We start from the raw sequence: 88,064 nt of genomic DNA, 5'->3' as shown, positions 1-88,064 counted from the left end.
GAGCGGGTTCTGCGGCTGGGGCGGTGGCTCGGCGTGGGACGGGTTCTGGTGTTGGGGTCGGGGCGGGGGCGCGGCGTGCACGTGGAGCGGGTTCTGCGGCTGGGCCGGTGGCTCGGCGTGGGGCGGGTTCCGGTGCAGGGGGCAGGGCTGTTGACGGCGCCTCGGATCGGCGTGGGGGCGGGGCTGTCGCCGGTGTGGCAGGGCGGCGTGGGGTCCGTTCCGGAGTTGCCGTCGAGCCGAGGGCGGGGCGTGGGGCCGGAGGCGGCGCCTCGCCGGGAGTGCGGGGTCGGGGCGGGCCCGGGGCGGTGCGGTATCGGCGGGTGCGTCGGCCCTGGTACCGGAGGCGGGCCTATCGGCTGGCGCGGACGATCGTGGTGGGCTGCCTGCTGCTGGTGGGCGGCCTGTGCTGGGACCGGGGCGAACAGCCCGGCCGCCACGCCGTGGTCGCGCTGTCGGACGACTCCCGTACCGACGCGGCTGCCGTGCCCGAACCGGACGTCACCCGGCCCCGTCGGCCCGGCCCCACCCCGAAGCCCGCGGCGTCCATCCCGACCCGGGCGCCCGCACCCCGGCCCCGCACGGCAGCGCCCCTCACCCCTGGCAGCGACAAGCCCGGGGCACAGCCCAAGGGCCCCGCAGCCGCCGGCCCCGGGCCGAAGCCCACCCGTGCACGGCCCCGCCCCGCAGCCGCCCTCCACCCCCTGCCCCCCTCCCGGGCCACCCGCCTGCTCATCCCCTACCTCCGCCTCGACGCCCCGGTCATGGGCCTGGGCCTCGACCGTGACCACCGCCTCACCGCACCCCCGGAGGACGACCCCGAGCTGGTCGGCTGGTACAAGGACGGCGCCTCGCCCGGCGGGCAGGGCACGGCCGTGGCGGTCGGGCACCTCGACACGGACAGCGGCCCGGCCGTCTTCGCGGGGCTGACCGAGCTGGAACCCGGCCGCGTCGTCAAGGTCCGCCGGGCCGACGGACGGACCGCCGTCTACACCGTCGACGCCATCAAGTCCTACGAGAAGGCGCACTTCCCCAGCCAGGAGGTGTACGGCGCACGGGGCCGCCCCGAGCTGCGCCTGATCACCTGCGGCGGCAACTACGACCGCAGGAAGGGCTACTCCGGGAACCTCGTGGTCTTCGCCCACCTCACCGGCACCCGCTGACCCCGGCCGGACCGGCCGTCCGTGTTCTCACCAGATGGACCGAAGCCCCCGATCCCGCCCGGTGTCTTCCCCCGGGCGCGCACATTCCGTTAACTTCCGTGACCGACAGCCCCGTGCGACCCGTACGGGGCTTCCGGCCCGCGGAGCACCAGCGCCCTGAAGACCCCTCGGGGGCACCTCATGACACGCGACATCTCCCTGCACGACGTGAGCAAGGCCTACACACGAGGCGCCCGTGTGGTGGACCGGCTGTCGCTGGACATCACACCGGGCGAGTTCCTCGTCCTGCTCGGCCCCTCCGGCTGCGGCAAGTCGACCGTTCTCAGGATGATCGCCGGCCTGGAGGAGATCGACGAGGGCGAGCTGCTGCTCGACGGCGAGTACGCCAACGACCTGCCGCCGTCCGGACGGGACATGGCGATGGTCTTCCAGAACTTCGCCCTCTACCCGAACATGACCAGCCGCGCCAACATCGGCTTCCCGCTGCGCATCGAGGCCCCGGACACGGACCCGCGGCCGCGCGTGGACGCCACCGCCCGCCTGCTGGGCATCGAGGACCTCCTGGACCGCCTGCCCGGCCAGCTCTCCGGCGGCGAGCGCCAGCGTGTCGCGATGGGCCGGGCCATCGCCCGCCATCCCTCCGCCTTCCTCATGGACGAGCCGCTGTCCAATCTCGACGCCAAGCTCCGCACCCATCTGCGGGCCGAGATATCCCAGCTCACCCAGGAACTCGGCGTCACCACGGTGTACGTCACCCACGACCAGGCCGAGGCCATGTCGCTCGGCGACCGGGTCGCCGTCCTGCGCGGCGGCGTGCTCCAGCAGGTCGACAGCCCGCGTGCCGTCTACGCCCTGCCCGCCAACGTGTTCGTCGCCGCCTTCGTCGGCACCCCGCGCATCAACCTGCTGCGCGGCCTGGTGCGCGCCCCGCTGGACGGGGCGATGACCATCAGCCTGGGCAAGCAGTTCCTGCGGCTGCCCGAGCCGCTCTCCCTGGACCACCAGCTGCTGCGGGTCCAGCAGGGCCGCGAGGTCATCGTGGGGCTGCGTTCGGAGGCCGTCCGGATTGCCAAGCACTCCGCCGCCCGCCCCGGCGAGGTGCCGCTCACCGGCCTGGTCGAGCACGTGGAGTTCCAGGGGCACGAGATCCTCGTCCACTTCGACACCGGCTCCAGCCCCGCCGTCGTACCCGAGTTGGAGGCCCCGCGGCCCCGCCCCGGCCGCCCGGCCCGGCGCCGCCGCAGCGACGGCTCGGTCCTCACCCGGCTCCGGGAGCGGACCGCGGCCGGGCGGGCCGGACCCGTGGTGGCCCTGGACCATCCCGAGGCCACCGTCCCCGCGACCGCCGAAGTCCGCCTGCCCGGCGACCTCATCGTCCGCACCATCCCGGACCTGGCCCTCCGCCACGGCATGCAGGTACCGCTCCTCGTGGACCTCGCCCACCTCTTCGTCTTCGACCAGCACGGCGACCGCATCTGTCCGCACCCGGACCGTCTGCCCGACCTGGGGGAGTGAGGAGCGGCACATCCGGACGTGGCCGCCCGCGTGCTGTGATGACCGGGGACGACCGGGACGTCTGGCGCCAGAAAACTATCGCCGCTAGTTTATGTTCCGGACGACGATGCCCCGCCCCCGGAGGAAGCGCGATGAAGGCACACGACGGCATGTACATCGGGGGCGCCTGGCGCCCCGCCGCCGGCCAGGACGTGATCGAGGTCGTGAACCCGGTCGACGAGCAGGTCATCGGCACGGTCCCGGCCGGCACCGCGGAGGACGTCGACACCGCCGTACGGGCCGCCCGCGCCGCCCTCCCCGGCTGGGCGGCGACCCCGCCGGCCGAGCGGGCCGCGCACCTCTCCGCGCTCCGGGACGTGCTCGTGGCCCGCGCGGACGAGATCGCCGAGACCGTGACGGCCGAACTCGGCTCGCCCCTGAAGTTCTCGCAGTCCGTCCACGCGGCCGTGCCGATCGCGGTCGCGGGTTCCTACGCCGAGCTCGCGGCGACGTACGCCTTCGAGGAGAAGACCGGCAACTCGGTCGTCCACCACGAACCGGTCGGTGTGGTGGCCGCGATCACGCCCTGGAACTACCCCCTGCACCAGATCGTCGCCAAGGTCGCCCCGGCCCTCGCGGCCGGCTGCACGATCGTGGTGAAGCCCGCCGAGGACACCCCACTGGTCGCCCGCCTCTTCGCGGACGCCGTGCACGAGGCGGGCCTCCCCGCGGGCGTGTTCAACCTGGTCACCGGCCTCGGCCCGGTCGCCGGACAAGCCCTCGCCGAGCACCCGGACGTCGACCTGGTCTCCTTCACCGGCTCCACCGCCGTCGGCCGGCACATCGCCGCGATCGCCGCCGGCGCCGTCAAGAAGGTCGCCCTCGAACTCGGCGGCAAGTCCGCCAACGTCATCCTCCCGAGCGCCGACCTGGCCAAGGCCGTCAACGTCGGGGTCGCCAACGTGATGTCCAACTCCGGGCAGACGTGCAGCGCCTGGACACGGATGCTCGTCCACCGCGACCAGTACGACGAGGCGGTCGGGCTCGCGGCCACGGCCGCCGCCAAGTACGGCGAGCGCATCGGCCCGGTGGTCAACGCCAAGCAGCGGGACAGGGTGCGCGGCTACATCGAGAAGGGCGTCGCGGAAGGCGCCCGACTGGTCGCCGGCGGCCCCGGATCCCCGCGCGAGACGGGGTACTTCGTCAGCCCGACCGTCTTCGCCGACGTCACGCCGGACATGACCATCGCGCAGGAGGAGATCTTCGGCCCCGTCCTGTCGATCCTGCGCTACGAGGACGAGGAGGACGCCCTGCGGATCGCCAACGGCACGGTCTACGGCCTGGCCGGCGCCGTCTGGGCCGGCGACGAGACCGAGGCCGTGGCGTTCGCGCGCCGGATGGAGACCGGCCAGGTCGACATCAACGGCGGCCGCTTCAACCCTCTCGCGCCCTTCGGCGGCTACAAGCAGTCGGGTGTGGGCCGCGAGCTCGGGGTGCACGGCCTGGCCGAGTACCTCCAGACCAAGTCCCTCCAGTTCTAGTCAGGGAGCTCCTTCCGTCATGGCTGTCCGCGCCGCCGTCCTGCCCGCCGTCGGCTCTCCGCTGGAGATCACCGGCATCGACCTGCCGGACCCCGGGCCCGGCCAGGTCCGTGTCCGGCTCGCCGCTGCCGGGGTCTGCCACTCCGACCTGTCCCTGTCCGACGGCACCATGCGCGTGCCCGTCCCCGCCGTCCTCGGCCACGAGGGCGCCGGCACGGTGCTCGCCGTCGGCGAGGGCGTCACCCACGTCGGGCCCGGCGACGGCGTCGTCCTCAACTGGGCCCCGTCCTGCGGCAGTTGTCACGCCTGCTCGCTCGGCGAGGTCTGGCTGTGCGCCAGCGCCCTCGATGGCGCCGCAGACGTCTACGCCCGCACCACCGACGGGACCGACCTCCACCCCGGGCTGAACGTCGCCGCGTTCGCCGAGGAGACCGTCGTCTCCGCGGCCTGCGTCCTGCCCGTGCCGGACGGGGTCCCGCTCACCGACGCGGCCCTGCTCGGCTGCGCCGTCCTCACCGGCTACGGAGCCGTCCACCACTCGGCCCGGGTCCGTCCCGGCGAGACGGTCGCGGTGTTCGGTGTCGGGGGAGTGGGCCTCGCGGCCCTCCAGGCCGCCCGGATCGCGGGCGCCTCGAAGATCGTCGCGGTGGACGTCTCCCCCGACAAGGAGGAACTGGCCCGCACCGCCGGTGCCACCGACTACGTCGTCGCCTCGGACACCACCGCCCGCGAGATCCGCGGCCTCACCGGCAGGCAGGGCGTCGACGTCGCCGTCGAGTGCGTGGGGCGCGCGGTCACCATCCGCACGGCCTGGGACTCCACCCGCCGCGGCGGCCGCACCACGGTCGTCGGCATCGGCGGCAAGGACCAGCAGGTCACCTTCAACGCCCTGGAGATCTTCCACTGGGGCCGCACCCTCTCCGGCTGCGTCTACGGCAACTGCGACCCCGCCGCGGACCTCCCGGTCCTGGCCGAACACGTCCGGGCGGGCCGCCTCGACCTGAGCGCGATGGTGACGGAACGGATCTCCCTGGAGGGCATCCCGGCGGCGTTCGAGAACATGCTGGCGGGCAAGGGCGGCCGGGCACTGGTCGTCTTCTAGCCCGTTTCCCACCGCGCCCCGCGCCCCGGCCTCCACGTGAGGCCCGGGCCTCAGGCATGCCCGCCCGCACACTCGGTGCCAAGTACAGGTAAAAGTCCTGGTGCGCGACCCGTTGACGTCCATACCGTCCGGTCAGTACGTTCCCCGGGCATCCGAGCCACCCCCCGTTCCGTCCCCGCACTCACCGGAGCGTGCACCGCATGGACACGGCACCTTCCGCTCAGCCCGCCACCACCACCGCGCCCGCCGCGGCCAACCGCCGCCGGGTAGCCACCGCGGCGGCGCTCGCCTCGGCCGTCGAGTGGTACGACTACTTCGTCTTCGGCATCGCCGCGGCCCTGGTCCTCGGCGACCTCTACTTCCCCGCGGGCAGTTCCACCGCCGGCGTCCTGGCCTCGTTCGCCACCTTCGCCGTCGGCTTCCTCGCCCGCCCCCTCGGCGGCATCGTCGCCGGCCACCTCGGCGACAAGCGCGGCCGCAAGCCGATGCTGGTGCTCGCGCTCACCCTCATGGGCGTCTCCACCACCGCCATCGGCCTGCTCCCGACGTACGACACGATCGGCGTCGCCGCCCCGATCCTGCTGGTCCTGCTCCGCGTCGCCCAGGGCGTCGCCGTCGGCGCCCAGTGGGGCGGCGCGATGCTCCTGGCCACCGAGTACGCCCCGGAGGGCAAGCGCGGTGTCTACGGCAGCGTCGTCCAGCTCGGCGTCCCCATCGGCGTGGTCACCGCCAACACCGTCTTCCTGCTCGCCGGCGCGCTCACCACCGACTCGGCGTTCGCCGCCTGGGGCTGGCGCGTGCCGTTCCTGGTCGGCCTGCTCGTGCTCGCCCTCGCCTGGTACATCCACACCCGCGTCGAGGAGACCCCGGCGTTCCGGGAGGCCGAACGCGCGCTCGCCGAGAAGGAGAAGTCCGAGCAGAGCTCGCCGCTGCGCACGATCCTGCGCGGACACCTCGGCACCGTGCTCCTCGCGGGCGGTTCCTTCGCCGTGAACACCGCGACCTTCTACATCCTCATCACCGGCGTCCTCGACTACACGACCCGTGAGCTGGACATGAAGAAGGGCCCGGTGCTCCTCGTCTCGCTCTGCGTCAGCCTCACCCAGCTCGTGCTGATCCCGGCCGCCGCCGCACTCTCCGACCGCGTCGGCCGCATCCGGATCTACGCCCTCGGCGCCGTCGGCATCGCGCTGTGGGCCGTACCGCTCTTCCTGCTGATCGACACCGGCTCGCTGCTGTGGCTCGCGGTCGGCACGTTCGTCGCCAGCTGCTTCCTGAGCATCATGTACGGCCCCCAGGCCGCCCTGTTCGCCGAGTTGTTCACGCCCGAGATGCGCTACACCGGCGCCTCCCTCGGCTACCAGATCGCGGCCGTCGCCGGCGGCGGTCTCGCGCCCTTCGTCATGGTGCTGCTGCTGGAGGCGACGGGCACCTCGATGGCCGTGTCCGGCTACATCATCGCGCTCTCCGTGATCGCACTGGCCTCGATCAAGGTTCTCGCGAGCCGGGCGAATGCGGCGGAGTCCGAGGCTGCGTCGCCGGAGCCCGCCCCGGAGTCCGAGTCCGCCGCCGGGTCAGCGGGCTGAGTCCGCGGCCCCTTCGGGCCGTGGTTCCGGAGCCGCTCCCGGAACCGCGGCCCGAGCCGCCGCCCGCGACCGCGACCGGGACACCGCCACGCCCGCGAGGCACAGCACACCGCCGACCAGGGTGAGAAGCCCCGGCACCTCGCCGAGGAACAGCCAGGACATCAGGACGACCAGTGCGGGCGCCGCGTACGTCGTCGCGCCCATCTTGCTCGCGGTCGTCCGGGACAGGGCGTAGGCCCATGTCGTGAACGCGAGGGCGGTCGGGAAGACGCCCAGGTACACCATGTTGAGCGTCGCGGAGGCCGGGGCTTCGGCGGCCTGCCGGACGAGCTGCCCGGCGAACGGCAGGCACACCACGGCGCCGACCAGGCAGCCGAACGTCGTCACTTGCAGGGGGCTCGCCGTGCCGAGCGCCGGCTTCTGCGCCACGACACCACCGGCGTACGTGACCGCCGCCAGCAGACAGAGCACCACCCCGAGCACCGAGGAACCGCCTTCGCCGGACATCGAGAGACCCACGGTCACCGCGCCGGCGAACGACACCGCCATCCCCGCCAGCAACCGCGGCGGCATCGGATCACCGAGCAGCCGGGCACCGAGCAGCGCGATCAGGATCGGGCCGATGTTCACGATCAGGGCCGCCGTACCCGCGTCCACCTGCTGCTCGCCCCAGTTGAGGACGACCATGTACAGGCCGAACCACAGCAGCCCCGATATCGCGATCCCGCGCCAGGCCGAACGCGGCGGCCACCCCTCTCGCCGCAGCAGGCAGATCAACCCCAGCGTCAGGGCCCCGGCCAGCAGCCGCCCGAGCGCCAGCGCGCCGGGAGAGTACGCGTCACCCGCGCTGCGGATCGAGACGAAGGCGGACGCCCACAGCACCACGGTGACCGAGGCGGCACCGGCGGCCAGCAGCTCCGCCCGGCGGGCCGGACGGGACGGGGAGTTGTTCATCATGCTCCAGAGGCTAGGAGGGAGGCAGGGGCGGAAGCTCGCGGATTTCGGACGGGGCGCTGCACCGCGCGGCGGGCTCAGCGCAGCGCCGTCGCCGGCACGCCCAGGAGGTCGAAGAGGGCCCGTTCACCGGCCGGCGTCACCTTCACGGCCCGCTCGGAGCCGATACGCACGCACCACCCCGCGTCCAGCGCGTGCCGGCACAGGGCCGCGCCCGCCACGCCCGCGAGATGGGGGCGGCGCTCGGTCCAGTCCAGACAGGCCCGGGCCAACGGCCGTCGCCCCCGCCGTTCGAGGCCGATCCCGGCCGACTCGAACCACGCGAGACCCGTGTCGGTGAGCGCGAACCCGGTCTCCTGCTGGAGCAGCCCGCGCACGGTCAGCGCGTCGGTGACCGCGATGCCGAGCCGCCCGGCGAGATGGTCGTAACAGGTGCGGCCCCGGGCCATCGCCGAGCCGGCGTTCGACTCCCGCAGGGTGCGCGGCCGTACGGGCCTGCCCGGCGCGACCTGTGCCGCCAGGTCCTCCACCAGCTGCGCGACACGCGCGTCGGCCAGCCGGACGTACCGGTGCCGGCCCTGTCGCTCCTCGGCGAGCAGCCCGCCCGCGACGAGCCTGCCCAGGTGCTCGCTCAGCGTCGACGCGGCGACGCCCGCGTGCCGGGCCAGCTCGCTCGCGGTCCACGCACGCCCGTCGAGCAGTGCCAGCAGGCACACCGCCCTGGTCTCGTCCGCGAACAGCGCCGCGAGCCGTGCCAGGCCCGTGGCCTTCGGGTCCCTCGTCGTCATGCCCCCAGCATGGAACACCGATCCTTCGGCCGGCGCCGAAGTGTCGCTACGCCGTGCGCCGCACCTGCTCGTACTGCCTCGCCAGCCCGTCCAGCAGAGCCGTCAGCCCCGTCTCGAAGGCCCGCTCGTCGATCTTCTCCTGCTGCTCCGCGAGGAGGTGGGCCTGCTGGAGGTGCGGGTAGTCGGCGGGGTCGTAGGCGCTCGCGTCGTCCACGAATCCCCCGGCGAACGAGCCGAGCGCGGAGCCCATGACGAAGTAGCGCATCAGGGCGCCGATGGACGTGGCCTGCGCCGGTGGCCAGCCCGCCGCGACCATCGCGCCGTAGACGGCGTCCGCGAGGCGCAGCCCCGCCGGGCGGCGGCCGGGGCCCCGGGCCAGCACGGGAACGATGTTCGGGTGGTCCCGCAGCGCGGCCCGGTAGGAGACGGCCCAGTCGTGCAGCGCGGTCCGCCAGTCCCGGCCGTCCTGGAACATCGTGAGGTCCACCTGCCCGCTCACCGAGTCGGCGACCGCCTCCAGGATCTCGTCCTTCGTGCGGAAGTGGTTGTAGAGCGAGGGCCCGCTGACCCCCAGTTCGGCGGCGAGCCGGCGCGTCGAGACGGCCGCGAGGCCCTCCGCGTCCACGAGCGCGCGGGCGGTCTCGACGATCCGGTCGGTGCTGAGCAAGGGCTTGCGCGGTCGGGCCATGGCGCACATAGTAGGGCTGCGAGAAGAAACTAGCAGTGCTAATTTAAATGTACGGGTTTCACATGTATGCCTTCCGATGGGGTGACGTCTGGTGAATCTGGAGCTCAGCGAGGAGCAGACCGCGGTCCGGCGGCTCGCGCGGGACTTCGTGGAGCGTGAGATCACTCCGAACGTCGTCGCCTGGGACCGGGCCGAGGAGGTCGACCGGTCGATCGTGAAGAAGCTCGGCGAGGTCGGCTTCCTGGGCCTGACGATCGACGAGGAGTACGGCGGCTCCGGCGGTGACCACCTCGCGTACTGCCTGGTCACCGAGGAGCTGGGTCGGGGTGACTCGTCCGTGCGCGGCATCGTCTCCGTCTCTCTCGGGCTCGTCGCCAAGACCCTCGCCGCCTGGGGGAGCGGGGAGCAGAAGCGGCGGTGGCTGCCCGGGCTCACGTCCGGCGAGGCGGTCGGCTGCTTCGGCCTGACCGAGCCGGGCACGGGCTCCGACGCGGGCAACCTCGCGACACGGGCGGTGCGCGACGGCGACGACTACGTCATCAACGGCACCAAGATGTTCATCACCAACGGCACCTGGGCCGACGTCGTCCTGCTCTTCGCCCGCTCCACGGACGCCCCCGGCCACAAGGGCGTCTCCGCCTTCCTCGTCCCCACCGGCACGCCCGGCCTGACGCGCCGCACGATCCACGGGAAGCTGGGGCTGCGCGGCCAGGCCACGGCCGAGCTGGTGCTGGAGGACGTACGAGTGCCCGCCTCGGCGCTGCTCGGGGAGGAGGGCAAGGGCTTCTCGATCGCCATGTCCGCTCTCGCCAAGGGCCGGATGTCGGTCGCCGCGGGGTGTGTCGGCATAGCCCAGGCGGCGCTGGACGCGGCCGTGCGGTACGCGGGCGAGCGCGAGCAGTTCGGGAAGCCCATCGCCGGACACCAGCTGGTCCAGGAGCTGATCAGCGACATCGCCGTGGACGTCGACGCCGCCCGGCTGCTGACCTGGCGGGTCGCGGACCTGATCGACCGGGGGCGGCCGTTCGCCGTCGAGTCGTCGAAGGCGAAGCTGTTCGCCTCGGAGGCGGCCGTCCGCGCCGCGAACAACGCCCTCCAGGTCTTCGGCGGCTACGGCTACATCGACGAGTACCCGGCCGGCAAACTGCTGCGGGACGCCCGCGTGATGACCCTCTACGAGGGCACCAGCCAGATCCAGAAGCTGGTCATCGGGCGTGCGCTGACCGGGGTTTCGGCATTCTGACGGCCGTTTCGGCTTTCTGAGTACGCGTCTGAGTACTTCGGCGGATGTGGCGCGGGCCACGTCCGCCGAAGCTTGCCCCCATGAGTGAGACACCGGGCAAGCAGCAGAACACGGCCGCCTTCTACGGCCAGGCCGTCGCCTCCTTCGCCGTCGCGATGGCGGCCACCGCCGTCGGCATCTACCAGCTGAGCGCCGACGCCTGGGTGCGGGGATTCCTCGCCATCGCCGTCCTGTACCTGGTCACCTCCTCCTTCACCCTGGCCAAGGTGATCCGGGACCGCCAGGAGGGGCCGGCGGCTCCCTCGTACACTCCGTTCGAGAAGCGCTGAGCAGTCCTCAGTGGCGTGCCGAGCGGCCTGACTAAGCGCCCGCTCACCTTCGGCGGTATGGTGGTGCCCCTGCCAGTGGAGAGGGGCGAGCGGATGGGTACGGCGGAGGAGACGGCCGGCGGCGAGGCGCAGGCGTGGGGCGAGGTCACGCCCGACGCGGCGCGGCGGCTGCTGATCGCCGCGGTGGAGGCCTTCGCCGAGCGTGGCTACCACGCCACGACGACCCGGGACATCGCGGGGCGCGCCGGGATGAGTCCGGCCGCGCTCTACATCCACTACAAGACCAAGGAAGAGCTGCTGCACCGCATCAGCAGGATCGGGCACCAGAAGGCCCTGGAGATCCTGCAGACCGCGTCCCGGCGCGAGGGCACCGCCCGTGAGCGTCTGGCCGACGCGGTCGGCTCCTTCGTCCGCTGGCACGCCGGCGGACGCACCACCGCGCGGGTCGTCCAGTACGAGCTGGACTCGCTCGGCCCCGACGCCCGCGCCGAGATCCTCGCGCTGCGCCGGCAGTGCGACGCCGAGGTGCAGAGAATCATCGAGGACGGTGTGGCGGCCGGTGAGTTCGACGTGCTGGACGTGAAGGGCACGACCCTGGCCGTTCTCTCGCTCTGCATCGACGTGGCCCGCTGGTTCAACGTCGACGGGCCGTGGACGCCGGACGAGGTCGGCGCGCTCTATGCCGACCTCGTGCTGCGCATGGTGGGGGAGAAGTAGGGCCGGTCGGGGCGGCCTGGGCCTCCACGCCTACAGCCCTCCAGGCCTACAGCCCTCCAGTCCTAGAGGTAGTACCGCGCGACGGACTCGGCGACGCACACCGGCTTGTCCCCGCCGTCGCGCTCCACCGTGAAGGCGACGGTGACCTGGACGCCGCCGGTCACGTCCTCGACGCCGGTGATGGTGGCGGTGGCGCGGAGCCGGGAGCCGACGGGGACGGGCGCGGGGAAACGCACCTTGTTCGTGCCGTAGTTCACGCCCATCTTCACGCCCTCGACGGCGATCAGCTGCGGTCCGAAGAGGGGGAGCAGCGACAGGGTCAGATAGCCGTGCGCGATGGTGGTGCCGAACGGGCCCGCGGCGGCCTTCTCAGGGTCGACGTGGATCCACTGGTGGTCGCCGGTGGCCTCGGCGAAGAGGTCGATCCGCTTCTGGTCGACGTCGAGCCAGTCGGTGTACCCCAGTTGCTCGCCCACCGCCGACTTCAGTTCGTCGACGGACGTGAAGATCCTCGGCTCTGCCATGACCCGGCCTCTCGGTTCAGAAGGTCTGCGTGCTCGTGTTTTCCTAAGCGACTGCTTAGCATGGTCGGCCGCGGGTGCCGTGTCAACGGTCGACTGTAGGGTTCGGGGAGTGCCGCAGATTCCAGAGAAGATCCATGAGCTCACGGTCGGCCAGCTGGCGGCGCGCAGCGGGGCCGCCGTCTCGGCGCTGCACTTCTACGAGTCGAAGGGGCTGATCAGCAGCCGCCGCACCTCGGGGAACCAGCGCCGCTACTCACGTGACGCGCTGCGCAGGGTCGCTTTCATCCGGGCGGCGCAACGGGTCGGCATCCCGCTGGCGACGATCCGCGAGGCGCTGGCCGAACTCCCCGAGGAGCGGACGCCGACGCGGGAGGACTGGGCGCACCTCTCCGAGGCCTGGCGCTCGGAGCTGGACGAACGCATCAAGCAGATGGAACGCCTCCGCGATCACCTCACCGACTGCATCGGCTGCGGCTGTCTCTCCCTGGACGCCTGCGTCCTCTCCAACCCGGACGACGTGTTCGGTGAACGCCGGGCGGGTTCGCGCCTGATGGTCGAGGGGCGGCGCGGGTAGCGCCTGACGCGGGGTGCCTGCGGCGGCCTGGGGCGGCCTGTGGCTGCTTCGGTGTCGTGGGTCGGGGCCGCGCCGGGGGGTGTCCGTCCTCGGAACGGCGCGACGCGGTTGCCTACCGGCTAACTGGCGTTCTACGCGCCGCCCACTGCGGGCGAACACCCCCCGACACGGCCCCTTACGTGAGTCCCTAGCTGCGGGCAGTCGTGCCGCTGGGGCGATGGGGGTCCCCCCTGCTCGAGCGAAGTCGAGAGCTTGGGGGAGGGTGGGCGCAGCGGTACCCCGCTACGCCGGGCTGCGCAACGCCCCGCCCCGGGCGCCGTAGCTGCGGGCAGTCGTGCCGCTGGGGCGGCACGGGTGGGCGCAGCGGTACCCCGTCGCGCCGGGCTGCGCAACGCCCTGCCCCGGGCGCCAACGCCCAGCACCTCACAACGCACCCTGCGCGTACTCCGCCAACCCCGCCGAAACCAACTCCGCGTTGGACCCGGCCCGCCGCCCGTCCGGCAGCACCAGGACATCCTCCAGCCCGACCCGGGTAGCCACACCCAACCGCCCCGCGAGCCGCAGCACCGGCCACGCACCCCCGTCTTCCCCGTGCAGCAACACAGGGCGGCCGTGGGCGGCACCGATGTCGGACAACAATGCCCGCGCAGAAGCCACGGCGGTCGACGGGTCCGGGTCCGTCACCTCCGCCAGCACCCGCAACACCCTCGGCCCCGACGGAGACCCGGCAAACCGCTCCGCCCCGTCCGTCCCCGACCAGACGCCGGCCTCCACCCCGACCCCCAGTTCGAGAAGCACGGCGGCGATCTCCTCAGCGCCCTCCTCGTGCCAGTTGACCGACGCATGGTCGGGCAGCACCGGCAGCGTCGCCCAGCTCCGTACGCGCTCCAGCCGTCCGGCGGGGTCCGGCTCGGCCCACGCCCCCGTGGTCACCCCCACGGGAACCCGCACCCGCGCCCGAATCGCCTCCAGCGTCACCGCGAGCACCCGCGGCGACAACGAATCACGCCCGCACGGCGTCTTGGGATGGACATGGATGTCCGTGGCCCCGGCGGCGACCGCCTCGGCCGCGGCGGCGGCCATCGTTTCCGGCGTCAGCGGCACGGCGGCACCGTCGGTGACACCCCGCGCTCCGTTCAGACACACCTGCACCATCCCCCGATGGTGCCAGTCACCACTGACAGTCGGCTCGACCCACGACAGTGGGGGTGCGGCATCCCCGGCGCACCCCCCGCGCACCCGCATTCGTCAAGCCGACACCAACAGCCTCGCCCGCCTGGCGTACGCCAGAGCCTCGGGCGTGAGCACGGGACGCGGCACCAGGATCCCGCAGTCCGTGCAGACCGGACCTGTCGAGGGTTCGTGGTCCAGGTCGTACTTCCAGGCGAGCCGCTCCCCGCCGCACACCGGGCATTCCGCGCCCGGTTCGCGCTCCAGTGCGGCGATCAGCCGGCGCAGCACCTCGGCCAGCGGTTCACGGGGATGGACCGTCGGATCGTCGCACCACGCCACGCCGAACCCGCCCCAGGTCAGCCGGTGCCAGTCGTCCACGCTGCCCGGCCTGCGCAGTCCGTCGTGCTTCTCCTTCTTGCGGCGCTCGGCGAACTCGACCTCGTAGGCCAGCCAGACCGCCCGCGCCTCCTCCAGTTCGTCCAGTGCGGCCACGAGCCGCGCTGGATCGGGGGACCGGTCCTCCGGTCCGAACCCCGCCCGGGAGCACAAGTGGTCCCAGGTCGCCCTGTGTCCGTAAGGGGCGAACCTCTCAAGGCACTTGCGCAGCGAATAGCGCCGCAATGCCAGATCGCACCGCGGATCGCGGACCTGTCTCGCCAGACTCCGGAAACCGGCCATCGTCCTGCACCTCCGTCACACCTGCACCTGTAATCCGGTCACTTCGGCGTCGTCGTAAGGACGTCGCCGAATAGACGTATCGACAAGCGAATCGGCTCCATCTGATTTCAAATGGCCTCCATAAGCCGTCCGAAGAGGCTCGCTGGTCGACTGCCGTGGTCCGTGTGCCTGTTGTGCTGACTCCAAAAAGTGACGCCTGTTCATCTTTAATCCAGGTGATACCGGCGGTAACATCCCGGCCACCCCCACGGGAGGAGCCCTCCATGCCACGGCGTCACCCACGCACCGCTCTCGACAGAATGAGAACTCCCCGCGGAATCCCCGGGTTCCTGAAGACCGCATCGGTATGCGCGCTGATCGCCGGCCTTTTGTCGCCACTCTCGCAGGCGGCCGCCTCCGAGACGGCGAACGCGCAGGCCACGGCGGTGGCGAACGATTACTGCGGCAACCAGTGTTCGGACATCCTTCCGCCCGGCCAGAACGGCAACGCCACTCTGGCTCAAATCCTCCTGAACCAGGCATTCGGGACTCAGCCCGAACACGCCGAGGATCAGCTCGGGCCGTACGCCGACCTCGCCAAGGGGTACACCGGCCTCACCAATGACAAGATCAACACCTTCTTCAACGACGCCTCCTTCGGGGTCCCCGCCGACCAGGTCGCCTCCACCCTCAAGCCCGCCGGGCGCAGTGACGTGACGATCGTCCGGGACAAGAAGGCCGGTGTGCCGCACATCACCGGCACCACCAGGTACGGCACGGAGTTCGGAGCCGGCTATGCGGCGGCCCAGGACCGGCTGTGGCTCATGGACGTCTTCCGGCACGTCGGACGCGGTCAGCTGACCTCGTTCGCCGGCGGCGCGCCCGCCAACCAGGGGCTGGAACAGCAGTTCTGGCGCCATGCCCCGTACTCCGAGGCCGACCTCCAGGCGCAGATCGACAACGCCGTCGCCACCAACGGCGAACGCGGCAAGCAGGCCATCGCCGACGCCAAGGCCTACCTCGACGGCATCAACGCCTACATCGACGCCTCCGACAGCGGCCGTCACTTCCCCGGCGAGTACGTCCTCACCGGACACAAGGACTCGGTCACCAACGCCGGCACCATCGAGCACTTCAAGATCACCGACATGGTCGCGCTGGGCTCCGTCATCGGCGCGCTGTTCGGCTCCGGCGGCGGCGGCGAGGTCAACAACGCCCTCTCCCTGCTCGCCGCCCAGGAGAAGTACGGCGCTGCCGAGGGCACCAAGGTCTGGGAGTCCTTCCGGATGCGCAACGACCCGGAGGCCGTCCTCACGGTCCAGGACGGCAGCTTCCCGTACGCCACCAAGCCGGACGACCCGCAGGGCACCGCCGTCCCCGACGCCGGCTCGGTCGAGCCCGAGCCGCTCGTCCACGACCGCACGGGCAGCGCCGCCTCCGCCGGCGCCACCGGCGCGTCCGGTGAGGCGGCCAGAACGGCCGTGTCGTCCGCCAGGCGCGGCATGTCCAACGCCCTCGTGGTCAGCGGCGAGCACACCGCCAGTGGCCACCCGGTCGCCGTGTTCGGCCCGCAGACCGGCTACTTCGCCCCGCAGCTGCTGCTGCTCCAGGAGCTCCAGGGCCCGGGCATCAGCGCCCGCGGCGCCTCCTTCGCGGGCCTGAGCATGTACGTCGAACTCGGCCGCGGCCAGGACTACGCGTGGAGCGCCACGACCTCCGGCCAGGACATCATCGACACCTACGCCGTCGAACTCTGCCAGGACGACCACCACTACCTGTACCGCGGCACCTGTACGCCGATGGAGAAGATCGAGCAGAAGAACGCCTGGAAGCCGACCACCGCCGACGGCACCGCGGCCGGCTCGTACACGATGCGCGTCTGGCGCACGAAGTACGGACCCGTCGAGTCCCGCGCGACGGTCGGCGGCAAGAAGGTCGCCTACACCTCCCTGCGCTCGTCCTTCATGCACGAGGCCGACTCCATCATCGGCTTCCAGATGCTGAACGACCCCGGCTACGTCAAGGGCCCGGAGTCCTTCCAGCAGGCGGTGCAGCACATCAACTACACCTTCAACTGGTTCTACGCCGACTCCGAACACACCGCGTACTACAACAGCGGCGACAACCCCGTGCGCGCGAACGGCGTCGACGCCGAGTTCCCGGTGTGGGCGCGGCCGGCCTACGAGTGGCGGGGCTGGAACCCCGCGACCAACACGGCCGACTACACACCGCCCTCCGCCCACCCCCACTCCATCGACCAGGACTACTACGTCTCCTGGAACAACAAGCAGGCCAAGGACTACACGACCGCCCCCTGGGGCAACGGCTCCGTGCACCGCGGCAACCTCCTGGAGGACCGGGTGAAGAAGCTGGTGCAGCAGGGCGGGGTGACCCGGGCCTCGCTGGTGCGGGCCATGGCGGACGCGGCCCTCGCCGACCTGCGCGCCGAGAACGTCCTGCCCAAGCTGCTGAAGGTGATCAACAGCGCGCCGGTCACCGACTCCGCAGCGGCGGCGGCCGTGAGCAAGCTCCAGGCCTGGGTGGCGGCCGGCGGCAAGCGCACGGAGACCTCCGCCGGCTCCAAGAAGTACGCCGACGCCGACGCGATCCGCATCCTCGACGCCTGGTGGCCGATGCTGGTCAAGGCCGAGTTCGAACCGGGCCTCGGCAGCGAGCTCTACGAGGCCATGACCGCCAACCTCCCCGTCGACGAGTCCCCGTCGGCCGCACACGGCCCCACCGGCTCGCACGCCGGAAGCTCCTTCCAGTACGGCTGGTGGAGCTACGTCGACAAGGACCTGCGGGCCGTGCTCGGTGAGCAGGTGCGGGGGCCGCTGGCCCGCGCGTACTGCGGCGACGGCGACCTCGGCGCCTGCCGGGACAGCCTCATCAGCACCCTGAAGCAGGCGGCCGGCAGGACCGCGGCCCAGGTCTACCCCGGCGACGACGTGTGCTCGGCGGGCGACCAGTGGTGCGCCGACTCGATCAACCACCGCACCCTCGGCGGCATCAAGCACGGCAAGATCAGCTGGCAGAACCGGCCGACCTACCAGCAGGTCGTGGAGTTCATCTCGCACCGGTGACACACGGGCCGGCGGCGGGTCAGCGGATGCGGCCCGCCGCCAGCACCAGCCGGGCCAGCTCCTCGTGCAGGATGTCGCTGTGCGCGCCGGCCGGCGGCCCGCCGCGTCTGACCACGGCCGCCGCGTCGACGTTCACACACCCCGAGGCGGGCAGCTCCGCCCGCAGCGCCTCGGCGAGGGTGTACGCGCGCGTGCCCGGTACGGCCCGGATCCCGCCGTGACCCAGCGCTCCCCACTTGGCACCCAGGGCCCGGCCGAGGTCCAGTCCGGAGGCCGACCGGCTGTCCCCCGCCATGCGTGAGGCCAGCGGGTACATCGTGCCGAGGGCCGAGTCGTGCCGGGAGTGGCAGCACACCAGGGGACCGTCGACGCGGTTCTGCTGTCCCTGGAGCACGCCTCCCGCGCGGGCGTCGTGCGGCAGCCGGGCCGCGAACGCGTAGTGCGAGAACGCCCCTTGGAGCAGCGTCACCGACTTCACCGTGCGCACGCCCTCGGGCAGGCCGCGCAGCGCGAACGACACCAGCCGCGCGCCGAAGCTGTGCCCGACGAGGTGCACACGTACCCCCGGCGCCGCCTTCGCGAGCTGCCCGACCACCCGGCCGAGACCGCGCTCACCGACGGTTCCCGCCCGCCGTTTCATCGCGTAGTACGTGGCCTGCCGCAGCAGTTCGTGCGCACCGTCCCAGGGGTTCGGGAGGCGGAACCCGCGCTGCGCCCCGGGCGCCTCCAGTCCCGCGAGCGCACCCGCGAACCCCTCGCAGGCGGCCGCCGCGGACCCGGCGACCATGTCCGGCTCGCTCTGCGGCACTCCCTCCGCCACCGTGTCGGCGGCGAACAGCGCCTGCGGCCCCGGCGCCACCACCTCCACCAGCAGCCGCACCAGCCGCCCGAACTCCTCCAGTTCGGCCTCCTCCGGGGGCTGCTGCTCCAGCAGCCGCGCGATCTGGTCGACCAGGACCGCCCGGCCCGGGAAGGTCTCCAGCAGCGCGTGCCGGGTGTCCTTGTCGAGCGCCGGGCGCGGGGGTGCGTCGGCCGCCACGGCCCGGGGCAGGTCCGGGATCGGCTCGTCGGAGAACCGCATCGCCGGCCACAGCACCCCGACGTACCCGATCCGGGCCGCCGGGGCCAGCCGCGGAACGGGCGCGAAGAAGCGGTCGTAGAGGCGGGTCGCGCTCGAACGGTCGTTGTTCCAGCCGTGCGCGAAGACGATCAGGTCGCGCACCTTCCGTTCGGGCACCCCGGCGAGCAGCCGGTCGCGCGGGCGGCGCGCCGGGTCCCCGTCCGCGTCGAAGGTCAGCTCCCAGTAGGGAGTCGCACTCATCGCCGGATCCGCCATGACAGGCCCCCTCGTCCCCCGGGTGACGCCGCGATGTGGGCGTATCGTCCTGCCAACGGACGTGAATGGCCAGACGTCACGGACGTATTGGGCGGGCGGGAGCGCGCTCAGCGGTAGAGCAGGTACGTCCGCCGCGTCCTGCGGAACGCGGCCAGCTCGCGCTGCCAGTCCGCCACGACCTCGTCGGTGCCCGCGCCCGCGTCGATCATCGTGCGCACGCGCGCGGAACCGGTGAGCTTGTCGATCCAGTTGTCGGGGCGCCAGGCGAAACCGCTCCACACCTTCTTCGCGGTCACCAGCAGGGCGATTCCCGTGCGTACGGCGTCGAACGCCTCGGGGTCGTGCACATGGAGCTGCACCCCGCCGATCGTCCTGCCCTGGAACTTCGAGAAGGTGGGCGCGAAGTACGCCTCCCTGAACCGCACGCCGGGCAGACCGAGTTCGTTCGCCGCGGCGGCCCAGCGCCCGTCGATCCCCTCCGCGCCCAGCAGCTCGAACGGCCGGGTCGTACCGCGCCCCTCCGACAGGTTCGTGCCCTCGAACAGACATGTCCCCGCGTACACCAGCGCCGTCTGAGGCGTCGGCATGTTCGGGCTCGGCGGCACCCAGGGCAGCCCGGAGGCGTCGTAGAACTCCGACCGCTTCCAGCCGGACATCGTCACCGTCTCCAGCGGTACGGGCTCGGTGAGGAACTCGCCGTTGAACAGCCGCGCCAGCTCGGCGACGGTCATCCCGTGCGCCTGGGAAACGGGCTGCCGCCCGACGAACGTGGCGAACTCCCTGTGCAGCACCGGCCCCGACGCCGCGCGGCCGGTCACCGGGTTGGGCCGGTCCAGGACCACGAACCGCTTGCCGGCGAGCTGCGCGGCCTCCATGCAGTCGTACAGCGTCCAGATGTAGGTGTAGAAGCGCGCGCCGACGTCCTGGATGTCGAAGACGACCGTGTCCACGCCGGACGCGGTGAAGACGTCGGCGAGCGCCCGGCCGCTCTTCAGGTACGTGTCGTAGACGGGCAGGCCGGTCGCCGGGTCGTCGTAGCGGCCCTCGGAGCCGCCGGCCTGGGCGGTGCCGCGGAAGCCGTGCTCGGGGCCGAAGACGGCGGTCAGGTCGACGCGGGGATCGGGGTGCATGACGTCCACGATGTGGCGGGCGTCGCGCGTGATGCCGGTGGGGTTGGTGACGATGCCGACCTTCTGGCCGTCGAGCAGGGCGTAGCCGGTGTCCGCCAGTCGTTCGAAGCCGGTGCGCGGTCGCCTGCCGCGCTGAGCGGCGGATGCGGTGGATGTGGCTGATACGGCTGCCGCCGTGGCGGTGGTGAGTACGGCTCGTCTGGAAGGGCGCATGCGGTGACCTCCTTGAGCGGGGACGGTCGGCATGGGCACGGTATGCGCTTTCGCGGGTTGTGGGGAGGCCGCGGGCCGGCTGTGGCTCGTCGCGCCCACGCGGCGGAGGCGCGTATGGGTACAGCCCCGCGCCCCTTCAGGAGCGTTGTCAACAGACCCTTCCCTGGCACATACCGACCGGTTAGTCTGTCGCCATTGCTGAGCCGCGACTGAGGAGACCGATGGTGGGAGCCTTTCAAGGGGCCGGGGTTGTTGTCACGGGGGCCGGTGGCGGGATCGGGGCCGCGCTCGCCCGGCGCTTCGCCGCCGAAGGGGCCCGGGTCGTGGTCAACGATCTGGACGCCGAGCGGGCCAAGCACATCGCTGAGGAGGTCGGGGGCGTCGCCGTGCCCGGTGACGCCTCGGCGATCGTGGGTGACGCCCGGGACGCCCTCGGCGGGACCGTCGACGTGTACTGCGCCAACGCCGGTGTCGCCGCCGACGGCATCCAGCCCGGGCAGCCCCTGGACGAGAAGGCGTGGGCCCTCTCCTGGGACGTGAACGTCATGGCTCATGTGCGGGCCGCGCAGGAACTGCTGCCCGCCTGGCTGGAGCGCGGCAGCGGCCGGTTCGTCTCCACCGTGTCCGCCGCCGGGCTGCTCACCATGATCGGCGCCGCGCCCTACGCCGTCACCAAGCACGGCGCCCTCGCCTTCGCCGAGTGGCTGTCGCTGACGTACCGGCACCGGGGCGTGAAGGTCCACGCCATCTGCCCGCAGGGCGTGCGCACCGACATGCTCGCCGCCACCGGCAGCGCGGGCGACCTGGTGCTCCAGCCGACCGCGATCGAACCGGAGGCAGTGGCGGACGCCCTGCTGAAGGGCATCGAGGAGGACCGCTTCCTGATCCTGCCGCACCCGGAGGTCGCCGCGTACCACCAGGCCCGGGCCGGTGACCCCGACCGGTGGCTGACCGGCATGAACCGTATCCAGCAGCAGTGGGAGGAGAACCGGTGACCGAGTCCCGTTACGCGGCCAAGCCCTGGCTGAGCCTGCTGAACGACGCCCAGAAGGCCGCGATCAGCCCCGCCGCCTCCCTGGTGCACGCCCTGCGCCGGGTCGTGGCCGAGACGCCGGACAGCGACTTGCTGGCCTACTTCGACGGCCGGCTCACCTACCGGGAGGTCGACGAGCTCAGCGACTCCGTCGCCGGGCACCTGGCGGCCCGCGGTCTGGAGCGCGGCGACCGGGTCGCGGTCCTGCTGCAGAACTCCCCGCACTTCGTGCTCGCCGTGCTCGGGGCCTGGAAGGCGGGCGCGATCGTCGTGCCCGTCAACCCGATGTACAAGTCGGGCGAGGTCGCCCACGTCCTGCGGGACGGCGAGGTGGCCGCGCTGATCTGCTCGGACCGGGCCTGGGAGTCGTATCTGCGCGAGACGGCGGCCGACTCGCCCGTGCGGATCGTGCTCACCGCGTGCGAGCTGGACTTCCAGACCCGGGGCGACGCGCGCGTACTGACCTTCGAGCGGCTGCCGCAGGCCCAGGACGCCGACGACCTGGTGGCCGTGGCGGGCGCCGGGAACAAGGCACCCGAGGTCCGCGAGCCCGGCCCCTCGGACATCGCGCTGATCAGCTACACCTCCGGCACGAGCGGCACGCCCAAGGGCGCCACCAACACGCACGGCAACATCATGTACAACGCCGTGCGGCAGCGGACCGGTCTGGGGCTGCCCGAGCGGCCCGTCTACTTCGCGATGGCGCCGCTGTTCCACATCACCGGCATGGTCTGCCAGTTCGGCGCGTGCCTGGACAGCGGGGGCACGCTGGTGCTGGCCTACCGCTTCGAGGCGGGCGCGGTGCTCGACGCGTTCGCCGAACACCGGCCGCACTACACGGTCGGCCCGTCCACGGCCTTCATGGCGCTGGCCGCCCACCCCTCCGTCACACCCGACCACTTCTCCTCCTTCCGGGTGATCTCCTCCGGCGGCGCCCCGCTGCCGCCCGCGCTGGTGGAGAAGTTCCGGGCGGGCTTCGGGCCGTACATCCGCAACGGCTACGGGCTGACCGAGTGCACCGCGCCCTGCGCCTCCGTGCCGCCCGGTCTGGAGGCGCCCGTCGACCCGGCCTCCGGGACCCTCGCCGTGGGCCTGCCCGGCCCCGACACGGTCGTACGGATCGTCGACGACAACGGCGCCGAAGTGCCGTTCGGCGAGCAGGGCGAGATCGTCGTGCGCGGGCCGCAGGTCGTGCCCGGCTACTGGCGCCGCCCCGACGCCACCGCCGAGACCTTCGCCGACGCCGAACTGCGCACCGGCGACATCGGCTTCATGGACGAGCAGGGCTGGCTGTACGTCGTCGACCGCAAGAAGGACATGATCAACGCGTCCGGCTTCAAGGTGTGGCCGCGCGAGGTCGAGGACGTCCTCTACTCGCACCCGGCGGTGCGCGAGGCCGCCGTCGTCGGCGTGCCCGACGGCTATCGCGGGGAGACCGTCAAGGCGTACATCAGCCTGCGTCCGGACGCCGATACGGACCCGGATGCGCTCGCCGGCTACTGCAAGGAGAGACTGGCCGCCTACAAGTACCCGCGCCAAGTGGAGATCCTGCCGGACTTGCCGAAGACGGCCAGTGGGAAGATCCTCCGTCGGGAACTGCGTTCCCGTACGCAAGGCAACTGACAGCAGAACGGAAAGGCAGGTGGCGGCAGTGCCCAGGACCACGGACTCGGACGGCACGCCCGTGCCTCAGCGGCTCCTGGCCGCCGCCACCCGGCTCTTCGCCGAGCAGGGCTACGACCGCACCTCGGTGCAGGAGATCGTGGAGGCGGCCGGCGTCACCAAGGGGGCGCTGTACCACTACTTCGGCTCGAAGGACGACCTCCTGCACGAGGTGTACGCGCGCGTGCTGCGCATCCAGCAGGAGCGGCTGGACGCGGTGGCGGGCGCCGACGAGCCGGTGGAGAAGCGGCTGCGGGCCGCGGCCGCGGACGTCGTGGTGACGACCATCGACAACCTCGACGACGCGATGATCTTCTGGCGGTCCATGCACCACCTCAGCCCCGAGAAGAACAAGCAGGTGCGCGCCGAGCGCCGTCGCTACCACGAGCGCTTCCGCGCGCTGGTCGAGGAGGGGCAGGGGCTGGGGGTCTTCTCCAAGGCGACCCCGGCGGACCTGGTCGTGGACTACCACTTCGGCTCGGTCCACCACCTGTCCACCTGGTACCGCCCCGACGGTCCCCTCACCCCCCAGCAGGTCGCCGACCACCTGGCCGACCTGCTGCTGCGCGCCCTGCGGCCGTGATCAGGTGACTCCGTCCCCGGTGCCGGTCAGGTACTCGTAGGTGCCGGTGATCTCCAGCAGGCGCCGCAGGACCGGGCCGACGCCGTCCAGGTGGAAGCCGACGCCGTCCTCGCAGGCGGAGCGATGGATCCGCAGCAGGGACCGCCGGCGAGCCGACCCGCCGAACCCCGCCGGAATCAGCCAGTCCGGAGCCGTCGCGGGGTCTGTCCACCGTGAGGGCACGGCGGGAAGCCCCGGAGAGCCTCGGCGAGTCCCGGCACGGAGTCCGGCGCCTCGGACACGGAGCCGCGGGTGAGCTCGCCCTGCTGGTCGCAGACGACCATCGGCAGCTTCTTGGCGGCGGTGAGCGCGATGACCAGCGCGGCATCACCCAGGTGCTCAGCGGCTAGGCGCGCCGTGACCTCCATGCACCGTTCGAGCTTCAGCGAGGCCGGCAGGGCCGTGGGGGCCTCGGTGAGCAAGCGTGTGCGTCCGTGCTCAGCTTCCCGCCCCCCACCACGGAGCGGTAGGCGGTCTCCTCCACCAGCCACCAGGCCGTGCGGCCGCCCGCCAGGGTGGGTGCGCCGAGAACGACCGCTCGCCCACCGCCCCGCTGACGGGGACCGGGCGGGAGCCGCCGACGGTCGCGAGCCAGGCGGGAGAGGACAGTCGTCGCCCTATACGCGCGGCAGGCAGCGGATCGCCGGCCCTGTCGTTGAGTTCCGCGATGTGCCCGTCCGCGGCGCAGCCCCCACGGGGGAAGCGGCGGTGGGGGCACCCCCCCACCGCCGCCGGACGTCACAGGTACCGCTTCAGCTCCCGTCGGGCCAGCGACCGCTGGTGCACCTCGTCCGGTCCGTCCGCGATCATCAGCGTCCGCGCCCCGGCGTAGAGCTCCGCCAGCGGGAAGTCCTGGCTCACCCCACCCGCGCCGTGCAGCTGGATCGCCCGGTCGAGGATGTCGACCACCGCCCGAGGCGTCGCGATCTTGATGGACTGGATCTCGGTGTGGGCCCCCCTGTTGCCCACCGTGTCCATCAGCCACGCCGTCTTCAGCACCAGCAGCCGCAACTGCTCGACGGTCACCCGCGCGTCCGCGATCCAGTTGTGCACCACACCCTGCTGGGCCAGTGCCTTGCCGAACGCGGTGCGCGACACGGCCCGCCGGCACATCAGCTCGATCGCCCGCTCCGCCATGCCGATCAGCCGCATGCAGTGGTGGATCCGCCCGGGACCCAGCCGGGCCTGCGCGATGGCGAAACCGCCGCCCTCCTCGCCGATCAGGTTCGACGCCGGCACGCGCGCGTGGTCGAAGATCACCTCGGCGTGACCGCCGTGGTAGTGGTCCTCGTAACCGAAGACCTGCATCGCCCGCTCGATGGTGACGCCCGGGGTGTCCCGGGGGACCAGCACCATCGACTGCTGACGGCGGATGTCGTCCCCGTCCGGGTCCGTCTTGCCCATCACGATGAAGATCTTGCAGTCCGGGTGCATCGCCCCGGAGATGTACCACTTGCGGCCGGTGATGACGTACTCGTCGCCGTCCCGCTCGATGTGGGTGGTGATGTTGGTGGCGTCCGAGGAGGCCACCTCCGGCTCGGTCATCGCGAACGCCGAGCGGATCTCACCGGCCAGCAGCGGCTCCAGCCACTGCTTGCGCTGCTGCTCGTCACCGAACTGCGTCAGCACCTCCATGTTGCCGGTGTCGGGCGCCGCGCAGTTCGTCACCGTGGGCGCGAGCTGCGGCGAGCGGCCCATGATCTCGGCGAGCGGCGCGTACTGGAGGTTGGTGAGCCCGGCCCCGTACTCGGAGTCCGGCAGGAAGAGGTTCCACAGGCCCTGCCGGCGGGCCTCGGCCTTCAGCTCCTCCACCACGGGCACCGTCTCCCACGGCGAGGCGAGCCCGGCGCGCTGCTCGTGCGCCACCGCCTCGGCCGGGTAGACGTACTCGTCCATGAAGGCGAGGAGCTTGGCGCGCAGCTCTTCGGTGCGCGCGTCGAAAGCGAAGTCCATCTGGATCAGCCCTCCTGGAGGCCTTCGTGGAGCGTGGTCAGTCCGTGCCGGACGAAGACGGGCACGAGGTCGCCGATGCGGTCGAAGCCGCGCCCGACCGTCTGGCCCAGCGTGTAGCGGTAGTGGATGCCCTCGAGGATCACGGCGAGCTTGAACCAGGCGAACGCCGTGTACCAGGCGACCGCGGAGACGTCGCGGCCCGAGCGCGCGGCGTACCGCTCGATCAGTTCGGACGGCGCCGGGTGCCCGGGGGCCTCGGCGGTCGTGGAGACGGGGGAGTCGGGCATGCCGAGCGGCATGCTGTACATCACCAGCAGGCCGAGGTCGGTGAGCGGATCGCCGAGCGTCGACATCTCCCAGTCGAGGATCGCCTTGATCGCGTCGTCGTCGCCGATGAGGACGTTGTCGAGCCGGTAGTCGCCGTGCACGACGGCCGGGGCGGGGGAGCGGGGCAGGTCCCGGCCGAGGGCGGCGTGCAGCTCGTCGATGCCGTCCAGGTCGCGGTTGCGGGAGGCGTCCAGTTGCTTGCCCCAGCGCCGCAGCTGCCGGTCCAGGAAGCCCTCGGGCCGGCCGAAGTCCGCGAGCCCCACCTCGCCCGGGTCGACCGCGTGCAGCTCCACCAGCGTGTCCACCAGGTTCAGCACCGCGCCCCGGGTCCGCTCCGGGCCGAGCGGGGCGAGCTGGTCGGCGGTGCGATAGGGGGTGCCCTCGACGAACTCCATGATGTAGAACGGCGCTCCGAGCACCTCCTCGTCCTCGCACAGCAGCACCGGCTCGGGAACCGGCACGGCCGTCGGGTGCAGTGCGCTGATCACCCGGTGCTCGCGCCTCATGTCGTGCGCGGTGGCCAGGACATGGCCGAGCGGGGGTCGCCGTACGACCCACCGGGACGTACCGTCGGAGAGCGCGTAGGTGAGGTTCGACCGTCCGCCCTCGATCAGCCGGCCGGACAGCGGACCGGTCACCAGGCCGGGCCGCTCCCGTTCGAGCAGGCTGCGCAGCCGGTCGAGATCGAGTCCGGGCGGATGGTCGGGGCTCATGCGTCGCTCCTACGGGCAGGTGGACGGTTCTCGACTCATGATGCCGACCGGTCGGTATGTAGTCCAGAGCGGGGCCGAAACGTGATCGGGGCCACGATAGGCCGACGACCCCTCCCGCCGGGCGCCGGGGCGTGCCCGGCGGCTTCGTTCAGGCCATCCGGCTTGCGTCCCGAACGGGCAACCCGGAAGGTCGGACCCATGAAGGCCATCAGCTACTCACGGTACGGCGGACCCGACGCGCTGGCGTTCGGGGAGGTCCGCGACCCCAAAGTCGGCCCGGACTCGGTGCTGGTGAAGGTGCGGGCCGCGGCCGTGAACCCCGTCGACTGGAAGGCCCGCGAGGGCTACCTCGACGGCGTCCTCGAAGCCGCCTTCCCCGTGGTGCCCGGCTGGGACGTCTCGGGCGTCGTCGTACGGCCCGGCGTGGCCGTCCCGGAGTTCGACGTCGGGGACGAGGTCATCGGGTACGTACGCGAGGACTTCCTCTCCCGCGGCACCTTCGCCGAGTACGTGGCCGCGCCCGTGCGCACCCTCGCCCGCAAGCCGCGCAACCTCTCCTTCGAGGAGGCGGCGGGGCTGCCGCTGGCCGGGCTCACCGCTTACCAGGTGCTGACCAAGGTGCTGGACGTGAAGCGGGGCGAGACGGTCCTGGTGCACGCCGCGGCCGGTGGTGTCGGCTCGCTGGCGGTGCAACTGGGTGTGCACCTCGGCGCCCGCGTGATCGGCACGGCGAGCGAGCACAACCACGACTTCGTGCGGAGCCTGGGCGGGGAGCCGGTGACCTACGGCGAGGGGCTGGGCGAACGCGTCCGGGGGCTGGTGCCCGGGGGTGTGGACGCGCTGTTCGACACGGTCGGCGGCGACACGCTGAAGGTCTCGGCCAACCTGCTGGCCCCCGAGGGGCGCCTGGTGTCGATCGCCGACGGAGACGTCGTGAACTACGGCGGCCGCTACCACTTCGTCCGCCCCGACGCGCAGGACCTCCAGCGGCTGTCCGAACTGGCGGAACAGGGCGTGGTGAGCGTGCACGTCTCCGAGACGTTCCCGCTGGAACGGGCGGCGGACGCACACCGGCTGAGCCAGGAGGGCCGGACGCGCGGCAAGATCGTCGTGACGGTGGACTGGGAGACCGAGAGCGCGGAGTCGACCTAAAGGGCCTAGAGGACCAGCGCGGCCCCGCACACCGCCATCGCCGTGGTGTACAGCACCGCGGCGGTGGCGTGCCGGGGTGCGAACGCCGCGGGGCCGGGGGAGGACGCGAGGGCGCGGATCCGGCGGTGGGCCACGCCCAGGAACCCCAGCCACAGGACACAGCACAGCGCGCACGCGATGATCCCGGGCGCCGACACTCCGCCGTGCAGGGCGGTCTTCACGGCGAGCACGGCGGCGACCGTGCCCGAGAGTGTCGTACGCCGCCACGCGAGGCGGGTCCGCTCGGGTTGCAGCCCGGGGTCGCGGTCGGGATCCCGGGGCACGCTGCCCGACGCGCTCACCCCTCCCACCCCACGAGCACCACGACGACCATGACGAGGGCCACGGCGGCGACGACGAGGCTCAGCACCGCGGGGAACCGGGACACCGGCAGGTCCTCGCCCCGGCGCATGGCCCGCTCGCAGCGCACCCAGTGGTTGACCGCCCGCAGCGAGCACAGCACGCCCGCGGCCAGCAGCGCGAGCGCCAGGCCCACCCGCCAGCCCCAGCGCAGGTCCGGCAGGAACTGGTCCACGGCGAAACCGCCGCCGATCAGCGCGAGCGCGGTGCGCAGCCAGGCCAGGAAGGTGCGCTCGTTCGCCAGCGAGAACCGGTAGTCGGGCGTCTCGCCGTCCCGCCGGACCTCCGCGGGCACGAACCACAAGCGGACGTTCCGTACGAACTCGATCACGTGTGCGACCCTACCCGTGACGCCGAGGCCTCCTGCTCACGCGTCCGGACCGTCCCCGTCGGGCCTTGCCCGTTCACGAGCCCGGCCGGCCCGTCGACCGGAACGCCGTGAGCCGCTCGTGCGCCGCCAGCCCGTCCGGCACGAACTCCCAGTCCCGCAGCCGCCGCCGCACCTCGTCCTCGGGCAGGAAGTCGTGCCAGGCGACCTCCTCGACCTGCGGGCGGACCGGGATGTCGCAGGTGACCTCGTACACCGCCGACCACCAGGTCCGGCCGACGCCGTCGTCGTAGAGGAACTTGAAGAGGTACCGCGGGACCGGCAGGCCGGTCACGCCCAGCTCCTCCTCGGCCTCGCGCAGAGCGGCCGCGTCATAGGTCTCGCCCGCGCCGACCACACCGCCGACGAACATGTCGTACAGGGAGGGGAAGACCAGCTTGGTCGGCGTCCGCCGGTGCACGAAGATCCGGCCCTCGGCGTCCCGGGCCTCGATGAAGACGCAGCGGTGCCGCAGGCCCCCGGCGTACGCCTCGCCCCGGGGGGACTGGCCGATGACCTGGTCGTTCTCGTCGACGATGTCGAGGATCTCGTCTGTGGCGCTCATGCCCTCATCCAAGCAGGGCGCGCCTCAAGGGTGGGGCCGGGTGTCACTGCGTCTGCGGCTGCAACTGCCCGGCGCGGGCCGGCTGGACCGCCCCGGTGGGCATGCACGGGTGCAGGCCCAGCAGGATGATCCCGGCCACCACGGCCAGGAGGCCGCCCGCCTCCCAGGACAGGGCCACCGCGTCGGTCCGCAGCCGGTCGCCCAGGAAGCCGACGCCGCAGATGATCCCGGCGAGCGGCTGTGCGGCGGTGAGGGCGGGCAGGGACTTGCGCAGGGACGCGGTCTCGAAGGCGCTCTGCACGAGGAGCAGCCCCGTGACGCCCAGGGCGAGCACCGCGTACGGCTGCCAGCCGGTCATCAGCTCGGCGAAGCCGCCCTGGGAGAACTTCTCCCCGCTCACCCGCGTGAGCGCGTCCTGCACGCCGTACAGCAGCCCGGCGGCCAGCGCCAGCAGCACCGGTCCGGAGCTGAGCCGGGAGCGCTTGGCGTGCGTCGTGAGCAGCAGGGCGAGCCCGGTCATGGCCCCGATGATCAGCCACTGCCGGGTCGGATCGGCCGTCGCGGCGCCGCCCTGCGGCTCACCGGCCACGATGAACGCGGTCACCCCACCTGCCAGCAGCAGAAGGCCCGCCCACCCCTGGCGGCCCAGCGACTGCCGGGTCTGCCTGCGGGACAGCGCGAGCGCGAAGAGCAGGTTGGTCGCCAGCAGCGGCTCCACCAGCGACAGCTCACCCTGCCCCAGCGCGGCCGCGCCCAGCCCCATGCCGGCCACCATCAGGGCGATACCGCCCAGCCAGCGCGGCACCTTCATCAGGTCGACCAGCAGGCGGAAGGAGAGGAAGTCGTTGAGGGGGGCGCGCTGGGCCGCGTTCTGCTGGAGGACGAAGCCGAAGCCCAGACAGCAGGCGGCGCTCACGGCGAGCACCAGAACTAGAACCGACACGCGGTGTACCTCGATCGTCAGGCCGGGTCACGATTGCGTAGGGGCCGACTCTACCGGCCGACTCCGCCCGGCGCGCCCGTACGTCATGCCATCGTGCGGGGTGCTGACCGCCCAGCACTATGACGTACGTCACAAAGGGCGAAACGGAAAAATCGGATAGCCGTCTCGGGCCCCTCCTGCTCCCCGTTGATCACAAAACCCTCACGAGTAACGGCACTTGACGCGTGTAACGCCCTTGCGCCCCTTGACGTCAACCGTTGGCGGGGGGTTGGCTGTCTGTGATCAGTTCATGGCAATGCGCACATCCGCGCTCCTTCGACCGCCGTGAGCCGAAACACAAGAAGAGTGCGTGAGGAAGTTCGCGGTGTCCCCACCCCCGCCTCCCCTCGGCCGTGGCCGCAGACGTGCGTCTCAGGCCTTCGACGAGGCCCTCGACGACACCGACCTCGTCGCCGCGCGCGCCGCACTGGCGCAGGGCCGCTGGCAGAACACCCGCTCCCTGCTGGTGCACACCGGAGACGACTGGGACCGGCGCGGCCACCGCCTCACGGTTCTCGCCCGGGAGTCCTACTGCGCCGCATGGGCCCGCGAGTGGCTGCTCGCCGAGCCCGAGTCCGCCGACGCCTTGGTGCTGCTCGCCCTCGCCCAGGTCAGGCGCGTGCTCACGGGCAAGGGAAAGCCGGCCCGGGCCCGCGAGGACTGCCTGACCGCCGCCGACCGCGTCCCCGCCGACCCCACGCCCTGGCTCGGACTGCTCATGCTGGAGTGCGCCGTCGGCACCGACCAGGACGTGGTCCGCGCCTTCGAGCAGGTCCGCGGCCGGTACGCCGACCACCATCACGCCCACCACCTGATGGTCACGAGGCTCGCCGGACGCCGCCCCGAGGCCGGCCCGGACCCGCTGCACGAGGTCTACGACTTCGCCAACTGGGCCGCCGAACAGGCACCGGCCGACTCCCCGCTCGCGATGCTGCCGGTCATCGCGCACGCCGAGCGCTACCGCGTGCTGGCCGCCGCCGGGTACGAACCCGCGGACCCGGCCGCCTCGGGCCACTGGACCGGCCGCCGCGCCCGGCAGGTGATGAAGTCCGCCTTCGACTGGTGGCTGGAGTGGGAGCTCGAAGGCCACCCGCGCCGGCTGATCGATCTGAACTTCCTCGCCCACGCCAAGTTCTGCGAGGGGCGGGGCGCCGAGGCCGCCGCCCTGTTCCACCGGATCGGCCGGCACGCGACGCCCGCGCCCTGGTCGTACCCGGACCGCGACCCGCACACCGCTTTCGCCGCCGCCCGCGCCGGCGCACTCGGCACCGCCTGACCCCCGGAAACCCAGAAGTGAGGACGCTCTCCCGATGACCACGGACAGTTCGAGCACGAGCACGTCCGCCGCCGGTGGCGGCATCAGTACGTTCAAGGGACAGGAACGGGCCCTGCGCGCCGACCGCCTCGGCACCGGGGGGCTGCTGCTCTCCGTCCTCGCGGCGACCGCCCCGCTCATGGTGGTCGCCGGTGTCATGCCCACCACATTCGCGGTGATGGGCATCGTCGGCCAGCCGCTGCTCTTCGTCCTCCTCGGCGTCGTCCTGATCCTCTTCAGCGTCGGATACGCCGAGATGAGCCGCCACGTCCACAACGCGGGCGCCTTCTACGCCTACATCTCCCGCGGTCTCGGCGGCACCGCCGGCGCGGGCGCCGCCCTGGTCGCCCTCGTCGCCTACAACGCGCTCCAGGTCGGCATCTACGGCATCTTCGGCTTCGAGGTGTCCGGGCTCTTCGCCACCTACGCCGAGGTCGAGGTCGCCTGGTGGATACCGGCGCTCGCCGCCGCGCTCGCCGTCGGGCTGCTGGGCTGGCTGAAGATCGACGTCAATGCGCGCGTACTCGGCGTGCTGCTGGTCATCGAGGTGCTCCTCGTCGTGATCTTCGACGTCGCCGCCCTCGCCGACCCCGCGAAGGAAGGCCTGTCGCTGCACGCCTTCAACCCCGACACCCTCACCGGCGCGGGCGTCGGCACCGCGCTGTGCTTCTGCATCGCCGCGTTCCTCGGCTTCGAGCAGGCCCCCGTCTACGCCGAGGAGACCAGCCGGCCGCACGTGCTGGTACCGCGCGTGATGTTCCTCGCCGTCGGCGGGGTCGCCGTCTTCTTCGCGCTCAGCAGCTGGGCCCTCACCGTCGCCACCGGCCCCTCCGCGATCGTCGGCACATCCCAGAAGCAGAGCGCCGGACTGCTGTTCTTCCTCACCGAGTCCCGCCTCGGCGGCACCTTCACGGACGTCCTGCACGTCCTGTTCGTCACCGGCATGTTCGCCGCCCTGCTCAGCTTCCACAACGTCGTCGCCCGGTACGCCTTCGCCATGGGCCGCGAGGGACTGCTGCCCGCCGCCTTCGGCCGCACCAGCGGCAGCAGCGGCGCCCCCGGCACCGGCTCGCTGCTCCAGACCGTCGTGTCCGTGGTCGTCGTGATCGCCTTCGCGATCGCCGACGACAAGCCGGTCGGCGACCCCACCGAGCCCGTCCTGCACCTGTTCACCTGGTTCGGCAACATCGGTGCTCTCGGCGTGATCGTGCTGATGGCGGCGGCCTCGCTGTCGGTCGTCGTGTTCTTCGTGCGCCGCGGCGCCGCGGGCGCCCAGGCCTGGCGGCTGGTCACCTCCGGCCTGGCGTGCGTCGCCCTGCTCGTCATCGCCGGCTACACGGTGAAGGACTTCGAGGTGCTGGTCGGCGCCGGCCCCGGCTCCTCACTGAGCTGGGTGCTGCCCGGCATCATCGGCCTCGCCCTGGCCGGGGGCCTGGTCCTCGGTCTGGTGCTGCGCGCCCGCGCCCCCGAGAAGCACGCCCGGATCGGCCTCGGCAACGAGGCGTTCCAGCTGGACAAGGCGGCGTCGTCCTGAGACGGCGCGCCTCACAGGTCGTTCGCGCGTAAGAAGTCGTTACGGAAGTCTGACGAGCACCCGCGATCCCTGTCCCGCAGGGGCCGCGGGTGTTCGAATGAGAACGTGGACAAGAACGCGGACGACGACGTGAATGGGGGCGTGCCCGAGGACGTACAGGACGGCGTGAACGACGGACACCCCGAGGAGCGGGGCACCCCGATCGGCCGCCGCGTCTTCCTCGGCACCCTCGGCCTGGGCGCACTCGGCGTGGTCGCCGCGCCCAAGCTGCAGCGCGGCCTGGAGGGCTTCCTCGGCGGTACCGCCGGCAAGGACCCCACCGGCCTGACCGGACTGCTCCCGAACGGCGGCGGCTTCCGCTACTACTCGGTCGCCTCGTCCGTCCCGCGCAAGAACGCCGACACCTACCGCCTGAAGGTGGACGGCCTGGTCGACCACCCCGCGACCTACACCCTGGCCGATCTCAGAGCCCTTCCGCAGACCCGCATGGTCCGCGACGTCCAGTGCGTCACCGGCTGGCGCGTCCCGCACACCGCCTTCGAGGGCGTACGCCTCGCCCGCCTGCTGGACGAGGCCGGAGTCCGCCCCGGCGCCAAGGCGATCCGCTTCACCTGCTTCGACGGCACCTACAGCGAGAGCCTCACCCTCGGCCAGGCCCGCCGCGCGGACGTCCTGGTCGCGCTGCGCATGCAGGACAAGGACCTCGGCCACTCCCACGGCGGCCCGGTCCGCCTCTACGTGGCGCCCATGTACTTCTACAAGTCGGCCAAGTGGCTCTCCGGCATCACCGTCACCGACGACGTCGAGCCCGGCTACTGGGAGGAACGCGGCTACGACGTCGACGCCTGGGTCGGCCGCTCGAACGGACGGGACGATGACCCCACGAGCTGACGCCCCCGCCGGGGTCAGGCGCTTCAGCCGGACGGAGCGCTGGGTGCACCGCACGACCGCCGCCCTGATGGGTGTCTGCGTCCTGACCGCGGCCTGCCTCTACATACCCCAGCTCGCCGAACTCGTCGGCCGCCGCGCCCTGGTCGTCACCCTGCACGAGTGGGCCGGCCTGGCCCTGCCCGTCCCCGTCCTGGCAGGCCTCGCCTCCCGTGCCTTCCGCGCCGACCTCCGCCGCCTCAACCGCTTCGGCCCGCACGACCGCACCTGGCTGCGTGCCGCCCTGCACCGCGACAAACGGCACGCGTCCCGCCCGGCAGGCAAGTTCAACGCCGGCCAGAAGCTCTACGCGGCCTGGATCGCCGGCACCACACTCGTCATGCTGGGCACCGGCCTGATCATGTGGTTCACCCACCTCACCCCACTCGTGTGGCGCACCAGCGCGACCTTCGTCCACGACTGGCTGGCCCTCACCATCGGCATCGTCCTGGCCGGTCACATCGGCATGGCCCTGGCGGACCCGGAATCCCGCCGTGGCATGCGCACCGGGTCGGTGAGCCGGGAGTGGGCGGACCGGGAGCACGCGCTGTGGCGGCCGTGAGTCAGCCGGGCCCGGTCGGCGGGACACCACGCCTGCGCCGCACGGAGGCGACCGTGACGGCCCCGAGCAACGGCCCCCACAGCAACAGCGGGGCGTAGCAGACGGAGAACACGGCGGCCTCCCAGCCGCCCGCCGCTGTCGGGCAGTCGGACGGGAGCGGCTCTCCCCGCAGGGTGACTCCGGCAGCCTCCGCGACCGACGCGGCGGTCCACAGGGCCGTCAGCACCACCGCGCCGAGGGCGGCCGGCACGACCGCGCCCCAGGTCGGCACCCTGCGCCCCCGCAACAGCGGGACCCAGCGCGGGAACACCTCACCCCAGGCGGCCACCAGCCCCACCGCGGTGAACGCAACCAGCTCGGAGAGCACCGAGAGCAGGGCACGACGAGCGGAACGGTGTAGGCGGCGCTCCGCGCCCACCGAGGCACCCCGGCCACCGGCGCGTGAGCGGCGGCCCAGGCCCTGCGCAGCCGCCCGGGCGGGCGCGGGACCCCGGGTGGTGGGACGGACGAGACGGTGCTGGTCATGAGCCCAAGGTCGCAGTCGCTCGACGAGCGTGGATCACCCCGGGGAAGGAACCGACTCCACCACTCGCGGGAGACGCGCAGGGCCACCGGCGCCCTAAGGGGCGCGGGGCTGTATCGATCTGCGGCTCCGCCGCGCGGGCGCGACCAGCCACAACGCACCCGCACCCGCACCCGCACCCGCCCGACAGCAACAACCCCTACGGCGCTGCCGTGAAATCCAACAGCACCTTGCAGGACCGACTCCGATCAGCAGCCAGGGCAAAAGCGGACTCGGCGTCCCGCACCGGAACCACCGCACTGACCAGCCCGTCGAACGCCGGCTCCACCGCGAGCAGGGCCAACGCCTCGTCGAACTCGGTGTCGAACCGGAACGCCCCCCGCAGCTCGATCTCCCGGCTCACCACGAGATTCCCCGCGAACGGACTCTGCCCCGGCGGCAACATCCCCAACTGCACCACGACCCCACCGCGCCGCACCCGCCGCAGACACGCGTCGAGCCCGGCCGCGACCCCGGACGCCTCGATCGCCACGTCCACTTCATCAGGCCACCCGGCGTCGTCCGGGTCATCGGCCCGTACGACCGTCCCGGCACCGGCGATCCGCGCGTACTCCAGCGCCTCGGGCAGCAGATCCGTCACCGTGACATGCGCCGCCCCCGCCGCCTTCGCCGCCGCGACCACCAGACACCCGATGGGCCCGGCACCGGTCACCAGCACATGCCTGCCGGCCACCTCCCCGGCCCGCCGCACCGCGTGCACGGCGACGGACAGGGGCTCGGCGAGCGCGGCCCGGCGCAGTTCGAGACCGTCCGGCAAGGCCCGCACCTGCTCGGCGGGCACGACCACCTGCGCCGCGAAACCACCCTGCACGTGCGGGAAGCGCGCCGCACTGCCCAGATAGGCGGTGTCGCGGCACACGTTCCGCCGCTTGTCCCCGCACTCGGGGCACACCCCGCACGGGGTCGCCGGATGCACGGCGACGGCCGTACCCGGAGCCGGCCCCGACGCGCCCGCCCCGTACTCCAGGACGGACCCGACGACCTCGTGGCCGAGCACCATCGGCTCCCTGAGCCGGAAGTCACCGACCCCGCCGTGCCGCCAGTAGTGCAGATCGGACCCGCACACCCCGCCGTACCGCACGGCCACCAGCGCCTGCCCCGGCCCGGGGACCGGCACCGGCAACTCCGCCACCCTCAGGTCGTCCTGACCGTGGATCACACAACCCAGCATCGCAGCCTCCCGGATGGTCACAGCACGCTCGTCATGCCGCCGTCGACGTACAGCACCTGTCCGCTGACGAAGTCCGCGGCGGGGGAGGCGAGGAACAGCACCCCGCCCACCAGGTCCTGGGTCCGGCCCCAGCGGCCGGCCGGGGTGCGCCGACGCACCCAGGCGCTGAACTCCTCGTCATCGACGAGGGGCTGGGTCAGCTCGGTCTCGATGTAGCCCGGGCCGAGCCCGTTGACCTGCACACCGCTCGGACCCCAGTCCGCGCACATGCCCTTGGTGAGCATCTTCAGCGCGCCCTTGGTGGCCGCGTACGGCGCGATCCCGGGCCGTACCACCTCGCTCTGCAGCGAGCAGATGTTGACGATCTTGCCGTGGCCGCGTTCCGTCATCCGGCGCGCCGCCTCACGGCCGACCAGGAAGGCACTGGTCAGGTTGGTGTCCAGGATCCGGTGCCAGTCGGAGTCGGTGAACTCCAGCAGCGGGGCGCGCAGTTGCATGCCCGCGTTGTTGACGAGGATGTCGAGCGGGCCCACCCGCTCCTCGACGTCCGCGATCCCGTCCGCCACGGACGGCCCGTCGGTCACGTCGAACGCCGCCGTGTGCACCTTGTCCCCGGGCAGCCCGGCGGCCGCTTCGGCGAGCCGGTCCTTGTCGCGTCCGTTCAGGACGACCGTGCAGCCGGCCTCCGCGAGACCACGGGCCAGGGCCAGCCCGATGCCCCGGCTGGAGCCGGTCACCAGGGCCGTACGGCCGCTGATGTCGAAGAGAGGGTGAGCCGTCATAGCAGTTCCTACTCCTAAATCACCAGGGACAACAGCAGAACGATGCCGCCGGCGACCACCGAGATGATCGTCTCCATGACGGACCAGGTCTTGATGTTCTGGCCGACGCTCAGCCCGAAGTACTCCTTCACCATCCAGAACCCGGCGTCGTTGACATGGCTGAAGAAGAGCGAGCCGGCGCCGATGGCCAGGACGAGGAGCGCCGCGTGCGTGGTCGACATGTCGGCCGCGAGCGGGGCGACCAGACCGGCCGCCGAGACCGTCGCCACCGTCGCCGAACCGGTCGCGAGCCGGATCGCCACCGCGATCAGCCAGGCCAGCAGCAGCGCGGGGATCGACCAGTCCTTCGAGATGTCCAGGACCATCTGGCCCACCCCGGTGTCGATCAGCGTCTGCTTGAAACCACCGCCGGCGCCGACGATCAGCAGGATGCCCGCGATCGGCGCGAGGCTCTTCTCGACGAGCGGCGAGATCCGCTCCTTGGAGAACCCGGCGGGCCGCAGCAGGGTGAAGATGCCGACCAGCACCGAGGCGAGCAGCGCGATCATCGGGGCGCCGATCACGTCGAAGACGCGCTGGACCGGGTTCTCCACATCGTCGATGACGATGTCGACGAGCGCCTTGGCCAGCATGAGGATCACCGGCAGCAGGACCGTGAACAGCGTGGCGCCGAAGCCGGGGCGCTTCTCCAGGTCCTCCGAAGCGCGCTGCGGGATCATGTTCTCGGGCGCGGGGACGTCCACCCAGCGGGCCGCGTACTTCGAGAACACCGGGCCGGCGATGATCACCGTGGGTATCGCGACGAGGACACCGAGGGCCAGCGTCACACCGAGGTCGGCCTTGACCGCGTCGATCGCGACCAGCGGACCGGGATGCGGCGGCACCAGACCGTGCATCACGGACAGGCCCGCGAGCGCCGGGATGCCGATCCGCATCAGCGAGTAGTTGCCGCGCTTGGCGACCATCAGCACCACCGGGATCAGCAGCACGATGCCGACCTCGAAGAACAGCGGCAGCCCGATCACGGAGGCGATCAGCACCATCGCCCACGGCATCGACCGGCCGCCGGCCTTGGCGAGGATGGTGTCGACGATCTGGTCGGCGCCGCCGGAGTCGGCGAGCATCTTGCCGAGGATCGCGCCGAGGGCGATCAGCACACCGACACCGGCGACCGTGGTGCCGAGTCCGGTGCTGAAGCTGAGGAGGACCTTGTCCAGCGGTGCCCCGGCGATCGCGCCGAGCGCCAGTGACCCGATGGTCAGCGCCAGGAACGCGTGCAGCTTGAACTTGGTGATGAGCAGGACGATGACGGCGATGCCCGCCAGGACGGCGATGCCCAGCTGAGCGTGTCCGGCCGAGGTGATCGGCTCGGGTGCGTCCGCTGCCAGCATCTCGACGCTGAGTCTGGTCACGGGAGGGGGCCCTTGTCTTCGGGGGAGTGGGAGAGGGGAGGGAGAGACCGTCAGGGGCTACTGGACGGCTTCGGGGAGGCCCGCCAGGGCGAGCGCGGCGCGCTCGGTGATCTCCTGCGGACTGCCCGACACGTCCACGCCGACCCCCGCCTCGTCCGTCTCCAGGGGCTGGAGCGTGGCGAACTGGGAGTCGAGCAGTGCCGTGGGCATGAAGTGCCCCTGCCGGTGCGACATCCGGTCCTCGATCAGCGCGCGGTCGCCCGTGAGGTGCACGAAGACCACGCCCGGCGCGGCGGCGCGCAGCCGGTCGCGGTACGACCGCTTCAGTGCCGAGCAGCTGACCACCCCGCCGAGCCCGGCCCGCCCGTGCGCCCACTCGCCGATGGCGTCGAGCCAGGGCCCGCGGTCCTCGTCGGTGAGCGGCGTACCGGCCGACATCTTGGCGATGTTGGCCTGCGGGTGGAAGTCGTCGCCCTCGGCGTACGGAACGCCGAGCCGGGCCGCGAGCAGGGGACCGATGGTGGTCTTGCCGGTGCCGGCGACGCCCATGACCACGACGACGTGGGGGGTGTTCATCGCTGCCTCACTGTCTGCTGTCTTCGTCGACACGTGATGTCGACGCAACTGAAACCCATTAGGTACGACGAATTCAAGAGTCCGTGACGAATAAGTCTGACTTTTTGTCTGCGTGATCCACCCCGTACGCTGAGTGCATGAGCACACCGGGCCGGGGGCTGCACGGCCATGTACTGGACACCCTCGGCCCCGAGATCACGGCGGGCGAGTACCCGCCCGGCAGCGTGCTGCGCACGGACGAGCTCGCCCAGCGTTTCGACGTGTCGCGCTCCGTGATGCGTGAGGCGGTCCGTGTCCTCGAGTCCATGCACCTGGTCGAGTCGCGCCGCCGCGTCGGCGTCACGGTCCGTCCGACGGCCGAGTGGAACGTCTACGACCCCCAGGTCATCCGCTGGCGCCTGGCCGGCAAGGACCGCCCTCGGCAACTGCGCTCCCTCACGCTGCTGCGCTCCGCGATCGAACCGGTCGCGGCCGGCCTCGCCGCCCGGCACGCCACGGCCGAACAGTGCGCCGAACTCACCGAGTGCGCCCTCGGCATGGTCGCCAACTCACGCGGTCACAAGCTCGAGGAGTACCTCGTCCACGACATGGCCTTCCACCGTGCCATCCTGGACGCCTCCGGCAACGAGATGTTCGCCCGCCTCGGCGACGTCGTCGCCGAGGTGCTGGCCGGCCGCACCCATCACGACGTGATGTTCGAGGACCCCGACCCGGCCGCCGTCACCCTGCACGTCCAGGTCGCCGAGGCGGTCCGCGCGGGCGACGCGGTACGGGCGGAGGAACTGACCCGCGAGATCACGGTCGGCGCCCTCCAGGAACTCGACATCCTGGCGCCGTAGCTCCGGCTACGCCGGGAAATCCCCGTCGACGTACACCCAGGCCCCGTCCACCCGCTCGAACCGGCTCCGCTCATGCAGCGAGCCACCCCGGTACGACGCCCGGAACTCCACCGTCCCGGTGGAGTGGAACGCGGTCCCGTCACGCGTGTCCAGGATCTCCAGCCCGGTCCACCGCATCCCCGGATCGAGCTCCAGCCGCCCGGGCCGCGTCCGCGGATGCCACGTCCGCAGCAGATACGCGGTGTCCCCCTTCACGAAGGCGCAGTACCGCGACCGCATCAACGCCTCGGCGGTCGGCGCCGCAGCGGCACCGGAGTGATACCGGCCGCAGCACACCTCGTAGGTCCCGGGCAGCCCGCACGGGCAGGAACGGCTGGTCATGGTCACCCTTCGACAACGCCTGAGGGCCGTGACCTCGCGGTCACGGCCCTCAGCTTCATGTGTCCGAGGGGGGACTTGAACCCCCACGCCCGATAAAGGGCACTAGCACCTCAAGCTAGCGCGTCTGCCATTCCGCCACCCGGACAAGGTGTCTGTCGCGTGGGTTCTCCCCGCGGCGACGACGTAAACATTACCAGGCTTTCCGGGGTGGCCGATCACCCCCCATGCGTGCCCCGGACGGGCGTGAACGGCGTGTGACGGGCCGGGAGCGGTCTTGGGGTGCGCGCCCGCGGGGAGGGAGGATGAGGGGGACCCACCAGCAGTGACAGCGGGAGGAAGCACGTGAGCGAGACGGACACGGCCAGGAGCGTCACCGGCGAGGACGAGGTCGTGGACCTCTGCCGCGAGCTGATCCAGATCGACACCAGCAACTACGGCGACCACTCGGGTCCGGGCGAGCGGAAGGCGGCCGAGTACGTCGCCGAGAAGCTCGCCGAGGTCGGGCTCGAACCGCAGATCTTCGAGTCCCACCCGGGCCGCGCCTCCACGGTGGCCCGGATCGAGGGGGAGGACCCCTCGCGGCCCGCGCTCCTCATCCACGGCCACACCGACGTCGTACCGGCCAACGCGGACGACTGGACCCACCACCCCTTCTCCGGCGAGGTCGCCGACGGCTGCGTGTGGGGCCGCGGGGCCGTCGACATGAAGGACATGGACGCGATGACCCTCGCGGTCGTGCGCGACCGGCTGCGCAGCGGCCGCAAGCCCCCGCGCGACATCGTCCTCGCCTTCCTCGCGGACGAGGAGGCCGGTGGCACCTACGGCGCCAAGCACCTCGTGCGCAACCACCCCGAGCTGTTCGAGGGCGTCACCGAGGCGATCAGCGAGGTGGGTGGATTCTCGTTCACGGTGAGCGAGCAGCGGCGGCTCTACCTGATCCAGACGGCCGAGAAGGGCATGCACTGGATGAAGCTCACCGTGGCCGGCACGGCAGGGCACGGGTCGATGATCCACCGGGACAACGCGATCACCGAGCTGTCGGAGGCCGTCGCCCGGGTGGGGCGGCACAAGTTCCCGGTGCGGGTCACGAAGACCACCCGCGCCTTCCTCGACGAGCTCGGTGACGCGCTCGGCACCGAACTCGACCCGGAGGACATGGAGTCGACCCTCGCGAAGCTGGGTGGCATCGCCAAGCTCATCGGCGCGACCCTGAGCAACACGGCGAACCCCACCCAGCTCGGTGCCGGCTACAAGGTCAACGTCATCCCGGGCGAGGCGACCGCCCATGTGGACGGACGGTTCCTGCCCGGGTTCGAGGAGGAGTTCCTCGCCGACCTCGACCAGCTCCTCGGCCCGAACGTGCGGCGCGAGGACGTCCACGCCGACAAGGCCGTCGAGACCACCTTCGACGGGGCGCTCGTGGCGGCGATGCAGTCCGCGCTGCTGGCCGAGGACCCGACCGCCAAGGCGATTCCCTACATGCTCTCCGGCGGGACGGACGCCAAGTCCTTCGACGACCTGGGCATCCGGGGCTTCGGCTTCGTGCCGCTGAAGCTGCCGCCGGAGCTGGACTTCGCCGGCATGTTCCACGGCGTGGACGAGCGGGTGCCGGTGGAGGGCCTCCAGTTCGGTGTGCGGGTGCTCGACCGGTTCATCGACGCGTCCTGAACCGGCCGGAGCGGAATGCCCGCGGCCGGAACGCCCGTATTCGGTCGGGCGTGCGAGATCGACTGGGAAGGGTGAATGCGACCATAAGCTCGTAGCCTCATTACTCCCTCCTCGTTACAGGTAATGCGATCGCAAGATGGGTCGCTTTGCCAACTAGGAGGAATAATGATCAAGAAGGTCGTCGCTGCTGCGGCTGCCACCGGTGGGCTGGTTCTCGCGGGCGCGGGCCTCGCCGTCGCCGACTCGGGTGCCCAGGGTGCCGCGGTGCACTCCCCGGGCGTCCTGTCCGGCAACGTTGTTCAGGTGCCCGTTCACGTCCCGGTGAACGTCTGCGGCAACACGGTCTCCGTGATCGGGCTGCTGAACCCCACCTTCGGCAACACCTGCATCAACAAGTGATGCTTTCCCCTCGCTGAGGGGAGTTTCAAAGCCATCGGTCCCGGAGTGCGTGCCATGCGCTCCGGGACCGAACGCTTCTTTCGAGGAATTCGAGAAGAACTCGAAAAGAATTCGAGACACGGTCGAAGGCAGGTATTCAGTAATGCGACAGGTCACCCGCAAGGGTCTGATGACCGTGGCGGCCGCGACCGGCGTGATCGCCGCCGCGGGCGGCGCGGCGCACGCCGACTCGGGCGCCCATGGCGCCAGTTCGGGCTCGCCCGGCGTGCTGTCCGGAAACACGGTCCAGGCGCCGGTGCACGCCCCGGTCAACGTCTGCGGCAACACCGTCAACGTCGTCGGGGTGCTCAACCCGTCGGTGGGCAACTCCTGCGCCAACAAGGGGGGCGGATCGTCGTCCGGCGGACACGGCGAGCACCGTGGCCACGGGGGCGCGCACGCCGGCGGACACGCCACCGACTCGCCCGGTGTCGGCTCGGGCAATCACGTCCAGGCGCCGATCCACGTGCCGGTGAACGTCTGCGGCAACAGCGTCGACATCATCGGCGTCGGCAACCCCAGCGCGGGCAACGACTGCCGGAACGGCGGCTCCGGCGGACACCACGGCAACCCGCCCGGCGGCGGCCACGAGAACCCCGGGCAGCCGGGCAACCCCGGTAACCCTGGAAACCCTGGTAACCCGGGCAACCCTGGAAACCCTGGGAACCCCGGTAACCCTGGAAACCCTGGTAACCCGGGCAACCCTGGAAACCCTGGGAACCCCGGTAACCCCGGTAACCCCGGTAACCCTGGTAACCCCGGCAACCCTGAGGGGCCCGGTCGCCCCGGCACCCCGGGCACGCCGCCCAGCACCGGCGACGGGACGCCGGGCGGTTCCTCGCACGGCAACCAGCCGGGCGGCCGGCTCGTCACGCGGCCCGGCGGCGACGCCCAGCTCGCGAGCACCGGCAGCGACCTGCCGCTGGGGCTCGTCCTGCCGGCCGGTGCGGGCGCGCTGCTGGCGGGCGCGGTCCTCTACCGCAAGGCACGCGCCTCGGCCTGACGCCACCGCGAACGGAGCGGGCCCCGCCACACGGCGGGGCCCGCTCCGTCACATGCCTTCTCCCAGTGCGCCGCCCCAGCTCACCACGTGGCCCGCACCTGGCGGATGATCCGCCGGCGCAACCGCACCTTGCGGCTGCCGTCCCGCAGCAGGCTCAGACGGTACAACTCCCAGTGACCGTACTCGGCATGGTCCGTCAGCAGACGTGCCGTTTCCTTGCGGGAGACCCCGCGAGGTACGTACACGTCGACAAATTCGTATTCCGGCATCGCATCTATTGTGCGGGCTGGGGCCTGGTACGGATAGCGTCTGCACTATGTCTGATGCTGCGCAGCCCACCGCTGCCGAGGTACGCGCCGCCGCCGAGGCGGTCAAGACCGCGCTCGACCGCCACCTGGCCGCGGTCGAACGCAGGTCGGGGGAGGACGACCCGGCCGTCTACGAGGCGTTCAACCAGCTGGCCGCGGCCGCAGAGGTGTACGACGAACTGCTCTACGACCGCTACGACGAGGTCACCCCCTTCGAGATCCCCGGTGCGGAGGACGCGCTGCCGCCGTACAACGGGCCCGAGGAACCGAACGCGCTGAGCGTACTCATCCGCCGCGACTACGCGGTGGCCGAGCCGCAGCGGCTGCTGGCGCAGGCCGAGCGGATCGAGGCCGCGGAGGGCGAGGACGGCCCGGCCGCCTCCGGGACGGTCCACGGCGCGCTCGGCCTCCTCTTCGGAGAGTTCGAGCCCGACGAGATCGCCTCCCGGCACAAGGAGTTCGGACTGGAGGAGGGCGACTCCACGCTTTGGGTGACGGCCGCCGACGAACCGGCCGAACCCGGCGAGTGGCTGGAGGCGCCGTTCGAGCAGGTCGATCCGCAGCAGGTGGTCTGCCGCTTCGACGTCAGCGCCGTCTTCGACGAAGAACCCGACGACGTCGACGACGATGACGCCGCCGACGGCGACGGCGAGGCCGAGGACCTGGACGACCTCGACACGGACCTCGACGAGGACGAGGACCTGGAACCACTGGACGCGGACCGCCGCTGAGCGCAGGCGTCGCCACCACGATCAGCCACCGCGAGGGGGGTGGTCACGGGACCGGTCCCGTGACCACCCCCCTCGTCAGCTGCCCCCGACCTGCGGGGCGAGCAGCACGGGAAGCCGGGTCGTCCGGGGCTTGGCCGGAACCTCGGCCACGGCCTTCGGCAACGCCTGTTCCACGCCGTGCACCACGGAGAGATGGCGGTCGGCCCGCCCGAACGCCGTGTACACCCACGGCCGGCTGAGGGCCTGCGCGGCATCGCCGGGCAGGACCACGACCACCGCGGGCCACCGGCTCCCCACGGCCTGGTGCGCGGTGAGCGCCCACCCGTGACGCACGGACTGCTCCACCCGCTCCCTGGGCACGACGACGGCCTCGCCCTCGCACGACAGGTGCAGCCCCTCGGCGTCCGCCTTCACCACCGTGCCCGGCAGCACCCGCCCGGGGGTGGGGGAGTGGACGACCCGGTCGCCGGGGTCGAAGCCGCCGAAGCGGCCCGGGCCCGGATTGAGCCGCTCCTTCAACGCCGCGTTGAGCGCACGCGTGCCGACGGCACCGCCGTGCCCCGGTGTGATCACCTGTGTCTGCTCGGCCGGTACGCCGATCGCCCGCGGCACCGAGTCCGCGACGAGCTGCACCGTCCGGTGCACGGCCTCACCGGCGTCCCGCACCGGCACGATCACGACCTCCTTGCCCGGGGCCTCGACCTGGTTCAGCTCGCCGATGCCGATACCGGAGACCAGCTCGCCCAGCGGCCCCGGATCCGGCTGCCGTGAGGCGACCTGGGGGCAGATCCGCGCCGCGAGCAGATCGGCGAACACCCGGCCCGGACCCACGGACCAGAGCACCGCCGGATCCCCGGCCAGCACCAGCCGCGCCCCGTCCGGCAGCGACTCGGTCAGCAGCGCCGCCGTCTCGACGTCCAGCTGCGGTGCGTCGAGCACGACGAGCAGATCCAGATCCAGCGCCCCGTCGGCGTCCCGCCCCGGCCCCTCGGACCCGGCGAGCAGCCCGGCGACGGTGCAGACGGGGGCGGCGGGGGAGTCGTCGTCGGCGGACGGGGAGCCCGGCGCGGCTTCGGCCGTGCCCGAGCGGGGCACCAGGGCGGCGAAGCGGCTGCGGCCGACGGGGCCGTGCGCGGCGGCCCAGGCGCGCAGGCCCAGGGAGTGTGCGGCGGTCAGCAGGGCCGCGGGCTCGGCCAGGGAGGCCGCGCCACCGGTGTGCAGGACCAGACCATGAGCGGCGACCGCGCGGATCAGCTCACCCGCCGCCCCCTGGGCCGAGGCGGCGGCCCGCTCCCACTCCCCGGCCGAACCGCCCTGCTCGGGCGCCGAGTTGGCCAGCCGGGCCAGACCGTCGGCGAGGCTCTCCTCCGCGAGCGCGTACCGCTCGAGGCCGACCAGGAGGCGGACCGGGCGTGCCTCGTCCCCTTCGTCCTCCTCAGCGTCCTCGGCGTCCTCCGCCCTGGCCGGGGCCGGAGCACCGGTCTCCTCCAGGGCGTCCTGGAAGACCAGCGCCTCACCCTCCGCGATGGTGTCCTGCACCGCACGGTCGGGGTCCGGCACGCCCCGCTGGGCCAGGGCCGCCACAAGGGCCGGCATCTCCAGGGCGGTGTGCCCGGCCAGCGCGGCCTGCTCCAGGAGCCAGACGGTGACGGCCCGGCCCCGCCGCTCGTCGTCGGGGCCGCACTCGGCGCCGAGCAGCGCCCGCGCGAACCCGTCGGCCTGCTCGGGCCGCACGCCGGCGATCCGCAGCAACTGCCAGGGGTCCGCCCGCAGCCGTTCCTCCGCGCCCTCGCCGAGAGCCTCGGCCGCCTGCGGCGCGAGCACCTCCGGGGCGCCGCCCTCGCCGAGCACCGCCCGCACGGCCTGCACCGCCTCCGGCGCGGGCGCCGCCACGCCGGTGACGGCCCCGTCCGCCACCGGCTGCGGTCGCCGCACCGGCTCCGGGGCGGAGCGCCGGGGAGCGGGTTCGGGCTCCGCGAACACCGCGGCCGCCGGCTTCTCGCCGCTCTCCACCGCCCGCACGGCCGCGAGCAGATCGGCGGCCTTGCCGCTCAGCTTGCCGCCGCTCTCGATCGGCGCGCTCTTCTCGGCCTTCCGCTGTGCGATGCGCTCCCGCTCGGCCTGCTGCGCCCGCAGCTCGGCCTCGGCCTCGGACACCTGACCGGCGTCGGCCGCGTCCCCCTGGGCCTCCTCGGTCTGCGCACCACTGGTCGGCGTCCCCGGCTCGGCGTCCTCCGTGGTCTCCGGCTCCGTGCTCACAGCGTGCTCCAGTCGTGATCGGGATAGCGGTGCACAGGCGCCGACACATCGTCGAGCGCCCGGCAGATCTCGTCAGGAAGACTAAGGGTCTCCACTGACAATGCCGCCGTGAGCTGCTGCGCGTTGCGCGCGCCGACGACGGGCGCGGCCACGCCGGGCCGGTCGCGGACCCATGCCAGGGCCACCTGGAGCGGGGTCACCGCGAGACCGTCGGCCGCGGTGGTCACGGCGTCCACGATGCGGCTCGCCGTCTCGTCGAGGTACGGCGCGACGAACGGTGCGAGGTGCTCCGAGGCAGCGCGCGAGTCCGGCGGCGTCGCGTCGCCCCGGTACTTGCCGGTCAGCACGCCGCGCCCGAGGGGCGAGGACGGCAGCAGCCCGATGCCGAGGTCCAGCGCCGCCGGCAGCACCTCGCGTTCGACGCCGCGCTGGAGCAGGGAGTACTCGAGCTGCGTCCCGGCCAGCCGGGTCCGGGTGCCCGGAGCCGCCAGCTGCCAGGTCGCGGCCTTGGCCAGTTGCCAGCCGCAGAAGTTGGAGACGGCGGCGTAGCGGGCACGGCCGCTGGCGACCGCGAGGTCGAGGGCCTGGAGGGTCTCCTCCAGCGGGGTGTCCGGGTCGAAGGCGTGCACGTGCCAGAGGTCGACGTAGTCGGTGCCGAGCCGGGAGAGCGAGGCGTCCAGCGCGGAGAGCAGATGGCCTCGGGAGGCGTCGAAGCGGCGGTCGGGGTCCGGCACGCTGCCGGCCTTGGTCGAGATGACCAGGTCCCGGCGGGGCACCAGGCCGTCCATGAGCCTGCCGATCAGGTACTCGGCCTCTCCGTCGCCGTACACGTCCGCGGTGTCGACGAGGGTCCCGCCCGCTTCCCAGAACGTCTTCATCAGGTCCGCGGCGTCGTGCTCGTCGGTGTCCCGTCCCCAGGTCAGGGTGCCGAGCCCGATCCGGGACACACGCAGGCCGGTGCGGCCGAGATGCCTCTGCTCCATGAACGCCGAGATTACTGGCCAGAGCCTTCCCTGTGAGGGGCCGTGCGCAACGACTCTGCGTCAGCCCCCGGGCCCGCGCTATGGTCTCCGCACAAGGCACGTTACTGATCGGTAAGGGGATTCGGCATGCAGCTCGGCATCAACCTCGGCTACTGGGGTGCCGGAATGGACGCGGACAATCTGGCCGTCGCCCAGGAGGCCGACCGGCTCGGATACGCCGTCTGCTGGGCCGCCGAGGCCTACGGCTCCGACGCCGCCACCGTCCTCAGCTGGGTCGCGGCCCAGACGGAACGGATCGACGTCGGCTCCGCCATCTTCCAGATCCCGGCCCGCCAGCCGGCCATGACCGCGATGACGGCCGCCACCCTCGACTCCCTCTCCGGCGGCCGCTTCCGCCTCGGCCTCGGCGTCTCCGGCCCGCAGGTCTCCGAGGGCTGGTACGGCGTCAAATTCGACAAGCCGCTCGCCCGCACCCGCGAGTACGTCGAGATCGTCCGCAAGGCCATGACCCGCGAGCGCCTGTCCTACGAGGGCGAGCACTGGACCCTGCCCCTTCCCGGCGGCCCGGGCAAGCCCATCAAGCTGACCGTGCACCCGCAGCGCGAGCACATCCCGCTCTACATCGCCGCGATCGGCCCGAAGAACCTCGAGCAGACCGGTGAGATCGCCGACGGCGCCCTGCTGATCTTCCCCTCCGCCGACCACCTCGAGGACACCGCGATCTCGTACCTGCGCGCCGGGCGCGAGAAGGCCGGCAAGACCCTCGACGGGTTCGACGTCTGCCCGACCCTGCCGCTCGCCGTGGGTGACGACAAGGACGTGGCCACGCTGGCCGACACCTTCCGTCCCTACACCGCGCTGTACGTCGGCGGCATGGGCAGCCCCAAGCAGAACTTCTACAACCAGCTCGCCCGGCGCATGGGCTACGAGCAGGAAGCCGCCGAGATCCAGACCAAGTACCTCTCCGGCGACAAGCAGGGCGCCGCTGCCGCCGTACCGCACGACCTCATCGACAAGACGACGCTGCTCGGTTCCGTGGACCGCATCGCGGACCGGATGAAGGCCTACGCCGCGGCCGGGGTCACCACCCTGTCCCTCGCGCCGGCGGGCTTCACCCTGGAGGAGCGGCTCGCCTCCCTGCGCGCCGGCACGGAGGCGCTGGAGCGCGCCGGACTCGCCTGAGGTTTCAGCGGCCGTGGTGGGGGCTCGGGGGTCTTCCCCGCCACGGCCGTCACGCGGAACAACGCGTCGGACCCCCGGCGGTTACGCCGTGCCGCCCCCGGTGCGCCCGGCGCAGTTCCCCTCACGTCCGCCATTTGGCGGAGTTGTCCGGCACACCTGTTGCAGCACCCCTCGCCCCGCACTTGACTCGTTCTTCGCGGAACCTGCGGAAATCCGCGGAATCCTGGCGGTACGCGCACGCGTGCGGGAAGAGGTGCCCACGATGCTTTCGGCCAAGAGTCTGTTCCAGGAGATCCTCGCCGACGACGAGTCCTTCGCCCTGTTCTGCTCCATCGCCGCGAGCGGCGAGTCCCAGGGCGGCTGGGAGAACGCGCGTATTGCCGCGCTCGTCCCCGAGAGCGAACGCGAACTCGCCCCCAAGATCACCCGGCACGGTGCCGACGAGGACAAGCACGGCCGGATCTTCAACGCCCTGCTGAAGAAGCGCGGCCTGGACCCCGTCCCGGTCCCGCCGGAGACCGACTACACCATGCTGCTGGAGAAGAACGGCATCGGCCTCGCCCACGAGCAGCTGAGGCGCGACGAGCGGCTCACGGTTCAGGACATCGTCACCTACCTCTCGCACAGCAGGGTCACCGAACAGCGTGCCTCGGAGCAGATGGACCTGCTCCGCAAGCACTTCGCGGATCACCCCGACATCGGCCGCGCGGTCAAGCAGATCTCCAACGACGAGGACAACCACCTCGCCTACTGTCACGAGGAGCTGCTGCGCTTCGCGTACGCGGGCCACGGCCGGTTCATCCAGCGGACCCTGCGCGCATGCGCGCAGGCCGAGATCCGGATCTACCGGGACGTCAGCCTCGCGGTCATGGCGAACATGGGGCGCATCCTCGGCTGGTCCAGGGCCAAGTCGGCGGTGCTGGCGGCGGGCATCCACGCGATGTACGCCTACGAACGGCTGGGCGGCTGGCGCCGGATGGTGTCGCTGAAGACACCCGAGCGCCGCAACGCCCTCGGCGGACCCGCGTCCGCGGAACCCGAGTTCGCCTGAGCCGGCCCGCCTACAGCCACCCCCGGCGCTTGAACAGCCGGAAGACCATCATCTCCAGGACGGCCATCAGAACGATCAGCGCCGGATAGGACCAGACCCAGTGCAGCTCGGGCATGTGCTCGAAGTTCATGCCGTAGATCCCCGCGAACATCGTGGGGATCGCGGCCATGGCCGCCCACGCGGAGATCTTCCGCATGTCGTCGTTCTGCCGGACGCTCATCTGCGCCAGATGCGCCGAGAGGATGTCGGACACCAGCCGGTCCAGGTTCTCCACGGACTCGTTCACGCGCGTGAGGTGGTCGCTGACGTCGCGGAAGAACGGCCGGGCCCGGTCGTCCGCGAACGGCACCGCGACACCGTACGGGGCCGTTCCCGCCAGCCGGCTCATCGGCAGGGCCAGCGGCCCGGTCGCCCGGCGGAACTCCAGGACCTGCCGCTTGAAAGTGTAGATCCGGGACGCGGTGTTCCGCGATCCGCCGCCGTCCGGTGAGAAGACCTCCGCCTCCAGCTCCTCCAGGTCGGTCTGCAACTCGGTCGCCACCTCCAGGTAGTGGTCGACGGTCGCGTCGGCGACCGCGTACAGAACGGAGGTCGGCCCGTTGCCCAGCAGCTCCGGTTCCTGCTCCAGCCGACTCCGTACGGCCTTGAGCGGGGCGCCCTCGCCGTGCCGGACGGTCACCACGAACGAGTCGCCCAGGAAGATCATGATCTCGCCGGTGGAGACGGCGTCGCTCTGCGGCTCGTACGCCACCGGCTTCAGCACCACGAACAGCGAGTCGTCGTACACCTCCAGCTTGGGCCGCTGGTGGGCCTTGAGGGCGTCCTCGACGGCCAGCGGATGCAACCCGAACTCCCGGGCGACATGCCCGAATTCACGTTCCGTGGGCTCGTGCAGCCCGATCCACACGAAACCGCCCGCCGCGCGGGCCTCTCCCAGGGCTTCGGAGAAGTCCTCGGGCCCCTCCGACCGGTGTCCGTCGCGGTAGATGGCACAGTCGACGATCACGAAACGAGTCTCCCGTCACTCGAACGACACCGCACGCGTGCGTGCGCCTACGCTGGACCGCATGCCCACGTTGATCCTGGTCCGGCACGGACGTTCCACCGCCAACACCGAGGGACTGCTCGCCGGCTGGACACCCGGCGTCGCCCTCGACGGGCGCGGCGCCGAGCAGGCCGCCGCACTGCCCGGGCGACTGGCCGAACTGCCCCTCGCCGAGATCGTCACCAGCCCGCTCCAGCGCTGCCAGGAGACGATCCGGCCCCTGCTCCGGGCCCGGCCGGAACTGACCCACCACACCGACGAGCGCATCGGCGAGTGCCACTACGGCGACTGGTCCGGACGCAAGCTCGCCGAGCTCAAGGACGAGCCCCTGATGGAGGTGGTGCAGGCGCACCCGTCCGCCGCGGCGTTCCCCGGCGGGGAGTCCATGCGGGCGATGCAGACGCGCGCCGCCGAGGCCGTACGCGAGTGGAACGCGCGCGTGGAGCGCGACCACGGCGCCGACGCCGTCTACCTCATGTGCTCGCACGGCGACATCATCAAGTCTCTCGTCGCCGACGCACTCGGACTTCATCTGGACCTCTTCCAGCGGATTTCTGTTGAACCGTGTTCCATCACCGCGATCCGCTACACACGACTGCGGCCGTTTCTCGTCCGCCTCGGTGACACCGGGAACTTCACGTCCCTCGTGCCGCGCGAGGAACCGCCGGGCGACGAAGCCCAAGTCGGGGGTGGTGCGGGCGCACCGTGATCGTCCGCCGCAGTAGGGTGAAGCGGTCGCAGCAGTGCCGTGGTCACACGGTTCCCACGATTCCAATGGAGACAGGACGTGTCCCGTCAGGTGTTCCTCTACGACCATCCGGAGCGTTTCGTGGCCGGCACGGTCGGACTGCCCGGGCGCCGTTCGTTCTTCCTCCAGGCTTCCGCCGGCACCCGGGTGACCAGCGTGGCCCTGGAGAAGACCCAGGTCGCAGCGCTCGCCGAACGCATGGAAGAACTGCTCGACGAGGTGGTGCGCCGCAGTGGCGGCAGCGCTTCCGTCCCCGCCGTCGTACCGTCGGAAGTCCATGACACCGCCCCGCTGGACACCCCCATCGAGGAGGAGTTCCGGGTCGGCACCATGGCGCTCGCCTGGGACGGCGACGAGCAGCTCATGATCGTCGAGGCGCAGGCGCTCGTCGAACTCGACGCCGAGTCCGAGGAGGACCTCGCCGAGGCCGAGGAACGACTGCTCCAGGACGAGGAGAACGGGCCCCCGATGCTGCGGGTCCGGCTCACCGGCGCGCAGGCGAGGGCCTTCGCCAAGCGCGCCCTCGACGTCGTCAACGCGGGGCGGCCGCCGTGCCCGCTGTGCAGTCTCCCGCTCGACCCGGAAGGACACGTATGTCCGCGCCAGAACGGATACCGCCGCGGAGCGTGACGCCTCCTCCGGACCCCGCCGAGCTGCTCGCCCGGGGCGAACTCACCGTGCGCGGACGCATCCGCGAGGCGTCCAACGCGGCCCTGTACTGCACGGTGTCGTACGACGGCGGGGAAGCGGCCTGCATCTACAAGCCGGTCGCCGGTGAGAGACCCCTGTGGGACTTCCCCGACGGGACGCTCGCCCAGCGCGAGGTCGCCGCGTACGAGGTCTCCGAGGCGACCGGCTGGGGCCTGGTCCCCGTCACCGTGCTGCGGGACGGCCCCTACGGCCAGGGCATGTGCCAGCTGTGGGTCGAGGCGGTGCCCGACCAGGAGCTGCTCGCCCTGGTCGACGGGGAGGAGCCGGAGCCGGGCTGGAAGGCGATCGGCTTCGCCGAGGTCGGCGAGGGACGCACCGCGCTGCTCGTGCACGCCGACGACGTGCGGCTGCGGCGGCTCGCGGTGCTCGACGCCGTGCTCAACAACGCCGACCGCAAGGGCGGGCACCTGCTGCCCACCGGCGAGGGCCGGCTGTACGGCATCGACCACGGGGTGACCTTCAACGTCGAGAACAAGCTGCGGACCCTGCTGTGGGGGTGGGCGGGGGAGCCCCTCACCCCGGAGGCGGCCGGCGTCCTCGAAGACCTCAGGACGGACCTGGCCGAGGGCGGGGCCCTCGCCGCGCGGCTCGAACCGCTGATCACCGGTGCCGAGATCGAGGCCACACGCGAGCGGGTCGGCGCTCTGCTCGCCTCGGGGAGGCATCCGGAGCCGAGCGGGGAATGGCCGGCGATTCCCTGGCCACCCGTGTAGCAGCACATACGTCGCGCTCCCGCAAGAGCGCCTTCTCGGCCGTCCGGCCCGCTCCCATTCGTATATGGAACTTCAGTCCGGTTAGGCTCAAGGCATGCATGCCTGGCCCGCTTCCGAGGTCCCCGCCCTGCCTGGTCAGGGCCGCGACCTGAGGATCCACGACACCGCGACCGGCGGCCTCGTCACCCTCGACCCCGGTCCCGTCGCCCGTATCTACGTCTGCGGCATCACCCCGTACGACGCCACCCATCTGGGACACGCGGCGACCTACAACGCGTTCGACCTCGTGCAGCGCGTGTGGCTCGACACCAAGCGGCAGGTTCACTACGTCCAGAACGTCACCGACGTCGACGACCCGCTCCTTGAGCGGGCGCAGCGTGACGGCCTCGACTGGGCCGCGCTCGCCGAACGGGAGACGGCCCTCTTCCGCGAGGACATGACGGCCCTGCGCATGCTGCCGCCGCGGCAGTACATAGGCGCCGTCGAGGCGATACCGGGGATCGTCCCGCTCGTCGAGCGGCTGCGGGACCTGGGCGCGGCCTACGAACTCGAAGGCGACGTCTACTTCTCCGTCGAGTCCGACCCGCACTTCGGCAAGGTCTCGGGGCTGGACTCCGCGGCGATGCGGCTGCTGTCCGCGGAGCGCGGCGGCGACCCGGACCGGCCGGGCAAGAAGAACCCCCTCGACCCGATGCTGTGGATGGCGGCCCGCGAGGGCGAGCCCAGCTGGGACGGCGGATCGCTCGGGCGCGGACGGCCGGGCTGGCACATCGAGTGCGTGGCCATCGCCCTCGATCACCTCGGCATGGGCTTCGACATCCAGGGCGGCGGCTCCGACCTCGCCTTCCCGCACCACGAGATGGGCGCCTCGCACGCCCAGGCACTCACCGGCGAGTTCCCCATGGCCAAGGCGTACGTGCACGCCGGCATGGTCGCCCTCGACGGCGAGAAGATGTCCAAGTCCAAGGGCAACCTGGTCTTCGTCTCCAAGCTGCGGCACGACGGCGTCGACCCGGCCGCCATCCGGCTCGCGCTGCTCGCCCACCACTACCGCGCCGACTGGGAGTGGACCGACCAGGTCCTCCAGGACGCCGTGGACCGGCTCGGCCGCTGGCGGGCCGCCGTGTCCCGGCCCGACGGGCCGCCGGCCGAGGCGCTCGTGGAGGAGATCCGCGAGGCCCTCGCGAACGACCTGGACGCCCCGGCCGCGCTCGCCGCGGTCGACCGCTGGGCCGCGCTCCAGGAGGAGAGCGGCGGCACGGACCCGGGCGCGCCGGGCGTCGTCTCGCGCGCGGTGGACGCGCTGCTGGGCGTGGCTCTGTAGCCGAGAACAGTCAGAGGGGCGTCTCCTGCTCGGGAGACGCCCCTCTGGCGTACCGGTGGTGCGGCGCGGCGGTTGCGGGAGGCCGCGCGGCCTCCGTCGACCGACCTGCGCCGGCCACCCCACGGACGCGTGGCGTCGCCGCCCGGGCGGCCGACTCCCTCTCGCCCCGCCCGCCGTCCGCGGACGCCGCCGACGGCTTGAATGTCCCGGGGCGGTTGGGGTTGCGGGTCGGCTCTGGGCGTCGCGGTGGGGTGCTCGTGTCTGGGTCCGGTGGGTGCGGACCCGGAGGTCGTCGACGCCTTGCGTGTCCCCCGGGGTGGTGGGGGGGGCGCGGGTCGGCTCCGGGCGTCGCGGTGGCGTGCTTGTCTCTCGGTCCGGTCGGCGTCCGCCCGCCGGACGCGTCGACGGCCCGGGCGGCGGGGGCGGGCTGGGGCCCCCGCGCCCCGGGCTCAGTCCTCCGACGACTCGTCGTCGTCCGTGCCGCTCGGCTTGGGCGGCTTCGGCGGGCGGGTGCGGCCGCTGGGGTTGTCCCGCAGGTAGGACGTGCTGTCGCTGCCGTCCGCCGTGGCGTGTCCGCCGGAGGCGGTCGGTCCGCCGCCGTCCCGGCGCCGCAGGTAGCGCTCGAACTCGCGGGCGATCGCCTCGCCGGACGCCTCCGGCAGCTCGGCGGTGTCCCGGGCCTCCTCCAGCGACTGGACGTACTCGGCGACCTCGCTGTCCTCCGCGGCCAGCTGGTCCACGCCGACCTGCCAGGCCCGCGCGTCCTCGGGCAGCTCGCCCAGCGGGATGCGCACGTCGATCAGGTCCTCCAGCCGGTTCAGGAGGGCCAGCGTGGCCTTCGGGTTCGGCGGCTGGGACACGTAGTGCGGCACCGCCGCCCACAGCGAGACGGCCGGCACACCCGCGTGGGTGCACGCCTCCTGGAGGACCCCGACGATGCCCGTGGGGCCCTCGTACTTGGTCTCCTCCAGATCCATGCGGCGGGCCAGGTCCGGGTCGGACGTCGTCCCGCTGATCGGCACCGGGCGGGTGTGCGGGGTGTCGCCCAGCAGGGCGCCCAGGACGACCACCAGCTCCACACCCAGTTCGTGCGCGAAGCCGAGCAGTTCGTTGCAGAACGAACGCCACCGCATGGACGGTTCGATACCCCGGACGAGCACCAGGTCGCGCGGCTTCTCACCGCCGACCCGGACCACCGACAACCTTGTCGTCGGCCAGGTGATCTTGCGGACGCCCGCTTCCATGAACACCGTGGGGCGGTTCACCTGGAAGTCGTAGTAGTCCTCGGCGTCCAGCGCCGCGAACACTTCGCCCTTCCACTCCCTGTCCAGATGCGCGACCGCGGTGGAGGCGGCGTCGCCGGCATCGTTCCAGCCCTCGAACGCGGCCACCATGACCGGGTCGACCAGCTCGGGAACCCCCTCGAGCTCGATCACCCAGCGCCTCCTTCCGACGTACCCTCGCGTACGCCCCAACCTTACGGCGTGCCAAGGGGGCGTCCGCAGCCCCCTCGCAGGGGGAGTGACCCCATCACTGCCCCGCGAACCACCCCTGAACACCCCGGATCCATCCGAGCGGTGAGTGAGGCCCGGGTCACAGCGTGGAGCGGAGCCACTGCTCGACGCTCGCGATGTGCACCGTCGCCCACGAGCGCGCCGCCTCGGCGTCCCGGTCGCGCAGCGCGGCGAGGATCGCCCGGTGCTCGCGCAGGGTGCGGACGACGGCGTCCTCCTGGGTGAGGCCGCGCCAGATCCTGGCCCGGGTGGTCGGCCCCGAGAGCCCGTCGAGCAGCGAGCACAGCACGGAGTTGCCCGAGCTCTGCACGATGCCCCGGTGGAACTCCAGGTCGCAGGCGACGAGGTCCTCGACGGACGGGGCGTCGCCGAGCTTGTCCAGCTGGGACGTGAGCGCGTCCAGTTGCTGCTCGCTGATCCGCAGGGCCGCCATGGCCGTCGCGGCCGGCTCCAGGATGCGGCGTACGGCCAGGAACTCCAGGACCGTGTCGTCGCGGTGGAAGTCCACGACGAAACTCATGGCTTCCAGCAGGAGTTGAGGGTCGAGACTGGTCACGTACGTGCCGTCGCCCTGCCGCACGTCCAGGATCCGGATGAGGGACAACGCGCGTACGGCCTCCCGCAGGGAGTTGCGGGACAGGCCGAGGTCGGCGGCGAGTTCGCTCTCCTTGGGCAGCCGGTCGCCCGGCCGCAGCGCGCCGGAGACGATCATGCCCTTGATCTTCTCGATCGCCTCGTCGGTGACTGCCATGGCCGGCCTCCTGTCGCTTAAGACCTCCGACGTATCACGTCATTATGCGGGGAGGAACACGCGGAGGGGGCGGCTCCGTCGGCGTGGAACCGCCCCCTCGTACGGGCCCGCGGGCCCCGCGTACCTGCCCTACTTCTTGTCGAGCAGGTCCTGGACCTTGGCGCGGACGTCGTCCGTGGCCAGGCCGCGGATGGTCAGCGTCGTCCGGCGGCGCAGCACGTCGTCCTGCGTCTCGGCCCACTCGTGGTCCCGCGCCCAGACGACCTGCGCCCAGATCTCCGGGGCGTCCGGGTGGACGCGCGCGGCCAGCTCCGGGTTCTCGTTGGCCAGCCGGGCGATGTCGAAGGCCAGCGAGCCGTAGTGCGTGGCCAGGTGCTTGGCGGTGTCGGCCGCCATGCGCGGGCCGGGTGCCGGGCGGTCGGTCAGCAGCCGGTGGGCGACCGCGCGCGGGTTGGCGATGCCGGGCAGCGGCAGCTTCTTCGGCAGCGAGCTGATCGGCTCGAAGTCGTCGCCCAGGGGGTGACCCGGCAGCGACTCCAGCTTCTGCATCACCGTACGGCCGATGTGACGGAAGGTGGTCCACTTGCCGCCCGCGACGGACAGCATGCCGCCCTTGCCCTCGGTCACGACCGTCTCGCGCTTGGCCTTGGCGGTGTCGCCGGGGCCGCCCGGCAGCACCCGCAGGCCCGCGAAGGCGTAGGTGATGAGGTCGCGGCTCAGCTGCTGGTCGCGGACGGAGAAGGCGGCCTCGTCGAGGATCTGGGATATGTCCTGCTCGGTGACCGAGACGTCCGCCGGGTCGCCCTCGAACTCCTCGTCGGTGGTGCCGAGGAGCAGCATGTCCTCCCAGGGGAGGGCGAAGGTGATGCGGTACTTGTCGATCGGGGTGGCGAGCGCGGCCTTCCACGGGGAGGTGCGCTTCAGGACCAGGTGGGCGCCCTTGGACAGGCGGATGGAGGGCGCCGCGTTCGGGTCCTCCATCTTCCGCAGGTGGTCGACCCACGGGCCGGTCGCGTTCAGCACCAGCCGGGCGTTGACGCCGAACTCGTCGCCGGACAGACGGTCCTTCAGCTCGGCGCCCGTGACCCGGCCCTGCGTGAAGCGCATGCCCGTCACCTCGGCGTGGTTGAGGACGACGGCACCCGCCTCGACGGCCGCGCGGACCGTCATCAGCGCCATGCGGGCGTCGTTCATCTGGTCGTCGCCGTACACGGCCACGGCCTTGAGGTTCTCGGTGCGCAGCTCGGGCACGTCCTGCGCGGCCTTGGCCGGCGAGAGCAGGTGGCCGACGCCGTCACCGAAGGCCGACAGCGCGGAGTAGGCGAAGACGCCCGCCCCGAGCTTCGCCGCGCCGTGCGGCCCGCCCTTGTAGACGGGCAGGTAGAACGTGAGCGGGTTCGCCAGGTGGGGGGCCACCTGGCGGGAGACCGCACGGCGCTCGAAGTGGTTCTCCGCCACCAGCTTCACCGCGCCGGTCTGCAGGTAGCGCAGACCGCCGTGGAGCAGCTTGGAGGAGGCAGAGGACGTGGCACCGGCGAAGTCGCCGGCGTCGACCAGAGCCACCCTGAGGCCGGACTGCGCGGCGTGCCAGGCGGTGGAGATGCCCAGGATGCCGCCGCCGATCACGAGAAGGTCGTACGACGCCTTGGCGAGCTGCTCCCTGGTCTCGGCTCGGCTCGGGTTCGAGCCGGAGGCCGGGTGCGTCCCCAGGGCAGGCACGGACTGCAGGGTGGACTGACTGGTCATGCTGTTTCTTACTCCTCGTCCTCGAGCCAGCCCATGGTCCGCTCGACGGCCTTGAGCCAGTTCTTGTACTCACGGGCGCGGGTGTCCGCGTCCATGCGGGGGGTCCACTCGGCGGCCCGGCGCCAGTTGGCGCGCAGGTCGTCGGTGCTGTTCCAGAAGCCGACGGCGAGGCCGGCGGCGTAGGCGGCGCCGAGGCAGGTGGTCTCGGCGACCATCGGGCGCACCACGGGGGCGTCCACGAAGTCGGCGAGGGTCTGCATCAGCAGGTTGTTGGAGGTCATGCCGCCGTCGACCTTCAGGGCGGCCAGCTCGACGCCGGAGTCCTTCGTCATGGCGTCGGCGATCTCGCGGGTCTGCCAGGCGGTCGCCTCCAGCACGGCACGCGCCAGGTGCGCCTTGGTGACGTACCGGGTCAGGCCGGCGATCACACCGCGGGCGTCGGAGCGCCAGTACGGGGCGAACAGGCCGGAGAAGGCCGGCACGAAGTAGGCACCGCCGTTGTCCTCCACCGACAGCGCGAGCGTCTCGATCTCGGCGGCGGTGGAGATCAGGCCCATCTGGTCGCGCATCCACTGCACCAGCGAGCCGGTGACGGCGATCGAGCCCTCCAGGGCGTAGACCGTGTCCTGCTCGCCGATCTTGTAGCCGACGGTGGTCAGCAGGCCGCTGTAGGAGTTGATGATCTTGTCACCGGTGTTCATCACCATGAAGGTGCCGGTGCCGTAGGTCGACTTGGTCTCGCCCTCGGAGAAGCAGGTCTGGCCGAACAGGGCCGCCTGCTGGTCGCCGAGCGCGGAGGCGACCGGGATGCCGCCGAGCAGGTCGCCCAGCTTGCCGCCCGTGATCTCGCCGTAGACCTCGGCGGAGGAGCGGATCTCCGGCAGGACCTGCGGCGGGACGCCGATGGACTCGCAGATCTTCTCGTCCCACTGCATGGTGTGCAGGTTCATGAGCATGGTGCGGGAGGCGTTGGTGACGTCGGTGACGTGCTTGCCGCCGTTGACACCGCCGGTCAGGTTCCAGATGACCCAGGTGTCCATGGTGCCGAAGAGGATGTCGCCCGCCTCGGCGCGCTCCTTCAGGCCGTCGACGTTGTCGAGCAGCCAGCGGGCCTTGGGGCCGGCGAAGTAGGAGGCGAGGGGGAGGCCCGTCTCGCGGCGGAAGCGGTCCTGGCCGACGTTGCGGCCGAGCTCGCGACAGAGGGCGTCGGTGCGGGTGTCCTGCCAGACGATGGCGTTGTGGACGGGCTCACCGGTGTTCTTGTCCCACAGCACGGTCGTCTCGCGCTGGTTGGTGATGCCGATGGCCTTGATGTCGTCACGGGTGATGCCGGCCTTCTGGACGGCTCCGGCCACGACCTCCTGGACGTTGGTCCAGATCTCGTTGGCGTCGTGCTCGACCCAGCCCGGCTTCGGGAAGATCTGCTCGTGCTCCTTCTGGTCGACGGAGACGATGCGGCCGTCCCGGTCGAAGACGATGCAGCGGCTGGAGGTGGTGCCCTGGTCGATGGCGGCGATGAAGGGGCCGGCGGTGTGCGCGTCGGTCACTGTGTGCTCCTGATAATTCCGGGTTTAAGGGGCTTTACGTACGGCGCGTGCTGGAAGTTTCGCGTCGGGCGCGAGGATCGCTCCCGTCGCTCCTAGGCGAACGCGACGTTGTAGATGCCCGCCGCGATGGCGCCGCCGAGCAGCGGACCCACCACGGGGACCCAGGCGTAGCCCCAGTCGGAGCCGCCCTTGTTGGGCAGGGGCAGGAGGGCGTGCACGATGCGCGGACCGAGGTCACGGGCCGGGTTGATCGCGTAGCCCGTCGGGCCGCCGAGGGAGAGGCCGATGGACACCACCACGAGGGCGGTGACCAGCGCGCCCAGGGTGCCGAGGCCGTTGCCCTTGTCGTTCAGGCCCTGGGTGAGCACGGCGAGCACCAGCACGACGGTGCCGATGACCTCCGTGGCGATGTTCTGCCAGGCGACGCGGACCTCGGGGCCGGTGGAGAAGACGCCCAGCACGGGGCCGGCGCCCTTCTCCTGGGCCTCGACGGCCTTGGCCGTGGTGTCCTGAGCACCCGGGCCGCCGACGATCTCGCGGTCGGTGAGGTGCGCGTGGAACTGACCGTAGTAAGCGATCCAGACCAGAGCGGCACCGATCATGGCGCCGAGGACCTGTCCGGCCCAGTAGACCGGGACGTTCTTCCAGTCGCCGTCCTTGATGGCGATGGCCAGCGTCACGGCCGGGTTCAGATGGGCGCCGGAGAGCGGCGCCGAGGTGTAGACCGCCGTGAGCACCGCGAAGCCCCACCCGAAGGTGATGGCGAGCCAGCCGGCGTTGCGGGCCTTGGAAGCCTTCAGCGTGACGGCGGCGCAGACGCCGCCGCCGAGGAGGATGAGTATGGCGGTACCGATGGTCTCGCCGATGAAGATGTCGGAGCTGGACACCCGCGACTCCTTTGTCTTACGTCCAGGGAAGTTCGATACCGGCCTGGCTGTCACACTCTAGCGCTTATTGCCGGTAGCTGTTCGACAATGTCGACCGATGGACGGGAGTCTTGCTTCGGCGTTACGAGCACGTCAAGGGCTGTGAACTCGATAACCTGATCGTTACTGATCGCCGCCGCTCGATGATCTTCGCCGCCGGTGAACGCGGACATGCCGGTGCGGACATGCCGAGGACCGGGACGCCGTACGACGTCCCGGTCCTCGGCAGGTGCCGATGTGTGCCGTCAGAACCGGCCGGCGCCCAGATCCCGCGACACCGCGCGGGCGCAGTCCCGTACCGCCGCGATCAGCTCGGGGCGCAGCGCGCCCTCCTCGTCGGACCGGCACAGCCGCTCCACGGCGCCGGTGATGCCGACCGAGCCGACCGGCATGCGCCGCCGGTCGTGGATGGGGGCGGCCAGGGACGCGACGCCCTCCCAGGTCTCCTCCACGTCCGCCGCGTAACCACGCGCGCGTGTCAAGTCGAGGATGCGTTCGAAGTCCTCCGGCTCGCACACGGTGCGGTCGGTGAACGCCTTGCGGTCGGCCTCCAGGGCCTCGCTGTGCGCCACGGGGTCGTAGGCGGACAGCACCTTGCCCAGCGCCGTGGAGTGCAGCGGCTGCATGGCGCCGATCTCCAGGACCTGCCGGCTGTCGTCGGGCCGGAAGACGTGGTGCACGATCAGTACGCCCTGCTGGTGCAGGACGCCCAGATAGACGCTCTCCCCGCTGGAGCGGGCCAGGTCGTCGGCCCACACCAGGGCGCGCGCCCGCAGCTCGTGCACGTCGAGGTAGGTGGTGCCGAGGCGCAGCAGCTCGGCGCCCAGCTGGTAGCGGCCGGAGGCGTCGTCCTGCTCCACGAAGCCCTCCTGCTGGAGGGTGCGCAGTATGCCGTGGGCGGTGCCCTTGGCCAGGCCCAGCGACGAGGCGATGTCCGACAGACCGAGCCGTCGCTCGCCGCCCCCGAGCAGCCGCAGCATCGCGGCCGCCCGTTCGAGCGACTGGATGTTCCGTGCCATCGCCGTACTGCCTCCGTCCCCTTCGAACGCCGACCAGCGGCGTCCGCAGCCCTCGTTCGGCAATGTCGAACACTACCGGTCGTTGTCGACCTCTCGCTAATGGCGGGTCACCATTTGTTGCGCCAACGGGCCGAAATGCGTTGCATCTGAGGGTCCGCCGGTCCGGTGCCGCGGCAGGTCCGCGGCGTGTTCCCGCCGGCACCGTCCGCCCCGTGGACGCCCTGCCCATCCCGGGCGACTCCCGGTTAGGCTGGCGCCGTGCGCCCTTCCCCCGGGGATCGCCTCCGGGTGTCCGGGAAGCCGCATAGCCGACAGCCGTCGCATTTGAGGGAGCCCTTACATGGCCTCGTTGCCACCGACCCCTTCCGCCGACAGCCGGACCCGTGTGTCCGCCCTCCGAGAGGCCCTGGCCGCCCGTGTGGTCGTGGCCGACGGTGCCATGGGCACCATGCTCCAGTCCCAGGACCCGACGCTGGAGGACTTCCAGAACCTCGAGGGCTGCAACGAGATCCTGAACCTCACGCGGCCGGACATCGTCCGTTCGGTCCACGACGCGTACTTCGCGGTGGGCGTCGACTGCGTCGAGACCAACACCTTCGGCGCCAACCACACGGCCGCGGCGGAGTACGAGATCGCCGACCGCGTGCACGAACTGTCCGAGGCGGGTGCCCGGATCGCCCGCGAGGTGGCCGACGAGTACGCCGCCCGGGACGGCCGGCCCCGCTGGGTGCTCGGCTCGGTCGGTCCCGGCACCAAGCTGCCCACGCTCGGCCACGTCACCTACAGCACCATCCGCGACGGCTACCAGGCCAACGCCGAGGGCCTGCTCGCGGGCGGCGCGGACGCGCTGCTCGTGGAGACCACGCAGGACCTGCTCCAGACCAAGGCGTCCGTCCTGGGCGCCCGCCGGGCCATGGAGGCCACCGGCGTCGAGGTGCCCCTGCTCTGCTCGATGGCCTTCGAGACCACCGGCACCATGCTGCTCGGCTCCGAGATCGGCGCGGCCCTGACCGCGCTGGAGCCCCTCGGCATCGACATGATCGGCCTGAACTGCTCCACCGGCCCCGCCGAGATGAGCGAGCACCTGCGCTATCTGACGCGCCACTCGCGCATCCCGCTGCTGTGCATGCCGAACGCCGGTCTGCCCATCCTCACCAAGGACGGCGCCCACTTCCCGCTCGACCCCGAGGGCCTGGCCGACGCCCAGCAGAACTTCGTACAGGACTACGGCCTGTCCCTGGTCGGCGGCTGCTGCGGCACCACCCCCGAGCACCTGCGCCAGCTGGTGGAGCGGGTTCGGGACGTCACCCCGAGCGAGCGCAGCCCCGAGCCCGAGCCGGGTGCCGCCTCGCTCTACCAGTCCGTGCCGTTCCGGCAGGACACCTCCTACCTGGCCATCGGCGAGCGCACCAACGCCAACGGCTCGAAGAAGTTCCGCGAGGCCATGCTGGAGGCCCGCTGGGACGACTGCGTGGAGATGGCCCGCGAGCAGATCCGTGAGGGCGCGCACATGCTCGACCTGTGCGTGGACTACGTCGGCCGCGACGGCGTCGCCGACATGGAGGAACTGGCCGGCCGCTTCGCCACCGCCTCGACCCTGCCGATCGTGCTGGACTCCACCGAGGTCGACGTCATCCAGGCCGGTCTGGAGAAGCTCGGCGGCCGCGCGGTGATCAACTCGGTGAACTACGAGGACGGCGACGGCCCGGAGTCCCGCTTCGCCAAGGTCACCGCCCTCGCCAAGGAGCACGGCGCCGCCCTCATCGCGCTCACCATCGACGAGGAGGGCCAGGCCCGCACCGCCGAGAAGAAGGTCGAGATCGCCGAACGGCTCATCGACGACCTCACCGGCAACTGGGGCATCCACGAGGAGGACATCCTCGTCGACTGCCTGACCTTCACCATCTGCACCGGCCAGGAGGAGTCCCGCAAGGACGGCATCGCCACCATCGAGGGCATCCGCGAGCTGAAGCGGCGCCACCCGAAGGTGCAGACCACCCTCGGCCTGTCCAACATCTCCTTCGGCCTCAACCCGGCCGCCCGCATCCTGCTGAACTCCGTCTTCCTCGACGAGTGCGTCAAGGCGGGCCTGGACTCGGCCATCGTGCACGCCAGCAAGATCCTCCCGATCGCCCGCTTCAGCGAGGAGGAGGTGCAGACGGCCCTGGACCTCATCCACGACCGCCGCGCCGAGGGCTACGACCCCCTCCAGAAGCTCATGCAGCTCTTCGAGGGCGCCACCGCCAAGTCCCTCAAGGCCGGCAAGGCCGAGGAGCTGGCCGCCCTGCCGCTGGACGAGCGCCTGAAGCGCCGCATCATCGACGGCGAGAAGAACGGCCTCGAGGCGGACCTGGACGAGGCCCTCCAGGAGCGGCCCGCCCTCGACATCGTCAACGAGACCCTGCTGGACGGCATGAAGGTCGTCGGCGAGCTGTTCGGCTCCGGCCAGATGCAGCTGCCGTTCGTCCTGCAGTCCGCGGAGGTCATGAAGACCGCCGTCGCCCACCTCGAACCGCACATGGAGAAGACCGACGAGGCCGGCAAGGGCACCATCGTCCTCGCCACCGTCCGCGGCGACGTGCACGACATCGGCAAGAACCTCGTCGACATCATCCTGTCCAACAACGGCTACAACGTCGTCAACCTGGGCATCAAGCAGCCGGTCTCCGCGATCCTGGACGCCGCCGAGGAGCACAAGGCCGACGTCATCGGCATGTCCGGCCTCCTGGTCAAGTCCACCGTGATCATGAAGGAGAACCTGGAGGAGCTGAACCAGCGCGGTCTGGCGGCGAACTTCCCGGTCATCCTCGGCGGCGCCGCGCTCACCAGGGCGTACGTCGAGCAGGACCTGCACGAGATCTACCAGGGCGAGGTCCGCTACGCCCGCGACGCCTTCGAGGGCCTGCGCCTGATGGACGCCCTGATCGGCGTCAAGCGGGGCGTGCCCGGCGCCAAGCTCCCCGAGCTGAAGCAGCGCCGCGTCCGGGCCACCGCCTCGGCCGCCGTGGAGGAGCGCCCCGAGGAGGGGCACGTCCGCTCCGACGTCGCCACCGACAACCCCGTCCCCGAGGCACCCTTCCAGGGCACCCGCGTGATCAAGGGCATCCAGCTCAAGGAGTACGCGAGCTGGCTCGACGAGGGCGCCCTGTTCAAGGGCCAGTGGGGCCTGAAGCAGTCCCGCACCGGCGAGGGGCCCTCGTACGAGGAACTCGTCGAGACCGAGGGCCGGCCCCGGCTGCGCGGACTGCTCGACCGGCTCCAGACCGAGAACCTGCTGGAAGCGGCCGTGGTCTACGGCTACTTCCCGTGCGTCTCCAAGGACGACGACCTGATCATCCTGGACGAGCAGGGCAACGAGCGCACCCGCTTCACCTTCCCGCGCCAGCGCCGGGGCCGCCGCCTGTGCCTGGCCGACTTCTTCCGCCCGGAGGAGTCCGGCGAGACGGACGTCGTGGGCCTCCAGGTCGTCACCGTAGGCTCCCGCATCGGCGAGGAGACCGCCCGGATGTTCGAGGCCAACGCCTACCGTGACTACCTCGAACTGCACGGGCTGTCCGTGCAGCTGGCCGAAGCGCTCGCCGAGTACTGGCACGCGCGCGTGCGCTCCGAACTCGGCTACGCGGGCGAGGACCCGGACGAGATGCAGGGCATGTTCGAGCTGAAGTACCGGGGCGCCCGCTTCTCCCTCGGCTACGGCGCCTGCCCCAACCTGGAGGACCGCGCCAAGATCGCCGACCTGCTCCAGCCGGAGCGCATCGGCGTCCACCTGTCCGAGGAGTTCCAGCTGCACCCCGAGCAGTCCACGGACGCCATCGTGATCCACCACCCGGAGGCGAAGTACTTCAACGCCCGCTGAGCGGTCCCGGGGACACCACGGGCCAAAAAGAGGCGCTTCGGCCGCACACGACGTAGACTGGTCGGTCCACCGCAGGCCGGTTCCCTTCATGGGAGCCGGCCTGAACGTCCCTCAAGGAGGTACGTGGATGACCAGTACGGTCCCCGCGCTCGGAACCCGCACGGCCGAGGGCTCCGCCCTGCAGGCGGTACTCCTCGACATGGACGGCACTCTGGTGGACACGGAGGGCTTCTGGTGGGACGTCGAGGTCGAGGTCTTCGCCTCCCTCGGCCACACGCTCGACGAGTCCTGGCGCCACGTCGTGGTCGGCGGCCCCATGACCCGCAGCGCGGGCTTCCTGATCGAGGCCACCGGCGCCGACATCCCCCTCGAAGAGCTCACCGTGCTCCTGAACGACGCCTTCGAGGACCGCATCGGCGGCGCCCTGCCGCTGATGCCGGGCGCCGGCCGCCTGCTGGCCGAGCTGTACGAGTACGAGATCCCCACGGCGCTGGTCTCCGCTTCGCACCGGCGCATCATCGACCGGGTGCTGAAGTCACTGGGGGCGCACCACTTCGGCCTGACGGTGGCCGGTGACGAGGTGCCACGCACCAAGCCCCACCCCGACCCTTACCTGCTCGCCGCCGCCGGGCTCGGCGCGGACCCGGCCCGCTGCGCCGTCATCGAGGACACCGCGACCGGGGTCGCCGCCGCCGAGGCAGCGGGCTGCCACGTCGTGGCGGTGCCCTCCGTGGCCCCCATCGCCCCGGCCCTGCGCCGTACGGTCGTCACCTCACTCGAAGAGGTCGACCTGACATTTCTGCACGGTCTGATGACGGAAATGCGCTAGCCGTTCACCCAGCGTGCAGCGGAGTTAGGACGACAATTTCGCAGATGAATTCGACCGTCTCCGAGCGGTCGAATTACCGGACTCCGGAACCCGTTTGTGGTGTGACGTTCCCCACGCGGGCCGGGGTCGACAGTGGACCCGGCGTGTGCTTCAAGGGGCCACTGACGTGTCCTTGTGTCCCGATTGGTGGACCGCTGTACCAAAGCTTCCGCCATCGGGTTTTCGGTGCGTCCGCGCCCGGTTCCGCAGCGTGATGGGCCCTCAACTCCGATGGCTGCGAACCCTCCTGCGGGCGCGCACTAATCTCGATGCGAGAACATCGCCCCACCCCCCGTGATCCGCTGCGCCACCCCTGCATGCCGGGTACACGGAGTCGACAGCTCTGGAGAAACTCGAGCATGAACCGCAAGACTTTGGTGCTGCCGGCCGTGATCGGCCTGCTCGCGCCGGTGCTCGCCGCCTGCGGCGGGTCCGACAGCGGGAGCGACGACGGCAGCGCGATCGTCGTCGGCACCACGGACCGGTTCACCGCCTCGAAGGACGCCCCCGCGCCCCTCGACCCGGCGTACGCCTACGACGTCGGCACCTGGAACATCCTGCGCCAGACCGTGCAGACCCTGATGATCCAGCCGCGCGGCGAGGGCGAGCCCGTACCGGAGGCCGCCGAGCGCTGCGGATTCACCGACACCGGCAACGAGCGCTACGCCTGCACCCTGCGCGACGGCCTGAAGTTCGCGAACGGCGACCCCGTCACCGCGGCCGACGTCAAGTACTCCATCGACCGCGCGCTCTCCCTCAAGGCCGACAGCGGGGTGTTCGCGCTGCTGTCCACCATCGACACCGTGGAGACGGAGGGTGACCGCGACGTCATCTTCCACCTCAAGACCGCCGACGCCACCTTCCCGTACAAGCTGTCGACTCCGGTCGCCGGCATCGTCGACCCCGACGAGTACCCGAAGAGCAGGCTGCGCGACGGGTTCGACCTCGACGGCTCCGGCCCGTACACCCTCAAGGCCGACGTCGAGGACGACGAGCTGGTCAAGGCCGAGTTCACCCGGAACCCCCACTACAAGGGGAACCTGAAGGTGAACAACGACAAGGTCGACATGGTCTCCTACAAGGACGCCGACGAGATGAGCACGGCGCTGGACAAGGGCGACATCGACCTGATGACCCGCACCATGTCCCCCGAGCAGATCCGCAAACTCTCGGGCGACGCGGACACCGGCGTCGACCTCGTCGAGATGCCCGGCCTGGAAATCCGCTACCTGGGCTTCAACACCGACGCCCCGACCGTGAAGTCCAAGGCCGTGCGCCAGGCGATGGCCCAGGTCGTCAACCGCAGCGAGCTGGTCTCCAAGGTCTACGGCTCCCAGGCCGAGCCGCTCTACTCGCTGGTCCCGGCCAGCGTCACCGGCCACTCCAACTCGTTCTTCAACAAGTACGGCGACCCGAACGTCACCAAGGCCCGTGCCCTGCTGAACCAGGCGAACATCACCACCCCGGTGAAGCTGACGCTGCACTACACGACCGACCACTACGGTCCGGCCACCAAAAAGGAGTTCGAGGTCCTGCGCGACCAGCTGAACTCCAGCGGCCTGTTCGACGTGAGCATCAAGGGCACGCCGTGGGACACCTTCCGCCCGGCCGAGAAGAAGGGCGAGTACGACGTCTACGGCATGGGCTGGTTCCCCGACTTCCCGGACGCCGACAACTTCCTCGCGCCGTTCCTCGACAAGGACAACACCCTCGGCTCGCCGTACGACAACAGCCAGATCCGGAACACCCTGATCCCCGAGTCCCGTCGTGAGGCGGACCGGCTGTCCGCCTCCACCAGCCTGACGGACATTCAGGATATCGTCGCCGCAGACGTGCCCGTGCTGCCGCTGTGGCAGGGCAAGCAGTACGTCGCCGCGCGCGACGACATCACGGGGACCGCCTACGCGCTCAACTCCGCCTCGACGCTCCAGCTGTGGGAGCTCGGCCGCGGTGTGAGCGGCTGACGGACCCCTGGAACCCCGGGCCCCTGACCGCGGTCCCGGGGAACCGTGCCCCGGAGCCAGGGACATGCTCCGGGTGTTCTCGAGAACCGACGACAAGGCACACACGTGAACATACGCAACCAGTGGCCGGTACTGCCCATCGTGGCGGGTCTCGCCTCCGGCCTGCTGACCGGCTGTGGCGCGGAGAGCGGGGACTCCGCGGGGGAAGGATCCAACGTGGTGGTGGGGATGTCCGACGACGTCCTGGCCACGGACCCGGCCTCCGGCTACGACCCCGGCTCCTGGCTGTTGTTCAACAACGTCTTCCAGTCGCTGCTCAGCTTCCCCAAGGGCGCCACCGAGCCCCAGCCGGAAGCCGCCGAGAGCTGCGCCTTCACCGACACGCAGAGCTCGGTCTACCGGTGCACGCTGAAGGACGGCCTCAAGTTCAGCAACGGTGACGAACTCACCTCCGAGGACGTCAAGTTCTCCTTCGACCGCACGCTGAAGATCAACGACCCCGACGGGCCCGCGGTCATGTTCCCCACGCTGGACGAGGTCGAGACCCCGGACCAGAAGACGGTCGTCTTCCACCTCAACACGTCCGACGCCACCTTCCCCAGCAAGATCGCCTCCGGTGCCGGCTCCATCGTCGACCACAAGGAGTACGACGCGGGCAAGCTGCGCAAGGACGGCCAGGCCGTCGGCTCCGGCCCCTACAAGCTCGACTCCTTCGACGACGGCCAGGCCGTCTTCTCCGTCAACGAGAACTACAAGGGCACCGCCAAGGTGAAGAACACCGGCGTGACGCTGAAGTTCTTCGACGGCGACCAGACCGCCCTGAAGCAGGCCATCCAGAACGAGGAGGTCGACATCGCCTACCGCGGCCTCACCGCGGGCGACGTCGCCGACATGGAGAAGGCCGACGACGGCACCGGCACCGAGGTCGTCGAGGGCAGCAGCGCCGAGGTCCAGCACCTGGTGTTCAACATGGACGACCCGGTCGCCGGAAAGCTCGGCGTCCGCAAGGCCATCGCGCACCTGCTCGACCGCGAAGCCCTCATCAAGAACGTCTACCAGGGCACCGCGACCCCGCTGTACTCGATCATCCCGGCCGGCATCGCGGGCCACAACACGGCCTTCTTCGACACCTACGGCGCCCGCCCCTCCACGTCCAAGGCCGAGGCCGCGCTGCGCGCCGACGGCATCACCGGCAAGGTGAAGCTGACCCTCTGGTCGACCCCGTCCCGCTACGGCCCGGCCACCGACCAGGAGCTGAACGCCATCGCCGACCAGCTCAACGCCAGCGGCCTGTTCGACGCCACCGTCAAGTCCGTCCCCTTCGGCCAGTACGAGAAGGACATCGCCGCCGGCAAGTACGGCGTCTACGTGAAGGGCTGGGTGCCCGACTACCCGGACGCCGACAACTTCACCGCCCCGTTCTTCGGCCAGGGCAACGTGCTGGGCAACAACTACGACAACGGCACCATCACCGGAACGCTCATCCCGCGTACCGCCGCCACGACCAACCGCGCCTCCACCGACAAGGAGTTCGGCGAGCTCCAGGACATCGTCGCCGACGAGGTGCCCGTCCTGCCGGTGTGGCAGGCCAAGCAGTACGCGGTCGTCCGCGAGGGCGTCTACGGCCTGGAGTACTGCCTCGACGCGTCGACCGTGTTCCGCTTCTGGGAGCTGAGCAAGGACGCCTGACGCACACGCGTGAAAGAGGGCGCCCCCCGTTCCGACGGGGGGCGCCCTCACGCTTTTCCAGGGGTCACTGCGCTCCGGGGCGCACCAGTCCGCTCTCGTACGCGTACACCGCGGCCTGCACACGGTCGCGCAGGCCCAGCTTGGTGAGCACATGCCCGACGTGCGTCTTGACGGTGGTCTCGCTGACGAACAGGTCGGCGGCGATCTCGGCGTTGGACAGCCCGCGCGCCACCAGCTTCAGCACCTCGACCTCGCGGTCGGTGAGCGTGTGCAGCGTGTCCGGCACCGGCTCGTCGCCGGACGGCAGATGCGTGGCGTACTTGTCGAGCAGGCGCCTGGTGATGCTGGGCGCGAGCATGGCCTCACCCGCGGCCACGACCCGGATCGCCTGCACCAGCTCGTCGGCCGGGGCGTCCTTCAGCAGGAAACCGCTGGCACCGGCGCGCAGGGCCTCCACCACGTACTCGTCGAGGTCGAAGGTGGTCAGCACCAGGACCTTCGCCGGGCCGTCCCGCCCGGGACCGGTGATCTGCCGGGTCGCCTCCACACCGTCCATCCGCGGCATGCGGATGTCCATCAGAACCACATCGGGCTGTAGCGCACGCACCTGGTCGAGTGCCTGCAGTCCGTCACCGGCCTCCCCGACGACCGCGAGGTCCTGCTCGGCCTCCAGGATCATCCGGAAGCCGGTACGCAGCAGCGGCTGGTCGTCGACCAGTAGGACGCGGATGGCCACGTAAGTCTCCTTCGCTAGTCCGGCCCCATTCTGCCCTGCGCGGGGCCGCCGGACTCAGCCGCCCTCACCGGCGTGGCCGGCCGGACCGACCGGCGACGGCAGAGGCTCCCGGACCCCGATCCGCAGCGGGTAGGGCGGGGGAGTGCCGCCGAACTCGGGGCAGTGGGCCTGGTGGTCGCACCAGCCGCACAGCTTCGTGGGGCGCGGCCGCCAGTCGCCCGACTCGGTCGCCTGCCGGATCGCCTCCCACAGCGCCAGCAGCTTGCGCTCGACCCGCTCCAGATCGGCGAGGACAGGGTCGTACGTCAGCACCTCGCCGCTGCCGAGATAGACCAGCTGGAGCCGCCGCGGCACGACGTTCTTCAGCCGCCACACGACGAGGGCGTAGAACTTCATCTGGAACAGCGCACCCTCGGAGTACTCGGGCCTGGGTGCCTTGCCCGTCTTGTAGTCGACGATCCGGACCTCGCCGGTGGGAGCCATGTCGACCCGGTCGATGATCCCGCGCAGCCGCAGCCCGGACTCCAGCTCCGCCTCCACGAACAGCTCCCGCTCGGCCGGCTCCAGCCTGCTGGGATCCTCCAGCGTGAACCAGCGCTCGACGAGCCGCTCCGCCTCGCCCAGCCAGCGCGCCAGCCGCTCGCCCTGCGGATCGTCGGCGAACAGCTCCACGACCTCCGGCCGGGTCTCGCGCAGCCGGTCCCACTGCCCCGGGATCAGCGACTTCGCCCGGGGCGCCGTGCGCTCGGCGGCCGGGGCGTCGAAGAGCCGCTCCAGGACCGCGTGCACCAGCGTGCCCCGCGTCGCCGCCTCGCTCGGCTTCTCCGGCAGCCGGTCGATCACCCGGAAGCGGTACAGCAGCGGGCATTGCATGAAGTCACTGGCACGCGAGGGTGACAGCGAGGCGGGCGGCACGGCGCTGGGCACGCTCTCCGTGGTGGTCACGGCCTCGGTCGCAGTCCCCTCCTCCGCCGCCGCGTCGATGACCGCCTCCACGGGCCCGGCCGCGACCGGCGGATCCGCCGCCGCGGCAGGGCTGCTGTCGGGCTGCGCCGCGCCCTCGGTGCTCGTCTCCATGCCCCAGACCATACGGCCCGCCACTGACAGTGACCCAGCCGCGGTGAACACAGGGGGTGCCGGGGCCGAACGCGCCTCGACGGACGCATACCATCGACTCGAGACCCTCCCGTCCGGCAGGCGCGGGAGACGCTTCGACGAGGGGACACCGGTGGACGAGAGCGGCGGGCGCGGGCAGCCGCAGTCCGGCAACGACGAGTCGGCCGAGCGCCACGAGGGGCCTCCGGCCCGGGCCACCGACCCGACTCCCGCCGACGAACAGCCGAGGGACGAGCGGCGGTTCACCCCCGAGCAGCACGACGACACCCCGCCGACGGCACGGCCGGGCGTACCGGGCGCCGCCGCGAAGCACGAGACGCCGTCCGGCGACGACCCTGCCGGTTCCGCCGACGGACCCGACGGGCGTGAGCCGGTCGGTCACGACGAGCAGGCCGACCGCGCCGACCACGCCGACCCGGAGGCCGACGGCCCGCACGCGGCACCCGGTGGTGAGCGCGACGGGAGCCCTTCGCCGCAGGGCGACGCGCACCCCGACCGCGAGGGTCACGACGCGCACCCCGACGGCGAGGGTCACGACGCGCACCCCGACCGCGCCTACGCCGGCGGCCCGCACACGGCCCCCTCCGACCGGCCCGAGGCGCACCACCGGCACCCGGATACCGCCCCTCACCCCGGTGCTCCCGGCCACCGCCCCGAGCCGCCTGCCGCCACCGGTGAGCGCCCCCTCGCGCACTCCGCCGACGGCAAGGGGCCCGCTCCCCAGCGCCCGGAGCCACGCGGCGGGCTGCTCATGGGGCGGCCGTTCGGCGTCCCCGTGTACGTCGCGCCCAGCTGGTTCCTCGTCGCCGCGCTGATCACCTGGGTGTTCGGCGGGCAGCTGGAGCGCGTGCTGCCCGAGCTCGGCGCCGCCCGCTACCTGGTCTCCCTGTTCTTCGCGGTCGCCTTCTACGCCTCCGTACTCGTCCACGAGCTGGCCCACACGGTCGCCGCCCTCCGCTTCAAGCTCCCGGTCCGCCGCATCCAGCTCCAGTTCTTCGGCGGTGTCTCCGAGATCGAGAAGGAGGCCGAGACCCCCGGCCGGGAGTTCGTGCTCGCCTTCGTCGGCCCGCTGCTCTCCCTCGTCCTGGCGGGCATCTTCTACGCCTCGATGCAGATCGTGGAACCCGGCACGGTCCCGGGCGTCCTGCTCGCCGGCCTGATGATCTCCAACCTCATCGTGGCCGCGTTCAACCTCCTGCCCGGCCTGCCGCTGGACGGCGGCCGCATGCTCCGCGCCGTCGTCTGGAAGCTCACCGGCAAGCCGATGAGCGGCACCATCGCCGCCGCCTGGGTCGGCCGCGCCCTCGCCGTCTCCGTCCTGATCGGCCTGCCCCTGCTGACCCAGTCCGGCGCCCTCGGCACCGACGCCGTGGACAACGTCGGCATGGACACCGTCCTGGACGCCCTGCTCGCCGCCATCCTCGCCGCGATCATCTGGACCGGCGCCGGCAACAGCCTGCGCATGGCCCGCCTGCGCGAGCACCTCCCCGAACTCCGCGCCCGCGCCCTGACCCGCCGCGCGGTCCCCGTCGAGACCCACACCCCCCTCTCGGAGGCCCTGCGCCGCGCCAACGCCGCCGGAGCCCGCGCCCTGGTCGTCGTCGACGCCGACGGCCACCCCCTCTCCCTCGTCCGCGAGGCCGCCATCGTCGGCGTACCCGAGCACCGCCGCCCCTGGGTGGCCGTCAGCGGCCTCGCCCAGGAACTCACCGACGGCATGCGCGTCTCCGCGGAGCTGTCGGGCGAGGAACTCCTCGACGCCCTGCGTGCCACTCCCGCCACCGAGTACCTCGTGGTGGAGGAGACCGGTGAGATCTACGGCGTGCTGTCGGCGGCCGACGTCGAGCGCGCCTTCGTCAAGGCGATGGCCAGGCCTCAGTAGGCCCGGGTCTCCCGGAAGGCCCTCACATGGGGGAGTGGTCGGCGGCCGCAGTAAACGCCGGTAGGCTGGTCACATGTCCGAACCGACCGGTGCCGCCCGCAGGCGCGGGCCCTTCAAGGTCGGGGACCAGGTACAGCTGACCGACCCCAAGGGCCGCCACTACACGTTCACGCTCGAGGCCGGGAAGAACTTCCACACCCACAAGGGTTCCTTCCCGCACGACGAACTGATCGGCGCTCCCGAGGGCAGCGTTGTCCGCACCACGGGAAACGTCGCCTACCTCGCGCTGCGCCCCCTGCTCCCCGACTACGTCCTGTCCATGCCCCGCGGGGCAGCCGTCGTCTACCCGAAGGACGCGGGGCAGATCCTCGCCTTCGCCGACATCTTCCCCGGCGCCCGCGTCGTGGAGGCCGGCGTCGGCTCCGGCTCGCTCAGCAGCTTCCTGCTGCGGGCCATCGGCGACCAGGGCATGCTGCACAGCTACGAGCGCCGCGCGGACTTCGCCGAGATCGCCCAGGCGAACGTCGAGCGCTACTTCGGCGGACCGCACCCCGCCTGGCAGCTCACCGTCGGCGACCTCCAGGACAACCTGTCCGACGCCGACGTGGACCGCGTCATCCTCGACATGCTCGCCCCCTGGGAGTGCCTGGAAGCCGTCTCCAAGGCGCTGGTCCCCGGCGGCATCCTGTGCTGCTACGTGGCGACCACCACCCAGCTCGCCCGGACCGTCGAGTCCATCCGCGAGATCGGCTGCTTCAACGAGCCGACCTCCTGGGAGACGATGATCCGCAACTGGCACATCGAGGGCCTGGCCGTCCGCCCGGACCACCGGATGATCGGCCACACCGGCTTCCTGCTCACCGCCCGTCGCCTCGCCGACGGCGTCGAGCCGCCCATGCGGCGTCGCCGCCCCGCCAAGGGCGCCTACGGCGAGGACTACGCCGGCCCGAACGCCGACGGCGGCACCGGCCGCTGAGACGCCCCTCCGCCCGCACAACGCACCGGCGCGGTGGCGGAGTTCCCGGACCCGCCCCGGGAACTCCGCCACCGCGCCTTTCCGTTGCCACCGCGAGTGAACCGCGGAGCGGTGCCGTTGACCTGCCGCAAGCCCCGGCGGCGGTGCCGGCGCGGCAGCGGCGCCCCGCGCAGGCACGGGCGTGCTGACACAGCGGCAGGAACCGTAACCCTCCTGACTTCCCCGGCGCAGGATGCGCACACCCCGCCGTTCCCTCGGAGTGTGACGTGTGGCACCATGCTGGCCACCCCACCTCACCGGCACAGCCTCAGGAGACTCTCCTAGTGCAGCCTTCCGCCGTCCCGGAGCTCGCCCACACCCACACCCGCCCGATCCACTGGCTCGCCACCGCGACGGCCGTCGCCGGTGTCGTCGCCTTCTCCTCGTTCCTGCAGCCGGACGCCGCGACGGCGGCCCAGGCGGCAAGCCCCCGAACGAAGAGCGCCCCGGTGCACTTCGCTCCGCCCGATCCGGCCGCGGCGACCTTCCCGATCGAGTGCGGCCCGGTGCGGGCCGTGGTGAAGAAGAAGGCCTCCGCAGACCTCGACGGCGACGGCAGTCCGGAGACGGTGGCCGTGGTCCACTGCGACTCCCCGATGGGCACCCCGCCCGACGGCGTGTACGTCCTCACCCGGGACGGCGACAGCGGCAAGCCACGTGTGGTGGCCACCCTGCTCGACCCCCACAAGCGCACCAACGTGAGTGACTTCGCCGTGCGGGAGGGCGCCGTCACGGCCACGCTCCTCGGCTACTCGTCGGCCGACGTGCCGCGTTGCTGCCCCGACGTGAAGAGCGACGTGAAATGGCGTTGGCAGAACGGCGCGTTCGTCCGCTCGACGCCGTCCGGGGCCCGCGGCGTGTGAAGGCCGTGCGGCCGCGGTGTGTGAGATATCAGACAGTAGTCACGGAACGTAGAGAAATGGTCACCCCGCGTCCGGCCCGTAGACCTCGGCCCTGTCCGAAACACGACGTACGTGGATGCACTCGCCCGGACACTCCTTCGCGGAGTCGACCACGTCCGTGAGGAGCGGCAGCGGAACGGGCGTTGTCGCGCCCTTGTCCTGGAGCAACTCGTCGTCGGCGCTCTTCACATAGGCCAGACCGTCGATGTCCAGCTCGAACACCTCGGGCGCGTACTGGGCGCAGATGCCGTCACCGGTACAGAGGTCCTGGTCGATCCAGACCTCCAGCGCCTCGCCCTCGACTCCGGCCTCCTGCTGCACGCTCATGTCTCCTGCCGTTTCATGCGTCGAGCCAGGTCGGGAATCCGGCCAGCTCTGACGGGTGTTGAACGCTTCGACCCTACCTCCGGCTGGGTTCCAATCATGTTCGCTGGGTATTCCCCTGGCGTGAGGGAGAGCGCAAGGGTGAAGATCGGACACACCCCGACCGTCTTTGTGATCTAGGGGTTTCAATCGACACCCGCCCAGGTAGGGTCTGGAAGCGTCCAGCTCCCCTTGGAGGAGGTGAGGACCGTGGCAGCCCACGACGACGACATGAACCGCGGCATCCGCCCGGGACGCGGGTCCGACGACCCGGCCGGGCAGATCGCCTACCTTGAGCAGGAGATCGCCGTCCTGCGACGCAAGCTCGCCGACTCTCCGCGACACACGAGGATTCTCGAAGAGCGGATCGTCGAGCTGCAGACCAATCTGGCCGGCGTGTCCGCACAGAACGAGCGACTCGCCAACACGCTCCGTGAGGCCCGTGACCAGATCGTGGCCCTCAAGGAGGAGGTCGACCGGCTCGCACAGCCGCCGGCCGGCTTCGGAGTTTTCCTGCAAGCGAACGAGGACGGCACCGCCGACATCTTCACCGGCGGCCGCAAGCTCAGGGTGAACGTCAGCCCCAGCGTCGAGCTCGAAGAGCTCCGGCGCGGCCAGGAAGTGATGCTCAACGAAGCTCTCAACGTGGTCGAGGCCATGGAGTACGAGAGCGTCGGAGACATCGTCACCCTCAAGGAGATCCTCGAGGACGGTGAGCGGGCCCTGGTGCTCGGGCACACCGACGAGGAGCGGGTGGTGCGGCTCGCCGAGCCGCTGCTGGACGTCACCATCCGCCCCGGCGACGCCCTGCTCCTGGAGCCCCGCTCCGGATACGTCTACGAGGTCGTGCCGAAGAGCGAGGTCGAGGAACTCGTCCTCGAAGAGGTCCCCGACATCGGCTACGAGCAGATCGGCGGACTCGGCGGCCAGATCGAGGCCATCCGGGACGCCGTGGAGCTCCCCTACCTCTACCCGGACCTGTTCAAGGAGCACGAACTGCGGCCGCCGAAGGGCGTCCTGCTGTACGGGCCCCCCGGATGCGGTAAGACCCTCATCGCCAAGGCCGTGGCCAATTCACTGGCCAAGAAGGTCGCCGAGGTGACCGGCCAGGCCGCCGGCAAGAGCTTCTTCCTCAACATCAAGGGCCCGGAGCTGCTGAACAAGTACGTCGGTGAGACGGAGCGGCAGATCCGCCTCGTCTTCCAGCGGGCCCGTGAGAAGGCCAGCGAGGGCACGCCCGTCATCGTCTTCTTCGACGAGATGGAGTCCCTCTTCCGCACCCGCGGCTCCGGTGTCAGCTCGGACGTGGAGAACACCATCGTCCCGCAGCTGCTCGCCGAGATCGACGGTGTGGAGGGCCTGCAGAACGTGGTCGTGATCGGTGCCTCCAACCGTGAGGACATGATCGACCCGGCCATCCTGCGGCCCGGCCGGCTGGACGTGAAGATCAAGATCGAGCGTCCGGACGCCGAAGCGGCCAAGGACATCTTCGGCAAGTACCTCACCGAGCGCCTCCCGCTCCACGGCGACGACCTCGCCGAGCACGGCGACTCCAAGGCGTCCACGGTCCAGAGCATGATCCAGACGGCCGTGGAACAGATGTACGCCGAATCCGAGGAGAACCGCTTCCTGGAGGTCACCTACGCCAACGGTGACAAGGAAGTCCTCTACTTCAAGGACTTCAACTCCGGCGCCATGATCGAGAACATCGTGGGCCGGGCCAAGAAGATGGCGATCAAGGACTTCCTCGAGAAGAACCAGAAGGGTCTGCGCGTCTCCCACCTCCTCCAAGCCTGCGTGGACGAGTTCAAGGAGAATGAGGACCTGCCGAACACCACCAACCCGGACGACTGGGCCCGGATCTCCGGAAAGAAGGGCGAGCGGATCGTGTACATCCGTACGCTCATCACCGGAAAGCAGGGCGCGGACACCGGACGCTCCATCGACACGGTGGCGAACACCGGTCAGTACCTGTAAAAGGCAGGGCGGCTGCGGGTGCCCTCGGCGGGTACCCGCAGCCGACTGTTTTTCGGGCCACGGCTGGAGCAACGCAATGACGCAAATGATCTCCCCACCAGCGCAAAGGCGTTCTAGGCTCTTCCGTACCGCCGAGTCGCGCAGTGCGGGGACGGGTACCGCACACGCAACCGAGCGCCAGCGGTATCTGAGCGGCGCCCACGACCGAGGGAGCCGCCGGGCAAGGAGGGCCGCATGACCGTACGGCGAGTAATGGGCATCGAGACGGAGTACGGGATCTCCGTCCCCGGCCACCCGAACGCCAATGCCATGCTCACCTCGTCCCAGATCGTGAACGCCTACGCGGCGGCGATGCACCGGGCCCGCCGGGCCCGCTGGGACTTCGAGGAGGAGAACCCGCTGCGGGACGCCCGAGGCTTCGACCTCGCCCGCGAGGCCGCCGACGCCAGCCAGCTCACCGATGAGGACATCGGCCTGGCCAACGTGATCCTCACCAACGGTGCACGGCTCTACGTCGACCACGCCCACCCCGAATACAGCGCCCCCGAGGTCACCAACCCCCGGGACGCCGTCCTCTGGGACAAGGCGGGCGAACGGATCATGGCGGAGGCCGCGGAACGGGCCGCCCAGCTGCCCGGTGCCCAGCCCATCCACCTGTACAAGAACAACACCGACAACAAGGGCGCGTCCTACGGCACGCACGAGAACTACCTGATGAAGCGGGAGACCCCCTTCTCGGACATCGTGCGCCACCTCACGCCCTTCTTCGTCTCCCGCCAGGTCTTCGCCGGAGCGGGCCGCGTCGGCATCGGCCAGGACGGGCACGAACACGGCTTCCAGCTCAGTCAGCGGGCCGACTACTTCGAGGTGGAGGTCGGCCTCGAGACCACGCTGAAGCGCCCGATCATCAACACCCGCGACGAGCCGCACGCCGACGCCGAGAAGTACCGCCGGCTGCACGTGATCATCGGAGACGCGAACCTGTCGGAGATCTCGACGTACCTGAAGCTGGGCACCACGGCTCTCGTCCTGTCGATGATCGAGGACGGCTTCATCGCGGTGGACCTCGCCGTCGACCAGCCCGTCCGCACGCTCCACCAGGTCTCGCACGACCCGTCGCTCAAGCGTCTCGTCACGCTCCGCAGCGGCCGGACGCTCACCGCTGTCCAGCTGCAGATGGAGTACTACGAGCTCGCGCGCAAGTACGTCGAGGAGCGGTTCGGGGCGGACGCCGACGACCAGACCAAGGACGTCCTGTCCCGCTGGGAGGACACCCTCACCCGTCTGGAGCACGACCCGATGAGCCTGGCCGGCGAACTGGACTGGGTCGCCAAGCGGGAGCTCATGGAGGGCTACCGGCGCCGGGACGACCTCGACTGGGACGCGGCACGGCTGCATCTGGTCGACCTCCAGTACGCCGACGTACGGCCCGAGAAGGGCCTGTACAACCGTCTGGTGGCCCGCGGGCGCATGAAGCGCCTGCTGGGCGAGGACGCCATCGAGCGGGCCCGTACGACGCCACCAGAGGACACACGCGCCTACTTCCGCGGCCGCTGCCTGGAGCAGTACGCGGACGACGTCGCGGCGGCCTCCTGGGACTCGGTGATCTTCGACCTCCCGGGCCGGGACTCGCTGCAGCGCGTCCCAACCCTGGAACCGCTTCGCGGAACGCGTAATCACGTCAAGGAGCTCCTGGACCGCTGCCGCACCGCGGAAGACCTGGTCAGGGTCCTGTCCGGGGGGTGAGCACGCATCGCGGGTACTCGGGAGGGGCCCGCCGGACAGGGTGGAAAATCCCTGGTCCGGGAATCATCGAGGTGGTCCCCGTACGTTGGAGCAACTGCGGGGCCACTGTCAGACCCGGCGAGTAGGGTCTGATCTTGACCGAGCAACTGTGTCGGGCGAACCGAGCGGGGTGAGGGATATGGCGACCAAGGACACCGGCGGCGGACAGCAGAAGGCCACCCGGTCCACCGAGGAGGTCGAGGAGCAGGCGGCGGAGGCGCAGGCTTCGGAGGACCTCAAGGAGCGTCAGGAGAAGCTGAGCGACGACGTGGACTCGGTTCTGGACGAGATCGACGACGTACTCGAGGAGAATGCCGAGGATTTCGTTCGGAGCTTCGTGCAAAAGGGTGGGCAGTAAAGGCGACTGGTGCACTCTAGCCTTTGATCTGAAGGCGGCGGGGGATGGAAGCGGCCAACGAGCCGAGCGTGAAGCGATGCAGGAAGTGCGAGCGGGATCTGCCTCTTGCTGCATATGCCCGCGACAAGAATCGGCGTGACGGCCTGCAGGTGCACTGCCGGGAGTGCGTGGCAAAGTACAGCGCCGCGCACTACCGGCGTCGCCGGGAGGCCATGGGGAAGCCGGTGCGGGGGCAGGTGGATGTTCCGGCCGGATACAAGCTCTGCCGGACTTGCGGCGGGATCAAGCCGCACAGTGAATGGCATCGCAACGCGACCGCATCCGACGGGCTGTCGACACGCTGCAAGGCATGCCGGGCGGTGCAGGGTCGTCAGGGGCATCTGAAGCGTCAGTACGGCATCACGGAAGCCGAACGTGACGGTCTGATCGCCTCCCAAGGAGGCGTGTGCTGTATATGTCTGTCGGCCGTGCCCGAGCATGTGGATCACTGCCACAGGACGGGTAGGGTCCGTGGCGTACTGTGCTTCAGCTGCAACGCTGCACTGGGGCAGTTCAAGGATCGGCCCGATGCCATAAGGCGGGCTGCCGCTTACGTGGAAGGAATCGCGTGGAAGCCAACACTCGTAGCACCGGGCGTCTACCAGCTGCCTTCCTGACGCCAGGGTCTTCTTCCTTCATGGACTTCCTGTCCGAGCACCAGCCGGAGATGCTGCCCGGCAATCGGCAACTGCCGCCCACCCAGGGCGTGATCGAGGCGCCGCACGGCACCACGATCGTCGCCGTGACGTTCCCCGGCGGTGTCGTCCTCGCCGGTGACCGGCGGGCCACCATGGGCAACGTCATCGCGCAGCGGGACATCGAGAAGGTCTTCCCGGCCGACGAGTACTCGGCGGTGGGCATCGCCGGTACGGCGGGTCTGGCCGTGGAGATGGTGAAGCTGTTCCAGCTGGAGCTGGAGCACTTCGAGAAGGTCGAGGGGGCGCAGCTGTCGCTGGAGGGCAAGGCGAACCGGCTGTCGACGATGATCCGTTCCAACCTCGGCATGGCCATGCAGGGCCTGGCCGTGGTGCCGCTGTTCGCGGGGTACGACGTGGACCGTGAGAAGGGGCGGATCTTCTCGTACGACGTGACGGGCGGGCGCTCCGAGGAGCAGGGGTACGCGGCCACGGGTTCCGGTTCGATCTTCGCGCGCGGTGCGATGAAGAAGCTGTTCCGGAACGACCTGAGCGAGGCCGACGCCACGACGCTCGTGGTCCAGGCTCTCTACGACGCGGCAGACGACGACTCGGCGACCGGTGGTCCCGATGTCGCGCGCCGGATCTATCCCATCGTCACCGTGATCACCGAGGACGGCTTCCGCCGGCTCTCCGAGACCGAGGCGTCCGATATCGCGCGCTCGGTCCTGGAGCGGCGGCTGGAGCAGCCGGACGGTCCGCGGGCCGCGCTGCTGTAGGCGGCGGGCTGTCTTGAATCAGGGTGGTCCAGTGAATCGTCGGAATTCTGAAGAGAGGGACGGATAACCGGTGTCGACGCCGTTCTATGTCTCACCCCAGCAGGCGATGGCCGACCGGGCCGAGTACGCCCGCAAGGGCATCGCCCGTGGCCGCAGCCTGGTCGTGCTGCAGTACGCCGACGGCATCGTGTTCGTCGGCGAGAACCCGTCCCGTGCGCTGCACAAGTTCAGCGAGATCTACGACCGGATCGGCTTCGCGGCCGCCGGCAAGTACAACGAGTACGAGAACCTGCGGATCGGCGGTGTGCGCTACGCCGACCTGCGGGGTTACACCTACGACCGGGACGATGTGACGGCCCGGGGTCTGGCGAACGTGTACGCGCAGACGCTGGGCACGATCTTCTCGAGTGCGGCTGAGAAGCCGTACGAGGTGGAGCTGGTCGTCGCCGAGGTCGGGGAGACGCCTGAGGGCGACCAGATCTACCGGCTGCCGCATGATGGTTCCATCGTGGACGAGCACGGCTCGGTCGCGGTGGGCGGTAATGCCGAGCAGATCAGCAGCTACCTGGACCAGCGTCACCAGGAGGGCATGACGCTCGCCGAGGCGCTGAAGCTGGCGGTGCAGGCGCTGTCCCGCGACACCAACGGCAGCGAGCGGGAGATCCCCGCGGAGCGGCTGGAGGTGGCGGTGCTGGACCGCACGCGCCCGCAGAAGCGCAAGTTCAAGCGGATCAGTGCGCGTCAGCTGTCGCGCCTGCTGGAGGCGGATGGTTCGGGGCCGGCGACTGCGGCGGAGGCCGAGGAGTCCGGGGACGACGAGTAGTTCCCCCGCGTGGGGCGGGGGGTGGGTCGGGGCCGTGCCGGGGGGTGTCCGTCCTCGGAACGGCGCGACGCGGTTGGCTACCGGCTAACTGGCGTCATACGCGCCGCCCGCTGCGGGCGGACACCCCCCGACACGGCCCCTCACGCGCGTCGGCGGCTGCGGGCGCATCAGCCCCAGCTGCGGGCATGCGTGCCGCTGGGGCGATGGGGGTCCCCCCTGCTCGAGCGAAGCCGAGAGCTTGGGGGAGGGTGGGCGCAGCGGTACCCCGCTGCGCCGGGCTGCGCAACGCCCCGGCCCCAGCACCAACGCCGGGTACAGCTAGCGTGGGGGCGCCGTGGAGCCCCGTACGACCAGCCGCACGGGAATGTCCCCACCCTCGGGCTCACGCCCCTCCAGAACGGCCAGCAGAGCCCGCATCCCCCGTTCCCCGAACAACTCGGCGTCGAGGCGGACCGTCGTCAGCTCCGGGTCGATCGCCGTGGCCAGGGCCAGGTCGTCCAGGCCGGTGACCGAGACGTCGTCCGGGATGCGCAGGCCCAGCCGGCGGACGGCTTTGTACGCCCCGGCGGCCAGTTTGTCGTCGTCGCAGACGAGGGCCGTGGGGCGGGGGCCGGGTTCCGACAGAGCCTTCTCGGTCGCCGTCACCGCGCCCTCGATGGAGATCGGTGAACGGGCCGTGACGACCGACGTGCCCGGCACTGAGGCCACACGCGTCGCCAGTTCCCGGGCCCGCACCTCGAAGGTCCAGGACGGGACGTCCGCCGCCAGATGGAGGAAGCGGCGGTGGCCCAGCCCCAGCAGATGCTCCGCGACCTGGCGGACACCGTCGGTGATGTCGAGGTTGACCGTCGCCGCTCCCAGGCTGCCCTCCGGGTCGCTGTCCAGCATCACCAGGGGCAGCGCCTCGCCACGGATCGCCGTGAGCGCGTCCGCCGCCATGGACGAGGCGATGACGCCGTCCAGCGCGGCCTGCGCGGAGGCGAAGGGGTCCCGGGCGGGGCCGATGCCCTCGGGGGAGGGGTAGAGGACCACGCCGAAGCCGTGCTCGGCTGCGACGCGGGCGGCGCCCGTGTAGACGCCGGCGAAGAACTCCGTGGTGAGGGCGGGGACGACCAGGAGGACCGTGCGGGTGCGGCCCAGGCGCAGGTTGCGTGCGGCCAGGTTGGGGCGGTAGCCCAGCTCGCGCGCGGCCTCGCGGACCCGCTCGGCCGTCGCCTCCGCGACCCGTCCGCGCCACTTGTCCCCGAGGACCAGGGAGACCGCCGCCTGGGAGACCCCGGCGGCCTGGGCGACGTCCCGGCTCGTGGGGCGGGTGGTGCTGCCTCGTGCCACCGTCGGCGTGCTCCTTCGTCTGGACTCCCGAACAGCGGACATGGTACGTATGAGCTCCGACGTTATACGTAAAACCTAGGGGCGGGGACATGGCCACGGGATACCTGGAGATCCTTCGGGCGCGGCATGCCGCCCGGCTGCTCGTCGGCACGCTGGTGGGCCGGCTGCCCTGCGCCACGGCGCCCATCGCGATCGTGCTGTACGTCCGGGCGGAGGGCGGCACGTACAGCCTGGCGGGGGCTCTGGCGGCCGTGTACGGCGTCGCCAACGCCGTAGGGCAGCCGGTCCTGGGCCGGCTGGTGGATCAGCGGGGACAGCCTCGTGTGCAGCTGCCGGCAGCTGTCCTCTCCGCGCTCGCCATGGCCGTGTTCGCCTTCGGCGGCATCGGGTCGCTCCCGCTCGCGTACGGCGCCGTCGCCGCGGCCGGGATCTTCACACCGCCCCTGGAAGGCGGGCTGCGGGCGCTGTGGCCCTCGGTTCTCCGGAAGGAGGACCAGGTCCACACGGCGTACGCCATGGACGCCGTGGCCCAGGAGGTGATGTTCACCGTCGGGCCGCTCCTCGTGACGCTCTGCGTGTCCCTGTGGTCGGCCCAGGCCGCGCTGCTCGTGCTGAACCTGGTGGGGGTGCTGGGGGCGCTGTCCGTAGTGGTGTCGCCGCCCTCACGCGCGTGGCGGTCGGCGCCGCGCGAGGCGCACTGGCTGGGTGCGCTGCGCTCGTCGGGGCTGCTGGCGCTGCTGGCCGCGTTCCTGTTCGTCGGGATGGCGCTCGGGTCCATCACCGTCGCCTCGGTGCCCTACGCGGACGAGCACGGCGGTGACGCGGTGTACGGCTGGCTGATGGCCGCCCTGGGGTTCGGGGCGCTGGTCGGCGGCACCGTCTACGGGGCCCGGCAGTGGGCCGGTGAGCCCGCGCGGCGACTCCAGGTGCTGGTGGGCCTTCTGGTGGTGTGTTACCTGCCGCTGATGCTGATGCCGGACGCGGTGCCCATGGTGGCGCTGACCGCGCTCGCCGGGGTCTTCCTCGCGCCCGCCATTGCCTGCGCGTTCGTCCTGGTCGACCGGCACGCTCCGCGCGGCACCGTCACCGAGGCGTTCTCCTGGCTCGTGACGACGTTCACCGTGGGCCACTCGGTGGGAACGGGCGTCGCGGGCCCCGTCGTCGAGGCCGGAGGGGCCCTGTGGGGCTTCGCCGTGCCGGGTGTCGCGGGTGGCGTGTCCCTGCTGGTTTTGACCGCCACGCGACGGGTACTCGCAGCTCCCGGCGGGGGAGCGGTTGTTGCGGCCGGTTCGGAAAATGATCCAAACCGTGCCCTCGAACCCCGTTTCAGTTCAGGGGATCGGGCGTAATGTTCCCTCATGGACCGCCGCATTTTCGGGCTGGAGAACGAGTACGGCGTCACGTGCACGTTCAGGGGACAGCGCCGCCTGTCTCCTGACGAGGTGGCGCGGTACCTCTTCCGCCGTGTCGTGTCATGGGGCCGCAGCAGCAATGTCTTTCTGCGAAACGGCGCCCGCCTCTATCTCGACGTGGGCTCACATCCGGAATACGCCACACCGGAATGTGACAACGTGATCGAACTGGTCACCCACGACAAAGCGGGCGAGCGCATTCTCGAAGGACTCCTGGTGGACGCCGAACGACGCCTGCACGAGGAGGGAATCGCGGGCGACGTCTACCTCTTCAAGAACAACACCGATTCGGCGGGCAACTCCTACGGCTGCCACGAGAACTATCTGGTCGCCCGGCACGGGGAGTTCTCCCGGCTCGCGGACATTCTCATTCCGTTCCTGGTGACGAGGCAGCTGCTGTGCGGTGCCGGCAAGGTGCTGCAGACGCCGCGCGGGGCCGTGTACTGCGTCAGTCAGCGGGCCGAGCACATCTGGGAGGGCGTCTCCTCGGCGACGACCCGCTCCCGGCCGATCATCAACACGCGCGACGAGCCGCACGCGGACGCCGAGCGCTACCGGCGACTGCACGTCATCGTGGGCGACTCCAACATGTCCGAGACGACCATGCTGCTCAAGGTCGGCGCGACCGACCTGGTGCTGCGCATGATCGAGGCGGGCACGGTGATGCGGGACCTCACACTGGAGAACCCGATCCGGGCGATCCGCGAGGTCAGCCACGACATCACCGGGCGCCGGAAGGTGCGCCTGGCCAGCGGCCGGGAGGCCTCCGCGCTGGAGGTGCAGCGCGAGTACTACGAGAAGGCGCTGGACTTCTGCGAGCGCCGTGGCATCCGCACGGGCACCGTCGAGCGTGTGCTGGAGCTGTGGGGCCGGACGCTGGACGCGATCGAGACCGAGGACCTCGACCGCATCGGCACCGAGATCGACTGGGTCATGAAGTACAAGCTCATCGAGCGGTACCGCAGCAAGAACAACATGACCATGTCGCATCCGCGGGTCGCGCAGATAGACCTCGCCTACCACGACATCCACCGCCGTCGTGGCCTGTACTACCTGCTCGAGAAGAAGGGCCAGGCGGCCCGGGTCTGCAACGACTTGAAGATCTTCGAGGGCAAGTCCGTTCCGCCGCAGACCACTCGGGCCCGGCTGCGCGGGGACTTCATCCGCCGGGCCCAGGAACAGCGCCGTGACTTCACGGTCGACTGGGTCCACCTCAAGCTCAATGACCAGGCTCAGCGCACCGTGTTGTGCAAGGACCCGTTCCGTTCCGTGGACGACAGGGTGGAGAAGCTGATCGCCGGAATGTGAGGAATCGCGCCGGCGGGGATATCTCGCCGGAACGCCACACGGGCGCCGTACGTTACCAGTGCGGCGCCCTGCTCACGCCGTAGAGTTGCGCGCACGCCATCAGAAGATCGATTGATTACGAGGCCCCCACAGTGCGCCGACGCTCACTTCTCATCGCAGTTCCCGCAGGTCTGACCACGCTCGCCGCATGCGGTGAGGACAAGTCCGACTCGAGCAAGGCCAGCGACAGTCCGTCGCCCTCGGCGTCGTCCCCGTCCGCGGCCCCGCCGCCGAAGATCGTGGACGGTCCGCTGCCGGCGGTCACCGCGGGCACCAAGTTCGACGAGAAGCCGACGATCGCCAAGGGCAGCGGTGAGCCGTCGAAGCAGCTGGCGGTGAAGACGCTGATCGCGGGCAGCGGCAAGACGGTCGCGGAGAACGACTTCGTCGTGGCGAACTACCTGGGCCAGGTCTGGAGCACGGGCAAGGTCTTCGACAACTCCTACGACCGCAAGACCCGCCTGGCCATCCAGCTCTCCCAGGGCCGGATCATCGACGGCTGGCGGTATGCGCTGGCCGGCAAGAAGGCCGGCAGCCGTGTCGAGATGGCCGTCCCGCCGACCTGGGGTTACGGCTCGCAGGGCAACCCGCAGGCGGGTATCAAGGGCACCGACACCCTGGTCTTCGTGGTCGACGTGCAGGACACGTTCAACGCCACGAGCTCCGCCAAGGGCGAGAAGGCCCCGCAGGACGACGCGGACCTGCCCAAGGTCGGCACCAACACCGACGGCAAGGCGCCCAGCATCGAGGTGCCCAAGGCGGACGCCCCGACCAAGCTCGTCGCGGAGTACGTCCTGGAGGGCGACGGCGAGAAGGTCGCCGCCGACGACAGCGTGCTCGTGCAGTACAAGGGCGTGCTGTGGGACGGCGGCAAGGAGTTCGACTCCTCGTACGCCAACAAGCAGCTGGTGTCGTTCTCGCTCCAGCAGGTCGTCAAGGGCTGGGCACAGGGCCTGACCGGCAAGAAGGTCGGCAGCCGCGTCCTCATCGTCATCCCGCCGAAGCTGGGCTACGGGGACAACCCGCCGCAGGGCAGCGGCATCAAGAAGGACTCCACGCTGGTCTTTTCGGTGGACATCCTCGCGAAGCTCTGAGGTGCGTGGGATGTAAGACTGTGCGTGTTCGCCTTTTCGCAGACAAGCAGGAGCTAGAGACGTGAGCATCGACAAGCCCGAGATCGACTTCCCGGGCGGCGAGCCCCCGGCGGACCTCGAGATCAAGGACATCTGGGAAGGCGACGGCCCGGTCGCGCAGGCGGGCCAGACCGTCACCGTGCACTACGTCGGTGTCGCCTTCAGCACGGGCGAGGAGTTCGACGCCAGCTGGAACCGCGGTACCCCCTTCCGCTTCCCGCTGGGCGGCGGCCGGGT

At 71.2% G+C, this 88,064-nt stretch carries 81 protein-coding genes, 1 tRNA gene and 1 pseudogene (1 of these 83 cut by a window edge); 47 read left to right on the top strand and 36 right to left on the bottom strand.

The features are described from left to right. The first annotated feature begins 320 nt into the window (after window positions 1-320). The 5 genes from ABEA82_RS29120 (at window position 321) to ABEA82_RS29100 (ending at window position 6,883) form a co-directional block, all read left to right on the top strand. A complete protein-coding gene (locus ABEA82_RS29120) occupies window positions 321-1,160 on the top strand; it encodes a class F sortase (RefSeq protein ID WP_345664655.1) in 840 nt (279 codons plus the stop codon). 180 nt (window positions 1,161-1,340) lie between these two features. Next, entirely contained in the window at window positions 1,341-2,675 is a 1,335-nt protein-coding gene (locus tag ABEA82_RS29115) for an ABC transporter ATP-binding protein (protein WP_345664654.1), read from the top strand. A gap of 131 nt (window positions 2,676-2,806) precedes the next feature. Beyond that, window positions 2,807-4,195 (top strand): aldehyde dehydrogenase family protein, encoded by a 1,389-nt coding sequence (locus ABEA82_RS29110; protein ID WP_345664653.1) that lies wholly within the window; start codon window positions 2,807-2,809, stop codon window positions 4,193-4,195. A 19-nt stretch (window positions 4,196-4,214) separates the two neighbouring features. Further along, entirely contained in the window at window positions 4,215-5,297 is a 1,083-nt protein-coding gene (locus ABEA82_RS29105) for a Zn-dependent alcohol dehydrogenase (protein WP_345664652.1), read from the top strand. A 200-nt stretch (window positions 5,298-5,497) separates the two neighbouring features. Continuing rightward, window positions 5,498-6,883 carry an MFS transporter gene (locus ABEA82_RS29100; protein WP_345664651.1) on the top strand — a complete coding sequence of 462 codons (1,386 nt, stop codon included), beginning with the start codon at window positions 5,498-5,500 and terminating at the stop codon, window positions 6,881-6,883. Here ABEA82_RS29100 and ABEA82_RS29095 read toward each other — a convergent pair. From ABEA82_RS29095 to ABEA82_RS29085, 3 genes are all read right to left on the bottom strand, one after another. Further along, window positions 6,872-7,840: a DMT family transporter gene (locus tag ABEA82_RS29095; RefSeq protein ID WP_345664650.1), complete on the bottom strand. Its 969-nt coding sequence runs from the start codon at window positions 7,838-7,840 to the stop codon at window positions 6,872-6,874. The genes ABEA82_RS29100 and ABEA82_RS29095 overlap by 12 nt on opposite strands. A gap of 74 nt (window positions 7,841-7,914) precedes the next feature. Then, entirely contained in the window at window positions 7,915-8,625 is a 711-nt protein-coding gene (locus ABEA82_RS29090; protein ID WP_345664649.1) for an ArsR/SmtB family transcription factor, read from the bottom strand. A gap of 46 nt (window positions 8,626-8,671) precedes the next feature. Further along, window positions 8,672-9,322, bottom strand: coding sequence for a TetR/AcrR family transcriptional regulator (locus tag ABEA82_RS29085; RefSeq protein WP_345664648.1), 651 nt, complete (start codon window positions 9,320-9,322; stop codon window positions 8,672-8,674). An 82-nt stretch (window positions 9,323-9,404) separates the two neighbouring features. On the opposite strand from ABEA82_RS29085, the gene ABEA82_RS29080 reads away from it, so the two are divergent. The 3 genes from ABEA82_RS29080 to ABEA82_RS29070 all read left to right on the top strand — a co-directional run bounded on the left by ABEA82_RS29080 (window position 9,405) and on the right by ABEA82_RS29070 (window position 11,602). Then, window positions 9,405-10,556, top strand: a complete 1,152-nt coding sequence (locus ABEA82_RS29080) for an acyl-CoA dehydrogenase family protein (RefSeq protein WP_345664647.1) — start codon at window positions 9,405-9,407, stop codon at window positions 10,554-10,556. Between the two features lie 80 nt (window positions 10,557-10,636). Then, a complete protein-coding gene (locus ABEA82_RS29075) occupies window positions 10,637-10,885 on the top strand; it encodes a YiaA/YiaB family inner membrane protein (RefSeq protein WP_345664646.1) in 249 nt (82 codons plus the stop codon). Between the two features lie 93 nt (window positions 10,886-10,978). After that, complete coding sequence (locus tag ABEA82_RS29070; RefSeq protein WP_345664645.1) at window positions 10,979-11,602, top strand: TetR/AcrR family transcriptional regulator; 624 nt, start codon at window positions 10,979-10,981, stop codon at window positions 11,600-11,602. 62 nt (window positions 11,603-11,664) lie between these two features. On the opposite strand, the gene ABEA82_RS29065 is transcribed toward ABEA82_RS29070, so the two are convergent. Next, on the bottom strand, window positions 11,665-12,126 hold the full coding sequence (locus ABEA82_RS29065) for a MaoC family dehydratase (RefSeq protein WP_345664644.1): 462 nt from the start codon (window positions 12,124-12,126) through the stop codon (window positions 11,665-11,667). Window positions 12,127-12,235: 109 nt separating this feature from the next. On the opposite strand from ABEA82_RS29065, the gene soxR reads away from it, so the two are divergent. After that, window positions 12,236-12,700: a redox-sensitive transcriptional activator SoxR gene (soxR, locus tag ABEA82_RS29060; protein ID WP_345664643.1), complete on the top strand. Its 465-nt coding sequence runs from the start codon at window positions 12,236-12,238 to the stop codon at window positions 12,698-12,700. A 423-nt stretch (window positions 12,701-13,123) separates the two neighbouring features. On the opposite strand, the gene ABEA82_RS29055 is transcribed toward soxR, so the two are convergent. Both ABEA82_RS29055 and ABEA82_RS29050 read right to left on the bottom strand, forming a co-directional pair. After that, a complete protein-coding gene (locus ABEA82_RS29055; protein WP_345664642.1) occupies window positions 13,124-13,855 on the bottom strand; it encodes a 3-keto-5-aminohexanoate cleavage protein in 732 nt (243 codons plus the stop codon). Between the two features lie 93 nt (window positions 13,856-13,948). Beyond that, window positions 13,949-14,551 carry a hypothetical protein gene (locus ABEA82_RS29050; protein WP_345664641.1) on the bottom strand — a complete coding sequence of 201 codons (603 nt, stop codon included), beginning with the start codon at window positions 14,549-14,551 and terminating at the stop codon, window positions 13,949-13,951. Between the two features lie 263 nt (window positions 14,552-14,814). Here ABEA82_RS29050 and ABEA82_RS29045 point away from each other — a divergent pair, with 263 nt between their 5' ends. After that, on the top strand, window positions 14,815-17,613 hold the full coding sequence (locus ABEA82_RS29045) for a penicillin acylase family protein (protein WP_345664640.1): 2,799 nt from the start codon (window positions 14,815-14,817) through the stop codon (window positions 17,611-17,613). 19 nt (window positions 17,614-17,632) lie between these two features. Here the strand turns inward: ABEA82_RS29045 and ABEA82_RS29040 are convergent, their stop codons facing one another. Both ABEA82_RS29040 and ABEA82_RS29035 read right to left on the bottom strand, forming a co-directional pair. Then, a complete protein-coding gene (locus ABEA82_RS29040) occupies window positions 17,633-18,949 on the bottom strand; it encodes a serine-threonine protein kinase (RefSeq protein ID WP_345664639.1) in 1,317 nt (438 codons plus the stop codon). Window positions 18,950-19,056: 107 nt separating this feature from the next. Beyond that, on the bottom strand, window positions 19,057-20,292 hold the full coding sequence (locus tag ABEA82_RS29035; protein WP_345664638.1) for an exo-beta-N-acetylmuramidase NamZ family protein: 1,236 nt from the start codon (window positions 20,290-20,292) through the stop codon (window positions 19,057-19,059). 221 nt (window positions 20,293-20,513) lie between these two features. On the opposite strand from ABEA82_RS29035, the gene ABEA82_RS29030 reads away from it, so the two are divergent. The 3 genes from ABEA82_RS29030 to ABEA82_RS29020 are packed head-to-tail and all read left to right on the top strand — an operon-like array spanning window position 20,514 to window position 23,570. Beyond that, a complete protein-coding gene (locus tag ABEA82_RS29030) occupies window positions 20,514-21,287 on the top strand; it encodes an SDR family oxidoreductase (RefSeq protein ID WP_345664637.1) in 774 nt (257 codons plus the stop codon). Further along, complete coding sequence (locus tag ABEA82_RS29025; protein ID WP_345664636.1) at window positions 21,284-22,948, top strand: class I adenylate-forming enzyme family protein; 1,665 nt, start codon at window positions 21,284-21,286, stop codon at window positions 22,946-22,948. The genes ABEA82_RS29030 and ABEA82_RS29025 overlap by 4 nt, the downstream gene beginning before the upstream one ends. Before the next feature lie 28 nt (window positions 22,949-22,976). Next, window positions 22,977-23,570 (top strand): TetR/AcrR family transcriptional regulator, encoded by a 594-nt coding sequence (locus ABEA82_RS29020; RefSeq protein ID WP_345664635.1) that lies wholly within the window; start codon window positions 22,977-22,979, stop codon window positions 23,568-23,570. Here the strand turns inward: ABEA82_RS29020 and ABEA82_RS29015 are convergent, their stop codons facing one another. Continuing rightward, on the bottom strand, window positions 23,571-23,792 hold the full coding sequence (locus tag ABEA82_RS29015; protein ID WP_345664634.1) for an STAS domain-containing protein: 222 nt from the start codon (window positions 23,790-23,792) through the stop codon (window positions 23,571-23,573). Between ABEA82_RS29015 and ABEA82_RS29010 the strand changes: the two genes are divergently transcribed. Continuing rightward, on the top strand, window positions 23,783-23,959 hold the full coding sequence (locus tag ABEA82_RS29010; RefSeq protein WP_345664633.1) for a hypothetical protein: 177 nt from the start codon (window positions 23,783-23,785) through the stop codon (window positions 23,957-23,959). The two genes, ABEA82_RS29015 and ABEA82_RS29010, sit on opposite strands and share 10 nt — an antisense overlap. A gap of 388 nt (window positions 23,960-24,347) precedes the next feature. Here the strand turns inward: ABEA82_RS29010 and ABEA82_RS29005 are convergent, their stop codons facing one another. Next, entirely contained in the window at window positions 24,348-25,562 is a 1,215-nt protein-coding gene (locus tag ABEA82_RS29005) for an acyl-CoA dehydrogenase (protein WP_345664632.1), read from the bottom strand. Window positions 25,563-25,567: 5 nt separating this feature from the next. After that, window positions 25,568-26,602, bottom strand: a complete 1,035-nt coding sequence (locus ABEA82_RS29000) for a phosphotransferase family protein (RefSeq protein WP_345664631.1) — start codon at window positions 26,600-26,602, stop codon at window positions 25,568-25,570. A gap of 198 nt (window positions 26,603-26,800) precedes the next feature. Between ABEA82_RS29000 and ABEA82_RS28995 the strand changes: the two genes are divergently transcribed. After that, complete coding sequence (locus tag ABEA82_RS28995) at window positions 26,801-27,754, top strand: NADP-dependent oxidoreductase (protein WP_345664630.1); 954 nt, start codon at window positions 26,801-26,803, stop codon at window positions 27,752-27,754. Between the two features lie 5 nt (window positions 27,755-27,759). On the opposite strand, the gene ABEA82_RS28990 is transcribed toward ABEA82_RS28995, so the two are convergent. The 4 genes from ABEA82_RS28990 to ABEA82_RS28975 all read right to left on the bottom strand — a co-directional run bounded on the left by ABEA82_RS28990 (window position 27,760) and on the right by ABEA82_RS28975 (window position 30,028). Next, window positions 27,760-28,095, bottom strand: a complete 336-nt coding sequence (locus ABEA82_RS28990; protein WP_345664629.1) for a DUF202 domain-containing protein — start codon at window positions 28,093-28,095, stop codon at window positions 27,760-27,762. Continuing rightward, window positions 28,092-28,484: a YidH family protein gene (locus ABEA82_RS28985; protein ID WP_345664628.1), complete on the bottom strand. Its 393-nt coding sequence runs from the start codon at window positions 28,482-28,484 to the stop codon at window positions 28,092-28,094. The genes ABEA82_RS28990 and ABEA82_RS28985 overlap by 4 nt, the downstream gene beginning before the upstream one ends. A 73-nt stretch (window positions 28,485-28,557) precedes the next feature. After that, window positions 28,558-29,085 (bottom strand): NUDIX hydrolase, encoded by a 528-nt coding sequence (locus tag ABEA82_RS28980; RefSeq protein ID WP_345664627.1) that lies wholly within the window; start codon window positions 29,083-29,085, stop codon window positions 28,558-28,560. A gap of 43 nt (window positions 29,086-29,128) precedes the next feature. Then, window positions 29,129-30,028, bottom strand: coding sequence for a DMT family transporter (locus ABEA82_RS28975; RefSeq protein WP_345664626.1), 900 nt, complete (start codon window positions 30,026-30,028; stop codon window positions 29,129-29,131). Between the two features lie 364 nt (window positions 30,029-30,392). Here ABEA82_RS28975 and ABEA82_RS28970 point away from each other — a divergent pair, with 364 nt between their 5' ends. The 4 genes from ABEA82_RS28970 to ABEA82_RS28955 all read left to right on the top strand — a co-directional run bounded on the left by ABEA82_RS28970 (window position 30,393) and on the right by ABEA82_RS28955 (window position 34,405). After that, the gene (locus ABEA82_RS28970; RefSeq protein WP_345664667.1) at window positions 30,393-31,343 is read left to right on the top strand and encodes a hypothetical protein; all 951 of its coding nucleotides are present in this window, start codon (window positions 30,393-30,395) and stop codon (window positions 31,341-31,343) included. A 34-nt stretch (window positions 31,344-31,377) separates the two neighbouring features. Continuing rightward, the gene (locus ABEA82_RS28965) at window positions 31,378-32,916 is read left to right on the top strand and encodes an APC family permease (RefSeq protein WP_345664625.1); all 1,539 of its coding nucleotides are present in this window, start codon (window positions 31,378-31,380) and stop codon (window positions 32,914-32,916) included. Between the two features lie 165 nt (window positions 32,917-33,081). Beyond that, complete coding sequence (locus ABEA82_RS28960; protein WP_345664666.1) at window positions 33,082-33,807, top strand: molybdopterin-dependent oxidoreductase; 726 nt, start codon at window positions 33,082-33,084, stop codon at window positions 33,805-33,807. Beyond that, window positions 33,791-34,405 carry a cytochrome b/b6 domain-containing protein gene (locus tag ABEA82_RS28955; RefSeq protein ID WP_345664624.1) on the top strand — a complete coding sequence of 205 codons (615 nt, stop codon included), beginning with the start codon at window positions 33,791-33,793 and terminating at the stop codon, window positions 34,403-34,405. The genes ABEA82_RS28960 and ABEA82_RS28955 overlap by 17 nt, the downstream gene beginning before the upstream one ends. 1 nt (window position 34,406) lies before the next feature. Here the strand turns inward: ABEA82_RS28955 and ABEA82_RS28950 are convergent, their stop codons facing one another. The 5 genes from ABEA82_RS28950 to ABEA82_RS28930 all read right to left on the bottom strand — a co-directional run bounded on the left by ABEA82_RS28950 (window position 34,407) and on the right by ABEA82_RS28930 (window position 38,929). Further along, entirely contained in the window at window positions 34,407-34,772 is a 366-nt protein-coding gene (locus tag ABEA82_RS28950) for a hypothetical protein (RefSeq protein WP_345664623.1), read from the bottom strand. Between the two features lie 355 nt (window positions 34,773-35,127). Then, window positions 35,128-36,159, bottom strand: a complete 1,032-nt coding sequence (locus ABEA82_RS28945; RefSeq protein WP_345664622.1) for an L-idonate 5-dehydrogenase — start codon at window positions 36,157-36,159, stop codon at window positions 35,128-35,130. Between the two features lie 17 nt (window positions 36,160-36,176). Continuing rightward, window positions 36,177-36,941: an SDR family oxidoreductase gene (locus ABEA82_RS28940; protein WP_345664621.1), complete on the bottom strand. Its 765-nt coding sequence runs from the start codon at window positions 36,939-36,941 to the stop codon at window positions 36,177-36,179. Window positions 36,942-36,955: 14 nt separating this feature from the next. Next, the gene (locus ABEA82_RS28935; RefSeq protein ID WP_345664620.1) at window positions 36,956-38,353 is read right to left on the bottom strand and encodes a GntT/GntP/DsdX family permease; all 1,398 of its coding nucleotides are present in this window, start codon (window positions 38,351-38,353) and stop codon (window positions 36,956-36,958) included. A 57-nt stretch (window positions 38,354-38,410) separates the two neighbouring features. Continuing rightward, on the bottom strand, window positions 38,411-38,929 hold the full coding sequence (locus ABEA82_RS28930) for a gluconokinase (RefSeq protein WP_345664619.1): 519 nt from the start codon (window positions 38,927-38,929) through the stop codon (window positions 38,411-38,413). A gap of 137 nt (window positions 38,930-39,066) precedes the next feature. Here ABEA82_RS28930 and ABEA82_RS28925 point away from each other — a divergent pair, with 137 nt between their 5' ends. Then, window positions 39,067-39,768 (top strand): FadR/GntR family transcriptional regulator, encoded by a 702-nt coding sequence (locus ABEA82_RS28925; RefSeq protein WP_345664618.1) that lies wholly within the window; start codon window positions 39,067-39,069, stop codon window positions 39,766-39,768. Between the two features lie 6 nt (window positions 39,769-39,774). Here the strand turns inward: ABEA82_RS28925 and ABEA82_RS28920 are convergent, their stop codons facing one another. Both ABEA82_RS28920 and ABEA82_RS28915 read right to left on the bottom strand, forming a co-directional pair. Next, window positions 39,775-40,149 (bottom strand): YchJ family protein, encoded by a 375-nt coding sequence (locus ABEA82_RS28920; protein WP_345664617.1) that lies wholly within the window; start codon window positions 40,147-40,149, stop codon window positions 39,775-39,777. A 60-nt stretch (window positions 40,150-40,209) separates the two neighbouring features. Beyond that, a tRNA-Leu gene (locus ABEA82_RS28915) sits at window positions 40,210-40,294 on the bottom strand. A gap of 197 nt (window positions 40,295-40,491) precedes the next feature. Between ABEA82_RS28915 and ABEA82_RS28910 the strand changes: the two genes are divergently transcribed. The 3 genes from ABEA82_RS28910 (at window position 40,492) to ABEA82_RS28900 (ending at window position 43,258) form a co-directional block, all read left to right on the top strand. Beyond that, window positions 40,492-41,817: a M20/M25/M40 family metallo-hydrolase gene (locus ABEA82_RS28910; protein WP_345664616.1), complete on the top strand. Its 1,326-nt coding sequence runs from the start codon at window positions 40,492-40,494 to the stop codon at window positions 41,815-41,817. Window positions 41,818-41,982: 165 nt separating this feature from the next. Then, a complete protein-coding gene (gene chpH, locus ABEA82_RS28905) occupies window positions 41,983-42,216 on the top strand; it encodes a chaplin ChpH (protein ID WP_345664615.1) in 234 nt (77 codons plus the stop codon). A 142-nt stretch (window positions 42,217-42,358) separates the two neighbouring features. Further along, a complete protein-coding gene (locus ABEA82_RS28900; RefSeq protein WP_345664614.1) occupies window positions 42,359-43,258 on the top strand; it encodes a chaplin in 900 nt (299 codons plus the stop codon). An 80-nt stretch (window positions 43,259-43,338) separates the two neighbouring features. On the opposite strand, the gene ABEA82_RS28895 is transcribed toward ABEA82_RS28900, so the two are convergent. Continuing rightward, window positions 43,339-43,527, bottom strand: a complete 189-nt coding sequence (locus tag ABEA82_RS28895; RefSeq protein ID WP_003989151.1) for a DUF5703 family protein — start codon at window positions 43,525-43,527, stop codon at window positions 43,339-43,341. Window positions 43,528-43,574: 47 nt separating this feature from the next. Here ABEA82_RS28895 and ABEA82_RS28890 point away from each other — a divergent pair, with 47 nt between their 5' ends. After that, a complete protein-coding gene (locus ABEA82_RS28890) occupies window positions 43,575-44,297 on the top strand; it encodes a hypothetical protein (RefSeq protein WP_345664613.1) in 723 nt (240 codons plus the stop codon). 75 nt (window positions 44,298-44,372) lie between these two features. On the opposite strand, the gene ABEA82_RS28885 is transcribed toward ABEA82_RS28890, so the two are convergent. Together ABEA82_RS28885 and ABEA82_RS28880 are read right to left on the bottom strand one after the other, a co-directional pair. Further along, window positions 44,373-46,556, bottom strand: coding sequence for a helix-hairpin-helix domain-containing protein (locus tag ABEA82_RS28885; RefSeq protein WP_345664612.1), 2,184 nt, complete (start codon window positions 46,554-46,556; stop codon window positions 44,373-44,375). Then, the gene (locus tag ABEA82_RS28880) at window positions 46,553-47,539 is read right to left on the bottom strand and encodes an aldo/keto reductase (RefSeq protein ID WP_345664611.1); all 987 of its coding nucleotides are present in this window, start codon (window positions 47,537-47,539) and stop codon (window positions 46,553-46,555) included. The genes ABEA82_RS28885 and ABEA82_RS28880 overlap by 4 nt, the downstream gene beginning before the upstream one ends. Window positions 47,540-47,665: 126 nt before the next feature. Between ABEA82_RS28880 and ABEA82_RS28875 the strand changes: the two genes are divergently transcribed. Further along, window positions 47,666-48,721, top strand: coding sequence for an LLM class F420-dependent oxidoreductase (locus tag ABEA82_RS28875; RefSeq protein WP_345664610.1), 1,056 nt, complete (start codon window positions 47,666-47,668; stop codon window positions 48,719-48,721). 262 nt (window positions 48,722-48,983) lie between these two features. Further along, a complete protein-coding gene (locus ABEA82_RS28870; protein WP_345664609.1) occupies window positions 48,984-49,772 on the top strand; it encodes a ferritin-like domain-containing protein in 789 nt (262 codons plus the stop codon). A 10-nt stretch (window positions 49,773-49,782) separates the two neighbouring features. Here ABEA82_RS28870 and ABEA82_RS28865 read toward each other — a convergent pair whose 3' ends face one another. Then, the gene (locus ABEA82_RS28865) at window positions 49,783-50,778 is read right to left on the bottom strand and encodes a magnesium and cobalt transport protein CorA (protein ID WP_345664608.1); all 996 of its coding nucleotides are present in this window, start codon (window positions 50,776-50,778) and stop codon (window positions 49,783-49,785) included. 61 nt (window positions 50,779-50,839) lie between these two features. Here ABEA82_RS28865 and ABEA82_RS28860 point away from each other — a divergent pair, with 61 nt between their 5' ends. From ABEA82_RS28860 to mshC, 4 genes are all read left to right on the top strand, one after another. Next, window positions 50,840-51,526, top strand: coding sequence for a histidine phosphatase family protein (locus ABEA82_RS28860; RefSeq protein WP_003989143.1), 687 nt, complete (start codon window positions 50,840-50,842; stop codon window positions 51,524-51,526). Window positions 51,527-51,604: 78 nt separating this feature from the next. After that, window positions 51,605-52,195 (top strand): DUF3090 domain-containing protein, encoded by a 591-nt coding sequence (locus tag ABEA82_RS28855; RefSeq protein WP_345664607.1) that lies wholly within the window; start codon window positions 51,605-51,607, stop codon window positions 52,193-52,195. Beyond that, window positions 52,159-52,989, top strand: a complete 831-nt coding sequence (locus ABEA82_RS28850) for an SCO1664 family protein (RefSeq protein WP_345664606.1) — start codon at window positions 52,159-52,161, stop codon at window positions 52,987-52,989. Before ABEA82_RS28855 ends, ABEA82_RS28850 begins: the two co-directional genes overlap by 37 nt. Before the next feature lie 94 nt (window positions 52,990-53,083). Then, entirely contained in the window at window positions 53,084-54,313 is a 1,230-nt protein-coding gene (gene mshC / locus ABEA82_RS28845) for a cysteine--1-D-myo-inosityl 2-amino-2-deoxy-alpha-D-glucopyranoside ligase (RefSeq protein ID WP_345664605.1), read from the top strand. 449 nt (window positions 54,314-54,762) lie between these two features. Here the strand turns inward: mshC and ABEA82_RS28840 are convergent, their stop codons facing one another. The 6 genes from ABEA82_RS28840 to ABEA82_RS28815 all read right to left on the bottom strand — a co-directional run bounded on the left by ABEA82_RS28840 (window position 54,763) and on the right by ABEA82_RS28815 (window position 61,816). After that, entirely contained in the window at window positions 54,763-55,749 is a 987-nt protein-coding gene (locus tag ABEA82_RS28840) for a PAC2 family protein (RefSeq protein WP_345664604.1), read from the bottom strand. Between the two features lie 157 nt (window positions 55,750-55,906). Continuing rightward, complete coding sequence (locus ABEA82_RS28835) at window positions 55,907-56,578, bottom strand: FadR/GntR family transcriptional regulator (protein WP_345664603.1); 672 nt, start codon at window positions 56,576-56,578, stop codon at window positions 55,907-55,909. A 129-nt stretch (window positions 56,579-56,707) separates the two neighbouring features. Continuing rightward, window positions 56,708-58,324, bottom strand: a complete 1,617-nt coding sequence (locus ABEA82_RS28830) for a glycerol-3-phosphate dehydrogenase/oxidase (protein ID WP_345664602.1) — start codon at window positions 58,322-58,324, stop codon at window positions 56,708-56,710. Window positions 58,325-58,332: 8 nt separating this feature from the next. Then, window positions 58,333-59,871 (bottom strand): glycerol kinase GlpK, encoded by a 1,539-nt coding sequence (gene glpK / locus ABEA82_RS28825; RefSeq protein ID WP_345664601.1) that lies wholly within the window; start codon window positions 59,869-59,871, stop codon window positions 58,333-58,335. A 92-nt stretch (window positions 59,872-59,963) separates the two neighbouring features. Next, window positions 59,964-60,758, bottom strand: a complete 795-nt coding sequence (locus tag ABEA82_RS28820) for an MIP/aquaporin family protein (protein WP_345664600.1) — start codon at window positions 60,756-60,758, stop codon at window positions 59,964-59,966. A 284-nt stretch (window positions 60,759-61,042) separates the two neighbouring features. Continuing rightward, window positions 61,043-61,816, bottom strand: coding sequence for an IclR family transcriptional regulator (locus ABEA82_RS28815; RefSeq protein WP_345664599.1), 774 nt, complete (start codon window positions 61,814-61,816; stop codon window positions 61,043-61,045). A gap of 340 nt (window positions 61,817-62,156) precedes the next feature. On the opposite strand from ABEA82_RS28815, the gene metH reads away from it, so the two are divergent. The 4 genes from metH to ABEA82_RS28795 all read left to right on the top strand — a co-directional run bounded on the left by metH (window position 62,157) and on the right by ABEA82_RS28795 (window position 70,193). Further along, a complete protein-coding gene (metH, locus tag ABEA82_RS28810) occupies window positions 62,157-65,672 on the top strand; it encodes a methionine synthase (protein WP_345664598.1) in 3,516 nt (1,171 codons plus the stop codon). A gap of 127 nt (window positions 65,673-65,799) precedes the next feature. After that, the gene (locus tag ABEA82_RS28805) at window positions 65,800-66,501 is read left to right on the top strand and encodes an HAD family hydrolase (protein WP_345664597.1); all 702 of its coding nucleotides are present in this window, start codon (window positions 65,800-65,802) and stop codon (window positions 66,499-66,501) included. Window positions 66,502-66,899: 398 nt separating this feature from the next. Further along, window positions 66,900-68,504, top strand: a complete 1,605-nt coding sequence (locus ABEA82_RS28800; RefSeq protein ID WP_345664596.1) for an ABC transporter substrate-binding protein — start codon at window positions 66,900-66,902, stop codon at window positions 68,502-68,504. A 105-nt stretch (window positions 68,505-68,609) separates the two neighbouring features. Continuing rightward, window positions 68,610-70,193 carry an ABC transporter substrate-binding protein gene (locus tag ABEA82_RS28795; RefSeq protein WP_345664595.1) on the top strand — a complete coding sequence of 528 codons (1,584 nt, stop codon included), beginning with the start codon at window positions 68,610-68,612 and terminating at the stop codon, window positions 70,191-70,193. A gap of 64 nt (window positions 70,194-70,257) precedes the next feature. Here ABEA82_RS28795 and ABEA82_RS28790 read toward each other — a convergent pair whose 3' ends face one another. Together ABEA82_RS28790 and ABEA82_RS28785 are read right to left on the bottom strand one after the other, a co-directional pair. Continuing rightward, a complete protein-coding gene (locus tag ABEA82_RS28790) occupies window positions 70,258-70,929 on the bottom strand; it encodes a response regulator (protein WP_345664594.1) in 672 nt (223 codons plus the stop codon). 14 nt (window positions 70,930-70,943) lie between these two features. Beyond that, window positions 70,944-72,006: pseudogene (locus tag ABEA82_RS28785) on the bottom strand (RecB family exonuclease). A 151-nt stretch (window positions 72,007-72,157) separates the two neighbouring features. Between ABEA82_RS28785 and ABEA82_RS28780 the strand changes: the two are divergent. From ABEA82_RS28780 to ABEA82_RS28770, 3 genes are all read left to right on the top strand, one after another. Beyond that, window positions 72,158-73,927 carry a site-2 protease family protein gene (locus ABEA82_RS28780; protein WP_345664593.1) on the top strand — a complete coding sequence of 590 codons (1,770 nt, stop codon included), beginning with the start codon at window positions 72,158-72,160 and terminating at the stop codon, window positions 73,925-73,927. Between the two features lie 73 nt (window positions 73,928-74,000). Beyond that, window positions 74,001-74,903 carry a tRNA (adenine-N1)-methyltransferase gene (locus ABEA82_RS28775; protein WP_020274881.1) on the top strand — a complete coding sequence of 301 codons (903 nt, stop codon included), beginning with the start codon at window positions 74,001-74,003 and terminating at the stop codon, window positions 74,901-74,903. 323 nt (window positions 74,904-75,226) lie between these two features. Next, a complete protein-coding gene (locus ABEA82_RS28770; RefSeq protein WP_345664592.1) occupies window positions 75,227-75,805 on the top strand; it encodes a hypothetical protein in 579 nt (192 codons plus the stop codon). Window positions 75,806-75,865: 60 nt separating this feature from the next. On the opposite strand, the gene ABEA82_RS28765 is transcribed toward ABEA82_RS28770, so the two are convergent. Beyond that, on the bottom strand, window positions 75,866-76,171 hold the full coding sequence (locus tag ABEA82_RS28765; RefSeq protein ID WP_345664591.1) for a ferredoxin: 306 nt from the start codon (window positions 76,169-76,171) through the stop codon (window positions 75,866-75,868). Window positions 76,172-76,417: 246 nt separating this feature from the next. Here ABEA82_RS28765 and arc point away from each other — a divergent pair, with 246 nt between their 5' ends. The 6 genes from arc (at window position 76,418) to prcA (ending at window position 82,603) form a co-directional block, all read left to right on the top strand. Then, window positions 76,418-78,184 (top strand): proteasome ATPase, encoded by a 1,767-nt coding sequence (gene arc, locus ABEA82_RS28760; protein ID WP_345664590.1) that lies wholly within the window; start codon window positions 76,418-76,420, stop codon window positions 78,182-78,184. Between the two features lie 234 nt (window positions 78,185-78,418). Further along, window positions 78,419-79,930 carry a depupylase/deamidase Dop gene (gene dop / locus ABEA82_RS28755; RefSeq protein WP_345664589.1) on the top strand — a complete coding sequence of 504 codons (1,512 nt, stop codon included), beginning with the start codon at window positions 78,419-78,421 and terminating at the stop codon, window positions 79,928-79,930. Between the two features lie 178 nt (window positions 79,931-80,108). After that, the gene (locus ABEA82_RS28750) at window positions 80,109-80,327 is read left to right on the top strand and encodes a ubiquitin-like protein Pup (RefSeq protein WP_030244016.1); all 219 of its coding nucleotides are present in this window, start codon (window positions 80,109-80,111) and stop codon (window positions 80,325-80,327) included. A 44-nt stretch (window positions 80,328-80,371) separates the two neighbouring features. Further along, a complete protein-coding gene (locus ABEA82_RS28745; protein ID WP_345664588.1) occupies window positions 80,372-80,983 on the top strand; it encodes an endonuclease VII domain-containing protein in 612 nt (203 codons plus the stop codon). Beyond that, entirely contained in the window at window positions 80,935-81,780 is an 846-nt protein-coding gene (gene prcB / locus ABEA82_RS28740) for a proteasome subunit beta (protein ID WP_345664587.1), read from the top strand. The genes ABEA82_RS28745 and prcB overlap by 49 nt, the downstream gene beginning before the upstream one ends. Before the next feature lie 70 nt (window positions 81,781-81,850). Further along, window positions 81,851-82,603, top strand: a complete 753-nt coding sequence (gene prcA, locus ABEA82_RS28735) for a proteasome subunit alpha (RefSeq protein ID WP_345664586.1) — start codon at window positions 81,851-81,853, stop codon at window positions 82,601-82,603. Between the two features lie 318 nt (window positions 82,604-82,921). Here the strand turns inward: prcA and ABEA82_RS28730 are convergent, their stop codons facing one another. Next, window positions 82,922-83,977, bottom strand: coding sequence for a LacI family DNA-binding transcriptional regulator (locus ABEA82_RS28730; protein ID WP_345664585.1), 1,056 nt, complete (start codon window positions 83,975-83,977; stop codon window positions 82,922-82,924). Window positions 83,978-84,024: 47 nt separating this feature from the next. On the opposite strand from ABEA82_RS28730, the gene ABEA82_RS28725 reads away from it, so the two are divergent. The 4 genes from ABEA82_RS28725 to ABEA82_RS28710 all read left to right on the top strand — a co-directional run. Continuing rightward, window positions 84,025-85,284 carry an MFS transporter gene (locus ABEA82_RS28725; RefSeq protein WP_345664584.1) on the top strand — a complete coding sequence of 420 codons (1,260 nt, stop codon included), beginning with the start codon at window positions 84,025-84,027 and terminating at the stop codon, window positions 85,282-85,284. A gap of 9 nt (window positions 85,285-85,293) precedes the next feature. Beyond that, window positions 85,294-86,655, top strand: coding sequence for a Pup--protein ligase (pafA, locus tag ABEA82_RS28720; protein ID WP_003989115.1), 1,362 nt, complete (start codon window positions 85,294-85,296; stop codon window positions 86,653-86,655). Window positions 86,656-86,786: 131 nt separating this feature from the next. Further along, window positions 86,787-87,788 carry an FKBP-type peptidyl-prolyl cis-trans isomerase gene (locus ABEA82_RS28715; protein ID WP_345664583.1) on the top strand — a complete coding sequence of 334 codons (1,002 nt, stop codon included), beginning with the start codon at window positions 86,787-86,789 and terminating at the stop codon, window positions 87,786-87,788. Window positions 87,789-87,849: 61 nt separating this feature from the next. Continuing rightward, a protein-coding gene (locus ABEA82_RS28710) for an FKBP-type peptidyl-prolyl cis-trans isomerase (RefSeq protein WP_345664582.1) crosses the window boundary here: on the top strand, window positions 87,850-88,064 show its 5' portion. Its footprint extends 157 nt past the window's final position; 215 of the gene's 372 nt are visible here — the first part of the coding sequence; the start codon lies at window positions 87,850-87,852; the stop codon falls past the right edge of the window.

The organism is Streptomyces venetus (assembly GCF_039540295.1).
GTDB lineage: Bacteria > Actinomycetota > Actinomycetes > Streptomycetales > Streptomycetaceae > Streptomyces > Streptomyces venetus.
Note: the sequence above shows the minus strand (reverse complement) of the source record. Positions and strands in the feature narration are given on the sequence as shown.

Bases quoted from the DNA above. Each gene is read 5' to 3' on its own strand.
- ABEA82_RS28870 (WP_345664609.1), top strand. From the start codon at position 48,984: ATGCTTTCGGCCAAGAGTCTGTTCCAGGAGATCCTCGCCGACGACGAG.
- ABEA82_RS28750 (WP_030244016.1), top strand. From the start codon at position 80,109: ATGGCGACCAAGGACACCGGCGGCGGACAGCAGAAGGCCACCCGGTCC.
- ABEA82_RS29030 (WP_345664637.1), top strand. From the start codon at position 20,514: ATGGTGGGAGCCTTTCAAGGGGCCGGGGTTGTTGTCACGGGGGCCGGT.
- ABEA82_RS29090 (WP_345664649.1), bottom strand. From the start codon at position 8,625: ATGACGACGAGGGACCCGAAGGCCACGGGCCTGGCACGGCTCGCGGCG.
- metH (WP_345664598.1), top strand. From the start codon at position 62,157: ATGGCCTCGTTGCCACCGACCCCTTCCGCCGACAGCCGGACCCGTGTG.
- ABEA82_RS29110 (WP_345664653.1), top strand. From the start codon at position 2,807: ATGAAGGCACACGACGGCATGTACATCGGGGGCGCCTGGCGCCCCGCC.
- ABEA82_RS29055 (WP_345664642.1), bottom strand. From the start codon at position 13,855: ATGGTGCAGGTGTGTCTGAACGGAGCGCGGGGTGTCACCGACGGTGCC.
- ABEA82_RS29000 (WP_345664631.1), bottom strand. From the start codon at position 26,602: ATGAGCCCCGACCATCCGCCCGGACTCGATCTCGACCGGCTGCGCAGC.
- ABEA82_RS29005 (WP_345664632.1), bottom strand. From the start codon at position 25,562: ATGGACTTCGCTTTCGACGCGCGCACCGAAGAGCTGCGCGCCAAGCTC.
- ABEA82_RS28895 (WP_003989151.1), bottom strand. From the start codon at position 43,527: ATGCCGGAATACGAATTTGTCGACGTGTACGTACCTCGCGGGGTCTCC.
- ABEA82_RS29085 (WP_345664648.1), bottom strand. From the start codon at position 9,322: ATGTGCGCCATGGCCCGACCGCGCAAGCCCTTGCTCAGCACCGACCGG.
- ABEA82_RS28940 (WP_345664621.1), bottom strand. From the start codon at position 36,941: ATGACGGCTCACCCTCTCTTCGACATCAGCGGCCGTACGGCCCTGGTG.
- ABEA82_RS28775 (WP_020274881.1), top strand. From the start codon at position 74,001: ATGTCCGAACCGACCGGTGCCGCCCGCAGGCGCGGGCCCTTCAAGGTC.
- chpH (WP_345664615.1), top strand. From the start codon at position 41,983: ATGATCAAGAAGGTCGTCGCTGCTGCGGCTGCCACCGGTGGGCTGGTT.
- mshC (WP_345664605.1), top strand. From the start codon at position 53,084: ATGCATGCCTGGCCCGCTTCCGAGGTCCCCGCCCTGCCTGGTCAGGGC.
- ABEA82_RS28945 (WP_345664622.1), bottom strand. From the start codon at position 36,159: ATGCTGGGTTGTGTGATCCACGGTCAGGACGACCTGAGGGTGGCGGAG.
- ABEA82_RS28930 (WP_345664619.1), bottom strand. From the start codon at position 38,929: ATGAACACCCCCCACGTCGTCGTGGTCATGGGCGTCGCCGGCACCGGC.
- ABEA82_RS29100 (WP_345664651.1), top strand. From the start codon at position 5,498: ATGGACACGGCACCTTCCGCTCAGCCCGCCACCACCACCGCGCCCGCC.
- ABEA82_RS28890 (WP_345664613.1), top strand. From the start codon at position 43,575: ATGTCTGATGCTGCGCAGCCCACCGCTGCCGAGGTACGCGCCGCCGCC.
- ABEA82_RS28805 (WP_345664597.1), top strand. From the start codon at position 65,800: ATGACCAGTACGGTCCCCGCGCTCGGAACCCGCACGGCCGAGGGCTCC.
- ABEA82_RS28995 (WP_345664630.1), top strand. From the start codon at position 26,801: ATGAAGGCCATCAGCTACTCACGGTACGGCGGACCCGACGCGCTGGCG.
- ABEA82_RS28980 (WP_345664627.1), bottom strand. From the start codon at position 29,085: ATGAGCGCCACAGACGAGATCCTCGACATCGTCGACGAGAACGACCAG.
- ABEA82_RS28765 (WP_345664591.1), bottom strand. From the start codon at position 76,171: ATGAGCGTGCAGCAGGAGGCCGGAGTCGAGGGCGAGGCGCTGGAGGTC.
- ABEA82_RS28745 (WP_345664588.1), top strand. From the start codon at position 80,372: ATGGAAGCGGCCAACGAGCCGAGCGTGAAGCGATGCAGGAAGTGCGAG.
- ABEA82_RS28850 (WP_345664606.1), top strand. From the start codon at position 52,159: ATGTCCGCGCCAGAACGGATACCGCCGCGGAGCGTGACGCCTCCTCCG.
- ABEA82_RS29045 (WP_345664640.1), top strand. From the start codon at position 14,815: ATGCCACGGCGTCACCCACGCACCGCTCTCGACAGAATGAGAACTCCC.
- ABEA82_RS28900 (WP_345664614.1), top strand. From the start codon at position 42,359: ATGCGACAGGTCACCCGCAAGGGTCTGATGACCGTGGCGGCCGCGACC.
- pafA (WP_003989115.1), top strand. From the start codon at position 85,294: ATGGACCGCCGCATTTTCGGGCTGGAGAACGAGTACGGCGTCACGTGC.
- ABEA82_RS29040 (WP_345664639.1), bottom strand. From the start codon at position 18,949: ATGGCGGATCCGGCGATGAGTGCGACTCCCTACTGGGAGCTGACCTTC.
- dop (WP_345664589.1), top strand. From the start codon at position 78,419: ATGACCGTACGGCGAGTAATGGGCATCGAGACGGAGTACGGGATCTCC.
- ABEA82_RS28965 (WP_345664625.1), top strand. From the start codon at position 31,378: ATGACCACGGACAGTTCGAGCACGAGCACGTCCGCCGCCGGTGGCGGC.
- ABEA82_RS29075 (WP_345664646.1), top strand. From the start codon at position 10,637: ATGAGTGAGACACCGGGCAAGCAGCAGAACACGGCCGCCTTCTACGGC.
- ABEA82_RS28800 (WP_345664596.1), top strand. From the start codon at position 66,900: ATGAACCGCAAGACTTTGGTGCTGCCGGCCGTGATCGGCCTGCTCGCG.
- ABEA82_RS28835 (WP_345664603.1), bottom strand. From the start codon at position 56,578: ATGGCAGTCACCGACGAGGCGATCGAGAAGATCAAGGGCATGATCGTC.
- ABEA82_RS28815 (WP_345664599.1), bottom strand. From the start codon at position 61,816: ATGGCACGGAACATCCAGTCGCTCGAACGGGCGGCCGCGATGCTGCGG.
- ABEA82_RS28830 (WP_345664602.1), bottom strand. From the start codon at position 58,324: ATGACCAGTCAGTCCACCCTGCAGTCCGTGCCTGCCCTGGGGACGCAC.
- ABEA82_RS29050 (WP_345664641.1), bottom strand. From the start codon at position 14,551: ATGGCCGGTTTCCGGAGTCTGGCGAGACAGGTCCGCGATCCGCGGTGC.
- ABEA82_RS28920 (WP_345664617.1), bottom strand. From the start codon at position 40,149: ATGACCAGCCGTTCCTGCCCGTGCGGGCTGCCCGGGACCTACGAGGTG.
- ABEA82_RS28875 (WP_345664610.1), top strand. From the start codon at position 47,666: ATGCAGCTCGGCATCAACCTCGGCTACTGGGGTGCCGGAATGGACGCG.
- ABEA82_RS29035 (WP_345664638.1), bottom strand. From the start codon at position 20,292: ATGCGCCCTTCCAGACGAGCCGTACTCACCACCGCCACGGCGGCAGCC.
- ABEA82_RS29105 (WP_345664652.1), top strand. From the start codon at position 4,215: ATGGCTGTCCGCGCCGCCGTCCTGCCCGCCGTCGGCTCTCCGCTGGAG.
- ABEA82_RS28860 (WP_003989143.1), top strand. From the start codon at position 50,840: ATGCCCACGTTGATCCTGGTCCGGCACGGACGTTCCACCGCCAACACC.
- ABEA82_RS28725 (WP_345664584.1), top strand. From the start codon at position 84,025: ATGGCCACGGGATACCTGGAGATCCTTCGGGCGCGGCATGCCGCCCGG.
- ABEA82_RS29070 (WP_345664645.1), top strand. From the start codon at position 10,979: ATGGGTACGGCGGAGGAGACGGCCGGCGGCGAGGCGCAGGCGTGGGGC.
- ABEA82_RS28880 (WP_345664611.1), bottom strand. From the start codon at position 47,539: ATGGAGCAGAGGCATCTCGGCCGCACCGGCCTGCGTGTGTCCCGGATC.
- ABEA82_RS29115 (WP_345664654.1), top strand. From the start codon at position 1,341: ATGACACGCGACATCTCCCTGCACGACGTGAGCAAGGCCTACACACGA.
- ABEA82_RS29065 (WP_345664644.1), bottom strand. From the start codon at position 12,126: ATGGCAGAGCCGAGGATCTTCACGTCCGTCGACGAACTGAAGTCGGCG.
- ABEA82_RS28955 (WP_345664624.1), top strand. From the start codon at position 33,791: ATGACCCCACGAGCTGACGCCCCCGCCGGGGTCAGGCGCTTCAGCCGG.
- ABEA82_RS29095 (WP_345664650.1), bottom strand. From the start codon at position 7,840: ATGATGAACAACTCCCCGTCCCGTCCGGCCCGCCGGGCGGAGCTGCTG.
- ABEA82_RS28925 (WP_345664618.1), top strand. From the start codon at position 39,067: ATGAGCACACCGGGCCGGGGGCTGCACGGCCATGTACTGGACACCCTC.
- ABEA82_RS28730 (WP_345664585.1), bottom strand. From the start codon at position 83,977: ATGTCCGCTGTTCGGGAGTCCAGACGAAGGAGCACGCCGACGGTGGCA.